Genomic DNA, 82,357 nt, shown 5'->3' with positions numbered 1-82,357 from the left:
CTGCTGGACGTCACCCCGCTGTCGCTGGGGATCGAGACCAAGGGCGGCATCTTCACCAAACTCATCGAACGCAACACCACCATCCCCACCAAGCGGTCGGAGATCTTCACGACCGCCGACGACAACCAGCCGTCCGTGCAGATCCAGGTGTTCCAGGGCGAGCGCGAGATCGCCCAGCACAACAAGCGGCTGGGCGTCTTCGAGCTGAGCGGGATCGCCCCCGCCCCCCGCGGCACGCCGCAGATCGAGGTCACCTTCGACATCGACGCCAACGGCATCGTGCACGTCACCGCCAAGGACCTCGGCACCGGCCGCGAGCAGCGGATCACCATCTCCGGCGGCTCCGGCCTGGCCAAGGACGACATCGACCGCATGGTGTCGGAGGCCGAGCAGTACGCCGAGGAGGACCGCCGCCGCCGCGAAGAGGCCGAGGTGCGCAACAACGCCGAGGCGCTGTCGTACCAGACCGAGAAGGTGCTGGCCGACAATGCGGACAAGGTGCCGGCCGAGGTGAAGACCGAGGTCGAGGCCGCGCTGGCGGAGGTCAAGACCGCGCTGGCCGGAACCGACACCGCGGCGATCAAGACGGCCGCCGAGAAGCTGGCCACCACCAGCCAGAAGATCGGCACCGCCATCTACAGCCAGAACGCCTCCTCGGAGGACGCCTCGGGTGCCGCCGACGGCGCCGACACCGGCAGCACCGGCGCCAACAGCGACGACGACGTGGTCGAAGCCGAGATCATCGATGACGACACCGACGGCGAGGGCCGGCGCTCCGGCGGCGGCGCCGCCTGAGAACCGTCCGCATCGATGGACGACCGCTAGACAGGGAGAGCAGGAGCGGTGGCTGAGAAGGGATACGAAGACGAGCAGGAGGGCCCGGTGATCCGGGACCGCCGGCGCATCGACCCCGACACGGGCGATGTCCGGGAGAGCGCGGAGGCCGGCCCGGACGACCGGGCCGGCGCGCCCGCCGAGCCCCCGGCCGGGGGAGACTCGGCGGAGCTGGAGGAGCTGCGCACCCAGGTCGGCGAGCGAACGGCCGACCTGCAGCGGCTGCAGGCCGAGTACACCAACTACCGGCGGCGCGTCGAGCGCGACCGGGTGGTGGTGCAGGAGCTGGCCGTCGCCAAGGTGCTCGCCGACCTGCTTCCCGTGCTGGACGACATCGGCCGGGCCCGTGAGCACGAAGAGCTCACCGGCGGCTTCAAGTCGGTGGCCGAGTCGCTGGAGGCGACCGTCACCAAACTGGGGCTGAACCGGTTCGGCGAGGTGGGCGACCCCTTCGACCCGAACGTGCACGAAGCGCTGATGCACAAGTACTCCGACGAGGTCACCGAACCGACCTGCGTGGAGATCTTCCAGCCCGGCTACACCATGGCCGAGCGGGTGATCCGGCCGGCGCGGGTCGTGGTGGCCGAGCCCGGCGGCGACGCGCCGGCGGCCGAGGCCGCCCCCGAGGCGGCCGACGCCCCGGAAACGGCTCCCGACGACTCCGGGGCCGGGCCGCAGGAGGGCCAGGAGGGCGAGGTCTGGCCCCCCGAGGGCGCGGCGGGCGGGTCCGACGCGGCCGGCGGCGCGGAGAAGTAGCGATGGCGGCCGGCCGTGTCCGCCGGCCCGGGAACTTCCCGGGCACGCGGGGACATGGCCGGCCGCGAACGAGGGACATATGACAGCAGCACCGGTACGCAGCCGCGGCCGGCGTGATCGCGGAGCAGGGGACGCCTAGATGAGCACCAAGGACTTCCTGGAGAAGGACTACTACAAAGTCCTCGGCGTCGCGAAGACGGCCGCCCAGGACGAGATCAAGCAGGCGTACCGGAAGCTGGCCCGCACCTATCACCCGGACGCCAACAAGAACGACGCGCAGGCCGAGGAGCGCTTCAAGGAGATCTCCGAGGCGTACAACGTCCTGTCCGACGAGAAGCGCCGCAAGGAGTACGACGACGCCCGCTCGCTGTTCGGCGCCGGCTACCGGCCGGGCGGCGCCGGCGGCGGCTTCGACTTCGGCGACATCTTCAACCGGAGCGGCGGCACCGCCCCCGGCGGCGAGCGGATCGGCGACCTCTTCGGCGACCTCTTCGGCGGCGGCCGCACCCGCGGCACCACCCGCGCCCGGCGCGGCCGCGATGTCGAGACCGAGGCGACCCTGGAGTTCGAGCAGGCCATCGACGGCACCACCGTCGCCATCGGCCTGCCCGGCGAGGCGGCCTGCAATGCCTGCAAGGGCACCGGCGACAAGTTCGGCCGTCCGCCGCGGGTCTGCCCGACCTGCGAGGGAACCGGCCACTCCGCCCGTCCCCTGGGCGGCTTCTCGCTGTCCGAGCCCTGCCGCACCTGCAAGGGCCGCGGCTTCCTGCCGGAGGAGAACTGCCCGGTGTGCGGCGGCAGCGGCCGCGAGAAGACCTCGCGCACCATCCACGCCCGCATCCCCGCCGGGGTCCGCGACGGCCAGCGCATCCGGCTGACCGGCAAGGGCACCCCGGGCCAGAACGGCGGCCGGGCCGGCGACCTCTACGTGCGCGTCACCGTCAAGCCGCACAAGCTCTTCGGGCGCAGCGACGACAACCTGACCATCACCGTCCCCGTCACCTTCGACGAGGCGGCGCTGGGCTCAGAGGTCAAGGTGCCCACCCTGGACGGCAGCCAGGTGACCCTCAAGATCCCGGCGGGCACCCCCTCCGGCCGCACCTTCCGGGTGCGCGGGCGCGGCGTCCGGCGCCGCGACGGCAGCCGGGGCGACATGCTGGTCTCCGTCGAGGTGGCCGTCCCCCAGAAGATCAACGCGAAGCAGGAAGAGGCACTCAAGCAGTTCCGGGACGCCGCGTCGGACGACGACCCGCGCGGCGGCCTCTACGCCCAGTCGGGAGGCGGGTGATGGTCATGGCAGGCAATCCGTTCGGCGACGACACACCGGTGTACGTGATCTCAGTGGCGGCGGAGCTGTCCGGACTGCATCCGCAGACCCTGCGCCAGTACGACCGGCTCGGGCTGGTCTCGCCCGGCCGGGCGTCGGGCCGCGGCCGCCGCTACTCGATGCGCGACATCACCCTGCTGCGCGAGGTGCAGCGCCTCTCGCAGGAGGAGGGCATCAACCTCGCCGGCATCAAGCGCATCCTCGAACTGGAGCAGCAGGTCGAGGAGCTGCGGGCGCAGCTGTTCCACCTGCACAACGAACTGGACGCGGCCCGCGCCGCCGTCGCCCGCCGCGCCAGGGGCGGCACCGACGCCGAGCCCGGCGAGGGCGGCGACCGGCTGCCGGTGCGCCGGGCCAGCGTGACGGTCTGGCGGACCCAGCACACCACCGAGTGACCATCCGGCGCCCGTCCCGCACGGGGGCGCGGGCGGGCGCCGGCGGCCGGCACGACAACACCACGACAAGTGCGCGCGGAGCGCGGGCGCGGCGGCGCCCCGGCGCGTGCGCCGCCCGTTCGGGGGAGGAAAAGCAGAGTATGGACGTCAAGCTCACCCAGAAGAGCCAGGAGGCGGTCTCGGCCGCCATCCGGCAGGCCACCGTCGACGGCAGCCCGCAGGTCGAGCCGGTGCACCTGCTCAAGGCGCTGATCGAGCAGGCCGACGGGATCGCCCGTCCGCTGCTCCAGGCCGTCGGCGCCGACCCCTCGGCCGTGCTGCGGCAGACCGAGGAGGCGATCGGGCGGCTCCCCAAGGTGTCGGGGTCCAATGTCGGCAAGCCGCAGACCTCGCGCTCCTTCATCGTCGTGATCAACACCGCGGGCCAGCGGGCCAAGCAGCTGGAGGACGAGTACGTCTCCACCGAGCACCTGCTGGTCGGCCTGGCCGCCGACGGCGGCGAGGCCGCCACGGTCCTGCGCGGCGCCGGCGCCGGCCCCGAGGCGCTGCTCGACGCCTTCGAGCAGGTGCGCGGCAATGCCCGCGTCACCTCGGAGAACCCCGAGGACACCTACAAGTCGCTGGAGAAGTACGGCGTCGACCTCACCGAGGCGGCCCGCGCCGGCAAGCTCGACCCCGTCATCGGCCGCGACGGCGAGATCCGGCGCGTCATCCAGGTGCTCTCGCGGCGCACCAAGAACAACCCCGTGCTGATCGGCGAGCCCGGCGTCGGCAAGACCGCCGTCGTGGAGGGGCTGGCCCAGCGGATCGTGGCCGGGGACGTGCCCGAATCGCTGCGCGGCAAGCGGCTGGTCGCGCTGGACCTCGGCGCGATGGTCGCGGGCGCGAAGTTCCGCGGCGAGTTCGAGGAGCGGCTGAAGGCCGTCCTCAACGAGATCAAGGAGAGCGACGGCCAGGTCGTCACCTTCATCGACGAGCTGCACACCGTGGTGGGGGCCGGAGCCGCCGAGGGCGCGATGGACGCGGGCAACATGCTCAAGCCGATGCTGGCCCGCGGCGAGCTGCGCATGGTCGGCGCCACCACCCTGGACGAGTACCGCGAGCGGATCGAGAAGGACCCGGCGCTGGAGCGCCGCTTCCAGCAGGTGCTGGTGGGCGAGCCGTCGGTGGAGGACACCGTGGCGATCCTGCGCGGGCTCAAGGGCCGCTACGAGGCGCACCACAAGGTGCAGATCTCCGACGCCGCGCTGGTCGCGGCGGCGGCGCTGTCCGACCGCTACATCACCGCCCGCTTCCTGCCCGACAAGGCGATCGACCTCGTCGACGAGTCCGCGTCGCGGCTGCGGATGGAGATCGACTCCCGCCCGGTGGAGATCGACGAGCTGCAGCGCTCCGTCGACCGGCTGCGGATGGAGGAGCTGGCGCTGTCCAAGGAGCACGACGAGGCCAGCATGCAGCGGCTGGAGCGGCTCCGCGGCGACCTCGCCGACCGCCAGGAGCAGCTGAACAGCCTGGTCGCCCGCTGGGAGCAGGAGAAGGCCGGACTGAACAAGGTCGGCGAGCTCAAGGAGCGCCTGGACGACCTGCGCAGCCAGGCCGAGCGGGCGCAGCGCGACGGCGACTTCGCCACCGCCTCGCGGCTGCTGTACGGCGAGATCCCCGCCCTGGAGAAGCAGCTGGCCGACGAGTCCTCCGAGGAGGCGGCCGAGGCCGTCGCCGAGGGCTCGCCCATGGTCAAGGAGGAGGTCGGCGCCGACGACATCGCCGACGTGGTGTCCTCGTGGACCGGCATCCCCGTCGGGCGGCTGATGGAGGGCGAGACCGCCAAGCTGCTGCGGATGGAGGACGAGCTGGGCCGCCGCATCATCGGTCAGACCGACGCCGTGCGCGCCGTCTCCGACGCCGTCCGCCGCGCCCGCGCCGGCGTCTCCGACCCCGACCGGCCGACCGGCTCCTTCCTCTTCCTCGGCCCGACCGGCGTCGGCAAGACCGAGCTGGCCAAGGCGCTGGCGGAGTTCCTCTTCGACGACGAGCGCGCCATCGTCCGCATCGACATGAGCGAGTACGCCGAGAAGCACTCGGTGGCCCGCCTCGTCGGCGCCCCGCCCGGATACGTCGGCTACGAGGAGGGCGGCCAGCTCACCGAGGCCGTCCGCCGCCGCCCCTACACCGTCGTCCTGCTGGACGAGGTGGAGAAGGCCCACATCGAGGTCTTCGACACCCTGCTCCAAGTGCTGGACGACGGCCGCCTCACCGACGGCCAGGGCCGCGTGGTCGACTTCCGCAACACCCTGCTGGTCCTCACCTCCAACATGGGCTCGCAGTTCCTGGTCGACCCCGCCCTCGACGACGCCGCCAAGCGCGACGCCGTGATGAACGTCGTCCGCAGCACCTTCAAGCCGGAGTTCCTCAACCGCCTGGACGACGTCATCATGTTCGACGCCCTGTCCACTGACGAGCTCACCCGCATCGTCGACATCCAGATCACCCGCCTCGCCCAGCGCCTGGCCGACCGCCGCCTCACCCTGGACGTCACCCCCGCGGCCCGCGAATGGCTCGCCCTGACCGGCTACGACCCGATCTACGGCGCCCGCCCCCTCCGCCGCCTCGTCCAGGCCGCCATCGGCGACAAACTCGCCCGCCTCCTCCTCAGCGGCGAGATCCGCGACGGCGACACGGCGGTGGTCGACCTGGACGTCAGCAAGGATGAGCTGACGGTGACTCCGTCGACTCCCGTTCCGGTGCAGGTGGCCGGCGGGGGGTGAGGCCGGGGCGCTGACGGCGCCGCCCCCGATCCTGGGGGCGGCGCCGGTCTCGTGACCGGATCTCGCCGAATATTGCAACAAGTAGCGACTTGAGCGCGTAGCGTTGCGATGTGGGTTTCTCCGGCCGTTCGGGTCGCCGGATCCTTCCGATGAGGCGGGGGCATCGTCCGTGCTGCTGAGCTTCCATGTCGCCAACCACAGGTCGCTGCGTGACGAACAGCGGTTGTCCCTGGTCCCACCGCATGTCCGGGCGCGCGGCGGCCTGTCGGCCGTCCCCGTCACGGGCATCTTCGGTGCGAATGCGGCGGGCAAGTCGAGCCTGCTCGACGCACTCGGTCGCATGCGCCGGGAGATCCGGAACGACGAACCCGGGAAGAACGGCGCGCGGACGCCCTTCGCGTTGGATCCGGACTCGCGGGCCAGACCGACCCGATACGTGGTCGAACTGCTGCTCGGCGGATCGCGATTCGAGTACGGCTATTCCGTCGACGACGCTCATATAACCGAAGAATGGCTATATCAATCCGCTTCCGCGGAGCGAACCGGTCGGGTCGTCTTCGAGAGGACCGGAATGGCGCGCGGGTGCGCGTTTCCGCCCGCGCCGCTGCGCGCTTCGGCCGAGACCGTCGCCGCGGACAGGCTGTTGCTCCCTGCGGCCGCCGATGCCGGACAGCAGGAGGCGCAACGGGTATATGACTGGTTCGGCGCTCTTTGTGTCTACCCTGACCAGTTCGACGGCCGATGCGCGGTGAATCAGAACCGTCTCGACCGTTTGTCCATGCTCCTCCGTGCTATGGACACAGGGGTCGACAAGGTGGTGGTGCGTCCCGGTGGCGCGGTCGTGGCAGGGGAGGTGCGGGGTGGCCGTGGACCGAGCACGTGCAGCGGTGAGGGAGACTCCTGGATGGACGAATTGGCCTTCCGATCCGGTCCTCTGGGCATGCTGGCCGCGTCAGACCTATCAGGCGGAACGCGAACTCTGGTGAAATTGTGCCTCGCCGTTCTTGCGACGATGGACGCGGGCAACGTGCTTGTCGTGGATGATTTCGGTGCGGGACTTCATCTCTATGTCTCCAGGGCTGTGGTCGATTCGTTCCAAGAACGGCGGACTAATCCTCGAAACGCTCAGCTCATCTTCGCAAGCCATGACTCGGGGCTGATGGATCGAATCCGGGGAGACCGGGTACTCCGGCGCGACCAGGTCTGGTTCGTGGAGAAGGACGGCGACGGGGCGAGTCGGCTGTACCCCGTTTCCGACTTCGGCGTGGAAGAAGAAGCGGCATCAGGGGCAGCGGCTGGCGCCGCATCGGACTCGTGAGGTGCGATGGTGACCCATCGTCACCGCCCCGTCGCCCTGCCCGTTTGTGGCCAGATGTTCGGGCTGCTGGGTGGGTTTCGTTCTGCTCGGGGTCGTTACGATGCGGAGCCGTAGGGCCTGGGCGCGTGCGTTCTTCGGGGGTGGGCGGGTGCCGGGCCGTTGGTGAGCACATACCGATGAGGACCCATGCGCGGCGATATCTTCAGCAAGGAACACCAGGTCGCACCGCCCACGCAGGCGGGGATGAGCCTGCAGAACTCCCGGTGCGTCCGGTACGTGGTGAACGGGGAGGTGCTGGCGCGGCAGGGGGCGATGGTCGCGTTCCGGGGCAACCTCCAGTTCGAGGTGAAGAGCCAGGGGATCGGCAACTTCCTGAAGCGGGCGGCCACGGGTGAGGGGCTGAGCCTGATGGCGGTGCGCGGCCAGGGCGAGGTGTGGCTGGCCGACACCGGTGCGCACTGCTTCATCCTGGACGTCGAGGACGGCGACCGGATCACCGTCAACGGCAAGAACGTGCTCTGCTTCGAGCCGACGCTGCGCTACGACATCCAGGTGGTCAAGGGCGCGGGCATGTTCGGCGGCGGGCTGTTCAACACGGTCTTCGACGGGCACGGCCGGCTGGCGATCACCTGCGACGGCGACCCCATCGTGCTGCCGGTCTCCTCGCAGCTGCCGGTCTTCGTCGACACCGACGCCGTGGTGTGCTGGTCCAGCGGGCTGCAGACCTCGATCAACCGCTCGCAGAGCGTCAAGTCGATGCTCAAGGGCGGCTCCGGCGAAGCCGCCCAGCTCCGGCTCGACGGCGACGGCTTCGTGGTGGTCCAGCCCAGCGAGGGCGTCCCCGTGCAGCCGCAGCAGGGCGGCGGCGGTGGCGGCGGGGGCTGATCCGTCCCGGTCACGGCGACGCGCGCCGCGCACCACCCTGTGCGGCGCGCCGGTACCGGCCCGGTGCGGTGCCGTATACGCGCTTGAACGCGTTGGCGAAGGCGAACTCGGACGTGTAGCCGACCCTGGCGGCGATGACGTGCAGCGGTGCGGTGGACTCGCGCAGCAGGCGGGCCGCGGTGGTCATCCGCCACCAGGTCAGGTACGTCAGCGGCGGTCGGCCGACCAGCGCGGCGAAGCGCCGCGCGAAGCTTGCGCGCGACAGGCCGGCCTCGGCGGCCAGGGCGGCGACCGTCCACAGTCGCGCCGGGTCGCGGTGGATGGAGTGCAGGGCGGCGGCGACCGGCGGGTCGCTGAGCGCCGCCGCCCATCCACGGGAGGCGCCGACGGCCTGACCGTCGAACCAGGCGCGCAGGATGTAGAGCAGCATCATGTCGAGCAGCGCGGGTACGATGGCGTCCGTGCCCAGGCGGGGACGGTCCAGTTCGACGCCGAGCAGCGCGACGGCGGACCGGAGCTCCGGGCTCTGCCCGCCGCGGGCGGACAGGTGGACGACCTCGGGAAGCCCGGCGAGCAGGGGGTGCGCGCGGGCCGGGTCGAGCCGGTAGGCGCCGCAGAGCGTTATGGCGGCCGGGGCGCCGTCCCCGGCCTGGTCGCCGGCGGCCGCGGTGCGGAGCCCGGCGGCGTGCGGGTCGTCGGGATCGCAGTCCGGTGCGGTGATCGCGCTCGTCGGGCCGTCGGCCAGCGCGTGCTCGCGCCCGTGCGGAAAGAACACCACGTCGCCGGTGCCCAGCCGGACCTGCTCGCCTTCCGGAGGTGTGAGCCAGCAGGCTCCCTGGAGGACCACGTGGAAGCCCGCGCCGGGTACCGCCGCGAACCACCGGCCCCATGGAGCATGCCAGGACAGGCGCGCCGAGCGCGGCCGGCCGGTGCGCATCACCGCGATCACGTCACTGAGCACGTCCACGTCGGCGAGGGTAGCGTCCCTGGGACGAACGAGTATGAATGAGCGATCTCCGCGCATGGTCCGTCTCACGGCGCCGCCATAGGTTCACCGCATGAGAACCGCGCGGATCCACCGGCACGGCGACGCCTCCGTGATCAGCATCGACGACGTCGAGCCCCTCCCACCAGGACCGGACGACGCGGTGATCCAGGTCGCCGCGACCTCGTTCAACCCGACCGAGGCGGCGCTGCGGTCGGGGGCGCTGCGCGGCATCGTCCAGGTGAAGCTGCCGTACGCGCTCGGCTGGGATGTCGCGGGTACCGTCATCGACACCGGAGAACGGGTGCGCGCCTTGGCTCCCGGCGACCGGGTCGTGGGGTGGCTCGACGGCGGCGCCGCGGCGGAGTACGCCATTGCCCCGGCGAGCCGGCTGGTCCGGGCGCCCACCGCCATCCCGCTCACCGACGCGGCCGCCATCCCGCTCGCCGGGCTCACCGCGTGGCAGGCGGTGTTCGACCACGCCAGGATCGCCGAGGGGCAGCGGGTGCTGGTCAACGGCGCGGGCGGCGGCATCGGCGGCTTCGCCGTCCAACTCGCCAAGCACGCCGGAGCGCACGTCATCGCCACCGCCGGTCCGCGCAGCGCCGCGGCCGTCCGCCGCCAGGGCGCCGAACAGATCGTCGACTACACCGCCGCACCCGTCGGTGAAGCGATCGGCGCTCCCGTGGACATCGTGCTCAACCTGGTCGGGATCGGTCCGCGGCAGGCGGCGGACCTCGCCTCCACCGTGCGGCCGGGCGGTGTGGTCGTCTCCGTGGCCACTCCGGTCGAGCCGCCTCCGGGCGCCGGGGTGACCGCCACGCACGTCATCGCCCGAAACGACGCGGCCGATCTCGCCGCCCTGGTCGGACTCGTCGACGCCGGGGTGGTCGCCGTCGACGTGGCGGAGTCCTACCGGCTCGCCGACCTCGCCACCGTCCACCGGCGGAGCGAGGCCGGGCTGACCCGCGGCAAGATCACGATCATCCCCTGAGGGCTCAGTCCAGCAGGTGGTCCAGTTCGTCCTCGGTGAGGCCGAGGTCGACGCGGATGCGGAAGCGGATCTGGAGGAGCTGGATCAGCTGGTCCTGGGAGAGCGGGGCGTCGCGGTAGGCGCGGGCACCGATGGTGGCCCATTCGTGGGCGGCGGCGAGGTCGCCGTGGGCCTGCAGGAGCTCGGCGACGACGATGTAGGTCTCCAGGGTGTGCGGGCCACCCGTGCGGAGCCGTTCGAGCTGGTGGTAGGCGTCGCTGAGCTGGTCGAGTTCGAAGAGGGCGCCGGCCAGCAGGGCGCGGGCGTCGATGAGGGTGGCGCCGCCGTCGTCGATCGCGCGCTGGTAGAGCTGGATCGCGATCTCCGGGCAGCTGGCCATCTCCCACTGCTCTCCGGCCCGGATGAACACCTCGGCGCGCGGCACCTCGCTGGCCGGGTCGAGGCGGTCGGCCAGTTCGGCGAGCCGCCGGGCAATCCGGGCGTGATCGCCTGACTGGACGGCGGCGAACTCCAGTTCATCAAGATCATCAGGCGTGACACGGACCACGACTCAGACCGTACCCGCTCTGTCGCGATTACGCCTCCAGATCGCAAACTGTGCGTTTCACGCCCTGCCGGGCGGAGCGCGAACGGGTGCGGGCGGCGGCCTCAGCGCAGGTTCTTGCGCTCCAGCGCTTCCCAGAATCCGCGCCGCAGGGAGTGCCTGACCTCGTCGTGCAGCAGGAAGTCGATGGGCAGGGCCGAGCCCTGGAGCAGCCGGGCCTCCAGGTCGGACGGCATCCGCGGCTTGCGGGCCAGTACCGCCTCCAGCCACAGCAGCGGCGCGTCCTTGGCCACGGCCTCGCCGAAGTCGTTGCCCTCGCGGTGCGCGGAGCGCACCGCCTCGGCCAGCGAGGTGCCGGCGGCGGGGTCGGCCATCGCGGCCGACGGCGTCGGGGTGGGGTTGGTGAAGGGGCCGTGCTGGGGCATGGCGGGCTGGGCCGCCATGCCGCCGGTGTCGAAGCGGGTGTCGGAGCGGGCCATCGACGGCTGGCCGCCGGTGGGGTGGTGCTGGGGAGGCGGGACCGGGGCGGAGTGCGGCACGGCGGCATGGCCGCCGACCGGCTCCGGATATCCGGTCGGGTAGTCGCCCGGATAGCCGACGTGGGCGCCGCCGTTGCGCGACGGTTCGGGGCGCGGCGGCTGGTGCTCGTGTGCCGGCGGCGGGTACTCCGGCGGCGCCGAGGCGCGCGGCCGGAACGAGCGCTGGGGGCCGGTGTAGGTGTCGGCGGCCCGCTGCGCAGCCGGTTCGGCCCGGAACGGCGGTGCCATGCCGCGGAAGGACGGCTGCTCCCCGGTACCGAGTTCGGCGGCGCGGAAGGACTGCTGGCCACCGGTGCCCAGGTCGGGGGCGCGGAAGGACTGCTGGCCACCGGTTGCCGGCTCCGGCACGCGCTCGGGGGCGCTCTCGGCGGTGTGCGGCTCGCGCGGGAAACCGCCCGTGTCGCGCGGGAAGTTGCCGGTGTTGCGCGGGAAGCCGCCGGTCTCGGGCCGGAAGGTGCGGTACTCGCCCGTGGTGCGGTCGTCGGCGGGTCTGGCCTCGGCCCTCGCCACCGGCGCGGGCTCGCGCTGGCGCCGGGGCGCGGGCTGCTCGGGCGGGCGGTGCCTGACGGTCGTCTCGGTGGCGTTGTCGGGCTCGGCCGTCAGCGCGGGCGGGAGGTAGTAGCCCTCGCGCGGCACGGGGGGCGAGGACTCCAGCGGAGCGGCGGGGCCGTGCGGGCGGCCGTTGGGCGGAGGGTCGGCGCCGCGGCGGATCCGGGTGGTGGTCATGTCGGGGCTCGCGGCGAGCCGCACGAACGGGCGCAGCTGCGCGGCGCCGATCTCGATGAGGTCGTCGCACTCCTGCCGCAGCGAGCGGGCGATGCTCCAGTTGCCGTCGACGGCGACGTGCACGACGGTGATCCGGATGCCGAGGTCCTGCACCTCGGCCACGACCGGCGCCATGTCCTCGTCGCCGCCGACCAGGATGGCGTCGCTCACCACGCCGGTGCGGGCGAGGGTGGCGAGGTCGCGCTGCAGGTAGGTCTCGATGCCCTCGCGGCGGCCCGGACGGATCCGCGCGGCGCGGAACTTGCAGCCCGGGATGTCGGCGATGGCCTCCTGCTCGGTGGTGCGGCGGCCGTCCACCGTCGCCTCGTACCAGTAGCAGCGCAGCAGCGGCAGGCCGGTGCGCTCGCGGGCCACCCCGCCGAGCAGCTGCAGCAGGCCGGCGTAGTCCCACGTCACGGAGTCGCGGTTGCGGGTTCCGTGGACCGCCATCGCGCCGTCGGCCAGGAGATAGCCGGCGTCGATGAACAGCGCACAGCGATCCACGGGCACGGCTCCCTTCCGAGGATTCGTACGGGCCGCATGGAGCTTAGTGACCCGAGGGCGTGGCTGACGAGGCCGGCCGCGCCGATAGCATCCGACAGCCTAGTGAACTCGTGGCGCGGCGTAAGGCAGACGCTACAACCCGCCCGTTCCGGACGAAAATACGCGTGCGGTGCGAACTTTCCCGCTCCATCCCCATTGTGCGGCCGTGCGCGGGCGCGTCCCGGGGGCTTCGGGCCGATCAGTCCCGTTTCGCGCGCCAGTCGGCGAGGACGCGTTCGACCTCGAAGGGCATCAGGTTGAGCGGGGGCCCGGCCGGCGGGTCGAGGATGGCCGCGCGGATCTTCTCGTTGACCGCGCCGATGATCCGCCGCACCTCGTCCTCGGTGCGCGCCGCGGCGGCCGCGGCCCGCGCGTCCTCGGCCTCCTTGCGCAGGGCGAGGGTGGGCGGCAGGAAGGAGACGTTCTCGCGGCGCAGCTTCTGCTTGATCCACCAGTCCTCGTCGTGCGGCCGGTCGATGCCCGGGATGGGCTTGCCGGCGCCGGGGAGGTCGTCGAAGTCGCCGCGCTCCTCGGCCTCGCGGATCTGCCGGTCGATGAAGGACTCGAAGCTCTCCCCGGACGGCTTCCGCTCGGTCATGGCGGTCGCTCCTCTCATCGGCACGGGCCGGGCGCACGCGTGGTACATGCGTATCATAGCCGGGGTGCGGCGACCGGTTCCGGCCGGTGGGGCGCTGGACGGGTGGCGGGGCCGAGCCTCGTGGGGAGCGTCGGTGCTCTGCGGCGGGAACGGACCCGGTCGGGGGCGGGCCGGCCGTCGGATCGTCGCGGGGGAAGCCCCTTGGTCAATAGCGTTCCGCCGCGGCTTGTGCCCCGCAAGGCCCAAAACGCGTCGCGGCGCACGCCGTGACTGGTTTCTCGGCATCTGCGGGGACGCCACCGCCCCGGCCCCGGACCCCGCGCGCCCCGGTCTGCGTCGACACGAGCCGCCGGATGACGGAGTCGGCCTGCCGTCCGTCGACATCACGTCCCTTGCCGCAGGCCCGACGCGCTCACCCACCTCCGCCCGCACGTACCGGTATCCACTACCGACCCGCCGCCTAGTTGCGCATAGGCGCCGTCACCGTGACCACCCCGGCCATGATCGCGTCGCCCTCGGTCGCGAGCCGGATGCGCGGGTCGTCGGGCAGCGGCGCCGCGAACTCCGCGACGTCGACCCCGAAGGTCATCGGCGGGCCGACGGCGCCCGCGGCCGAGCTGTCGAAGGCGTTGGCGGGGTCGGAACCCGAGGCGCGCAGCGCCCGGTCGCCCAGTAGTACGCGGTCGCCGGCCAGGTCGGCGTCGCCCTCCCAGGCGACGACGGAGATGTCGGCGGGCGCGGCCGCCAGGATCAGCCCGGCCACCGGCAGCGCGAAGCCGTCGGGATCGCGGAAGACGCTCCTGGCGGTGTCCAGCACCATGGCCTGGCTGAACGGCGCGTCGGCGTCCTCGGCCACCACCACCAGCGTCCAGCCCGCGTAGTGGCCGACCCCGGTGCCGCCCGGGACGTCGGCCACCCACCACTCGCCGGCGCCGCCGTCGCGCACCAGCTCGGTGACGTCGGCGAAGGCCTGATAGGCGGGGTAGCCGGGCAGCCGCGCCGCGGCCACCTCGTCGGCCGCGACCTCGGTGTAGCCGCCCGCCCCCGGGCCGCGCACCCGCGCGCGCGCCGACGCCGGCTCGCCCGTGCCGGAGAAGTACAGCCCGGCCCAGCGCACCTCCCCGCCGGGCAGCTCCACCCGGGCCGAACTGGACGTGGCGGTGCCCGGGTCGTCGTCGAGGTCGAGCGGGACCATGGGCCAGAAGTCGTTGTCGCGCCGCTCGCCGCGCCGCTCGCGCGCCTCGGCGCAGGCCGCGCCGTGCTTGGGGTGGTCGGCGTCGCAGGTCAGCAGGGCGTTGCCGACGGCGGTCGTGCGCACATGGCCGTCGGTGGCGTAGCGGGCGGGCATGCCGTCGGGCTGCACGCCGTTGCGGCCCGCCGCCTCGGCGGCGATGCCGCCCGAGCGCAGCGACACGCGGGGCGGCTCGCCCGTCTGTGCGTCGGGGGTGACGTCCACCCGCAGGTAGGCCGTCGACTCGGTGTCGCCGGCCAGCGGGCCGTGCGCGCAGGCCGCGCCGGCGTCGGCCGTCCGGCACATCCAGTCGTCGCCGGTGGCCGCGTTGCGGAAGCGCGCGCTCGACCCGCCCCGGCTCGCCGGGGCCAGCAGCACGCCGTCGGGCAGGTCGATATCGGCGAAGAGGTCGTCGACGGCGTCGCCGCCGGTGTTGAGCACGGTCAGCGCGATCAGCCCGGACCGCCCGGGCACCAGCGCCCCCACCGTGTCGATCGCCACCTCGAAGCGGGCGGTGTCGGCGGGTGGCGCCGCTTCGCCGGGTGTGTCCGGCTCGGGGGCGGGCGGATCGGCGGCTTGCGGCGCCTCGCCGGCCTCGGACGGCGGTGCGGGCGCGGCCTGCTGCGGGGCGCCGGCGGGCGGCTCGCCCGGCGCCGGCTGCGGCTCGGGCTGCGCGGGCGCCGCCGCGGCGGGCTCGTCGGGGACGGGCTCCTCGCCGCCGGTCAGCGCCAGCGCCGAGACGGCCGCCACCACCACGGCCGCGCTGCCGGCCGCCGCGGCCTGCTGCTGCTTGGGTAGCCGCTGCCACCAGCCGAAGGCGCCGCCCGCGCCGGCAGCGCCCGTCTGGAGCGCGACCAGGTAGCCGCCGACGGCGGTCGGGCCGAGCACCAGCGGGCCGACGACGCCGCGCAGCCCGATGTTCACGTCGACCAGTTCGGCGTAGACGGCGCGGCAGTCGGCGCAGGTCTCCAGGTGGCGGTCGACCAGCGCGGTGTCGCGCTTGGCCAGGCCGCCCCGGATGTAGGCGCCCATCCGGTCCAGCGCGGGCTGGCAGGCGCTGTCGGCGGTGCCGCCCGCGAGGTGCATCTGCAGGTACGCCTGGCGCAGGCCCTCGCGGGCCCGGTACGCCAGTGCGGCCACCCCGTTGGACGACAGGCCCAGGACGGGGGCGACCTCGGCGGGCTTGCCGCCCTCGATCTCGGTGTGCCACAGCACGGTCCGCCAGCGCTCGGGCAGCGACAGGAATGCCTGCGCGATCAGCGAGCGCTCCAGCCCGTCCAGGGCCGGGTCCACGAAGGGGACGTCCTGGTCCAGCCGCTCCACGTCGTCGGTGACGATCTGCCGCCGCTCGCCGCGGAAGCGGTCGTAGGCGATGCGGCGCAGCGAGGTGAGCAGATAGGCGCGGAAGTTGTCGTGCGGGCCGGCGCCGCGCTTGATGACGCCGAGCACCCGGGCGAAGGCCTCGGAGACCACGTCGTCGACCTCGGACTCGCCGCGGACCAGCTGCCTGGCCAGGCCGCGGGCGGCCGTGACGTGGCGCTGGTAGAGGATGCCGTAGGGGTCGGGATCGCCCCGCCGGATCTCAGCGATCAGCTCAGCGTCACTCGACAGCGACGCTGCGTGACCACTCTGTGCGTCGTTCATCGCTGTTCCCCCACGATGCCCCGCCCCTCCCAGGAAAACTCCGTCGCAAAATCATTCCGTATTCCGTGTCATGACCGGAGCCGAACGCCGTCTTTCTCATGAACACTCCGGACGGGCGCGGGTGCAGCGGGGGCGCTCCCGGGCCCGTTGGCAGGCCGGAGGCGAGGGTTCGGCGCGGTGAGAGGAGGCGCGGATGGAAGCGGACGTGAGCCGGGCGCCGGCCGTGCCGCCCCACCTCCGGCTGCGCGAGGAGTGGCGCGGCCTGAGCCGTGCGGGCGGCTGGACGATGGCCGACGACTGGTGGTCGCCGGCCGTCGACGCCGTCACCAGCGCGGCCGTGCGCGGCGAGCCGCTGGACGCGGTGTGCGAGCGGCTGGGGCGGTGCCGTGCACGGGCCGGCGTCGGCCTCGGCGCGGCCCTGGACGACCTCGGCGCGCTGTGCGCCGCGCTCGGCTGGGGCGAGCCGCCGCTGCGGCTGGTCAAGATGGTGGCGGAGGGCTGGGTGGAGTGCGGCCTGTCCGGGGCGCTCGGCGCGGACTGCCACGACCCGCTCACCGGCCTGGCCAACGCCGCCTACCTGCGCACCCGGCTGCGGGAGCTGTACCGGGGCGCGGGTTCGGCGGAGGCGGCGGTGTCGTCGCGGCGGCTGGTCCTGGTCGACGCCGGCGGCCACCGCGACCCGTGGCGGCGGATCGCCTGGGCGATCGTGATCGGACATGAGCTCCGGCGCGTCTTCACCGGCGGCGAGACGCTGTGCATGCTGGACGCCCGGCTGGCGGTCGGCCTGGTGGAGTCCAGCGGCGGGCTCGGCGCCCGGATCGCGGAGCTGCGCCGGGTGATGGCGCGCGAGCACCGCGCGCGGGTGTGGACCCGGCCGCTCCCGGCCACCTGGCAGTCGGCCGCGCGGCTGCTCGACAAGCTGATGGAGCGGCCGTGAACCGGGACCCGCCCCGACGGCCGCACGGCGGACCGGCCGCGCGCGGACAGCCGCGGCCGACCGCCTGACGACCATCCAGGCCGTACGACGAGGCGTGCTCGCCCCACTGGCCCGCCTCGGCCGGCCTGGACGCCGCCGGCGCCGCGGATCCCGAAGAGGGGGCGGGATCAGGCGCCGGCGGCCCGGCCGCCGCACCGCCGCACTCCGGCGGCGCCGCCTCCCCGGGGGAGGCGGCACCGGCGGCCGGCCCGAAGCACGGCGGGCGCCGCGCCCGAGGGAGAGGCGGCTGCGGCGCCCGCCGTGCGGGGGGCGGCCCGCCGCCCGGGTCGGGGGACCTGGGCGGCGGGCTACGGGGCTGTGCGAGGTGGAGCGCCGGGGGAGCTCCTTCTACGGCCGGCTGTGGCGGGTTCCATGCGAGTGGACCGGCCCCCGAGAGTTCGTGCCGACATGGGGCCGGTGCACGCGGATGCCGACGGCATCAGAAAAACCCGCCACAGCGTGCGCAGCGGCGCGATCGGGGTCTTGCGCGGCGCAAGCCGCGGCGGAACCCTATTGACCAAGGGGCTTCCCCCGCGACGATCCGACGGCCGGCCGGCCCGCCGCGACCGGAGCGCTCGCGCGCACGGACGGGCGCCTCCGGCGGGCCGCGCCCCGGTCGGCGCTCCCGCGGCCGGTCTCGGTTCGGACACCAAGCGCCGTGCGCAGCTCCGGTCAGCCCGGCAGGGGTACATTCCTGGCGACAGGTCCCATTCCGGGAAGGACGGGTCCGATGCCCGCTGGCCGCACGCGCGGTGCGCTGCTCGCCGTACTGCTCGCCCTGGCCGCGGCGGGCTGCGCCGCCCCCACCCCGCCCGGCACCCGCGCCCCCGCCGTGCCCCCGCCGGCCGCCGGTCCGGCGGCCGAACCAGGCGGCGGAGCCGCGCCGGACGACGCCCACCGCTACCCCGACGGCGTGGTGGTCGAGGTGTCCGCCGCACGCGTCGAGACCATCAGCGAGGTGGCGGCCGGCGGCGTGCCCGGTGAGCCCATGGCCGCGGTCGACGTCACCGTCGACAACGGCTCCGACTCCGAGATCAACATCGCCATCGCCCTGGTCTCGGCCGTCACCGGCGATGACGCGACCGCCACCGACAACGTCTTCGACGTCGACGTCCTGGGCGACCCCCTCGACGGCCCGATCGCCGCCGGCGAGACGGCAACCGGCGGCTACGGCTTCCACCTCGGCGACGGCGACTACTCCGACCTGCTGATCGAGGTCGTCCTCGAACCCGACCGGGAGGCCGCCGTGTTCGAGCGCTCCGCCTGACCCGCCGGGCCCCGCACCGCCGCCCGACCGCCGCGCGGAGCGCCCGAACGCGGCGCCCGCCGTGCACGGAAACCGCCGAGTCGCGACCTCGCCGCGAGACCCCGCGGGCGCGGACCACCCGAAGTGACGGAGAAGCCCGGCGGACGCCGATCGTCCCGTCGATCCGTATCGATTCGTCCCACCCGCCGACCGGATGCGCGCCGACAAGCGGCTTTTCCATAGTTAACCAGTCCAGATACCAAGCTGGTCCGGCGACTATTAGTTACTCTGAGCGCAGATGGCAGCACACAGCGTCATTGCCCTGTGGTGGCGGGCGACGAGCCCCGGCCGCCACCGGGACGGCGCGCCTCCCCCTCTCGGTCCACCCGACCGAACGGCGAAGGAAGAGTCGATGAACCCGAAGACTCAGGAACTCGTGGCCCCGCACTCGCTCGGCGCGGCGGCCGCACACCGTACCGACGGGGACACCACCCTGTACGGCGTGCAACTGCAGTGGACCGTCGGCGACAACCGCGGCGGCGAATGGCCCCCGCCGTCGGACTGGAACGACGGCCGGCCGCCCTACCCGCACCACTACGAGGTGTGGATCGACGGCGGCGCGATCAAGCAGACCGTCGGCCTGCACTGGCCCGGCTGGGCACCGGGCTGGCAGCTGGCGCGCACCCACTGGGTGTGCCTGGGCACCGACCCCGCCCCCGAGTACCGGGTGAAGATCCGCGCCAGGCTCGGCGACGGCATGTGGACGGACTTCACCAACGAGACCGCGGTCCATCTAGCCGAGAGCGGGCCGTACCCGAGCCTCGCACCGGACCAGAGCGCGCGGGGCGACGGAATCGGCGTCTCCGGTGTGCGCCACGGCAGCGTGGGCCACCCCGCCAGCCGTGCCGTACGCGCCATCCGCGACCGCGAACCGGCGGACATCTGCCGCCGCGCCCGCGAACTGAACACCAGCACGACCTGGCAGGAGGTCATGCCGCCCGCCGCGGCCATGATCGCCGATCCGCCGTGGAACGGCTCCTACCTGGAGTACCGCAAGTTCTTCCGCGGCGGCGACGTCGCCTCGGCCGGCAACCCGGCCTTCGCCGGTCTCGACCTCGCCGGCGACTGGCCCACCACCGCCCTGCCCGCCGCCGCCCGCGAGTACACCTTCGGCTACGACTACACCGCCCACCACGTGGACGCCACCTGGACTCACCAGTGGTTCATCACCAAACAGGGCTGGCGACCCGACCGCGGCCTGTCCTGGGACGACCTCGACCCCGTCCCCTTCATGACCGAGACCCACGGCGACGCCGCCATCACCGACTACACCACCGAGGCCCTCCCCTTCCGGACCGGCCGCCACGCCATCGTCAACGTCTGGGGCGGCCACGGCGGCCCTGCCGACGACACCGGCAGGCTCGTCGGCGAGTTCTTCGTCTCCTGCTCCGACGTCACCTTCACCTGACCCGCCCCGCCACCCCGCCCGGACGCGCCCTCGCCCGCACGGCGAGGACGCGTCCGGCCCGCGCCCCGGCGAAAAACCGTCAAAGCCAGTCACCGCAAAGTGGTACCGTATTGAACGTCGCCCGGCAGCCGGGCCGACCACAACCGAACAAGCGCTCGTAGCTCAACGGATAGAGCATCTGACTACGGATCAGAAGGTTGGGGGTTCGAATCCTCCCGAGCGCGCCAGACAGCCGGTGAAGCCCAGGTCAGGGCGGTAGCCGCAGTCCGGACAAGATGGCCGTCACTGAGCAGTGCACATTCAGTGCACACCACTCGGGGCGGCCGTTCTGCTGTTTCCCTGGTCCACCGCTTCGGCCATGGCCTCGATCCGCCGCGCGTCCATGGCGTCGGCCACCTCGTCCAGGCGGTCCGGCCACAGGTGCCCGTAGACGTCGAGCGTCATGGACGGCTTGGCGTGGCCGAGCATCCTCTGGACGACGTAGACGTCCGCCCTGGCAGCGATCGCCAGCGACGCGGCCGTGTGCCTGAGCTTGTGCGGGGTCAGGTCGAGTGCGTCGAGGCCGGCCGCCTTGCGGGCGGGCAGGAATTCGCGCCTGCGCCAGTTCCGCAGCCGCAAGGCGTTCCCGCGTGCGCTGGTGAACACGAGGTCGTTCGGATCGCGGCCGTCGATCAGCGGTTTGAGTTCCGCCACCAGGGACGCGGGGATCGGTACCGCGCGCCGCTCGCCGGTCTTCGGGGTGTCCTCGTACAGCTCGCCGTCGACCTCGTTGAAGGCGGTGACCACCTGAATACGGCGCTTGTCCAGGTCCACCCGGCCGACGCGGAGCGCCGACGCCTCGTCCCAGCGCAGGCCCGTGTAGGCGAGCAGCAGGATCAAGGCGCGATTGACCCGGGCCGCCGCCGTGGGCCGGTCGTACTTCGTGCGCAGGCCGCCCGCCGCCGTGGCCAGCGCTTCCACCTGCACATAGGTCAGATACACATGGTCGCTGGGCGGCAGCTTCGGCAGAGGCACGCCCTTGGCCGGATTGGCGGCCAGCCGTCGAGGAACGCACCAGTCGAGCACCATCGACAGCACCGAATAGACGGTCCGGGTCTGCGAGGCGCCGAGCTGCTTGCCGCCGCGCTCCCGCGACCTCTGCAACTCGGACACCCAAACGGCGACGTCGTCGAAGGTGATGGCGGATACGGGGAGATCGCCCCATCGTTCGAGAATGTGATCGTCCAGGGCATCGCGGTACTTCGCCCGGGACGAGCGCTTCAGATCGGACTGAGCGGCCAGCCAGGTCTCGGCCACGTCCCGGAATCTGGCCTTCCCGGCCGAAGGGTCGCGGTACGACCCTTCGGCCAGGCTGTTCTCGATATCGGTCTTGCGGCGCTCGGCGTCCGGCTTCTTGGCGAGCGTCTTGGTCTTGAGCTTGCCGCTGGGGTCGTACCAGCGCACTTGCCAGCGTCCCGGTGGGTCCTTCTTGGCCTTGCGTGCCTTTTCGACGGCACTGCGGTACGTCGCATCGTTGGTCCGGTCGTAGATCCATACGCGGGCCACTGCTCGTCTTCTTTCAGCGCTGCTCGCGAACCCATGCGCGCACCTCGGCGGGCACGTAGCGCAGATGCCGTCCGATGCGGTGCGACGGCGGCCCGGCCTCGCGGTAGCGCCACTGGTAGAGGGTGCGGACCGGCACGCCGAGGAAGGCGGCGGCTTCGCGGACGGACCAGAGCGGTTCGCCGCCGTCCGCCATCTCGGCGTGCGGCACGGGTCGGGGCGCGGGAATCGGGTGGTGACGTGTTCTCGTGGTGGTCCTCCCTTCGATCGGCGGTGGGGATCGTCCGCGCGGACGTCCGTCGTCGGTCCGCCGCCCTACGCGCGCAGGCGCGTGAGGCGGGCGGCGGACGCGGACGAGCGGACGTGCGTGCGAGGTGGTCAGGTCGGATCGGTGCCGCGCCAGCGGCCGCGAGCAACCTGGACGACGCGGCCGGTGTCGGCGAGTTGCTGAAGCCGGTCATAGACCCACGTGCGGCCCATGCCGGTCGCGTCCATGAGGTCGGCGACGGAACGGCCGTCCGGCGGCGCGTCGGCCAATGCGTCGGAGAGGCGGCTTTCGGGGTCGTCGGCGGGGTCGGTGTCGACCGCGTCATGTGGTGCTCCGGAGGTGAGGGGCGCGGTCCGCCGGACGGCGTCCGCCGAGAGGGCATCGAGCGGCGGGCGGCGTTCGGTGTGGGCGTGAGCGAGGGTGCGGATCTGGTCGTCGGTGAGCAGATACGCGCGAGCGCGGCGCGGGCTGTCGAAGCCGGGCGCGGAGACGAGGAACTTTCCGGGTTCGTCGAGGGTGTGGGCGTGCCAGCCGGCCGCGTGCATGCCTTGGCCGAGCACAAGGTCGGTGTCGCGGCGTTCGCGGACCCGCAGGCAGACCCGCACGTCCATCTGGGAGCGCACGGCGCCGCGTCCCATGGCGGCCTGGGTGGGGCGCTGGGTGGCGGCGATGAGGGTCACGGCGACCGCGCGGCCGCGCCGGGCGATCGAGTCGGCGTGACCGGTGGCGGCGGGCGCTTCCTCGGCCAGCTCGGCGTACTCGTCCACCACGATCACGAGAGCGGGTGCGTCCGGAGTCGGCTCCCACACCCGCGTGCCGGTGGTGCCCAGCCGCGCGGCACGGGCGTCGAGAACCCCCGTGGCGTCGCGTAGGAGGGCGGCGGCTTCGGCGGGCGTGGTGGCGAGCCGGTCCAGGCAGGCGCGCCACGGTGCCAGCTCCATGCCGCCCTTGAGGTCGACGCCCCACACCACCACGTCCAGGCAGGCGGTCAGGTGGGCCAGCACGACGTTCAGCACGCCGCTCTTGCCCGATCCCGCGATCCCGCCGATGAGGGCGTGCCGCCGCAGCAGCGGGACGCGGACCGGGTCGGCGTCCTCGAACACGCCCAGCGCGAGCGGTTCGGCCGCACCTGACGCGGGGCGGCCCGGCCAGGGCACCGGCCGGGCGTGCGGGTCGGCGGCCAGCACCCGGAGCGCGAAGCGGTCGGCGCGGTGCGGGTCGGGCTCGACGCGCACCGCGCCCGGACGTGTCCCAAGGCCGGACTCAATGGCGGGGACCCGGTCGACCACGTCGGCGAAGCTCTGGCCGCGCCGCAGTGCGACCCTGGCGCGCCAGCCCCACCGGTCGACCACGGCCGAGAGCATCCGGGACCCGGGCAGTCCGATGGTCTCGCCGAGGTCGGGCCAGGCGGCGATGGTTCGTTCGACGTGCACCCGGGCGCGGCGGCGCCGGTGGCGCCACCACGGAAGGCCGGACACGACCACGCCGACCAGGAGCAGCAGCGGCAGCGGTTCCGTGCCAGGGCCGAGGTAGGTGGCGGCGGTCAGCCAGCCTCCGGCCGACGCGGTGACGGCGGCGGCGTAGCCGCGTTCCTCGGCGCGGTCGAGCCACGCCCGGCCGCTCGCCAGTATCCCGGCGGCCGTCAGCACCGACGCCACGGCGACGGCCGGCCACCACGCGCGGTATGACCCGTGTAGCCCCCAACCGGCGACGAACAGGGCGGCGGCAAGCGCCACCGGCCCCAACTCGGACCGGTACCGGAACAGCCACCGGCCGACGAGCACCAGGACCTCGCCGGGGTACCCGTCATCGGTCATGATCAGCAGCGGCTCGGCGTCGCGGCGCCGACCCCAGCGGCGGCGGCGCTTCATCGGACACCCCCGGCACGGCGGAGCGCCCAGGTCAGCGCGAGGTACTGCGGCGACGCGTCGTCGGGCAGCCGTCCATGTGCGGCAAGCTCATCGCGGAGGTACCAGAGCGGGTCATCCTCGCCGTCGCCGTGCGCGGCGAGGGTGGCGCGGGCGGCGGCGACCAGGTCGGCGTACTGGCCGCTGGTCAGGTCGAGCAGGGCGCGGGAACGGTCGATCTCGGCGACCAGTACGGGAATGTCGGCGACGGACGTCCACAGGGTGTGGAACGAGCGGACGAGCAGCGCGAGGCGGTAATGGGTGCGGACGGCCTCCAGGTCAACGGACGCGTGGGCGGTGGATCGGTTCGTCATGGGCGTTGTCGTGTCTCCCTTCGCTCGGAAGCCGGGCATGCGGGAACCGTTCAGAAGTCCAGGCCGGACAGGAACGAGGCGACGGCCTGCCCGGCCTGCTCGATGTAGGGACCGACGGAACTCGACGCGAGATAGAAGCCGAGGAACACGCACACGGCGGCGTGCCACAGCCGCAGGCCGGCGAAGCGCCACAGACCCCAGACCAGGGCGGCGAGCATCACGACGGCCGAAAGCGAGACGATCACGGGTACCTCCTTCCGAATCGGCGGTTCACAGCAGGAAGTAGGCGGTGACGGCCGCAGCGACGATGAAGGCGAAGCCGCTGCGGCCGGGCGATGAGGTGGCCCAGAGAATGAGCAGGGCGACGACGCGGATAGGGAGCATGACGATCCGGTAGAGCGCGTCGGTGTCGTCGCTCGGCCACAGCCGGGTGAAGTGGTCGTCGGGGCGCGTCTTCACGCCCACGACCTCGACGGCGCCCCGGCGGCCGAAGCCGCGCCGCTTCGCGGGCACCAGTTCGACGGCGTTGCGGTTCACGATGCACTCACCTCCATCAGCGGCGGAACGGGTCGGTACAGGGCCAGGGCGAAGCGGGCGGCGTCGGCGTCACGGGCCGCTTGGCGCGCCTTTGCCACGCGTCGCTGCCAGCGCATCCGGGCGCGGCACTTGCGGCACATCCGCCGGTCCTTCTCAGCCCGAGCCCCGCACAGGCAGCGGTCGTCATCTCGCTCAGTGGTCCGGTCTCGCACGATCCCCCTCTCGTGTCGGCCCGCGACTCCGGATAGCGGAGAATCTATACATGTATAACATGTGCAGATTCTCTCAACCGATCGATCACCTACCTGCCGTTAGAGGGGTGATCGCCCGATTCGAATCCGGTGCTGCGGACGCTGTTTCGGCTTACGGTGATGAGCATCCGCCAGGTGAGCCGGACACGGTCAGTACCTGACTGGACGGGTGCGAGACGTCCCGGCTAGGGTGAGCGCGTCCTGAGACGTCCTACGGACACGGGGTCCATGGCGAACGAGAGGCTGCGCGCGGCTCTACTTGAGCGCGGGCTGACGCCTGCCCAGCTCGCCGAGAAGGTGGGCGTCGACCCCAAGAGCGTCGAGCGCTGGATCAACGGCCGCCTTCCGTACCGCAAGCACCGCTACACCGTCGCGGCTCTGCTCAAGGTCGAAGAGACCTACCTGTGGCCCGAAGGGCTCACCAAAGAGCAGACGGCGGCGGCGTCCGAGAGCGAGATCGTCGCCATCCACCCGCACCGCTGGGCGGTGCCGCGCGACGCCTGGTCGCGGCTGTTCTCCTCGGCCGAGAGCGAGATCGGCATCCTCGTCTACAGCGGCTTCTTCCTCGCGGACGACTCCGGACTTCTGCGTCTGCTTGCCGACAAGGCGGCGGCCGGCGTCCGCGTCCGCGTGCTGCTCGGCGACCCGGACAGCGCCGAGGTCGCCCAGCGCGGTGCGGACGAGGGTATTGGCGACGCCATGGCCGCGAAGATCCGCAACGTGATCGTCCTGTACAAGCCGCTCCGCGGCGCCGACGGCGCCGAGATCCGCCTCCACAGCACGACCCTGTACAACTCGATCTACCGGGCCGACGACCAGCTGCTCGTCAACACCCACATCTACGGCACCCCAGCGGGCAACGCGCCAGTCTTCCACCTGCGTAAAGTGGCCGGCGGTGGCATGGTGACCACCTACGTCGACAGCTTCGAACGCGTCTGGGAGGGCGCCCGCCCCCTGGACTGACCGACGACAGGGAGAGTCGTGGCCCGCAGAATCGACTACTACGACGACCCGCAGGCCCCGAAAGCCAACAGCCTCGTCCCGTCCGTGAACGTGATCGTCGTCAACGACCAGGACGAGATCCTGCTGATCCGCCGCACCGACAACGACAACTGGGCCGTCCCCGGCGGCGCCATCGACCTCGGCGAATCCCTCCCGCAGGCCGCCATCCGCGAGACCCGCGAGGAAACCGGCGTCGAGTGCGAGATCACCGGCATCTCCGGCATCTACACCGACCCCAAGCACGTCATCCTTTACACCAGCAACGGCGAAGCCCGACAGGAATTTTCGATCGTCCTCACCGCCCGCCCGGTGTCCGGCGAGCCGACGCCGAGCGACGAATCCAAGGAAGTCCGGTGGGTGCCTAAGACGGATCTCGCCACGTACCTCATGGATCGGTCGATGCAGTTGCGAGTCAAGCGCTATCTTGAAGATCCCCTAACACCGCATATCGGATAACTGATACATATATAGCTATGAGTATCGCTGTTGGCTCCGAGCCGCATATCCCCTTCAGAGACCTGCCGGATGCCGACCTGGTAGTGGATGCTGTCTACGCTGGTGGATCACAACGGAACGCTGGCGACGATCCGATTTCCAAACTGATACCTGGCGTCGGCAACCAGGGGGGTTTTCGCCATAGGGGATCTCCGGCGAAGGGCACGGTCCGGCTCAGTGTCCTCTACACAACTGGTGGCGAGATTGACTGGCCTGACTATCTGGATCTGGAGACCGGTACATTCACCTATTATGGCGACAATAGGACTCCGGGGAGAGATCTTCACGACACGCCCCGGTCCGGTAATATGCTTCTTCGGGATGCCTTTGCGGCTTCGCATGGCGACCCTGCTGAACGTGGCGCAGGAGTTCCGCCATTCCTCCTTTTTCAGAAGGCGTCGACAGCGGGTCGTGCTGTGCGCTTCCGGGGGCTGCTCGCTCCTGGCGGTCCAAATCTAACTTCTGATGACGAGTTGGCTGCTATCTGGCGCTCGACTGCAGGGCACCGTTTTCAGAACTATCGCGCTCGATTCACCGTACTCGACGAAGCGCGAATCTCGCGCTCATGGATCCAGCATGTTCTTGCGGGTGGAGATACACTGGAAGGCGACTGTCCGGCAGCTTGGCGGGACTGGGTTGAACGCCGCACCTATCGCCCGCTACTTGCCCCCTCCACAACTGTTATTAGGTCTAAGAAGGAGCAGTTGCCCGAGGACAGTGAGGGCCAGAAGATATTGGCGCTTATCAGAGAGTATTTCCGGGGCCGCGAGCATGCCTTCGAAGCTTGCGCGGTGGCGATCTGGCGCCTGCTTGCACCGCGGACCGGAGTTTGCGATGTGACACGTCCGAGCCGCGACGGCGGACGTGATGCCGTGGGTGAGTATATACTGGGGCCGCCGGCGAATACGATTTCCATCGATTTCGCGCTTGAGGCCAAGTGCTATGATCCTACCAATGCTGTAGGGGTGAAAGAGGCCTCACGTCTAATCTCGCGTTTGAGGCACCGGAACTTCGGGGTCCTCGTGACTACATCGTACTTCCATAAGCAGGTCCAGGAGGAAATTCGAGAGGATGGCCACCCTATATCCCTTGTGTGTGGCAGGGATATAGTTGACGTCCTTCGGCAACATGGCCGGACCACTCCGCATTCTGTGCAGCAGTGGCTTAACCAAAGCTTCCCCGATGTGTCATAAAGCGTCAGCGTATCGGGGCTTCCGACTTGGATTTATATGACCCTTCGGAGTTCATCTCTATTGAACTAGGTTGGCCGATTCGCTTGTTGCTGCTCAATGGTATGGACTGCATCAAGTAGATCCGGCTCTGCTCGCTCGATGAAGCGAAATACAACATCAGCAGGACCATAGCGCTTCTTGATCTCGGCTAGCCGCCCTTCGACCGGGAGGTGGCCGCCGTCCGGACCGGTGGTCATGTCGCAGTAGATCAGCGCTTGCCGGAGTTCCTTGGGTTGTAGTGCGAACTCCCGCGACAGTTCATCGGCGAGTCCCCGTTCGTCCGCCTCGATGAGAGCGCAAGAGTGGTGCGCCACCAGTGAGCAGAGCCGTTCGTCGGCCTGCTCGACGTCGCGGAGGTACCGGGCGCCGTCGAGCGGATGGAAGCCCGTCTTCACCAGAGCGGGCGAGTACCCGATGTCGTGCAACCAGGCGGCGGCCGTCAATAGATCGGCGTCCTGACCGGTGATCGCCCGCAACGACTCAGCCTGTTCGGCGACGCCTTGGGAGTGCGCCCAGCGGCGCGGTAGCGGTTCTTCGAGGAGGCGCCGGGCTAGGTCACGCGCCCACTGGACATGTTCCACATGTGCAAGGCTAACGTTCGGGTTCTTCAGTGACACGGACGAACCGGCCCTTGCCCGGCACCGCGACGATGAGGCCGGCGCCTTCCAGATCGGTGAGTGCTTGGCGGGCGGTGCCCCGCGACACGCGGAAGTTCCTGGCCACCGTCGCCTCGCTCGGGACAGGGTCGCCCGGTGCGAGTTCGCCGCTGTCGATCCGCGCGCGCAACTCGGCGGCGATGCGGCGGTACTGCGGTTGGGCGCCTTCGGCATCGTCGGTGCTTCCGGGCTCCCGCACAATCCGGCCGGTGCCGGGAACCGTGCGGGTGAGCCCTTCCGCCTCCAGCTCGGCCAGCGCTCGACGCACCGTGTTGCGTGCCACGGAGAACTCGGCGGACAGCGCGGACTCGGACGGAAACGGTTGCCCCGGCACGAGTTCCTTGGTCGCGATCCGCTGACGCAGGACCTCGGCGATCTGCGCGTACGCGCCCCATGCCGTCGGCCGTGGGCTCACCGCGTCATCCTCCGCCGCCTCCTGCATCTTGGTCAGCCAACAGGTACGCCGACCGACCGGCAGGGCCATACTGGCACGTCCCCGTGGCACGTCGTCGTCCCAGTGCAGTTCCGCCCAGACCAGATGTACGAAGCGGTCGCTCCGAGAGCCGAACCGCGACGCCACCAGCGAGACCAGCGCCAGTTCGCACCCGCTCATCGCGTGAGTGACCGCGTCATTGGCCTCTCGCGAGTACCGACCGGCCGGATCGTCGTATACCTCGATCCGGAATACCCCGTCACCGCCCTTCACGTGGACGTGGAACCGTCCGACCGATCGCGACGACGTACGCCAGAAGGCATGCGTCGCCAGCTCGGAGACAATGAGTTCACCGTCGTCCGCGACGGGCGTACCGGCTAGAAGGGCACGCACGAATCGCCGGGCGACGCGGACGGAGTTGACCACGGACGGAAGCGTCACGGCGGCATCGACAAGTACACCGTCATGAGATGTGTTGTCCAGGTCGATTTGAATGGGCGGCGAGTCCACGGTTCTCCAATCCTCGTTAGGAATCGCCTTGCGAAAAGGCGTTGTTATGAAAGGTTTCACACTCAGAATCAAGGCTCGCTGGGTCGAACTGGACGGGCTGTTCGGTATGGGAAAAGACCGGCTCGGTCACGGTTCTCCGTTGCCCTGCTGTCCGTGGATGTCCTGCTGGCCGAGCAGTTTGTGAACGTCCTCGGCTACGTAGCGCCGGTGTCCGCCCAAGGTGCGGATGTACGGCAACCTTCCTTGGCGCGCCCAACTGGTGACGGTCTTGGGATGCACGCGGAACAGCCGAGCGACCTCCTGGGCGGTCATCAACTCCGGTAGCTCCCCCCGCAGTTCTTCGGGCAGAGGCGGGCGATCGGGAAGGCGGCCGGGGTCAAAGTAGTAGTGGCCGCTGACGAAAAAGGCGAAAACCTGCCCGGCCTCGGCCATCTCCTTCAACGTCTCAGGGTGGCGTCCGGACAGACGGGCTGCCTCTCCCAGCGGCACCAAGGCGGGTATGGGCATACCGGGAACCTTCACATGCGAGGCACGCGCGTGCCGAAGATGAGCTATCTGATGTGGCGGCTCTTACCGAAAGGGTGCCCACCACCGTCGCGATTGCTATCCGGTGGCGTGGTCACCCTCGGGATTAGGAAGCCAGACCGGCAGGAAATTCACCGCCTTGGTAGAGGAACGGCTCCCCGAAAACCACGGTCGCTATCTACTGGTCTCCCAGTGAGCGAGATGGCGTGCGAGGCGCCAGTTCACCCCTGCCACCCGTCGCGGCAGCGGCGGCCCGGCCACAGGTCCCGCGTCGTCCGGCACTCGGCCTGTCGACAAGGCCGGCCCATCCGCGTCGGCGCTGCGACCGACCGGAGCCGCGCCGCCGCTGACGCTCCGGTCGTTCGAGACCTTCGATTGTCTTGCCACGACGTTCTCCCTACGTGCGCCGATGATCTCCGCCAACGGGGCGGCGCTTCCGGGAAGAACTCTCGTCCGGCCAGGTGGACATGGATACCTCGTCCATGCCACGCCTAGGGACGTCTTGGGACTTCTTCTGTTAGGGTCGGGAGTCCCGTGCACCGGAGGACAAGGTGAACGACGCCCTGCGCCGCGCCATGGCGGCCGCCCGCCTGACCGATGCCGACGTGGCGGCCCGCGTCGGCGTCGACCCGAAGACGGTCCGTAGATGGCTCGCTGGCCGCACGCCCCACCCGCGCCACCGGTGGGCCGTGGTCGATCTGGTCGGTGAGCCCGAATACAGATTGTGGCCAGAGGTCGAAGCGGGCACCCAACCGTTGGGCGTCCTTAACAACGGGGTGCTCTACCCCCACCGTTGGGCTGTTCCCCGTGATGTGTGGTTGCGGCACTTCGAGTCTGCCGAGAAGGAGATCGCGATTCTCGTCTACAGCGGCCTTTTCTTGGCCGAGGACGCGGGAATCCTTGCCGTCTTTGAGCGGAAGGCGCTTGCAGGCGTCATGATCCGTATCCTGCTCGGCGATCCGTCAAGTCCGCAGGTCGAGCATCGGGGTGACGAAGAACGGATCGGCGACGCGATGTCCGCCAAGGTCCGCAATGCCCTAGTGCTCTATCTCCCTATTCTTGATGAACAGCGCATACAAATTCGGCTTCATCGGACGGTGCTATATAATTCACTGTATCGTGTCGACGAGCGGTTGCTTGTTAATCAACACGTCTATGGGGTCCCGGCTGCAAGCAGTCCGGTGTTCGAAATTGACGGTCGCCGGAGTGGTGAACTGGCGAAAATCTACATCGACAGCTTTGAGAAGGTTTGGGAGTTGGGCGTTCCATTTCCTGTATAACTTAAGGCTCGCTGACCACTCGATGCAGGAAGGAGATGGCTGACTCGACGCGTGTGCGGATCGCCGTTAATTCCGTAATTGTGAACCGGCCTGCGTGGCCGTGCGTGCCATCGTTGAAGGTTCGGAACAAGGATAGCAAATTGTTTACGTCCTCATTCACTGCGTCAGCGATTTGCTCGGTATTGACGCCGTGTCGGCTCAGCAGGTAACTGATCTTCGCTCGACGGGTTACTGCTCCTTGCTTGGTGATCTCGCAATTCGGATCAGATTTCTTAACTTCGTCGTCAGGTGCGGAGGTGTCCAGGATTTTGACAACCACTTCGCGGGCGCTGGTGCAAAAATGGCGGGCTGCGTCAGGATTGGCAGGGCTAAGTGAAAAAAGCGCTCCGGTCCACCGCTGCACAAGATCGTTTCCGAACGTCGAGAGTTCAACTGTCATGCTTGGAGCGCGCAAGTCCGCTTCGCTTAGGTCGTCCTGGGGTGAGCCGTCCCCGTCTAGGGCATTGACTAGGTAGACGCTGTTGGCGGCTTCGTCGCTGACGAGGTTGAGAAGATGCTCTTCCGTGGGGCTGAGACTCTGGGTGGCGAGCGAGGCGTCGACGGAATTGTAGGTACGGACGAAGCTTTGCGTCGACGTACGTACGTTTGTGAATGTGGAGCCAGTCGGACGAGAGTTCAGGCGCCGGATTTCCTGGTCTAGTCGGTGACGTTGGCTCTCAATCTGCCGATTGTGGGCGCGAGCCTTGGAGTTGTAGTTGCGCACCTCCCGGTTGTAGTCGTCCACCGCCTTCTTCACAGCCGCATTGTACTTGCGGGCCTCGCGGTTATAGTTACTGATCGCTTGCTTCTGCTTACGCTGAGCCTTCTGTAGCGCTGCCCTCAACTGGGCCGGAGTCATCTTGCGTACCATTTCACCAGTATGAGTTCGACCACCGACACTGCGGGGACCAGTTGGGGACGGTCTGACACTGACGCAGCGCACCAGCCTGCGGACGTGATGTGTGACCACCACTGGGGGCGGCGAATCGCCCACCAAACTCGGTGCTCCCGCCTGTGACGCAATATGCGACAGGGGTGTTTCATGTTCGACTGCCTGGACAGCGTCGATGTGCTGCGAATAGCTGCAAGGAGGATGCATATCGAGCGTGCGCGGTGCACATCCGGTGCACATGCGGCCGAGAGACGTCGAGTATCCGTGAGAGATCATGAGACCGTCAGCCCAGCTCACCGGCCGTCCGGCCGCTCGCCCGCTGATCGCCGAAGTGGTCGAACGGATCAGAAGGTTGGGGGTTCGAATCCTCCCGAGCGCGCAGGGTTTGACCAGGGCGTTTCCCTTAGTGGGGGAGGCGCCCTGAGTCGTTTTCGAGGCCCGGTGCAGCAACAGCTACAGCAGGCAGCTCGGGTTCGCGGCGGTCGGCCGGCTCCAGCCGGGTGGGCGAGTTCCGAGAGGCGGCACGATGACGCGCGTCTACTACGACACCGAGTTCATCGAGGACGGGCGGACCGTCGAGCTGATCAGTATCGGGATGGTCCGTGAGGACGGGGCCGAGTACTACGCCGTCGCGCGGGACGCCCCGTGGGAGCGGGTCAGGGAGGACGCGTGGCTGATGGCGCACGTCGTTCCGTCGCTGCCGCGGGCGGAGGGCGGCGGGTCTGGCCGGGAGCCGGGTGAGTGGCCCGGGATCGACCTCGGCGATCCCTGTGTGAAGCCGAAGAGCCTGATCGCCGAGGAGGTCGCGGGCTTCGTGCTCGGGGTCGAGCGGCCGGAGTTGTGGGCGTGGTACGGCCCGTACGACTACGTGGTGACGGCGCGGCTGTTCGGCTCGTTCCAGGACCGGCCGCCGGGGTGGCCGATGTTCGCCTTCGACCTGAAGCAGGAGGCCGTCCGGCTGGGCGACCCACGGCTGCCCGAGCAGGAGACCGGCCTCCACAACGCGCTGGCGGACGCCCGCCACAACAAGGTGGTCGGCGAGTTCCTGCTGCGCCGCGCCGAGGAGGACGGCCGCGTCTGACGGCCCGCGCTCGGGCGAGCGGGCCGGTCGGACGGGAGACGGCTCAGACGGCTTGGGCGGACCGGACGCGGCTTGGGTCGACCGGACGGACCAGTGGACGCCGGGGACCTGATGGACCGGACGGACTGGGGGACCGAGGGGCCAGATGGACCGGTGGACCTCGTGAACCGGGCGGACCGACTGGACCAGCCGGACCGGGGGACCGGATGGGCCAGGGGACCAGCCGGACCGGGGGACCGAGCGGCCTCGCGGGGTGTCCTGTTCAACGGAGGGCCCCTCGCGTGGGTCGGACATGACCGATCCGGACACAGGTCCTACCGCCGACGACCCGCCCGTGCCGAACCGTTACCGCGCGCCGGCCGCCGCCGGACGCGCGAGCGTCTGGCCCCGTTACCGCGCCGATGACCGGCACATACGCCGATCGCGGCTTTGCCGGGGCGGCTGCCGGGTACCCAGCACGCACCGGCCGCGGTCCGGCGCCCCGACCCGATCGCCGCGGTCGGCCGAACCGGCCTGGAGGTCGCCATGGCCCGTATGCCGGGCGCCCAGTGGCGCCCGATCTCCATCAACCACTCCAACGGCGGCTGCGCGCCGCGGCTGGTGATCCTGCACATCATCGTCGGCTCCCTGAACGGCGCCGATTCCTGGTTCCGCAATCCCGACTCCCGCGTCAGCGCCCACTTCGGCACCGGGAGGGACGGCCGCCTGATCCAGTGGGTCGACACCTCCGACCGCGCCTGGGCGAACGCCGGCGCGAACGGCTACGCGGTGTCGATCGAGAATGAGGGCGACGCCGACGACGCGCTGACCGACGCCCAGATCGACCGCTGCGCCCAGGTGCTGGAGTGGGCCCACCGCGTCCACGACGTCTCACTGGCCGTCACGAACAACCCCGGCGGCAGCGGCCTGGCCTACCACAGCATGAGCCCGTCGTGGTCCCTCGGCGGCACCGCCTGCCCCGGGAGCCGCGTCATCGCCCAGCGCGCCGAGATCGTCCAGCGCGCCCGCAGCATCGGAGACGACATGCCCCTCAGCAACGAGGACCTCAACCGGATCCGCGCCATCGTGCGCGACGAGGTCGACCGCCGCATCGACGACATCGCCGACGCCGTGTGGCGCCGCGACCTCCAGGACCGCGACACCCCCGACACCGCCGACCGCAGGCCCGCCGGCACCCTCGTCGAACGCATCGCCGCCCACACCTACACCCCCGACGAACTCGTCGAACTGGTCCGCCGCGCATCAGAACCCGGCCAGACCACCGACGGCTGAACCCCGCCCCCCACCACCCCACCACCCCACCAAGCCCCGGCGCCCCCGGGGCTGACCTATGTCCGTTCGGGCGGCGGAGCGGTCGAACGGACGGGTACCCGCCCGTCTCAGGAGGTGCCCACTCAGCCGCGCCCCGGACCGGTTCGTGCGCCGTGGGGCTCGGCATGCGAGGCTGGCGGGGGATCGGTCGTTCGGGTGAGGGAAGGGCGCTATGGGCGCGAGTTCGGACTTGCTGGTCGACGCGTTCGGGCGGATTCAGGGGGTCGTGCACGGGGTGCTCGACGGGGTGACCGGTGAGGAGTTGACGGCGCGGGTCGATGGCGGGGCGAACACGATCGCCTGGCTGGTGTGGCATCTGACGCGGATCCAGGACGACCATGTCGCCGGGGTGGCGGGGCGGCCGCAGCGGTGGACCGACGACGGCTGGTACGACCGGTTCGATCTGCCGTTCCCGCCTCGGGCGCTCGGGTACGGGGACTCCTCGGCCGATGTGGCCGCCGTCCGCGACGTCGCTCCCGAGCTGCTGCGCGGCTACCACGACGCGGTGCACGACAGCACGGTCGCGTACCTGCGGACGATCACCGATGACGACCTGGCGCGCGTCGTCGACAAGGGCTGGGATCCGCCGGTCACCCTGGGCGTGCGGCTGGTCAGCGTCGTCTCCGACGACCTCCAGCACGCCGGGCAGGCCGCGTTCATCCGCGGGGTGCTGCGGCGGCGCTGACGGACGGGTGCGGCCGGTCCGCGCCGGTGTCCGGGGCGCCCGCGACGCGGTCGCGGGCGCGGCGGGCCTCGTGGTGGCGGCCGCGGAGGGTCCAGTAGCGGGTCAGCGACGAGACGAGGGTCTGTGCGGCGCGGTGGTCGCCGTCGGCGAGGGCGGCGTCCAGGGCGGCGCGGAGGTTGGCGGACTCGGCGTCCAGGCGGCGGAGCCAGCGGTCGCGACCGGGGCCGTCGAGGCGGGTGCCGGCGGCGGCGAGGCGGGTGTAGTGCCCGCGGTGGCGGCGCCGGACGGCGTCCAGCTCGCCGGCCTCCCGCATCCGGTCCACGCCGTAGGCGGCGATGGACTCCAGCAGCCGGTACCGGGGGCCGTCGGCACCCGGCACCACCGCGACCAGGGAGCGGTCCACCAGCCGCGTCAGCAGGCCCAGCACGTCGGCACTCGCCACCGGGCCGCCGGCGCACACCTCTTCGGCCGCGGCCAGGACGCAGCCGTCGGCGTGCACGGCGAGCCGGCGCAGTACGGCGCGCTCGGGTCCGGTCAGCGGCTCGCAGCTCCAGTCGATCACCGCCTGCAGGCTGCGCTGCCGGTCGGGCGCGTCGCGGCTGCCGGCCGACAGCAGCCGGAAACGGTCGTCGAGCCGGGCCGCCAACTCGGCGGCGTCGAGCGCGCGCAGCCGGGTCGCGGCCAGCTCCAGGGCGAGCGGGACGCCGTCGAGCCGCCGGCAGACCGCCGCCACCGCCGGTGCGCTGCGCCGGTCGAAGACGAAGCCGGGCGCCGCTGCGGCGGCCCGCTCGACGAAGAGCCGTACCGCGCCGAATCGGAGCAGCGCCTCGGGTTCCTCCTGCGCCGACGGCTCCGGCACGGGCAGCGGCGGCACCGGCCGCAGCACCTCGCCGGCCAGGGCGAGCGGTTCCTGGCTGGTCGCGAGCACCCGCAGGTCGGGCACTGCCGGCAGCAGCCGCCCGGCCAGCTCCGCGACGGGGCCGATCACGTGCTCGCAGTTGTCCAGCACCAGCAGCGTGCGGCGTCCGCGCAGGGCGGCGACGAGCCGGTCGGCCGCGGTCTCGTCCTCCTGCCCCGGGGCGTCGCCGCCGGGGTCTTCGCGCGCCTCGGTGAGCGGCCGTTCGGCCGTTCGGCCGGTCTCCGGCCGGTCCGGCGTGCGGTTCGAAAGCCCCTCGCGCAGTGTCGCGACGAGCCGGTCGGCGGCGGTGTCCCGCTCGGCGGGCGCGGTCGCGTCGCGCAGGTCGCGCAGGGCCGTGAGGAGCCGGTCGGCCGTCATGTCGGCCGCCGCGTGGCCGGGCGCGCTGGCCGCGGGTCCTTCTCGCGGGCCGTGCGCCGCCGTGATGAGCCCTGCGGCCGCTCCGCCGCCGACCGGGTGGGTGGGTTCGTCCCGTACGCCGAGGGTCTCGGCGACCAGGTCGGATACCAGGGAGACGGTCGGGGTGCCCGGGTCGGCGGCTCGGCACAGTGCGGTGAGGTCGACGATCCACACGCCGCCGGGGTGGGCCTCCGTCAGGCCGTGCGCGGCGGCCACGGCCAGCCGGGTCTTGCCGACGCCGCCGGGGCCGGTGAGAGTGACGAGGCGTTCGGTGCCGAGCAGCGCGCGGACCTGCGCCACGTCGGCGTCGCGGCCCACCAGGCGGGTCAGCGGCGCGGGCAGGTTCGTGCGCGCCCGCACCGCCGCGGCGGGCGGGGCCGCGCCCGCCGGCGTCCCGGGAGCCGGCGGGGCCGTCCACGCCGCGCCCGGGGCGGGCGGGCCCGGGCCCGGCACCAGTTCGTGGCGCAGGATCGAGCGGTGCAGGGCCGACAGTTCGGGGCCGGGATCCACGCCCAGTTCGTCGGAGAGCCGCCGCTGGAGCCCGGTGTAGGCGGCGAGGGCATCGTGCTGGCGTCCGGCCAGGTACAGCGCGCGGATGTGGGCGGCGCGCAGGCGCTCGCGCAGCGGGTGGCGCGCGGCGAGCTCGCCCAGCTCCCCGGCGAGGGCGTGGTGCTCGCCGAGGTCCAGCCGCGCCTCTGCCAGCCGCTCGACGGCCTCGAGCCGCAGCTCCTCCAGGCGGTCCGCCGCCGGGCGCAGCGCGTCGTCGTCGGCCATCCCGGCGAAGGCCGGGCCCCGCCACAGCTCCAGTGCCCGCCCGAGCAGGGCCGCCGCCTCCGCCGCCTCCGCGCGCCTGGCCCGCGCGAGCAGGTCGGCGAAGACCTCTGCGTCCACATCAGCGGCCTCGGCCCGCAGCAGGTAGCCGCCCGGCAGGTGCGGCGGCACCAGCCCGCGGCCGCCCGGTTCGGCGTCGGCGAACACGCGCCGCAGCTGCGAGACCTTGGTCTGGACGACGGCGTCCGGATGGACCGGGAGCCGCCCGCGCCACAGCGCCGCGGCCAGCCGGTCGGCCGAGACGGGACCGCGGGGGTGGTCGAGCCGCCCGGCCAGCAGTACGGCCAGCACCGTGCGCACCTTGCGTTCGGGGACGTGCACCTCGCGGCCGTCACGGGTCCAGACCGCCAGCGGGCCCAGCACTCCGAAACGCACACCGCCACAATAACCGAGCCGAACCGGACCGGCAGGCGGCCGGAAGGTCCCCAGAAGGGCGTTCGCGCACCCTGATGCGCATGGACGGCCGGCGACGGAGCCGGCCGCGCGGAGGAAGGCACGGGGAGACGATGTCCGCCAAGGGCGACTACACGGATGTGAAGGCCGTCGTGACCGGGGGCACCCACGGCATGGGCCTGGCGATGGCCCGCGCGCTGCTGGCCGGCGGTGCCGAGGTGCTGGTGACCGGCAGGAACGAGGGCAGGGTCCAGGCGGCCCGCGCCGAGCTCGGCTCGGCGGCCGCGCACGTCGTGCGCTCCGACGCGGCCGCCATGGCCGACGTCGACGCGTTCGGCGCGCAGGTCGCGGAGCGCTTCGGCGCGATCGACGCGCTGTTCGTCAACCACGGGACGGCGGCCTTCGCGCCGCTGGAGGAGGTGACCGAGGAGTCCTACGACCGGCACTTCGCCGTGAACACCAAGGGTGCGTTCTTCACGGTGCAGCGGCTCGCTCCGCTAATGAAGGACGGCGGCGCGATCGTGTTCACCACGGTCGCCAACGAGCGGATCTTCCCGGGTATGAGCGCGTACTCCGGCGCCAAGGAGGGGGTGCGCGGCTTCCTGCGGGTGCTGGCCGCGGAGTTCCTGCCGCGCGGGGTGCGCGTCAACGCGGTGGCGCCCGGCTTCATCGACACCCCGAGCATGGGGATCGGCGTCGTGTCGGCCGAGCAGCGGGAGGAGTTCATGCGCGACGCCCACGCCATGACGCCGATGGGCCGGCCGGGCTCCAGCGAGGAGGTCGCGGCCGCGGCGATGTTCCTCGCCTTCGACGCCACCTTCACCACCGGCGCGGAACTTCCCGTGGACGGGGGCTTCGCGCAGGGACTGCCGTCGGTGCGCTGACCGGCCGCCGCCCGCGCCCGGACCGGGCGCGGGCGGTTCCCGTCGCGCCCGCGCCACGTCGCGCTTGCCTGGAGTGCACTCGAACTCTCTAACGTTGAGGGGAGAGAGGACGCCGAGCCCGGAGGAGGGCGAACGGTATGGCCGTGACCGAGAGCGTGCCTACGGCGCTGCGCGTGGTGGACCGGACGATCCCGGACCGGCGGCCGGACGGCCGCGACCAGTACACGATCAGCGAGGTCGCGGCGTACACCGGCCTGAGCGTGCACACCCTGCGCTGGTACGAGCGGATCGGGCTGATGCCGCACGTCGACCGCACCAGCACCGGGCAGCGCCGCTTCAGCAACAAGGACCTCGACTGGCTCGGCTTCATCGGGAAGCTGCGACTGACCGGCATGCCCGTGGCCGGGATGCTGGAGTACGCCGACCTGGTGCGCCAGGGCGACGAGACCGTGGGCGCACGCGCCGAGCTGCTGACCGCGCACCGCGACGACGTGCGGCGCCGCATCGCCGAACTCCAGGGCACGCTCGACGTCCTCGACTGGAAGATCAACCTGTACGACGCCGCTGAGCGGAGAACTGAGGTCGGATGAGCACGGACAGGATCGGCACGGTCGAACTCGGAACCGGTGGACCCCGCGTCGGGGCGCAGGGCCTGGGCTGCATGGGCATGAGCTTCGCCTACGGGCCCGCCGACGACACGCAGTCGCGGGCCACCCTGGACCGCGCGCTTGAGCTGGGCGTCACGCTGTTCGACACCGCGGACATCTACGGATTCGGCGGCAACGAGGAGCTGCTGGCTCCGTTCGTGAACGCGCACCGCGACGAGGTCTTCATCGCCACCAAGTTCGGCAACTCCCGCAAGGAGGGCGCGCCGCTGGGCACCTGGCAGGTCCGCAACGACCCCGCCTACATCAGGCAGGCCATCGACGCCAGCCTGCGGCGGCTGCGGCTGGATCGCGTCGACCTCTACTACATGCACCGCCGCGACCCCGAGGTGCCGCTGGCCGAGAGCATCGGCGCGCTGGCCGAGCTGGTCGCCGAGGGCAAGGTCGGCCACCTGGGCCTCAGCGAGGTCACCGGCGCCGAGCTGCGCGAGGCGCACGCCGTGCACCCGATCGCGGCCGTCCAGTCGGAGTGGTCGCTGTTCACCCGCGACCTGGAGCGCAGCCTGGTGGCGGCCGCTGCGGAGCTGGGCACCGCCGTGGTGCCGTACTCGCCGCTGGGCCGGGGCTTCCTCACCGGCTCGCTGCCCGACGCGCGGGAGCTGCCCGACAGCGACTACCGCCGGATCCTGCCCAGGTTCAGCGGCGGCAACGCCGAGGCGAACGCGGCGCTGCTCGAACCGGTCCGCGCGATCGCGGCGGCGCGCGGCATCACTCCGGGCCAGGTCGCGCTCGCCTGGGTGCACCAGCGGGCGGCCGTGCACGGCGTCACAGTGGTGCCGATCCCGGGCACCCGCCGCCCCGAGCGGCTGGAGGAGAACCTGGCGGCCGTCGGGATCGAGCTGACCCAGGATGAGCTGGACGCGCTCGAACCGATCGCGTCGAAGGTCGCCGGCGACCGCTACGCGGACATGTCGACCACGTCGACCGCACGCGAGTAGCGGGACGGGATCAGCCGGGCTCGGGGCCGGCGGGGCGGAACGGCAGGCCGAGGCGGTCGGCGAGCGCGCGTCCCGCCTCGCCGGCCGCGGCCGCCTCGGGCCACGGCGGTACGGCGCCGTTGAAGATCCGCAGGTCGGAGCCGTGGCGGAACCGCGCCAGCACCACCGCGGTGGGCGGGTCGGCCAGCACCGCGAGCAGCAGCACGAACCAGCCGGCGGTGTCGCCGTCCCAGGCCGTCTCGATCCGCACCGCCCGGCCGGGCAGCCGGCGGACGCGTTCGGCCAGCGCTTCGGTGTCTTCGGGCGGCTCGGGCGGTGCTGACGGCACCCCCAGCGCCCGGTAGCGGCCCGCCACGGCGTCCATGCAGTCGCCCAGCCGCGCGCCGCTCGCCGTCCGCAGCGTCCGGACCGCCTCGAACCGGCGGCCGGACCGCACCAGCGCGTCGATCCGGTCCCGGTCCGGCCCCGGCAGGGCCTCCCACAGGTCGTGGCCGTCCATGCCGGGCACCATAGCGGGGCGCGGGCGGACGGACGGGGCGCGGCCGGGCCTGCGTCCAGTGGTCCGCCCCAGTGGTGGACCGCGACGTCGTGGGACGCCCGGCGCGTGGGCCCGGTCGGTTATCCGCGTCGAGCCGATCGGCTCGCCCCGGCCGGGCGGGGCACCGACCGGTTCGGGATCGTCGCGGCGGCTGGACGCGCGGACCGCGAGCAGACCGCCGGGACGTGGTGTGCCTCGTGCGGCGGGTCGACGGAGCGGGCAGGTGGGCCCCATGGAACGGCCCCATCGAACGGCGCCGTCCGGGACGGCGGCCGCACGGCGTCGGCCCGCAGGGCGCTCCGGGGGCGCGAACGACGTGCCGGGTCCGGTCGACGGCCACGGCCCGCGCGGCGCGGTCGGTCGGCCGGGCGCGCGCCCGTGTTGACGTCGACCGCCCGCGCACACCTCGGCGGCGCGGCGCCGCGTCGCGTCGGCGGGCACGCGCCGCGGAGCGCGAAACGCTCCACCGCCTGGTCGGCCGCGAGGCGGCCCGGGCCGGTGTCGCGGCCGCCCGGACGGCTCCGCACTGGAGCGTCGTACGCGGCTGGTCGCCCAGGACGGGAGTAGGCCGGGCGCGGAGCACACGGCGCCTGGATCGAGCGGCCGGGCGGCACGGCGGTGGTCCGGCGGCCCTGGTCAGCGCCTCGTTCGGACGTTCCGAGCGCTCGAAATTCGATGGAGCGACCGGAAGGGGGCCGTCCATAGTGTGCTCATGGACCAGACCTCTATGCTCCCCGCCGCACCCGTGATCCGCCCCGCCGTGCCGGCCGACGTGGACGTACTGCACCGGTTCATCCTCGAACTGGCCGAGGCGGAGGAGCTCCCCGGCCAGGTCACGGCGCGGCCCGGCGATGTGGCGGCGGCGCTGTTCGGCGCGCGTCCGGTGGCCGAGGCCGTCCTGGTGGAGGTCGGCGGCGAGCCCGTGGGCTTCGCGCTGTTCCACCCCACCTACAGCACCGTCGTCGGACGCCCCGGTATCCACCTGGCCGACCTCTACGTACGCCCCGAGCACCAGGGCGGCGGCCTGGGGCGGGCGCTGGTCGCGCACGTCGCCGGGCTGGCGGTGCGGCGCGGCTGCGCCCGGCTGGAGTGGTGGGTGCTGCGCACGAACGAGTCGGCCCTGGGGTTCTACCGCCGTCTGCACGCCCGCGCTCTGGACGAGATCGCGGTACTGCGGCTCGACGGCGACACACTGGCCGAGCTGGCGTCGTCGGCGGGCTGACCGGCGCGGCCGCCGGTTCCACGCGGGCGGCGGGGCTTGTGCGCGGCCGTGCCGGATGGACGGCGCCGTCCCACCGAATGCCCGGGTGTGCGGGATCGCGCCGAAGGGTGCTGCTCCCGTCCGGAGGGCGCGTTCGGCCGACCGCGCCGATGGCAGGGCGGGACGCCATGCGGACGACTGCCTCGCCGGGCGCTCGCGACGGCGCCCGGCGGCCCTCGGGCGCTGAACGCCGGCCCGGCGAAGCGGTTCGGTACGGGAGCTTCGCCGCCCGGCGCCTGGTGGTGATGCGGTCGGTACGGATGTCCGCATGCGGGGCGGGCGGGGCGTCAGAAGGTGACCGTGATGGCGCCGGTCAGCAGGGAGACGGCCGTCATGACCAGGGTGGTGCCGAAGGCCCAGCCGAAGACCTTGCGCTGGTGCTCGCCGAGCTGCACTCCGGCCATGCCGACCAGGATGAAGGTGGCGGGGGTGAGCGGGCTGAGCGGGAAGCCGGTGGTCATCTGGCCGAGGATCGCGGCGCGGCTGATCTCGGCGGGGTCGTGGCCGAAGTGGGCGGCGCTCTCGGCCAGTACGGGCAGTACGCCGAAGTAGTAGGCGTCGGGGGTGAAGACGAGGCTCAGCGGCATGCTGGTGAGTGCGACCAGCAGCGGGAGGAAGCCGCCGAGGGCGTCGGGGATCAGGGCGACGAGGCCCTGCGCCATCGCCTCGATCATGCCGGAGCCGTTCAGGATGCCGGTGAAGACTCCGGCCGCGAAGATCATCGTGGTGACGAGGACAACGTTCTTCGCATGCCGGTTCAGCAGCTGGTGCTGGTCCTCCCAGCGCGGCATGTTGACGACGAGGGCGACCGCGAAGGCGATCATGAAGAGCACCGGCAGCGGCAGCACCTCGACGACCAGCGAGACGATCAGCGCCACGGTGAGCAGGGCGTTGAAGGCCATCATCAGCGGGTGCGGGCGGGGCCGGTCGGTGGGGGCGCCGTCGTCGTCGGGGGCGCCGGCCGGGGCGGCGGGTGCGTCGGAGGTGTCCGCGGCGCCGCTCGCGGTGCCCGCGGGCACGGTGAGCGGCGCTCCGGCGGCGGCCAGCCGGATGCGCTCCTTGCGGCCGAGCCAGAAGGCGCTGAACAGGACCCAGGCGATCCCGGCGGCCATGGCGGGCAGCACGGGGGTGAAGACCTCGGCCGACGTGAGGTCGAGGGTGGCCAGCGCGCGGGCGGTGGGGCCGCCCCAGGGGATCATGTTCATCACGCCCGCGCCGAGGCAGACGACGGCGGTCAGCAGCAGCCTGCTCATGCCGAGCCGCTGGTAGATCGGGAGCATGGCCGAGAGCGTGATCAGGAAGGTCGACGCGCCCTCGCCGTCGAGCGCGACGACCATGGTGAGGACGGCCGTGCCGACCGTGATGCGCATCGGGTCGCCCTTGGCGAGCTTCAGCACGCCGCGGATGATCGGGTCGAACAGGCCGACGTCGATCATCAGGCTGAAGTAGAGGACCGCGAAGGCGATCATGATCCCGGTCGGCGCGACCGTGGTGAGCCCGTCGAGCACGAAGGTGCCCAGTTCGGGGCCGAAGCCGCCGATGAGTGCGAAGGGGATGGGCACCAGCACGAGGGCGACGAGCACGCTCACCCGCTTGGTCATCACCAGGGCGAGGAACAGGCCGATCGTGGCCAGGCCGAGCGCCGCAACCATAGTGTTCCCACCTTCTGACCCGGGATGTTGCGCGGATCACGTCCGCGTTTCGCACGAGTGTCCGCGCTGGGACTATCACTTGTCCAACATCAAAGTCCGATAGATCCATGCGGTTGGTGCATCAATGTGGGGTGGGCGGCGGGGTTGGCGCTGAGGTTCGTGCGTCGGTGCCGGGAGTCCGGTGTGACCGGCGGTGGGCGGCGCCGAGGGTCCGGCGCTTACTACGTCGGGCGGAACGATCGCAAGCGCACCGCGTCCCGCCCTGTGGACGACGCGCACGTTATCCACAGCCCTACTCCGGGGCTGTCGGGGCCCACGCTGGGACGGGGAGAATGGATATCGGGGAGTCCCCCGGGTGGGAGGGGGATTGACTTCCTTAGGACTCGCCCGGCGAGCACCCATCCCCGCGCCGACGGCACCCAGGCGAGGCCGACCCGCCCGCCCTCACCCACCGCCCCCGTACCGGCGCAGCCGGTCCCGTGCCGTGGCCGCCATGGCTTCGTCGATCATGACGCCCTCGAACACCACGGCCCCCTCGCCGGACGCGTCCAGGGCCGCCAGCAGGCGGCGGTCGCGGTCCAGGGTGGCGGCGTCGGGGGAGAAGACCTCGTTGATCACGGGCACGTGCGTCGGGTGGATGGCCATCATGCCGTCGTAGCCGAGCGCGCGGTTCTGCTCGGCGAAGCGGCGCAGGCCGCCGAGGTCCGCGATGTCGGTCCACAGGCCCGTCACGGGGTTCGGCACCCCGGCGGCCCGCGCGTCCAGCAGCACCCGCGAGCGCAGCGCCAGCGTCTCGGTGCCCTCGGCGCTCCACCGGAAGCCCAGCGCGCGCTCGATGTCGCCGTCGCGCGCGCTCAGCGCCCCCAGGCACGCCACCCGGCGCGACTCGGCGGCCACCTCGTACGCCGAGCGCAGCCCGGACGCGGTCTCCAGCAGCGGCACCAGGGCGACGGAGCCCGCCGGGAGCCCGGCCTCCGCCTCGGCCCAGTCGAGCAGCCGCGCCGCGACGGCCACGTCGGCCGGACCGCTCACCTTGGGCAGCACCACGCCGGACAGCCCGGCCCGCACCACCGCGCGCACGTCGTCGGCGGCCGCCCAGCTCGACAGGTCGTTGATCCGCACCAGCAGCGCCGCCCCGTCGGACGCATCGGCCTGTTCCGCGACGACCGCGGCGACGGCGCCCCGCGCCGACGCCTTGTCCGCGGCGCGCACCGCGTCCTCAAGATCCATGATGACGGCGTCCGCACCCGCGGCCACCGCCTTGGCCGCCCAGTCCGGCCGGGTGCCCGGCACGAACAGCATCGACCGCACCGGGCGGTCCCGCCCGAGGCGCGCCGCTCCGCCGTCCGTCCGCCTAGATGACTCCCCGCTCACGCAGCCCCCGCACCTCGTCGCCGTCCATGCCCAACCACTCTTCGTACACCAGCGCGTTGTCCGCGCCCAGCGCCGGGCCGGTGCGCCACACCCGGCCGGGGCGGTTCTCGAAGCGCGGCACCACGTTCTGCATCTTCACCGGACCCAGGTCCTCGTCGTCGACCGTGACGATGTCGCCGCGCTCGGCGTAGGTCGGGTCGGCCATGATGTCGGCCATGCTGAACACCTTCGACGCCACCACCTCAGCCCGCTCGAAGGCGCGCAGGCAGGTCTCGGCGTCCCGTTCGGCCACCCAGCGGCGCAGTTCGGCGCCGAGGCGCTCCTGGCCGGCCACCTGCTGCTCCGAGGTGGCGTACTCCTCCACCGGCAGCCCGAGCAGTTCGACCACGTTGCGCACGGACCGCGGCGTCGCCGAGGTGACGGTGATCCAGACGCCGTCCCTGCTCTGGTAGCTGTCGATCACGGCCGCCGGAGCCACTGCCAACCGGTTGCCATGCCGCCCGGGCACCGCGCCGAGCTGGTCGTAGAGGATGACCTGCCACTCCACCAGCCGGAACAGCGGTTCGAACAGCGCCAGGTCGATCCACTCGCCGTCGAAGCCGGGGTCGTGCGCCTTGCGGTACAGGGCGGCCAGCACGGCGTGCGAACCCATCAGGCCGGTGACGGCGTCGCCGTGCGAGAAGCCGGTGTGCACGGGCGGCTGGTCGGGGAAGCCGGTCAGGTGCACCACGCCGCTGCGCGCCTCGCCCATCTTGCCGAACCCGGGCGCGTTCGCCAGCGAGCCGGTCGCGCCGAAGCCGGAGATCTGCAGCAGGACGGCCGTCGGGTTGAGCCGGTGCACCGATTCCCAGTCCAGCCCCCACGCGCGCAGCCGTTCGGCGCGCAGCGTCGCGATCACGACGTCGGCCCAGGCCACCAGGCGGGCGGCCACCTCGCGCCCCTCGGCCGTGCGCAGGTCCAGGGTGACGGAGCGCTTGTTGCGGGCCGCGACCTTGAACCACAGCGGGCTCCCGTCGCGGCGCGGCCCCATCGCGCGGGCCGCGTCGCCCTCGCCCGGCGGCTCGACGTGCACCACGTCGGCCCCCATGTCGGCCAGCAGCGAACCCGCCAGCGGGCCCGCCACCACGTGCGCGAACTCCACCACCTTGAGCCCGTGCAGCTGCCCCCACGCCCGCGGCGCCCCGTCCGCCTCCGACGGCCCCTGTCCCACCGGCCGCACCTCTCCGCATCGACGTCACCGGCCGCGCCGCCGCCGTCGCCCGGCGGCCGCCCTGCCGCCAGCATCCCGCCGCACGCCTATACGTGTCCAACATCAAATCCGCAAGTATTCAGCTGCTCGGCGCATGAGTCCGGCGGCGGACGTCTGGTCCGCGAGCGCCCGCAGCGCGAAGCGGCTGCTTGATAACAGCGATGCCGAAAATCTGGGCTTCTACGCCGCCAGCGCCGTGCGGTTCCTGGGCCCCGCGCTGAGCACCGGCCGGCTCGCGCTCCCCGCGGACGGGCCGGTCAGCTGGACCGCGCACGCCGACCTCGCCGACGTGGCCGCCGCGGTGCTGGCCGATGAGGGCGCATTCGACGGGCCCACGCCGCCGCTCACCGCCCCGCACGCCCTCACCTTCGACGACATCGCCGCCATCGCCTCCGAGGCCGCGGGCCGCACCACCACGCGGACGACGGTGTCCGACGACCGGTTCCGGGAGCAGATGGCCGGCCAGGGCGTGCCCGCCGACGCCGTGGACGGCCTGCTGAGCATCTTCGCCGCCGCCCGCGTCGGCGAGTTCGCCGCCGTCGACCCGACGCTCGCCACCCTCATCGGCCGCGAACCCGTCACCATGGGCGCCCTGCTGCGCGAACGTCTGTCCGGCGGCTGATCCGCGAACGCCGCCGGACGCGCCCCCGCGCGGTCGGCCCGGCCGCCACGACCGTTCCGACGAACCGGCCACCCGGATCCGGCCCACCGCTCGACATCCCCGGCCGGACGCCGCCAGGGCGCCGGACGTGCTCAGGACCAGGTGACGTCCTCAGGCAGCGGTGCCTGGGAGCGGCGCAGGTCCTCCAGGAGTTCCAGGAAGCGCCGCGCCGCCGGAGGCAGCGCACGGTCGGTGGGCAGGACCACGTCGAGCTGCCGGTCCACCACCGGCTCCACCAGCGGGCGCTGTTCGATGTCGGCGAAGCCGAGCAGCGCGCGGACCAGCGACGGCAGCGCGGACACGCCGAGCTGCGCCGCGACCAGCCCGCCGACCGTGACGATGTTGCTGGCCTCCACCACACCGCCCGCCCGCACCCCCGCCTGCGTGAACGCGGCGTCGGTGAAGGCGCGCACACTGGAGCTGGCGCCCATCGCGATGAACCGCTCCCCGGCGATGTCGGCCCAGCGCACCGACTCCGCCGCCGCCAGCCGGTGCCCGCGCGGGAAGACCGCGCCGAACCGGTCCCGCACCAGCGGACGCCGGTCCAGCCAGTCCGGCAGCCCCTCCGACACGGTGATCGCGAAGTCCGCGTCGCCCGCCGCGACGCTGTCGACCACCGAACGCGCCAGCCCGTCCAGAATGCGCACCGAGATGTCCGGCCAGTGCTCGCGGAAGACGGGCAGCACCGCCGGGAGCAGCACCCCGGCCACCGACGGCAGCGCCGCGACGGTCACCGTGCCCCGTCCGCCCTGCTGGTACCGCGCGAGCTGCCGCATCCCGGCCCGGTGCACGGCCAGGATGTGCTCGGCGATCTCCAGCAGCTCGGCACCCTCGTCGGTGACCTCGACATTTCGGGTGTCCCGCCGCAGCAACCGCGCGCCGACGACCCGCTCCATGTCGGCCACGGTCCGGCTCAGCGAGGACTGCGACACGTGCAGCTCCCCCGCGGCCGCCGTGAAACTCGCCGCCCGCGCCACCGCGACGAACACCGACAGCTGCCGCAGCGTCAGATCCATGACAGGCGAGCCTACGACCTGCGCACACCACCAAGGATCCGGCACCGCGGCCACGGCCGGACGGACGGTCGCCGCCTTCGGGTCCCGGCCTTCCCGTTCCGGCCTCTCGGTCCCGGCCTCCTGGACATGTCACCGGGCGCGTGAGCGCGTCCGGCCACGGGCGGTGCGCGGACGCGATGTCCGGATGCGGCGGCATCGTCGACGGCCGGCGCCCGTGACCCCTCCCGCCGGTCGGCCGCCGCGCGGTGGCGAGGACCGGACGACGTGGGGCGTGCTGCGGCCGGTGGCGTCGCGGCGGCAGCGCACGCGAAGCCACGGCCGGGGTGAGGGGGCGGCAGACCGATGCGGGCGGCGCTTCCCACGCCGGACCGGCGTGATCGGCGCTCGGGGCCGCGCCCTTCGCCCCGACCCGCTCGACCGGCTGTCCCCGCTCGACTCGCGGCCGCTGGACCGCCACCTCGCGCGGCCTTCCGAAGGTGCCGGGAAGCGTCACCACCCGGCGGACGGCCGCACGGACCGCACGCCCCGGCCGCTCCCGCACACCGAGCCGACCGGGTCCGGCAGGTACGACGACGGCCTCACAGGGTGAAATCGTCCGCGGTGACCGCGAAACACGAACCTGACGGCGATCGCTCCGCACGACCAGTGTCGGTGACAGGTCGTGCCGGCCGCCGGTGCACCACAGCGCCATGACGGCAGCACGATCGCGAGGGGCCGCCGCTGCCGTGGGCTCAGCGGCCCCTCGATCCGGGTGCCGCCTGCTCGGCGGACTAGGCCCGGTCCAGCCGCACTGGTGTGCGGCGGTCGGTGTGCCGGGTCATGGCCGGCAGTACCAGTTCGGTGGTGGTGTGGGAGCTGCGGCGACGAGTGGCAGGACGAGCAGCAGCCACTGGCCGAAGCAGATGCCGATCAGGGTGGCCACCGCTGACAGCAGCACCGCGGTGGGGAAGAGCAGTGCCAGTGCCCGTACCACCGCCGGCCGGTCGGCGAGCACGTGGGCCAGTGCCACGAACACCGGCAGGGCCAGGGCGGTCCGGCCCGAGGTCGAGGGCACCGCCAGCGCCGTCACCAGCAGGGCCGGCGTGCACAGGTGCGCCGACTGGCGCACAGTAGGCGCCCGCACTGGACGAGAGCACGGCGGTCACCGCGGACCGCCGTCACCGTGTCGCCCGCGCGATGGACCGCTGCGGATTCGTGCGGTGGAAGACGGTCGGCCGACCGGATGCCCGAATCGGCGCGGTGCTCGGGCACGTTCTGGACCGGACGCCAGTCCCCGCGTTGTGCGGCGGTGGACGCTTGCGGATTCGTGTGATGGAGGAGGGTGGGCCGACCGGATGCGCCAATCGGTGCGGTGGTCGGGCCCGATTCGTTCGGTGGAGGGCGGTGGACCAATCGAATGCGCAAACAGGCGCGCGGGTCGGGACCGCTGTGAACGCGAGCGCGTGGACGGCGGCCGATCCGGTGGAGAGGATGGGCGGGCCGCGGCGTGGTCGCCGCGTCGTCCGCACGGGGTCACCATGGATGTGCGGTGGCGTGCGGTGGCGGCCGCCGTGTTCGGTGCCGGGCCGGGCTTCCCGGCGCCGCCGCTTCGACGGATTGGACGGTTCATGGGCGACCCGGTGAGAGCGGACGCGTCCGCCCCCGACTCCGGTGCGGGTAGCGGACGCGAACGTAGCTATGAGTGGGACGATCCGGCGGACATCGCTGCTGCCGCGCCCACTATGAACGGTCTGGCGTTCATGCGGGCGCTGGCCGAGGGGCGGGTTCCGCCGCCGCCGATTCTGCGGACGCTCGGCTTCGAACTGGAGTCGGTGCGTCCGGGCGGCGCTGTGTTCGTACTGACTCCGGCCGAGTACCACTACAACCCGATCGGCTCGGTGCACGGCGGTGTGTACGCGGCGCTGCTGGACTCGGCGGCCGGATGCGCGGTGCACACCACACTGCCGCAGGGCGCTTACTACAGCAGCCTGGATCTGAATGTGAAGTTCCTGCGGCGGCTGACCGTCGATTCGGGCCCGGTGCGCTGTTCCGGCCATGTCGTGCACGCCGGCACCCGCACGGCACTGGCGCGCGCCGAACTGACGGACGCGGCGGGCACCCTGCTGGCCGAGGCGACTTCCAGCTGCCTGATCACCCGGCCGTCGCCGTCCGGCGGTGGCTGAGGCGTGGGCCGGCCGGCGCCGAGGCGCCCGCCTGCTCGACCTGCTGCTGTGGGCCTGCCTGACCCTGCCGCTCGCCGTCGAACAGCTCGCGATGCCCAGGAGCGGCGCGCTGCGCTGGGGCCTCGTCGCCGCGGGTGCCGCCGTGGCGGGGGCGGCCGTGCTGCTCGCCCGGCGGCGTCCGCTCTGGGCGCTCGGCCTCCCGGTGGCGGCGGCGGTACTGCTCTGGTCGGTCGACATCTCGGCGCCGTCGAGCGCCCTTGCGCCGTTCGCGCTGGTCGCCGCGATGGCGTACCTGGCCGGGCGGCGGCTCGCCGAGGGGCGGCCTGTGCTGGTGCTGACGGGCTGGCTGGCCGCGGCCGGGCTGCTGCTCGGCATCGGGGTGCGCGCCGTCCAGGACGGGGTCTTCGGCGCGGTGACGGCGCTGCACTCCTGGATCGTGCTCGCGATCGCGCTGGTCATCGCGCTGCTGCTGCCGTGGCTGTTCGCGCGGTACCGCACGACCCGGGCGGAGCTGGCGGTGGCGGGCTGGCAGCGGGCGGCCTGGCTGGAACGCGAGCGGCGCATCACCGCCGAGCAGGCCCGGCTGCGTGAGCGGTCCCGTATCGCGCAGGAGATGCACGACTCCCTCGGGCACGAGCTCAGCCTGATCGCGCTGCGCGCCGCCGCCCTGGAGCTGGCGCCCGGCGCCGACGAGCGGACGCGCGCCCAGGCGGGCGAGGTGCGCGCCGGACTGGCCGACGCGACCGCGCGCCTGCGCGAGATCGTCGGCGTGCTGCGTCCGGGCACCGGCGTGTCGGCGGCTGATGACGGCGCCGACACGCTCGGCATGCAGTCCGGCGGCGCCGATATCGATGCCCTGGTGCGGCGCGCCGCGGCCGCCGGGATGTCGGTGCGCCTGGAGCGGTCGGGTCCCGAGGGCGAGGTGCCCGACGCGGTGCGCCGCGCCGCGCACCGGATCGTGCAGGAGGCGCTGACCAACGCCGCCAAGCACGCCCCCGGCGCGGCCGTGGCGGTGGCGGTCGGGCACGGGCGCGAGACCACCTCCGTCACGGTCCGCAACGGCCCGGCCCCCGCCGGGGGCGGCGGCCGTGCACCGGGCGGTCGTCAGGGCCTGGCCGGGCTGGCCGAGCGCGCCCGGATGCTCGGCGGCACGCTGGCGGCCGGCCCGGACGGCGCGGGCTTCACGGTCCGGGCCGAACTGCCGCACCGGGCGGCTAGGGCGGTGGCGGACGCGGACCTCGCGGAGGAGCCGGACGGCGGCGGCGAGTCCGTCCGCCGGTTCGCGTCGGGCCGCGAGCGGGTGCGGCACAGCCTCACCGCCGCCGTGGTCGTGCCGGTGGTCGGCTGCCTCGGCCTCGCCCTCGCCGTGGTGGGCCTGGAGCTGTACGTCAACGCCGGCAACGAGTTCGACCGCGCCGGCTTCCAGGCGCTGTCGGTCGGCCAGGACCGCGCCGAGGTCGAGCGGGTGCTGCCGCGCTTCCAGCGCCTCGGCGGCCCGCCGGTGGCCGAACCGCCCCCGCCGCCCGGCGCGGAGTGCCGCTACTACTGGTCGGGCGAGCCGGTGAACGGCGAGGAGATCTACCGCGTCTGCTTCACCGGCGACCGTCTGGCCGACGCCACCGCGATCCCCAGGAGCGCGCTGTCGGTTCCCGGCGACTGACGCCCCCGCCGTCCGGCCGTGCGCGCGCCGGTATCGAATCGTTCGTGCGGGCGGGGGCCGTGTTCCGGGCGTGCGGTCGCGCGACACGTCGTGCTTGGATGCGGTGGGGCCGGGGCGGCGATGGCCTCATGTTGAAAGAGGTGTGGAGAGTGGTTCTCGCAGACGTATCGATGGCAGTTCGGGTGCGATCGCTTTGATTCGAGTCGTGCTGGCCGACGACGAGGCGTTGATCCGTGCGGGGGTACGCGCCATCCTCGACACCGACCCGGGCATCGAGGTGGTGGGCGAGGCGCCGGACGGGCGCCAGGCGGTGGAGTCGGCGCTCGCGCACCGGCCCGACGTGGTGCTGATGGACATCGGCATGCCGGTGCTGGACGGGCTCGACGCCGCCGCCGAGATCCGGCGGGCGCTGCCGGCGGCGGCGGTGCTGGTGCTCACCACCTTCGCCGAGGACGCCTACGTCGCCCGCGCCCTGGCCGAGGGCGCCGCCGGATTCCTGCTCAAGAGCGGTGACCCGCGCGAACTGCTGGCCGGCGTGCACGCGGCCGCAGACGGCGCCGCCTACCTCTCGCCCCGGATCGCCCACCGCGTGATCCAGCAGCTCAACGCGAGCGGCGCCGGAAACCGCCTCGGCCGGGGCGCCGCCGCTCGCGAACGCGTCGCCACGCTCAGCCCGCGCGAGCGCGAGGTGCTCGCCCTCCTCGGCTCCGGCCTGTCCAACGCCGAGATCGCCGCCCGTCTCCACATCGTGGAGGGCACCGTCAAGGTCTTCGTCAGCGCCATCCTCCGCCGCCTGGAGGTCAAGAACCGCGTCCAGGCCGCGATCGTCGCCCACGAGGCCGGCCTGGTGCCGGGGGACCCGGCCTGAGAACGACCCCGGCCGTCATTCCGTGGGCAGCGGACGTCCGGGGTAGATGTCGCGCCAGACGCGGGCGAGGAATTCGGTGTCGTTCCCTTCGGTGTGGTCGGTCGCTCTGTCCAGTGCGTCTCCGGGAATCCGGCTCGGGTCGGTGACGGCGAGGCGCAGTTCATTCAGAAAGACCGGGATGTTCCACTCCGTGCCGGTGTCTTCACCTCGCTCGGCGGCTTGGACGAGTGCTCGCAGTTCCTCTTCCGCACCTGCTTGCCGAATGTCCGGGTGGTAGCAGGTCTGGAGCAGGCTGAGGAGTTCGGCGAACGGCGCGCTCCGATCGGTGTACCACCACGCGGAACTCATGGAGCGTTCTCCTTGGGGTTCGGGAACATGGTCAGAACCTGGAAGGGCTCATTGGAGTTTCGCCTTCCAAAAGGAATTACGACGTCACCGCCCGCGAAACTCGTTATAGGAGACGCGCTCGGATGCGGCACGGTGGGAACTCGGCCGGTGGCGCGCTCGACAGCCCATTGCTCTCGCTGGACACGAGCCTTGGAATTGCTTCCGCCCACGGGGTCCAAGGTGAAACCTGCGCAGAACCGGTGTCCATCGGGACCGAGAAGGTCGGCGATGGGGATCATGGCCGGGCGAGGCGGTCCGAGTTGATGCGGTGGCCGATCCAGCACCGCACGGACGGCCGGGTGCGACAAGGCGCGCACGAACGCCGTGGCGAAGGCGTCGGGTCCGGTGAACCTGGTGGCGTGCCGGCCGCTGCTGTGCAGCCGCCCCGTGTACGCGTCGCGGGAACGCTCCCTGTCGGCCCGGTTCAGCTGGGCCGGGTCCTCGAGCCGGGTCACGCGGCGGATCAGCTGCTCGGGGGTGAGCCAGCCTTCGTGGCGCTCGACGCCGTGGCCGATGCCGCCGTCCAGGGCGGCGAACACGTACTGGATGTCGGTGGGGGCGTCGCGGACCGAGACGAGCCAGGGCCGGTCGCCGCCGGCGACGGCGGTACGGACGCGGGCGGGGGCGTCGTCGATGGAGATGAACGGGAGATTGGCGTCCGCGTCGGCGAGGAAGGCGCCGAGCGCGTCCCACGGGGTCTCGCGGCCGGGGCGCCCGTTGAGGCGGGCGAGCGGCCGGTCCAGCGCGAAGCCGGTGCCGTCGCCCGCGTATCCGGCGCGTTCGGCCGCCGCCGGATCGGCTGAATCGGCCGGGCCGGGCGGGTCGAGCCGCCGGAGCGGTGCGTCGGCGGGCCGCGGCCGCCGTTCGCCGTGGTCGCGCGGCAGATCGAAGCGCATGGGGCCTCCGGTGGCTATGTTCCGCCCTCATCATCACCGGACGGGCATGATCGCCGTGGTCGGACGGCCGGAATGACACACGGCGTCGTCCACGGCCCGGTCCGCGCGGTTATCTCGGCCGCTGCCGGTGCCATCCGGCGCCATGCGTGCGCAGTGCGTTCGGCGGCCGGTGTCCGCTGCCGGTGACCGCTCTGAGCAGGTGCGGCCGAGCGTGTCGGCTATGACTTTCGGCAAGGTGGAGTCGGGCCGATCGGCAGATGCGGCGGGCGGACGCTCGCGGCCAGGGTGGAGGCATGTTCAGATCACATGCAGTTCGCGGGCGTGCGGGGGTCGCCGCAGGGGCCGCGGTGCTCGCCCTGGCCGCCGTCGTTTCGGGGGCTCCGGCGGTCGCCGCCGAGGCCGGCGGGGAGCGGGCGGCCGCGTTCGCCCTGCCGGAGCCCACGGGGCGGTACGACGTGGGCACTTTGGAGATGCGTCTGGTGGATGAGGAGCGGCTGACCGGTGGCCGGGCGCGGGAGGTGATGGTCAGCCTCTGGTACCCGGCGCGGCACCGGCCGGGGCGGGCGCCGGTGCCGTACCTGAACGCCGAGCTGGCCGGCCACTACGACCGCAATGCCGCGATGCTCGGGCTCGAACCGGGCGATGTGGACTTCGCGTCCGCCGAAACGCATGCGCAGGACCGTGCGCCGGTGTTCCCGGGACGCGCCGAAAGGCCCGTGGTGCTGTACTCGCCCGGTGGCGGCAACCCGCGCGCCTTCGGCACCACCCTGGTGGAGGAGCTGGCCAGCCGGGGCTACATCGTCGTGGCCATGGACCACCTCGGCCAGGCGCCGATCCGCTTCCCCGACCGGTTCGAGCTGCCGGCGGACTCACCGGACATGGCGGCCGCCATGCGCGAACGCGTCGCCGACGTGCGCTTCACGCTCGACCAGCTGGAGCTGCTCGCCGACGGCGGCAATCCCGACGCGGGCGGCAATCGGTTGCCGCGCGGCCTCGGCGCGGCGATGGACCTGTCCCACACCGGTATGTTCGGCCACTCGATGGGCGGTTTCGCCAGCGCCGAGACCATGCTGGACGAACCGCGGATCGACGCCGGGATCAACTTGGACGGCAGCATGAACCCGCCCTACGGCGAGGCGGCCGAGCGCGGCGTCGACCGGCCGTTCATGCTGTTCGGCGCAGGTGTCTCCGGTCCGGCGGACGAGCCGCACAACCACCTGTACGCGCCGGAGTGGGCGTCGTTCTGGCACAACTCCACCGGCTGGCGGCGCGATCTGTACCTGGCCGACGGCGAGCACATGAGCTTCGCCGACCTCCAGACCTTCCTGCCGCAGATCGACGCGCAGATCCCGCTGGACGAGGCGCTGATGGCGAGCCTCGGGACCGTCGACCCGGCGCGCAGCCTGGCCGTCCAGCGCGCCTACGTCACCGCCTTCTTCGACCAGCACCTGCGCGGACGCCACCAGCCGCTGCTGGACGCCGACTCGCCCGCCTACCCCGAGGTCACCTTCGTGGAGTAGGTTCCGGCCGCACCGCGGCGCACCGCCGCGGTGCGGCCCTCGCCTGCCACCGGCGGCGGGTCAGTCCGCCAGCCGGACGGTGACGGTGACGCGGCCCTTGGCGTCGCGGTGGGCGGTGGCGTGGCCGGTGCGGCCGGAACCGTCCAGGTCGAGCCGTACCGTGCCGCCGTCGCCGGTGAAGTTGCGCCACCACGACTTGGCGTCGGGGAGCCGGACGCCGATGGTGACGGTGTCGCCCGCGCGGCGGTAGCCGACGGGGGTGCTGAAGGTCCGGCCCGAGCGCCGACCCGTGTAGGTGATGATCGTGATGTGCCTGGAGACCGGGCCGCCCCAGCGCCGGGATGCGCGCAGCGCCAGCACCAGGGCGTTGACTCTGCTCACCACGCGCTCCGCGAGTGCTCCTCCGTGCCGCACCGGACCTCCCTGGCGCCGTCGTTCCCGGCCGTGGTCGACGGTGCGGATCACCGTCGGCCGGGTCCCTTCACGCTAGCCAGGAAAGTGGAGTACCCCGTCCATTTCTTCTAGAGTGAGAGGAATGAGCGCCGAACCGTCTCGGATGCCGGGCGATGCGGCGGGGCTGCGCACCGACGCGCGCCGCAACCGCGACCGGATCATCGAGGTGGCCCGCGAGCTGTTCGCCGGCCGCGGGCTGGACGTGCCGATGGCCACGATCGCCCGGCGCGCCGGAGTGGGCGTCGCGACGCTCTACCGCCGGTTTCCCACCAAGGATTCGCTGGTCATCGAGGTGTTCGCCGACCAGTTCGCGGCCTGTGCCGCGGTGGTGGACGAAGGGCTGGCCGACCCGGACCCGTGGCGCGGGTTCTGCGCGGCCGTGGAGAGGCTGTGCGCCATGCAGATCGCCGACCGGGGCTTCAGCGCGGCCTTCCTCGCGGCCTATCCCGACGTGATCGACGTCGACGCGACGCGCGAGCGCGCCCTGCGCGGCGCGACCGCGCTGGCCGACCGGGCCAAGGCGGCCGGCCGGCTGCGCGCGGACTTCGCGCCCGACGACCTCCTGCTGCTGCTCACGGCCAACAGCGGCATCGCCGGCGGCTCCGCGGAGCTGGCCCGGGCCGCGTCCCGGCGACTGGTCGCCTACCTGCTCAATTCCTTCCGCGCTGACCACGCCGACCCGGCGGTGCCGCTGCCGCCGCCCGCTCCGCTCAGCGTGCACGACGTCTGGTAGCCGCGCGCCGGAATGCGCCGTTCGGGCGTAAGGGGGCGGAGTCGCGGTCGGAGGGCTGCGCGCGGGCGAGTTCGGCGGCGTCCGGGTGCGTCGACGAGCGCGTCGGTGCCGTCAGGCGATGGTGACCTGGAGGCCGGCCGAGGCCAGCTGGTCGAGGCGGTCCTCGTCGGCGCCGGAGTCGGTGATGAGTTCGTCGACTTCGGCCAGGTCGCAGATGTGGGTGAAGCAGGCGCGGCCCACGCGGTCGCTGTCGAGGATGGCGATGACCTGGTTGGCGCGGCGGACGAACATGGCGGCGATCTGGGCGTATCCGGCGTCGTCGGCGGTGAGGCCGGAGCGGGCGGCGACGCCGTCGGCCTGGACGAACACGGTGTCGAGGTTGACGCGGTCCAGGATGGCCTCGGTGAAGGAGCCGCTGAGGGCGGCCGTGCGCGGGTCGGCGACGCCGCCGGTGACGACGACGCGCAGCTGCGGGTGGACGAGCAGCTGGTGGGCGATGTCGACGGCGTTCGTGACCACGGTGAGCTCGTCGCGGTCGGCCAGCGTCCGGCCGACGGCGGCGACCGCGGTGCCGCTGACCAGGCCCACGCTGTAGCCGTCGCGCACCCGGGTGGCGGCGACGCGTGCGATGCGGTCCTCGCGCTCGGCGCGCTCGGCGTCGCGCTTGGTGAGCTGCAGCTCAAGCGGGGTGCCGCGTGCGACCGCGCCGCCGTGGGTGCGCGAGACCCACTTCTGGGTCTCCAGCAGGTTGAGGTCGCGCCGGACCGAGGACTCCGAGACGCCGAGCCCCCGCGAGAGCGCGGACACCGCGACCGAACCCTCCCGGGCCAGGTGCTCCATGATCGCGACCAGCCGCTCCGCCCTCTTCATGGCCCCAAGGCTAGACCCGCGGCGCGTCGGTGCGCATGGGTGGCCGGATCGGTCGGTGGGGCGGGGCGCTGCGGTGGGCGTCGCGTCGGGTCTCGTCCGGACGGGCCTGGAGGCGTCGGCCCGCGATGTGGGCGGCGCAAGTGCGTAGGCGCGGTCTGTGGACGGGGCGGGGCCGGTGGGACCGGTTGTCCACAGTTTCCGTGTGGGGCCTGCCCGGGGGGCTTGACAGGTGCGAGGCTCGGGGGGCGGCTTGGCCTTGTCGGGGTGGTTTGCCCCCTGGTGGGGCGGGGCCTGAGACGGGTGGGGCCGATGACGTGGGCGGGGCCGGGGCCCATGGCGGGGCGGGCCCGGGGAAGCCGCGATCCGGACGGGGCGAGTGCCCGCACACCACCCGGCCGAGGCACCCCGACGCGCCCCCGCACCACCGAACGGACGGTGAGCCACCCGCGCGCCGTGACCGGTGTCTGGCCCACCGACCCCAGGTGACGAGCAGGTAACGCACGTTTAACCGAGCAATCGAGCAAAAATGAGCATCTCTCTTGCTCGATCGTGGCGGGAGCGCGTAGCCTCCCGTCAACGATCTTCGGATGGCCAGGTCACGGGGCTGCCCCCTGCCCGTGGTCACCCTTCGTGACGGTCCGCCGGTGGCGGCACGGTCCCCCTGCCCGGCGCGGCGCGCCGGGTGCGGCCGCAACGGCGTACCGCCGGACCGTCCGAGTGAAAGGTGGGTCAGATGACCCTGGGGCAAGTCCTCCTGCTCGCGTTCATCGCGGGCTTCGCGTACTTCAGCCGCCGCTTCATGGGCGACCTGTTCCTGGAGCGCGCGATCGTGCTCGGGCCGCTGACCGGCCTCGTACTGGGCGACCTCGCCACCGGACTCGCCGTCGGCGCCGCCCTCGAACTGATCTTCATCGGCGCGGCCGACGTCGGCGGCTCCGTACCGCCCAACCTGCCGATCGGCAGCGTGCTCGGCACCGCGTTCGCCATCACCGCCGGGCTCTCACCGGAGCAGGCGATGGTGGTGGCGGTGCCCGCCGCCCTCCTCGGCGCTTTCGGCGAACTCATCGCCAAGGCGGTGAGCACGGTCTTCGTCACAGCGGCCGAACGCTATGCCGACCGAGGAAGCGGACGGGGGGTGGCCGCCATGGTGCACCTGGGCAACTTCGTGCACTTCCTGTGCATCGCGGTGCCCGCCTTCCTCGGTCTGCAGCTGGGCACCACGGCGGTGCAGCACCTCAGCGCGGCCATCGAGGGGCCGCTGCAGAACGGCCTGATGGTGGCCGGAGCGGTACTGCCCGCGCTCGGCTTCGCGCTGCTGCTCAACACCCTGTCCACCAAGATGCTGATGCCCTTCTTCTTCATCGGCTTCCTGCTGGCCGCCTACACCAGCTTCGGCGTGCTGGGCGTCGCCGCGCTCGGCTTCATGATCGCGGCCGTGTGGATCTTCCAGAAGGGCGGCGTCCAGCTGGTGCACCGCGGCGACGGTGACCAGGCCGAGGCCGCCACCTACAGCCGCCGCGACCAGCGCCGGCTGTTCTGGCGGTCCTTCGCGGTCCAGTCGGCCTTCAGCTTCGACCGCATGCAGGCCATGGGCTTCACCTGGGCGCTGCTGCCGTTCCTGCGCCGGCTCTACCCGGACCGGGAGCGCTTCGGAGCCGCACTCCGCCGCCACCTGGTGTTCTTCAACAGCCACGCCTGGCTGCCCGGCCCCATCCTGGCGCTGGTGAGCGACCTGGAGGCCCAGCACGCCGCGATCACCGCCCCGGCCGCCGCCGAGGCCCGCACCGCTACGGCGGCGGCGTCCGACGCGCCGTCCGCCACCGTCACCGCGACGGCCGTCGAACCCGCGCCCACCCGCACCGATACCACCGACGACCTGGCCGGACTCGACGCCGAGGAGCGCGCCGAGCGCGAGCACAACAGCGTGCAGACCATCCAGGGCGTCAAGGGCAGCCTGATGGGCCCGCTGGCCGGCATCGGCGACGCCGCCTTCCACGGCACCCTGCGCCCGCTGTTCAGCGGCATCAGCGCCTCGCTGGCCCTCCAGGGCAATGTGCTCGCACCGCTGGTCTTCCTCATCCCGGTGAACGTCGTGCACGTGGTGATCCGCTGGGTCTCGCTCAGCTACGGCTTCCGGCTCGGCCGGCGGCTGTTCGAGCGGATCGACCAGACCGCGATCAAGCGGCTGATGGAGGGCGCCTCCATCGCCGGCCTGATGGGCGTCGGCGCGCTCGTCGGCACCTGGCTGTCCATCGACACCCCGCTCCAGTACACGCAGGGCGAGTCCGTGGTCAGCCTCCAGGACATGCTCGACCAGGTCATGCCGAAGATCATCCCGCTCGGCATCACGCTGCTGGCCTTCTGGGGCATCCGCCGCCGGGTGAACGCGATGCTCGTGCTGCTGGTGCTGGCCGTCGTCGGCTTCGGCCTCGGCGCCCTGGGCGTGCTGCACACCGGCGGCTGACGGCGGACACACAGGACACGGAGAACACGGAGGACGCCTTGGAGATGGTCGCGGTAGTGGTGGCCGGGCACGGCCGCTCGGCCTCGGGCCTGCTGTCGGCGGTGGAGGTGATCGTCGGCCCGCAGCAGGCGAGCGCCGCGCTGGACCTGGAGGAGGGCGAGGCGCCCGAGGGCTTCGGCGCCCGGCTGCGCGAGACGGCCGCCGCGCTGGACGGCGGCGAGGGCGTGCTGGTGCTGGCCGACCTGCCCGGCGCCACCCCCTTCACCTCGGCGGCCCGGCTGACCCGGGAGCTGCCCGGCCTGGCCGTCGTCGCGGGGGTGAACGTGCCGATGCTGCTCGAAGTGCTGACCCGCCGCGCCGGGACGGCCCTGGCCGAGCTGGCCGAACTGGCCGAGGGCGCCGGACGTCAGGGCGTCGTGCGCTGGTCGGCGGGCTGAGGCCCGCCGCACCGGCGGAAACCAAGACAGCGAACGGAGGGAACGGGATGGAACTCGTACTGGTACGGGTGGACCACCGCCTGGTCCACGGCCAGGTCACGATGGGGTGGACCCGCAGTGTCGCCGCCGACGTGATCATCGTGGCCAACGACCGCGTGGCCGGCGACGCCTTCGAGAAGAGCCTGGTCACCATGGCCGTGCCGCACGGCGTCGGCATCGAGATCTGGACGGTGGCCGAGGCCGCGCGCCGGCTGGGCTCGGGTGCCGAACTGCCCGAGGGGCGCGCCCTGCTGCTGGTCTCCAACCCGGTCGACCTGCTCACCCTGGTCGACGGCGGGCTGAAGCTGACGGAGGTGAACATCGGCGGCGTGCGCTCCCCGGGCGCGAAGATCAAGCTCACCAAGGAGGTGCACGCCACCGACGCCGAGATCCAGGCGTGGAAGCGGCTGGCCGAGCACGGTCTGGAGCTGTCGGTGCAGTGGCTGCCCGGCCAGCGCCGCAACTCGCTGAACGCCGAGGTGCTGAAGCGATGAGCGGCGTCCACATGCGCGCGGGCGTCGAGGCCGTCCCCGAGGTGCTGGCCGAAGCGGGCGAGCGCCCCGAGGACGCGCGGACCGCGGCGGCCGTCCTGGCCGGGGCTTCAGCGGTCGACCTGGTCGGCTGCGGCTCCTCGCTGTTCGCGGCCGCGGTCCTCGGCTACGCCTTCGACGCCGCCGGGCTGCGCTCCCGGGTGACCGAGGCGTACGAGTACGCCGGCTACCCGCCGCCGGCCGGGCCCGCCGACGCGCTCATCGCGATCTCCCACACCGGGCGCACGCCCGACGTGGTCGCCGCGGCGCGCGCCGCCGCCGCGGCCGGGCGGCCCGTCATCGCCATCACCGACGACGGCGCCTCGCCGCTGGCCGCCGCGGCCGGGTACGCCCTGGTCGACGAGCGCGGCATGGAGTCGGCGCTGCCCAAGACCCGCAGCTACGTCAGCACCCTGGTGCGCGGGCTGCGGCTGGCCCGCGAGCTCGCCGCGCTGCGCGGCGCCGCGGCGCCGGGCCTGGACGCGCTCGCCGAGCCCGCCGGGCATGTCGGCGCGCTGCTCGCCGCCGCCTGGCCGCAGGCCGCCGACCTGGCCGACCGCTGGGCCGACGCGCCCCGCTACGTCGTCGTCGGCGCGGGTCCCGAGCACGCCACCGCCCTGGAAGGCGCCCTGAAGATCACCGAGGCCGCCTCCGTGTACGCCGTCGGCTGGCAGATCGAGGAGGCGGCGCACGGCACCTGGGTGAGCACCCGGGCGGGCGAACTCGCGATCGTGCTGGCCGTCGGGGAGCGCGACCGCGACGCCGTCCGCCGCACCCTGGCCGGGCTGCGCGCCATCGGCGCCGCCACCTGGGTCATCGGGGACGACGAGGAGGCCCTGGCCGCCGCCGACGCCGCCACCCGGCTGCCCGCCCTGCCCGCGCCGGTCATGCCGCTGCTCACCGCGCTGCCGCTGTACTGCTTCGCGCACCAGCTGGCACTGGGCCGCGGCCTGGACCCCGACGTGATGCGCCAGGACGAGCCCCGGTACCGCGAGGCGCGGACGGTGATGCGGCGCTCGATCAGCACGGCGGCGAATTGAGGGCAGCCCGGTCCGGCCAGACCGGTCCTAGGCGGAGCGGTCCAAGGCGGGGCCCTTCGGGTGGTGCCGCCCGTCTCGGGCCCCGCCCCTCCAGGGGGCAAACCACCCCAACAAGGCCAAGCCGCGCCCCGAGCCTCGCAGCTGTCAAGCCCTCCGGGCCGGCCCGGCACGGAAACTGTGGACAACCGGCCCGATCGGCGCCGTCCTGTCCACAGGCCGGGCTCGCCCACTTGCGTCTGGCGTATCGGGCGTCGTCACCGGCCGACCGGGCCGGCGCGGGCGGCCCAGGACGCGTCACGGCCAGGCCGTTGTGACCGTGCCGTCGTCGGCCGGAGGCACCTGAGAGGAGTGGAGGGCATGGGAACGGGCGCCGGGCCGCTGCGGCTGGCCGGGGGGAGGGTGCTGCTGCCCGATGGCCGGTTGACACAGCGCGACCTGGTGCTCGACGGCGGCACCGTGCACGCGGTGCTGCCGCCGGGAGCGCCCGCACCGCCTCTCGGCGCGGAGCGGGCGCGCCGAGAGGGGCCGGGGGAGGCGACCCCGGCGGACCTCGACGGAACCGGCGGTCCTGCCGAGACGCGGTGGGACGTGTCCGGTCAAGTGGTGGCGCCCGGATTCATCGACACCCATGTGCACGGCGCGCTCGGGCACAGCTTTATGGCGCCCGACCCTGACGGGCTCGCCGCGATCGGCGGGCACCTCGCCCGGCACGGCGTGACGGCGTGCGTCGCGACCACGGTCAGCGCCGCCCCGGACGCGCTGGCGGCGGCGGTGCGCGGCCTGGCCGCGGCGGGCGGGCGCCTCGGCGGCTGCGGCGTCCACCTGCTCGGCCTGCACCTGGAGGGGCCGTTCATCAGCCCGCAGGCGCGGGGCGTGCACCCGGCCGAGCGGCTGCGCACCGCGACCGCCGCCGAGATCCACCGGCTGCACGCCGCCGCGGGCGGCGCGCTGCGCACCGTCACGCTCGCCCCCGAGCTGCCCGGCGGTGCCGAGGCCGTGGCCGTCCTAGCGGAGCTGGGGGTCTCCGCCTCGCTCGGCCACTCCACCGCGGGCTACGAGCAGGCCAGGCGCGCCTTCGACGCGGGCGTGCGCCGGGTCACCCACTGCTTCAACGCGCTGCCGCCCATCGACCGGCACGCGCCCGGCGCGGTGACCGCGGCCCTGGTGGACGAGCGGGTGCGGGTGGAGGTGATCGCCGACGGGCGGCACGTCGCCGCCCCGCTGCTGCGCTTCCTGCACGACGCCGTGGGGCCGGACCGGATGATGGCCGTCAGCGACGGCAGCGACGTGTCCGGGCTGCCCGACGGCGCGCACCGTCGCTGGGAGGGCACCGAGGTGAGCGTGCGGGGCGGCGAGATCACCGCGGCGGGCGGCGGCCCGGCGGGCGGCGGCCGCGCCCTGGACCACGCCGTCGCCACCCTGGTCGGCGCCGGGGTGCCGCTCGCCGCGGCCCTGCGCACCGCCTCGGCCACCCCGGCCGCGCAGCTCGGCGCGGCCGCCAAGGGCAGGATCGCCCCGGGCGCCGACGCCGACCTGGTCGTCCTGGACCCCGACCTGTCGGTGGCCGCGACCGTCATCGGCGGCCGGATCGTCTACCGCCGCTGACCGGGTCCCGCACGCGTGGGGCCGTCAGGGCACGCTGCGTCCGGGCCGCTTCGTCCAGGGCGGCCCCACCCAGGCCCCGCCCCTCCAGGGGGCAGACCACCCCAACAAGGACAAGCCCGCGCCCCGAGCCTCGCAGCCGTCAAGGGGGCTGGGCGGGTCTCAGTGGAAATCTGTGGACAACCCGGCCGGGCCGGCGCCGGGCCGTCCACAGCCGTGCTCGCGGGGCTTGCGCTCGGGTGGCTTCCGGCCCTGGCCGACCGCGGGTTGCCGGGTCCGCCCCCTGGCCGACGGCGGGTCAGCGGGTTCGCCCGGCAGGGGCCGGTCACCGGACCGGCCCCTGCCGACGGCAGAGCATCGGATCCGGCCGAAGCCGACGGTGGGGCACCAGGCGCGGCCCTCGCCAACGGCGGGTCCTCGGGCCGGGTCCCCGCCGACACCGGGTCACCGCCCCCGACCCAGCCCGCGGATCACCAGGTGAGGGCCGGGCCGACCCCCTCCGGCGGCCCGGCCCTCACGCGTCGGCGCCGTCCGGGTAGCGGTCGGTGAGCAGCGGCGCTGTCGGGGTGAGCGGCAGTGCAGCGGCGATGATGCGGTCCATCAGCATCTCGCAGTGGCCGATGCCCTCGTCGTCGCTGATCAGGGTGCCGCCGAGGGCGTGGAAGGCGTAGACGAGCCGGGGGCGGCCGGTGAAGGTCATCACCCGGAAGCCGGGCGACAGGCCGGGATGGTTGGGGGTGGCCTCGGGGATGATGCCCAGTTCGACGCTGCCCGAGGCGATCCGCGCCGCCAGCGCGTCGCGCTGCGCGTTGAGCACCTCGGGGCCGCCGAAGGGGCGCAGCAGCGCCGTCTCGTTCAGCACCACCCGCAGGGTGGGGGCGTCCGGTCCGGCCAGCGCGGCGCCGCGCCGCACCTCCTCGCGCACCCACTCCTCGACGGTCTCGGCCGGGGTGCCCGGGTGCGACGGGCCCAGCACGGCACGCGAGTAGTCGGCGGTGCGCAGGTAGACCGGCACCGTCATGGACTGGTGCTCCCAGATGTGGTCGGCATGCACCTCAAGCGCGGCGAGGTCGTCGAAGCGGCGCGGGAATGCCTCGTCCTGCACGGTTCCGGCCCACGCCTCGGTGAGGGCGCCGTCCGCGTCGAGGGCGGTGTCCAGCTGCTCGACCAGCGAGCGCGACGGGCGGCGGTGCGCCCGTTCGACCGAGGCGATCGACTCGGCGGACTCGCCGACGAGGTCGCCCAGGCCGCCGACGGTGAGCCCCGCCTCGGTGCGCGCGTCGGCGAGGCGCGCACCGAAGCACATCCACAGGGCCGAGGGCAGCGTCTGGCTCACACTCCTATCCTTGCGCACCCGGCCGCCGCTGTCCCGCCGAGTACGCGAACCGGCCCGGTCCACGGGCACCGGCCGGGCGCCCGCACCTCCCACCCCGATGCAAGGCGCCGGTGACGCGGGCGCCGCTCCGGGATGTGGACGGCCCACTTCGGCGTCCGGGCCGGCCTGTCGCCCGACGAGCGCACCGCCGAAGTGCGCGCGGCACTGCCGCCGAACCGGCTGGTGCACCGGACGGGTGAGGGCTGGGAGCGGCTGTGCGCCACCTGCGGCGCGGCCGTGCCCGCCGAAGGCTTCCCTCCGCCTCAACGACACCGAGGCGATGCGGCGGCCTGTAGGAGCGGATGCGGTTCGGTGCGGTCCCCGCGATCCCGCGCGGCCACCCGGCGCGACCACGCGCGACCGCGGCCCGGCGGCGCGGTTTCCGCGCGTTCCGGTGACCGCGGCGGCCGGACCGAAAAGGGCCCGGTCACCGGCGCCGAACCGTTCCGGTGAACATCTGCCGAATGCTCGACGTCGCCCCGCATCCGGTGCGTTATGTCCGCCGTATATTCATCCGTCCCTATTGATCCGCGGGTCGGAATGGGTGCGGTCTTGGACGAATACCCCTGGAACATCATTCTGACGGTCGTCGGTGTGCTGGTCCCGATCGGCGCGTTCCTCTACGAGTTCGTATTCGTCGGCCGCAAGCGGCTGGGCTACCGGGTGCAGATGGACACCACCGCCGCCGACGACGTCGCCGCCCGCACCTCCGCGGACGGTTGGCAGTTGCTGCGCCGCGCCAACGGGGAGCGCCCCGAGCCGCTGGTCAACCCCTCATTCGTGCTGCTGCGGATCGAGAACGACGGCACCAGCCACATCAACTCCTCCGACTACGCCGTGCTGCCCGGCAACAAGGTCGGCGTCCGCGTCAGATTCCCGGGGCGCCGGGTGGCCGGGCTGGTCGTCACAGAGGTCAGTGACGAATTCCTGCACGAATCCTTCGATGCGGAATCCGGGCTCGCCGTTTCCGAAGGCGAGGACGAGATCTGCCTTCCCAAAGTGCCGCTCAACCCCGGCCTGCACTACAAGGTCCTGGTGGTGCTGGAGAGCACCGACCGCACGGTCGACGGCCGCGCCAAGCCCTTCGCGGAACCGGTGTTCATCGGCGGCATCATCGGCGGCGTCGGCAGCGGCGGGATGAGCGAGACCGAGAGCCGCACCCGCACGTCCGGACCGGTGATGGCGCTGATCGCCTTCCTCGTCGTGATCATCGTCGCCCAGTTCGGCGTCGGCTACGTCTTCGGTGAGCAGGCCGACCCGATGGACTGCTACCAGGGGCGGCTCACCCTGGTGGGCTCGACGGCCTTCCGGCCGGTGCTGGCCGAGGCGGCCGACGCCTACATGCGGACCTGCCCGGGCGCCGAGATCCTCACCGACACCGAGGGCAGCGACCACGGCGTCCGCGAGCTGAACGACTCGCAGAGCACCGAGATGGTGGCCTTCTCCGACGGAGCGAAGCCCGACGGCCTGCCCATGCTGGTGGAGCGGCCGGTCGCCTTCATGCTGTTCACCCCCGTCGTCAACGCGGAGGCGGGCGTGCGGGAGCTGTCGCTGGAGCAGCTCAGGGACGTCTTCACCGGTGAGTACGGCAACTGGGAGGAGCTGGGCGGCGCCGACGTGCCGGTCCGCCTGGTGGGGCGCTACGCCGACTCCGGCACCCGCGGCGTCTTCGAGCAGCGCGTCCTTCGGCTGCGCGAGGGCGGCACGAACTCCGAGGACTGCACGACCCTCGCCCCCAACGCGGAGCCGGGCGTCGTCCGCTGCGAGCGCTCGTCCACCGACGACCTCCTGGACGCGGTCGCGCAGACGCCGGGCGCCATCGGCTACAGCGAACTCGGCGCGGTGAACGCCCGCGCCGACGTGCTGCCCGTGCAGATCGACGGCGTCACCGCGAGCGTCGCCGAGGCCGACGCCGGAGCCTACCCCTACTGGGAGACCGAGTACGCCTACACCTACGGCACGCCCGACGCCCAGTCGCTCACCGCCGCCTTCCTGCGCTACCTGACGGCCGAGGTCGGCGTCGACGTGATGCGCTCCCTCGGCCACCACCCGTGCGGGGCGCTGAGCAGCCCGGTGCTGTGCCGCCCGGAGACGGACCCGGCCGACGACGCCTGAGCGGCGGGTCGGCTACCGGGCCGCCGCCCGCTCGCGGGTCCAGTCGGCGAGCACGCCGTCCAGGACGGGCATGGGCAGCGGGCCGCTGCCGAGGACGGTGTCGTGGAAGGCGCGGATGTCGAAGGCGGCGCCGAGTTCGGCCTCGGCGCGGGCGCGCAGCCGCTGGATCTCCAGCCGACCGACCATGTACGACAGGGCCTGCCCCGGCGACTCGATGTAGCGGTCGGTCTCCTGCTGCACCTCCACCTCGGGCATGACGGTGTTCGCGCGCAGGTACTCCACCACCTGCCGGCGGCTCCAGCCGAGCGCGTGCAGGCCGGTGTCCACGACCAGCCGGGCGGCGCGCATCGTCTCCAGGGCCAGCATGCCGAGCCGGGCGACGTCGTCGGAGTACAGGCCCATCTCCTCGGCCAGCCGCTCGGAGTACAGCGCCCAGCCCTCCATGTAGGCGTTCACCCAGGCGGCGCGGCGCAGCGGGTGCACTCCGGTCAGCTCCTGGGTGAGCGAGATCTGCATGTGGTGGCCGGGGACGCCTTCGTGGAAGGCGTTGGCCTCGGCGGGTGAGCGGTCGCGCTCGGTGGCCAGGTAGGTGTTGGCGTAGTAGGTGCCCGGGCGGGAGCCGTCGGGCGCGCCCGGCAGGTAGGCGGCCGCCGACGACTCGGGCGCCTCGGCGGGCGGGGTGGCCGCCACCGCCACGGGCCGCGACGGCAGCCGCCCGAACCAGTCGGGCGCGGCGCGCTCGGCGCGTGCGATGGCGGCGCGGGCGGTGGCCAGCACCTCTTCGGCGCCCGGCCACAGCAGGGTGCGGTCGGCGCGGATCCGCCGCCGCGTCTCGGCCCCGTCGGCGGCGCCGTAGCGGCGTGCGCCGATCGCGGCGAACTCGTCGTCCAGCCGCTCCATCAGCTCCAGGCCGGTGCGGTGCAGCTCCTCGGGGCTGTGCCCGGTGGTGGTGTGGGTGCGGGCCAGCGCGGCGTAGACGGCGCCGCCGCCGGGCAGCGCGCACAGGCCGGGACGGTCGTCGGGGCGGCCGTGCGGCGCGATCTCCTCGGCCAGCACCGCCCGGTAGGCGGCGAAGGCGGGCCGCACCGCCCCTTCGAGCAGCCGGTCCCGCTCGGCGGCGGCCGTCGGGCTGAGCGGCGGGCGGCGCAGCGGGTCGTCGGCGGGCGCGGACAGGTGCCGGTCCAGGTAGGCGACGGCGTCGCGCACCCGCCGCGCCACCGGGGTGCGGCCCGCCGCCACGCCCTGGCGGTGCCGTTCGGCGGCCGCGGCGAGGTAGCCGGGGATCGCGGCCAGCCGGGTCAGGAAGGCGCGCTCGTGCCGCGGCTCCCCGACGGGGGTGAGCAGCGGCAGGTTGCTGAGCAGCTGGGTGAGGGGCGAGACGCTCAGGCCGCGCATGGTGAACTCCACCAGCCGCGCGTCGAGCCGGACCACGACCGCCTCGGCCTGCTGGCGGACGACCGCGAGGGTGAGCGCGTCGCCGGGCGGCGGCGCCGGGGCGGCGGCCTCGTCGGCCACCCGCCGCGCCCGCTCCCGCAGCAGCCGTTCGGCCTCCTCGCGGGGGTCGGCCAGCCGGTCCTGGTGGCCCGGCTGGTCCTGCAGCATCTCGTTCAGCGGCTCCTCGGCGGCGAGGACGTCGAGGAGTTCGTCGGCGAGTTCGGCCACGGTGCGCACGGCGCCATTGTGGCAGCGTCCGCGCCTGGCCGTATGGGGCCAAGAGCCCCCTGGACCGTGGCGGCCGCGGGGCGGCGTGTGGGAGCGTGCCGGTATGACCGACAGAAAGGCCGATGCCGCGTAGACGCCCCTCGGCCGTCCGCGCCGAGCCGCCGTGCCGCTCCCGGCGGCGGGAGCGGCAGGTCCCCGGTGCCTCGCCCCGGCTGCTGCGCGCGCTCGCCCGGCTCGAACGCGAGCGCGAGTGGCTGCGTCCGGGCCGCACCGCGCATCTGCTGGCCGCATGGGCGTCCTTCGCCCGCCTGCGCCACACCGAGGTGTACGTCGGCTGCGGAATCTCCCCGTGCTGCCTCGACCCCGCGGACCGCCCTGATCTCGAACGGGTGATCCGCGCGCTGCCCAGGGCGGCGGGCGCGGAGTTGCGCAGGCGCGTCGCCCCGCTGGACGCCGCCTATTTCGCCCGCTGCCTGACCGACCCTGGCCGACCGGGCGACGCCGACTGGTGGCGGCGGGTCCTGGACCCCGACCGGGGTGGGGGCCTCGACGCCCGGTAGACCGCCGTCGGCGGTGCGGGCGGCCGCGCCGCCGCCTGGCGCGGACCGGGCGGAGCGCGACAGCGGCCGCCTTTCCTGTCGCGGCGTGCGCCGCGACGCGTATCGGGCCTTGCGCGGCACAAGCCAGGGCGGAACGCTGTTGACCAAGGGGCTTCCCCCTACGGGCGCGCTCCGGCGGGTGCTTGCCCGCGGGCCCTCCCCGCCGGGCAGGCCGATCCGCCAGGCAGACCGCGCCATACCCGCCCCGGCCGACCCGCCCCGGCCGACCCGCCCCGGTCACCCCGCGCGCCGCTCCCACAGCGCCCCGAACGGTGTACGTGCGGGTGCCGGTGTACGACCCCGGTCGGACCCCGCGAATCCTCCTGGGCGCAGACGCGGCGGCGGCCCCTCGCGGCGCATTCTCGATAGCGGTGGGCGAGGCCCGCCGGGCGGCGCGTCCGGTGCCGTGACCAGGGGGATGAGGGCGTGAGGCGGCCGGTCCGCCCCGCGTCACGGGAGGCGTACACCAATGAGGTTCAACGTGCTCGGTCCGCTTGAGATCGTCACGGACGGCCATGGCACGCTGTCGGTCACCGCGGCGAAGTCGGGGCGGGTCCTCGCGCTGCTGCTGGTGCGGCGGCACGAGATCGTGGCGGTGGACACGCTGATCGGGGAGCTGTGGGGGGACCGCCCGCCGCGCAGCGCGCTGACCACGCTCCAGACGTACGTGTACCACGCGCGGCAGATGTTCGTGCGGGAGCTGGGCGTCCCGCTGATCAGGGACCTGCTGGTCACCCGCCCGCCCGGCTACCTGCTGCGGGTGGCCGACGAGCAGGTCGACGCGCGGGAGTTCGAGCTGCTGGTGGACCGGGGCCGCGCCGAGCTGGAGGGCGGCCGCCCGGCGGCCGCGCTGGACTCGCTGCGCCGGGCGCTGCGGCTGTGGCGCGGAGCGCCGTTCTGCAGCGTCGAGACGGGGGAGGTGCTGTCCGCGCACGCCACCCGGCTGGAGGAGCTGCGGCTGGGCGCCGTGCACCTGCGGATCGAGGCGGAGATGCGGCTGGGCCGCTACCGCGACCTGGTGCCCGACCTCCACCAGCTGGTGCGGGCCCATCCGCTCGACGAGGCGCTGCACGCCCGGCTGATCGAGGCGCTGTACCGCACCGGGCGGCGGGCCGACGCGCTGGCCGCCTACCAGCGGCTGTGGCGGCTGCTCGACGCCGAGTTGGGCGTGGAGCCGGGCCCGGAGCTGCGCGCGCTCCAGCAGAAGGTGCTGGGCGCGGCCGTGCGCCCGCCCCGGCAGCGCACGGGTCCGGCCGCGCCGCGGCCGGAGGCGCTCCGGGCGCGCGCCGCGGTTCCGGCCGTGCTGTGAGGCGGCGGCCGGGCCCGCACGCCCGGCCGCCGCTCCGGTCCGCATCCATCGGCATCAATCGTCATCTATCGGAATCAGTTCGGATTTCGACCGATATTCCGACTGGTCGAGAAATCGAACTCGACGGGTCCGGTGGTCGGCGGTCCGCCCTGGTCGGCCGGTCGTCATTATGACAATGTGGCGCCGACGGGCAGGCGGACGGGTATTCGGTGGTTCCATTCCGGGAGGAAGCATTATGAAGCGCGACAACGCCTCGATCGTGGACGTGTACGTCCTCACGGAGGACAGCGCCAAGCGGGTCGCACCCGGCATCCTGGTCGCGCCGAGCGCGGTCATCGTGCCCGATCCGCCGCGCGAGCTGCTGGACCGGTCCGAGGGCATGACCGTGCGGACCCTGCCCGAGGTGCCGGACCGCGCGGAGAAACTGCTGGTGGAGAAGGTGGAGGCGGCGCGCTTCGAGGGCGGGTTCGTCTCGTCGTTCTGCGCGCTGTACCTGCGGGACGCCTCCGCGTACGCGGTGCAGGTGCCCGCCGCGGGCCGCGGCGCGCTGGCCGAGGCCATCGAGCGGCACGAGGGCGACCTGTGGGAGGTATTCGCCGAACTCGGCTATCTGGTGGCCGGACGGCCGAGGTACGAGGGCCCGCAGGAATGGGAATGGCCTGAGGGGCTGGTGGCCGATTCCTTCGCGGAATTCGTCATCCAGACCTGCCGGCCGACGCCGATATGCAAGGGCGGGCCGGGGGACGGCGAATAAGCGTCCGCGCTGAACCCGCCGGAAGTCCCGATGTCCTCTCCGGACGCCGGCCGGCGCGCCGTTCCGTCGCCGATGGTGCAGGACGGCGCGCTCGCGCTGGCGGTTCTCGTTCCCGATCTGCTGTACTACTCGGCTCTCATCACGCCGGGGGCCACGGCCGGGCAGCGGCTGAGCATGCTCGGCCTGGCCTCCCTGGGCACGGCGGCGCTGCTGCTGCGCAGCCGCCGCCCGGTGGGGGTCTACCTCGCGGTGTGGGCCTACGCGACCGGCAGCGCGGTGCTGTCCCTGCTGGGCGCGGGTTTCTTCACTCCGTTCACCGCCCTGCTGGTCGCCCTGTACACGGTGGCCGTGGCGCGGCCGCTGTGGGCGGCGCTGGCGGCGCTGGCCGCCGCCGCGGTGCCGTGCCTGCTGTTCGTGGTCAACTCGCTGGTCGACGAGGCCGAGCCCGAGCAGCTGACCTCGGCCACGATCGGCCTGACGATCTTCTACGGCCTGCAGGCGGCCGGGGCGTGCGCGGTGGGCCGCTGGGTGCGGGTCACCCGCGCGGCGGCCGAGGTCGAGCGCCGGCGGCTGGCGGAGTCGCGCCAGGCGACGGCGCTGGAACGGGCCAGGATCGCCCGCGAGCTGCACGACATCGTCGCGCACGCCGTCACGGTGATGGTGCTCCAGGCCAGCGGCGCCCGGCGGGTGCTGGCCGCCGACCCGGCCCGCGCCGCCGACGCGCTCGGCCACATCGAGGACCTGGGCAAGTCCGCCATGACCGAGCTGCGGCGGATGCTGGTGGTGATGCGCGGACACGAGGTCCCGCAGCGCAGCCTGTCGATGAACCGGATCAGCGACCTGGACGAGTTGCTGGACGGCGTCCGCATGGCCGGCATCCAGGTGCGCCTGGAGGTCGTCGGCGAGCCGGTGCCGCTGCCGGAGAGCGTCGAGCTGACCGCCTACCGGCTGGTCCAGGAGGCCGTCACGAACATCACCAAGCACGCCGGCCCCGGCACCGCCGCCACCGTGCGGCTGGACTGGTCGGCCGGCTCCGCCCGGCTGCTGCGGATCGAGGTGGTCGACGACGGCAAGGGCGTCCCGCCGTCCAACCGGGCGTCGCTGTCCACCGGCCACGGCCTGCTCGGCCTGGCCGAGCGGGTGGCCGTCTTCGGCGGCCGGCTCGACGCCGCCCCGTACCGCACCGGCTACCGGGTGGCGGCCTCGCTGCCCGTGCTGGCCGACCCCGCGTCCCCGTCCCCCCGCCCCGCCCCACACAGGAAGTAGGCCCCTTCAGTGATCAGAGTGCTGCTCGCCGACGACCAGCCGCTCGTCCGCTCGGGGATCGCGATGATCCTGTCCGGCGAACCCGGTATCGAGGTGGTCGGCGAGGCCGGCGACGGCGAGGAGGCGGTCGAGCTGGCCGCTCGGCTGCAGCCCGACATCGTGCTGATGGACGTGCGGATGCCGGGCACCGACGGGGTGGCGGCCACCCGCCGGATCACCTCCGACGGCTTCGCCGAGGACGCCGACTCGCCGGTGAAGGTGCTCATCCTGACCACCTACAACGTGCACGAGGCCGTGTACGAGGCGCTGCGCTCGGGGGCGTCGGGCTTCCTGCTCAAGGACGCGGTGCCCGAGGAGCTGGTGCGCTCGGTTCGGGTGATCGCCGGGGGCGACGCGTGGCTGGATCCGGCGGTGACCTCCCGGCTGCTCAGCGAGTTCGCCTCCCGGCACGACACCCTGCGTCCGACGCCCGAGGAGATGGCCTGCCTGACCGCACGCGAGCGCGAGGTGCTGGTGCTGGTGGCCTACGGCCTGTCGAACAAGGAGATCGCCGGCCATCTGGTGATCGGCGAGGCGACGGTGAAGACCCACTTCGGCCGCATCCTGATGAAGCTCGGCCTGCGCGACCGGGCCCAGGCGGTGGCCGCCGCCTACCAGACCGGCCTGGTGCGGCCGGGGTCGGCGCCGCCCGCGCCGGTGTGAACCGGCGCGGGGCCGGCCTGGTCAGCGCGGCCGGACGCCGGGAGTCCACGGCCGCAGCCGCGGCCACCAGGCCGGTACGTGGGCGCGGTAGGCGGCGTACTCGCCGCCGAACTGCTCCGCCAGCTTGGGCTCCTCGTACCAGCGCACGAAGGCGGCGGCGACCGCCCACATCACGAGCGCGTAGCCGACCGGCCCGAGCTGGCCGAACAGCAGCGCCTGGCCCAGGACGACGGCGATCAGCGCGACGTACATGGGGTTGCGCACGTAGCGGTGGAAGCCCTCCACCACCAGTCTGCGGGTGGGCGCGGCCGGCACCGGGGTGCCCTCGGCGCGGGCGAAGGCGACGAACGCCCCGGCCAGGACGTACACCCCGGCGGCGATGAGCAGCGCGCCGAGGGCCTGCGCCGCCGCCCAGTAGGGCAGCGGCTCGCGGAACTCCCAGCCGGTGATCCACCACGGCACCAGGCCGGCGACGGTGCCGGGGCCCACCACGAAGAAGGCGGCGGTGCCGACGGCGGCTGCTGTCCTGCCCATGGCTGTGTCCTCTCTGTCGGTCGTGCGGGTGTGCTCGGGGCCGTGGGACGCGTCACCGGCCCCCGTCCTCGGCGGGACCGGGCAGCGCGGCGGCGCGCAGGAAGGCGTCGGCGAAGATCTGGACGGTGTCCTCCACCGGGGGCAGCGCGTCGCCGAGCACCGGCTCGATGGTCGGGCGCAGCAGCATGTGGATGGCCAGCGGCCCGAGCAGCTGCTGGATGAGCAGCGGGATCGGCCACGGCCGCAGCCGCCCGGCCGCCACCTGGGCGGCGAGCAGCGGCCCGAGGCTGCCGAGCATCCGGGGCAGGTTCTCGCGCAGCACCCGGGCGCCGGGGCCGTCGGGGCGGCTGAACACGTCGGCGAAGATCGCCGGGAGTACTCGGGGTTCGTGTTCGAAGAGCACCACCAGCGCCCGGTAGAGCTGTTCGACGGTGTCCTCGATGCGCTCGGGCGGGTCGGCGGCCAGCCGCTCCAGGTCGAGGACCGGGCCGTGGCGCTCGAACATGGCGCGCAGCAGGCCGTCGCGGCCGGCGAAGACGGTGTGCAGGGTGGGCAGCGAGCATTCGGCCGCCTCGGCCACGGCGTCCAGGGTGAGCGCGCCGATGCCGCGCTCGCCGATGAGCCGGGCCGCCGCCGCCATGGCGCGCTCGCGCACCGGCGGCCGCCCGCCGGGGTCGACCCCGGCGCGGCGCACGGCCGCGTCCAGCGGGGCCCGCGAGCCGCCGAGCCGCCGCAGCAGGGTGCTGCGGGACAGGCCCGCGGCGGCGGCGATCGCGGTGACGGGCACCTCGGCGACGTCGCTGCCGCGCTCGCGCGCCGCGGCGAGCGCCGCCTCGACCAGTTCGGTGGGGACGTCCGCTGTCATGACACTAGATACTACTTCACATATGAGCCTGTGTCATATGTCGAGTCTGGCTGTGTTCCAGTCGCGGCGGTCCGGCGCCGTCCGAGTCGGCGGGCGCGGTCCGGCATCACGGGCATTACGGGAGAACGGCTGGAAAAGGCTCGTCGGTGACGGTAGGGACGGGCGGACCAATCATGGTCTATTTGTATTTATCGGACAGCGGAGACCGTGTGTCGAACATGCACGGCTGTGCCTTATCGGACCGGTTTTCCGGTCCGCTGATCGACCTGCGGCAAAAGCAGTGGCTTTTCTCTTACGTCCGGGTGGCAGCAATTACGGTGAGTGGTAGCGTTACGCCGTGTTCCGCAGTGAACATGCTCCGTACCTGCTTGGTGGGGTGGCGCGGGTTCTGTCGTGAAGCCGTTCCGCCGTCCGCGGGGGGAGTTCCATGTCCGCCCGGGAAGGGCGCTGCGGATTTCCACCCGTCGCCGTGTGCTCACCGTGCCCCCGTGCGCGCGGCCGTCCCCGGGTGTCCCTGTCAACGCATGAGATGAGGCAATTCTCCAATTATGTCCGCGATGCTGCGAAAGAAACTCCTGGTATCCGCTTCGGCCGCCGTCGTCGCCTCGGGACTGGCCGCGCTGTCCGCTCCGGCGGCGGCCGCCGACACCAGCGGCGCCGGGGGTGTGGCCGCCGGCAACCAGATCGAGGTCCCGGTGGACGTCCGCGCCGTGATCTGCGGGAACGCGCTGGCCGCGCTGGGGCTGTCGGCCGCCGAGTGCGAGCAGGTGGCGCAGACCCTCTACACGGCCGACCAGGGCCAGTCCACCGATGGTTCCGGCGGGATCGCCAGCGGGAACCAGATCAGCATCCCGGTGGACGCCGCGATCGAGGTGTGCGGCAACTCGGTGTCGGTCCTCGGGCTGTCGGCGGCCGAGTGCGAGCGGACCGTGCACACGCTGCACGAGTCCGAGCAGAACCAGTCCACCGACGGCTCGGGCGGGATCGCGAGCGGCAACCAGATCAGCATCCCGGTGGACGTCGCCGTCGAGGTGTGCGGCAACTCGGTGTCGGTGCTGGGCCTGTCGGCGGCCGAGTGCGAGGAGACCGTGCACACGCTGCACGAGTCCGAGCAGAACCAGTCCACCGACGGTTCCGGCGGGATCGCCTCCGGCAACCAGGTGACGGTGCCGGTGGACGTGGCCGCCGAGATCTGCGGCAACTCCGTGTCGGTGCTCGGCCTGTCGGCGGCCGAGTGCGAGCAGCTGATCTCCGAGCAGCCGGACGGCGGCGAGGAGCCGGCGCCCGAACCCGAGTCGCCCGACGACTCCGGCACCGCCCCGCCGGCAGAGGGCGATGACGGCGGCCAGGACGACGGCGCCGCCGAGGAGCCGGGCGGCGAGGGCGCGGCCGAGCCCTCGCCCTCGCCCTCGGCGCAGCCGGCCGGCATGGAGAACGCCTCCAACGCGCTGCCTGTCACCGGTGTCCAGGCCGGCGTGCTGGCCGGAGCGGCCGCCGCCCTGGTCGCGGGCGGCGCCACACTGCTCGCGCTCGGCCGCAAGCGGCGGGCCGCCCGCCTCGCCGACGAGGGCTAGCCCCCTCGCGCCGCACTGCGCCCCCGCCGCCCCGGCCGTCGATCCGGCCGGGGCGGCGCTGCGCCGTCAGCCCTGGTGCAGCGCGGCGCGCAGCACCGCGGCGGCCTGGGCGATCGCGGCTCCGGCGGCGTGCGTGCCGCGCAGCGCGTTGAGCATCACGAAGTCGTGGATGATGCCCTGGTAGCGCACCGCGGTGACCGGCACCCCGGCCGCGCGCAGCTTGGCGGCGTAGGCTTCGCCCTCGTCGCGGAGCACGTCGGCCTCACCGGTGATGACCAGCGCGGGCGGCAGGCCGGACAGCTGCTCGACGCTCGCGCGCAGCGGCGAGGCGGTGATCTCGGCCCGCTGCGCCTCGTCGGTGGTGTACTGGTCCCAGAACCAGCGCATGCCCTCGGTGGTCAGGAAGTAGCCCTCGGCGAACTGCCGGTAGGAGCCGGTGTCGAACGAGGCGTCGGTGACCGGGTAGAACAGCACCTGCTGGAGCAGCGGCACGCCGCCGCGCTCCTTGGCCATCAGGGTGAGCGCGGCCGTCATATTGCCGCCGACGGAGTCGCCCGCCACCGCGAGCCGCGCCCCGTCCAGTCCGCGCTCGGCGCCCTGCGCCACGATCCAGCGGGCGACGGTGAAGTTCTGCTCGATCGCCACCGGGTACCTCGCCTCGGGGGAGAGGCTGTACTCGGGGAAGACCACGGCGGCGCCGGCGCCGACCGCCAGCTCGCGCACCAGCCGGTCGTGGGTGTGGGCGTTGCCGAAGACCCAGCCGGCGCCGTGGATGTAGAGGATCACCGGCAGCGGCCCGGAGGCGCCCGCCGGCTTGACCACGCGGACCGGCACCTCGCCGGTGGGGCCGCCCGGCACGGTGATCCACTCCTCGTCCACCTCGGGCTTGGCGATGTCGCCGGACTGCACCTGGTTGACGGTCCTGCGGCCCTCCTCGGGCGGCAGCTGGAACAGGAACGGCGGCTTGGCCGTCGCTTCGGCGAACTCACGGGCAGCCGGCTCCAGCACGGGTGCTGCGGCCTGGTCGTGGACTGCGGTCATGACGGTTCCTCCTGGTGAGCCGGGCCCGTGCGGCCCGGATGAGAAGAACATAGCCCACAATTAGATTGCGCGCAATCTACTTTTGGGCGAGTCGTCCAGTAGGATGATCGCGTGCCGGGGCGGTGTGCGCGGCGCCGTCCGTCCGACCTGAGGAGGAAGCGATGGCCACCGAGCAGCGGACCGGTGCCGGCGAGCGGTCCGACGAGGAGCTGTCGATGCTGCTCGACGACCAGATGTGCTTCGCGCTGTACGCCGCCTCGCGCGCCGTCACCGCGCTGTACCGCCCGATGCTGGACGAGGTCGGGCTCACCTACCCCCAGTACCTGGTGCTGCTGGTCCTGTGGGAGCGCGGCGAGGACGCCGCCACCGGCGTCAAGGACATCGGCGCCGCCCTCCAGCTCGACTACGGCACCCTGTCTCCGCTGCTCAAGCGCCTGGAGGCGCGCGGCCTGATCCGCCGCGAGCGCCGCGCCGACGACGAGCGCGCCGTGCGGATCGCGCTGACGCCCGAGGGCGCCGCCCTGCGCGAGCGGGCCCGCGCCTTCCCGGGCGAGATCGGCGCCGCGATGGGCCTGGACGACGAGGAGTTCGACCGCACCCGGGCGAGCCTGCGCCGCCTGGTCGACAACGTCACCGCCTACACCCGCGAGCGGCGCTGAGGCGAGCGGCGGGGCGCTCGCGATCCCGGGCGAGCACCGGAGCGGCCGCTACCACCCCGTCAGTAGCAGATGGTTGACGAGCAGCGCCAGTGCGGCCTGGGCGGCCGCCCAGCCGCGGCCGTCGCGGCCGGGCAGCAGGGCGGCGGCGGGGAGCAGCCAGACCGTGAACGGCAGCCAGATGCGTTCCGTCTCCGCCTTGCTCATACCCGAGAGATCGGCCAGCGCGACCGCGCACAGCGCGGCCGCCACCAGTACCGCGACGGTCGCCGCCTCGGCGGTCGGCCCCCGCCGCACCGCCCGGAGCGCCCCCGGCGCGGCGGCCACCGCCCGGCGCAGCCCCGCGCAGACCGCCAGACCCACCGCGAAGACCGTGGCGCCGAGGTTCCCCCACACCCAGTAGCCGTACGGACGCACCGAGCCGACGCCCTGGTAATACCGCTCCACCAGCAAGTGGTACCCCTCCCACCAGTGGAAACCCGCGGCCGTGAAGGCCGCCGCCACCGCGAGCGCGCCCAGCAGCGCGAAGGGCAGCGCCCGCGCGCCGCGTGCGCACACCAGCACGCCCACCGCGAGCAGCCCGGCGAGCACCAGCCCGTAGGAGCAGTACACCGCCCAGCCCAGCAGCACCCCGGCCGCGAACGCGACCGTGCCGGGGGCCCGCACCCGCCGCGCGGCGGCCAGCGCCAGCAGGGCCAGCCCCCAGGCCGTGACGGCGGCGAAGTAGCCGTCGGCCGACGTGCCCGCCCACACCGCCGACGGCGCCAGCACCAGGAAGGGGGCGGCCGCCCGCGCCGCCCGCTCCGCGCCGAGCGCCCCCAGCGCGACCAGCACCGCCGCCGACGCGGTACCGCCCACCACCACGCACCACACTCCCGCCCACTCGGGCCCGCCCAGGCCGACGCGGTCCAGGGCGACGAAGGTGAGCACCGCGCCCGGCGGGTGCCCGGCGACGTGGGTCGGCCAGTTGTCCGGCTGGGTGAGCAGGATGTGGTCGGTGAAGCCGCGCAGCGCGGCCCCGGCGTCGGCGAAGCGCGGCACCGAGCCCAGGTACTCGTGCGGGGAGGCGAGCCGGCCGGCGATACCGCGCCGCCACCCGTCGACCAGCGCCAGCGCGAAGGTCCAGGCGACGGAGGCGGCCGCCGTCGCCGCCACCAGGGGCCGCCAGCGCAGCCGCGCCGCGAGCGGCGCCCCCGCGGCCACCACCAGCGCGGCGACCGCCAGCGCCGGAACCGTCCCCGGCCCGGCATGCGGCGACCACACCGCGTACAGCGGCGGCCAGTCCACGTGCAGGGTGCCCTCGGCGCGCTCGACCGCCGTGCCCACGACCGCGGCCAGCGCCGCCAGCCCGGCCGCGGCCGCGGCGGCGGCCAGGTCCAGCCGGCGCCCCCTCGGCGCGGCACCGGCTTCGGCCCGGACAGGGCGCGGCATCGTCACGCGGCCACGCTAGGGCGCGGCGCCGCGCAGCGGGTCCGCGGCGGGCTCCCGTCACCGAACCGTAAGACACCGCAGGTCACAGCGGTGGGCGTAAGCATGCCGTAAGGCGCGGTGTCCCCGGCCGGAGGGCTCGGCCTTCCTAGCATGAGCCCAGATACCAGGGCCGCGCCGACTGGGCGGTCGGGCGGGGACGGCGGCCGGGCCGGTGGCGGCCCTGCCCGGGAGCTGGAGGCGTTGATGGGTGGGAAGGCCGGGAGGGCGGGCCGCGTCGGGGCGGCCGCGGAGTGGCTGCGGGCACGCCTGCGGGAAGGGCCTCCGGCCGGGCCGACGCGGCCGGAGTTCTGGCGCAGTCCGCTGCGCGGCCCGTGGCTGACCTCGGTGCTCGGGCTGGTGCTGCTGGCCGGGACCGCGGTGGTGTTCGCGACGGGCCTGCTGTCCTACGCCGCGTACAACCCCGACCTGGCCGCCGTGAACGACCGGACGCCGGACAAGGGCTGGCTCGGCTTCTACCTGTTCGCCTGGCCGACGCGGCCGCACTGGCTCTACCGGCTCACCCAGGGCGTGCACGTCACGCTCGGGATCATGCTGGTGCCGGTGCTGCTGGCCAAGCTGTGGTCGGTGATCCCCAAGCTGTTCGCCTGGCCGCCGGTGCGCTCGGTGGCGCACGCGCTGGAGCGCCTCTCGGTGCTCGCGCTGGTCGGCGGAGGGCTGTTCGTGTTCGCCACCGGGGTGCTTAACATCCAGCTGGAGTACGTGTTCCCCGGTTCGTTCTACCCGCTGCACCTCTATGGCGCGTGGGTGTTCGTCGGCGCGCTGGTGCTGCACGTCGGCACCCGGATGGGGCTGGTGGCGCGCACGCTGCGGTCGCGCCGGCTCCGCGACGAGCTGCGCACGCCGGCCGCGCGCACCACCGCCGAGCCGCCGGACGGTACCGGACTGATGCCGCCGCGCCCCGCCGCGGCGACGATGTCGCGGCGCGGTGCGCTCGGCATGGTGGGCCTCGGCTCGCTCGCGCTGCTCGCCGTCACCGTCGGGCAGAGCATCGGCGGGCCGCTGCGCGCCACCGCGCTGCTCGCTCCGCGCGGCGGCGAGCCGGGAGCGGGGCCCAACGGCTTCCCGGTGAACCGGACGGCCGCCGAGGCCGGGATCACCGCCGCCGACACCGGCCCGGACTGGCGCCTCACCGTGCGCGGCGGCGGCCGCGAGGTGGTGCTTGCACGCGAGCGGCTGCTCGCCATGCCGCAGCACACCGCGGCGCTGCCGATCGCGTGCGTGGAGGGCTGGTCCACCCCGGACCAGGAGTGGTCGGGGGTCCGCCTGGCCGACCTGGCAGCCCTCGTCGGTTTCCCGCCCGGCGCCGCCCCGGACGTGCTGGTGGAGTCGGCGCAGCGCCGCGGCTCCTTCGGCTCGGCCGCGCTGCGCGCCAACCAGGTGGCCGACCCGTGGTCGCTGCTGGCGCTGCGCGTCAACGGCGCCGAACTGTCGGCCGACCACGGCTATCCCGCGAGGATCATCGTCCCGGCCAATCCCGGCGTCCACAACACCAAGTGGGTCACCCGCCTCACCTTCGGGGACCCGGCGTGAGGGCGCGTCGGCGGCGGGGCGGCGCGGCGGCCGAAGCGGCGCGCTCAGGTGTCGGCCGGACCGGCGGTGCGGCGCCGGGGGTGCGGCGGCCCGCGGGCGTCGCGGACCCGGAGGCCCGGGAGAGGGCCATGAGGGGGCGGACCGGGCCGGGAGGCGGGCGGCGCGGACCCGGGGGTGCGGTATGAGGACGCTGCGCGCCTGGTACGGCGCCGGGCCGACGCACCTGCTGCTGACCGTCTGCTCCTTCGCCGTGGCCGGTTACGCGGGCCTGCGGCTGCTCGGCGGGGACGTCGTGGGCCTGCTGCTGTGGACGGTCGGCGCCGCCCTCCTGCACGACCTCGTCCTCGTCCCGCTCTACACCGCCGCCGACCGCGCCGTCCGCGCCCTGGACCCCCGCCGGGACGCGAGCTGGATCAACCACGTGCGCGTCCCGGCCTTCGTCTCGGCCGTGCTGTTCGTGGTGTGGTCCCCGCTCATCCTGGGCCTGTCCGGCGAGGTCTACGCGGCCAAGACCGGCCTCGACCCGGCCGCCTTCGCCCCCCGGTGGCTCCTGATCACCGCCGCCCTCTTCGCCGCCTCGGCCGCCGTGCTGGCGGCCCGGTCGCTGATCGCCCGGCACCGCGCGGCGCGCGGCCGCCCGCCGGCGCGGCCGGGGGCGTAGGGGCCCGGCGACCGGGCGGCTCCGGCGGGCCGATCCGAGCGGGGCGCGGGAGGCGGTCTGCGCTCCGCGCGCACGTGCCGTGACCGGAACCTTGGTCCGTGCGATCGGGGTGCAAAGGGCGGGGGTGCCCGGGGGCGGGGATGGGGTGCTGGGGGCGGGAGTACTGGGGACGGCGGTGCCTGCGGGCGGGGAGCCGGAGGCAAGGATGCCCCGGGGGCGAGGGCCGGAGGCGGGGGTGCCGGGGCGGAGGGACGCGGTGGGGCGCTCGGCCGTCGGATCGTCGCGGGGGAAGCCCCTTGGTCAATAGGGTTCCGCCCGGACGTGTGCCGCACAAGGCCCAAAACCCGCTCCGGCGCACGCCGGGGCGGGTTTCTTGAGCCCGCAGGGACCGGGCTCGGCTCACCCGGGCGCGCGGAGGGCGGCGAAGCGGCGGCCGTGGCTGTGCCAGGTGGCGGCGGGGGACCAGCCGCTCGCCTCGGCGCGGCGCAGCAGGGCGGGCAGGCCGAGGCGCGCCCAGGGGAAGGCGCCGCCGCGCCGGTCGTGTGCGTCGGAGACCTGGACCGCCACACGCTCGTCCACGTCCTCGCGGGCCGCCTCCACCAGCAGCAGGCCGCCGGGGCGGACCAGCTCCAGCATCCGGGTCAGCAGGGCGCCGGGTGCACCGCCGATGCCGATATTGCCGTCGACCAGCAGCGCCGTGTCCCAGCGGCCCTCATCGGGCAGGGGCTCGAAGACCGACCGGCACACCGCGGTACCCCCCGCGTCGGCGGTGCGGGTGACCGCCACCGGGTGCACGTCGACGCCCAGCGCGCGGCGCCCGCGTGCGACCAGCCCCGCGACCATCCGCCCGGGCCCGCAGCCGACATCGAGCACGGCACCCTCGCACCGGTCCAGCACGGTGGCGTCCGCGTCGTCCGGGTCGGCGCACCAGCGCTCCACCTCCAGGGGCAGCAGCCACCCGTCGGTACGCCGCAGGAACAGCGGCCCGCGCCCGCTGAGCAGCGCCTCGGCA

77 protein-coding genes and 1 tRNA gene (1 of these 78 cut by a window edge) are annotated in these 82,357 nt (G+C 73.2%); 45 read left to right on the top strand and 33 right to left on the bottom strand.

Annotated elements, in window-relative coordinates; translation table 11 throughout:
• From CLV72_RS19615 to CLV72_RS19585, 7 genes are all read left to right on the top strand, one after another.
• Positions 1–795 (top strand): Hsp70 family protein (locus CLV72_RS19615; RefSeq protein WP_146159497.1); only part of this gene is annotated, 795 nt, incomplete at its 5' end.
• Positions 796–843: 48 nt separating this feature from the next.
• Positions 844–1,590, top strand: a complete 747-nt coding sequence (gene grpE / locus CLV72_RS19610; protein WP_106248348.1) for a nucleotide exchange factor GrpE — start codon at positions 844–846, stop codon at positions 1,588–1,590.
• A 139-nt stretch (positions 1,591–1,729) separates the two neighbouring features.
• Positions 1,730–2,878: a molecular chaperone DnaJ gene (gene dnaJ, locus CLV72_RS19605; protein WP_106248345.1), complete on the top strand. Its 1,149-nt coding sequence runs from the start codon at positions 1,730–1,732 to the stop codon at positions 2,876–2,878.
• Between the two features lie 5 nt (positions 2,879–2,883).
• Positions 2,884–3,312, top strand: coding sequence for a heat shock protein transcriptional repressor HspR (locus tag CLV72_RS19600; protein ID WP_106248529.1), 429 nt, complete (start codon positions 2,884–2,886; stop codon positions 3,310–3,312).
• 140 nt (positions 3,313–3,452) lie between these two features.
• On the top strand, positions 3,453–6,077 hold the full coding sequence (gene clpB / locus CLV72_RS19595) for an ATP-dependent chaperone ClpB (RefSeq protein WP_106248343.1): 2,625 nt from the start codon (positions 3,453–3,455) through the stop codon (positions 6,075–6,077).
• Between the two features lie 169 nt (positions 6,078–6,246).
• Positions 6,247–7,395, top strand: coding sequence for an AAA family ATPase (locus CLV72_RS19590; protein ID WP_170141036.1), 1,149 nt, complete (start codon positions 6,247–6,249; stop codon positions 7,393–7,395).
• A gap of 186 nt (positions 7,396–7,581) precedes the next feature.
• A complete protein-coding gene (locus tag CLV72_RS19585; RefSeq protein ID WP_106248338.1) occupies positions 7,582–8,280 on the top strand; it encodes an AIM24 family protein in 699 nt (232 codons plus the stop codon).
• Between the two features lie 10 nt (positions 8,281–8,290).
• On the opposite strand, the gene CLV72_RS19580 is transcribed toward CLV72_RS19585, so the two are convergent.
• Entirely contained in the window at positions 8,291–9,247 is a 957-nt protein-coding gene (locus CLV72_RS19580) for an AraC family transcriptional regulator (protein ID WP_106248335.1), read from the bottom strand.
• Positions 9,248–9,338: 91 nt separating this feature from the next.
• Between CLV72_RS19580 and CLV72_RS19575 the strand changes: the two genes are divergently transcribed.
• The gene (locus CLV72_RS19575) at positions 9,339–10,259 is read left to right on the top strand and encodes an NADP-dependent oxidoreductase (RefSeq protein WP_106248333.1); all 921 of its coding nucleotides are present in this window, start codon (positions 9,339–9,341) and stop codon (positions 10,257–10,259) included.
• A gap of 4 nt (positions 10,260–10,263) precedes the next feature.
• Here CLV72_RS19575 and CLV72_RS19570 read toward each other — a convergent pair whose 3' ends face one another.
• From CLV72_RS19570 to CLV72_RS19555, 4 genes are all read right to left on the bottom strand, one after another.
• Positions 10,264–10,806, bottom strand: coding sequence for a tetratricopeptide repeat protein (locus CLV72_RS19570; RefSeq protein WP_106248331.1), 543 nt, complete (start codon positions 10,804–10,806; stop codon positions 10,264–10,266).
• 101 nt (positions 10,807–10,907) lie between these two features.
• Positions 10,908–12,611, bottom strand: coding sequence for an NYN domain-containing protein (locus CLV72_RS19565; protein WP_106248328.1), 1,704 nt, complete (start codon positions 12,609–12,611; stop codon positions 10,908–10,910).
• Between the two features lie 238 nt (positions 12,612–12,849).
• Positions 12,850–13,248 (bottom strand): DnaJ family domain-containing protein, encoded by a 399-nt coding sequence (locus CLV72_RS19560; RefSeq protein WP_106248326.1) that lies wholly within the window; start codon positions 13,246–13,248, stop codon positions 12,850–12,852.
• Between the two features lie 460 nt (positions 13,249–13,708).
• Positions 13,709–16,123, bottom strand: a complete 2,415-nt coding sequence (locus CLV72_RS19555) for a sigma-70 family RNA polymerase sigma factor (RefSeq protein WP_106248323.1) — start codon at positions 16,121–16,123, stop codon at positions 13,709–13,711.
• A 193-nt stretch (positions 16,124–16,316) separates the two neighbouring features.
• On the opposite strand from CLV72_RS19555, the gene CLV72_RS19550 reads away from it, so the two are divergent.
• The 4 genes from CLV72_RS19550 to CLV72_RS19535 all read left to right on the top strand — a co-directional run bounded on the left by CLV72_RS19550 (position 16,317) and on the right by CLV72_RS19535 (position 20,040).
• A complete protein-coding gene (locus tag CLV72_RS19550) occupies positions 16,317–17,060 on the top strand; it encodes a hypothetical protein (RefSeq protein ID WP_106248321.1) in 744 nt (247 codons plus the stop codon).
• A gap of 769 nt (positions 17,061–17,829) precedes the next feature.
• Positions 17,830–18,366, top strand: coding sequence for a DUF4352 domain-containing protein (locus CLV72_RS19545; RefSeq protein WP_106248318.1), 537 nt, complete (start codon positions 17,830–17,832; stop codon positions 18,364–18,366).
• A 391-nt stretch (positions 18,367–18,757) separates the two neighbouring features.
• Positions 18,758–19,813 carry a lytic polysaccharide monooxygenase auxiliary activity family 9 protein gene (locus tag CLV72_RS19540; RefSeq protein ID WP_170141035.1) on the top strand — a complete coding sequence of 352 codons (1,056 nt, stop codon included), beginning with the start codon at positions 18,758–18,760 and terminating at the stop codon, positions 19,811–19,813.
• Between the two features lie 151 nt (positions 19,814–19,964).
• Positions 19,965–20,040, top strand: a tRNA-Arg gene (locus CLV72_RS19535).
• A 73-nt stretch (positions 20,041–20,113) separates the two neighbouring features.
• Here CLV72_RS19535 and CLV72_RS19530 read toward each other — a convergent pair.
• The 6 genes from CLV72_RS19530 to CLV72_RS19505 all read right to left on the bottom strand — a co-directional run bounded on the left by CLV72_RS19530 (position 20,114) and on the right by CLV72_RS19505 (position 24,381).
• On the bottom strand, positions 20,114–21,358 hold the full coding sequence (locus tag CLV72_RS19530) for a tyrosine-type recombinase/integrase (protein ID WP_106248313.1): 1,245 nt from the start codon (positions 21,356–21,358) through the stop codon (positions 20,114–20,116).
• Between the two features lie 13 nt (positions 21,359–21,371).
• A complete protein-coding gene (locus tag CLV72_RS19525; RefSeq protein ID WP_425428085.1) occupies positions 21,372–21,566 on the bottom strand; it encodes a helix-turn-helix transcriptional regulator in 195 nt (64 codons plus the stop codon).
• Between the two features lie 167 nt (positions 21,567–21,733).
• Positions 21,734–23,494 (bottom strand): FtsK/SpoIIIE domain-containing protein, encoded by a 1,761-nt coding sequence (locus tag CLV72_RS19520; RefSeq protein WP_106248310.1) that lies wholly within the window; start codon positions 23,492–23,494, stop codon positions 21,734–21,736.
• Complete coding sequence (locus CLV72_RS19515) at positions 23,491–23,844, bottom strand: hypothetical protein (RefSeq protein WP_106248308.1); 354 nt, start codon at positions 23,842–23,844, stop codon at positions 23,491–23,493. The genes CLV72_RS19520 and CLV72_RS19515 overlap by 4 nt, the downstream gene beginning before the upstream one ends.
• 50 nt (positions 23,845–23,894) lie before the next feature.
• Positions 23,895–24,089, bottom strand: coding sequence for a hypothetical protein (locus CLV72_RS19510; RefSeq protein WP_106248306.1), 195 nt, complete (start codon positions 24,087–24,089; stop codon positions 23,895–23,897).
• Positions 24,090–24,114: 25 nt separating this feature from the next.
• Positions 24,115–24,381: a hypothetical protein gene (locus CLV72_RS19505; RefSeq protein ID WP_106248303.1), complete on the bottom strand. Its 267-nt coding sequence runs from the start codon at positions 24,379–24,381 to the stop codon at positions 24,115–24,117.
• Positions 24,382–24,860: 479 nt separating this feature from the next.
• Between CLV72_RS19505 and CLV72_RS19500 the strand changes: the two genes are divergently transcribed.
• The 3 genes from CLV72_RS19500 to CLV72_RS33980 are packed head-to-tail and all read left to right on the top strand — an operon-like array spanning position 24,861 to position 27,322.
• Positions 24,861–25,595: a helix-turn-helix domain-containing protein gene (locus CLV72_RS19500; RefSeq protein WP_106248300.1), complete on the top strand. Its 735-nt coding sequence runs from the start codon at positions 24,861–24,863 to the stop codon at positions 25,593–25,595.
• Between the two features lie 18 nt (positions 25,596–25,613).
• On the top strand, positions 25,614–26,090 hold the full coding sequence (locus CLV72_RS19495; protein WP_106248297.1) for an NUDIX hydrolase: 477 nt from the start codon (positions 25,614–25,616) through the stop codon (positions 26,088–26,090).
• A 17-nt stretch (positions 26,091–26,107) separates the two neighbouring features.
• Entirely contained in the window at positions 26,108–27,322 is a 1,215-nt protein-coding gene (locus CLV72_RS33980; RefSeq protein WP_106248294.1) for a restriction endonuclease, read from the top strand.
• A 65-nt stretch (positions 27,323–27,387) separates the two neighbouring features.
• On the opposite strand, the gene CLV72_RS19485 is transcribed toward CLV72_RS33980, so the two are convergent.
• The 3 genes from CLV72_RS19485 to CLV72_RS33975 all read right to left on the bottom strand — a co-directional run bounded on the left by CLV72_RS19485 (position 27,388) and on the right by CLV72_RS33975 (position 29,467).
• Positions 27,388–27,942 (bottom strand): HD domain-containing protein, encoded by a 555-nt coding sequence (locus CLV72_RS19485; protein WP_106248291.1) that lies wholly within the window; start codon positions 27,940–27,942, stop codon positions 27,388–27,390.
• Positions 27,943–27,952: 10 nt separating this feature from the next.
• Positions 27,953–28,960: a GntR family transcriptional regulator gene (locus CLV72_RS33820; protein ID WP_342755675.1), complete on the bottom strand. Its 1,008-nt coding sequence runs from the start codon at positions 28,958–28,960 to the stop codon at positions 27,953–27,955.
• A 126-nt stretch (positions 28,961–29,086) separates the two neighbouring features.
• Positions 29,087–29,467 carry a BldC family transcriptional regulator gene (locus tag CLV72_RS33975; protein WP_425428084.1) on the bottom strand — a complete coding sequence of 127 codons (381 nt, stop codon included), beginning with the start codon at positions 29,465–29,467 and terminating at the stop codon, positions 29,087–29,089.
• A gap of 569 nt (positions 29,468–30,036) precedes the next feature.
• Here CLV72_RS33975 and CLV72_RS19470 point away from each other — a divergent pair.
• Positions 30,037–30,765 carry a helix-turn-helix domain-containing protein gene (locus tag CLV72_RS19470; RefSeq protein WP_245930310.1) on the top strand — a complete coding sequence of 243 codons (729 nt, stop codon included), beginning with the start codon at positions 30,037–30,039 and terminating at the stop codon, positions 30,763–30,765.
• A 1-nt stretch (position 30,766) separates the two neighbouring features.
• Here CLV72_RS19470 and CLV72_RS19465 read toward each other — a convergent pair whose 3' ends face one another.
• A complete protein-coding gene (locus CLV72_RS19465) occupies positions 30,767–31,675 on the bottom strand; it encodes a pPIWI-associating nuclease domain-containing protein (RefSeq protein ID WP_106248289.1) in 909 nt (302 codons plus the stop codon).
• Between the two features lie 547 nt (positions 31,676–32,222).
• Here CLV72_RS19465 and CLV72_RS19460 point away from each other — a divergent pair.
• The 3 genes from CLV72_RS19460 to CLV72_RS19450 all read left to right on the top strand — a co-directional run bounded on the left by CLV72_RS19460 (position 32,223) and on the right by CLV72_RS19450 (position 34,773).
• Complete coding sequence (locus CLV72_RS19460; protein WP_106248286.1) at positions 32,223–32,777, top strand: 3'-5' exonuclease family protein; 555 nt, start codon at positions 32,223–32,225, stop codon at positions 32,775–32,777.
• A 525-nt stretch (positions 32,778–33,302) separates the two neighbouring features.
• Positions 33,303–34,049 (top strand): N-acetylmuramoyl-L-alanine amidase, encoded by a 747-nt coding sequence (locus CLV72_RS19455; RefSeq protein ID WP_146159496.1) that lies wholly within the window; start codon positions 33,303–33,305, stop codon positions 34,047–34,049.
• Positions 34,050–34,260: 211 nt separating this feature from the next.
• Entirely contained in the window at positions 34,261–34,773 is a 513-nt protein-coding gene (locus CLV72_RS19450; protein ID WP_106248280.1) for a mycothiol transferase, read from the top strand.
• Here CLV72_RS19450 and CLV72_RS33355 read toward each other — a convergent pair.
• Positions 34,745–37,294 carry an AfsR/SARP family transcriptional regulator gene (locus tag CLV72_RS33355; protein WP_106248276.1) on the bottom strand — a complete coding sequence of 850 codons (2,550 nt, stop codon included), beginning with the start codon at positions 37,292–37,294 and terminating at the stop codon, positions 34,745–34,747. The genes CLV72_RS19450 and CLV72_RS33355 overlap by 29 nt on opposite strands.
• A gap of 131 nt (positions 37,295–37,425) precedes the next feature.
• On the opposite strand from CLV72_RS33355, the gene CLV72_RS19440 reads away from it, so the two are divergent.
• From CLV72_RS19440 to CLV72_RS19430, 3 genes are all read left to right on the top strand, one after another.
• A complete protein-coding gene (locus tag CLV72_RS19440; RefSeq protein ID WP_106248273.1) occupies positions 37,426–38,196 on the top strand; it encodes an SDR family oxidoreductase in 771 nt (256 codons plus the stop codon).
• 137 nt (positions 38,197–38,333) lie between these two features.
• Entirely contained in the window at positions 38,334–38,786 is a 453-nt protein-coding gene (locus tag CLV72_RS19435; RefSeq protein ID WP_106248271.1) for a MerR family transcriptional regulator, read from the top strand.
• On the top strand, positions 38,783–39,799 hold the full coding sequence (locus tag CLV72_RS19430; protein WP_106248268.1) for an aldo/keto reductase: 1,017 nt from the start codon (positions 38,783–38,785) through the stop codon (positions 39,797–39,799). The genes CLV72_RS19435 and CLV72_RS19430 overlap by 4 nt, the downstream gene beginning before the upstream one ends.
• A gap of 10 nt (positions 39,800–39,809) precedes the next feature.
• On the opposite strand, the gene CLV72_RS19425 is transcribed toward CLV72_RS19430, so the two are convergent.
• Positions 39,810–40,298, bottom strand: coding sequence for a hypothetical protein (locus CLV72_RS19425; RefSeq protein ID WP_106248265.1), 489 nt, complete (start codon positions 40,296–40,298; stop codon positions 39,810–39,812).
• 751 nt (positions 40,299–41,049) lie between these two features.
• On the opposite strand from CLV72_RS19425, the gene CLV72_RS19420 reads away from it, so the two are divergent.
• Positions 41,050–41,559: a GNAT family N-acetyltransferase gene (locus tag CLV72_RS19420; protein WP_342755674.1), complete on the top strand. Its 510-nt coding sequence runs from the start codon at positions 41,050–41,052 to the stop codon at positions 41,557–41,559.
• A gap of 326 nt (positions 41,560–41,885) precedes the next feature.
• Here CLV72_RS19420 and CLV72_RS19415 read toward each other — a convergent pair whose 3' ends face one another.
• The 3 genes from CLV72_RS19415 to CLV72_RS19405 all read right to left on the bottom strand — a co-directional run bounded on the left by CLV72_RS19415 (position 41,886) and on the right by CLV72_RS19405 (position 45,834).
• Positions 41,886–43,250: a CitMHS family transporter gene (locus CLV72_RS19415; protein WP_106248260.1), complete on the bottom strand. Its 1,365-nt coding sequence runs from the start codon at positions 43,248–43,250 to the stop codon at positions 41,886–41,888.
• Positions 43,251–43,694: 444 nt separating this feature from the next.
• Positions 43,695–44,552, bottom strand: a complete 858-nt coding sequence (locus tag CLV72_RS19410) for an HpcH/HpaI aldolase/citrate lyase family protein (RefSeq protein WP_106248517.1) — start codon at positions 44,550–44,552, stop codon at positions 43,695–43,697.
• A gap of 52 nt (positions 44,553–44,604) precedes the next feature.
• Complete coding sequence (locus tag CLV72_RS19405; RefSeq protein ID WP_106248514.1) at positions 44,605–45,834, bottom strand: CaiB/BaiF CoA transferase family protein; 1,230 nt, start codon at positions 45,832–45,834, stop codon at positions 44,605–44,607.
• A 133-nt stretch (positions 45,835–45,967) separates the two neighbouring features.
• On the opposite strand from CLV72_RS19405, the gene CLV72_RS19400 reads away from it, so the two are divergent.
• Positions 45,968–46,495: a Rossmann-fold NAD(P)-binding domain-containing protein gene (locus CLV72_RS19400; RefSeq protein WP_106248257.1), complete on the top strand. Its 528-nt coding sequence runs from the start codon at positions 45,968–45,970 to the stop codon at positions 46,493–46,495.
• A 131-nt stretch (positions 46,496–46,626) separates the two neighbouring features.
• Here CLV72_RS19400 and CLV72_RS19395 read toward each other — a convergent pair whose 3' ends face one another.
• Positions 46,627–47,550, bottom strand: a complete 924-nt coding sequence (locus CLV72_RS19395) for a LysR family transcriptional regulator (RefSeq protein ID WP_106248254.1) — start codon at positions 47,548–47,550, stop codon at positions 46,627–46,629.
• Positions 47,551–48,367: 817 nt separating this feature from the next.
• On the bottom strand, positions 48,368–48,673 hold the full coding sequence (locus CLV72_RS19390; protein ID WP_146159495.1) for a hypothetical protein: 306 nt from the start codon (positions 48,671–48,673) through the stop codon (positions 48,368–48,370).
• Between the two features lie 394 nt (positions 48,674–49,067).
• Between CLV72_RS19390 and CLV72_RS19385 the strand changes: the two genes are divergently transcribed.
• From CLV72_RS19385 to CLV72_RS19375, 3 genes are all read left to right on the top strand, one after another.
• Positions 49,068–49,712, top strand: coding sequence for a PaaI family thioesterase (locus CLV72_RS19385; RefSeq protein WP_211302964.1), 645 nt, complete (start codon positions 49,068–49,070; stop codon positions 49,710–49,712).
• On the top strand, positions 49,705–51,372 hold the full coding sequence (locus CLV72_RS19380) for a sensor histidine kinase (protein WP_106248245.1): 1,668 nt from the start codon (positions 49,705–49,707) through the stop codon (positions 51,370–51,372). Before CLV72_RS19385 ends, CLV72_RS19380 begins: the two co-directional genes overlap by 8 nt.
• Positions 51,373–51,565: 193 nt before the next feature.
• Positions 51,566–52,240, top strand: a complete 675-nt coding sequence (locus tag CLV72_RS19375; protein ID WP_106248241.1) for a response regulator — start codon at positions 51,566–51,568, stop codon at positions 52,238–52,240.
• Positions 52,241–52,255: 15 nt separating this feature from the next.
• Here the strand turns inward: CLV72_RS19375 and CLV72_RS19370 are convergent, their stop codons facing one another.
• Complete coding sequence (locus tag CLV72_RS19370) at positions 52,256–52,588, bottom strand: hypothetical protein (RefSeq protein WP_106248233.1); 333 nt, start codon at positions 52,586–52,588, stop codon at positions 52,256–52,258.
• Complete coding sequence (locus tag CLV72_RS19365) at positions 52,585–53,523, bottom strand: hypothetical protein (protein WP_106248230.1); 939 nt, start codon at positions 53,521–53,523, stop codon at positions 52,585–52,587. The genes CLV72_RS19370 and CLV72_RS19365 overlap by 4 nt, the downstream gene beginning before the upstream one ends.
• A gap of 347 nt (positions 53,524–53,870) precedes the next feature.
• Here CLV72_RS19365 and CLV72_RS19360 point away from each other — a divergent pair, with 347 nt between their 5' ends.
• Complete coding sequence (locus tag CLV72_RS19360) at positions 53,871–55,043, top strand: alpha/beta hydrolase family protein (RefSeq protein ID WP_211302963.1); 1,173 nt, start codon at positions 53,871–53,873, stop codon at positions 55,041–55,043.
• 60 nt (positions 55,044–55,103) lie between these two features.
• On the opposite strand, the gene CLV72_RS19355 is transcribed toward CLV72_RS19360, so the two are convergent.
• On the bottom strand, positions 55,104–55,424 hold the full coding sequence (locus tag CLV72_RS19355; RefSeq protein WP_245930309.1) for a nitroreductase/quinone reductase family protein: 321 nt from the start codon (positions 55,422–55,424) through the stop codon (positions 55,104–55,106).
• A gap of 154 nt (positions 55,425–55,578) precedes the next feature.
• Between CLV72_RS19355 and CLV72_RS19350 the strand changes: the two genes are divergently transcribed.
• Complete coding sequence (locus CLV72_RS19350; RefSeq protein WP_106248222.1) at positions 55,579–56,229, top strand: TetR/AcrR family transcriptional regulator; 651 nt, start codon at positions 55,579–55,581, stop codon at positions 56,227–56,229.
• Positions 56,230–56,340: 111 nt separating this feature from the next.
• On the opposite strand, the gene CLV72_RS19345 is transcribed toward CLV72_RS19350, so the two are convergent.
• Entirely contained in the window at positions 56,341–57,099 is a 759-nt protein-coding gene (locus tag CLV72_RS19345; protein ID WP_106248219.1) for a DeoR/GlpR family DNA-binding transcription regulator, read from the bottom strand.
• 733 nt (positions 57,100–57,832) lie between these two features.
• On the opposite strand from CLV72_RS19345, the gene CLV72_RS19340 reads away from it, so the two are divergent.
• From CLV72_RS19340 to CLV72_RS19320, 5 genes are all read left to right on the top strand, one after another.
• A complete protein-coding gene (locus CLV72_RS19340; protein ID WP_106248217.1) occupies positions 57,833–59,563 on the top strand; it encodes a PTS system mannose/fructose/sorbose family transporter subunit IID in 1,731 nt (576 codons plus the stop codon).
• A gap of 44 nt (positions 59,564–59,607) precedes the next feature.
• A complete protein-coding gene (locus CLV72_RS19335) occupies positions 59,608–60,000 on the top strand; it encodes a PTS sugar transporter subunit IIA (protein WP_245930321.1) in 393 nt (130 codons plus the stop codon).
• 47 nt (positions 60,001–60,047) lie between these two features.
• Entirely contained in the window at positions 60,048–60,533 is a 486-nt protein-coding gene (locus CLV72_RS19330) for a PTS sugar transporter subunit IIB (protein ID WP_106248212.1), read from the top strand.
• Positions 60,530–61,609, top strand: coding sequence for an SIS domain-containing protein (locus CLV72_RS19325; RefSeq protein ID WP_106248210.1), 1,080 nt, complete (start codon positions 60,530–60,532; stop codon positions 61,607–61,609). The genes CLV72_RS19330 and CLV72_RS19325 overlap by 4 nt, the downstream gene beginning before the upstream one ends.
• 357 nt (positions 61,610–61,966) lie before the next feature.
• Positions 61,967–63,214 (top strand): N-acetylglucosamine-6-phosphate deacetylase, encoded by a 1,248-nt coding sequence (locus tag CLV72_RS19320; RefSeq protein ID WP_106248207.1) that lies wholly within the window; start codon positions 61,967–61,969, stop codon positions 63,212–63,214.
• A gap of 511 nt (positions 63,215–63,725) precedes the next feature.
• On the opposite strand, the gene CLV72_RS19315 is transcribed toward CLV72_RS19320, so the two are convergent.
• Complete coding sequence (locus CLV72_RS19315) at positions 63,726–64,547, bottom strand: helix-turn-helix domain-containing protein (RefSeq protein WP_106248205.1); 822 nt, start codon at positions 64,545–64,547, stop codon at positions 63,726–63,728.
• A 132-nt stretch (positions 64,548–64,679) separates the two neighbouring features.
• On the opposite strand from CLV72_RS19315, the gene CLV72_RS32885 reads away from it, so the two are divergent.
• Entirely contained in the window at positions 64,680–65,039 is a 360-nt protein-coding gene (locus CLV72_RS32885; RefSeq protein WP_245930308.1) for a sulfotransferase, read from the top strand.
• Between the two features lie 99 nt (positions 65,040–65,138).
• On the top strand, positions 65,139–66,701 hold the full coding sequence (locus tag CLV72_RS19305) for a substrate-binding domain-containing protein (protein WP_106248512.1): 1,563 nt from the start codon (positions 65,139–65,141) through the stop codon (positions 66,699–66,701).
• A 12-nt stretch (positions 66,702–66,713) separates the two neighbouring features.
• Here CLV72_RS19305 and CLV72_RS19300 read toward each other — a convergent pair whose 3' ends face one another.
• A complete protein-coding gene (locus tag CLV72_RS19300; protein ID WP_211302961.1) occupies positions 66,714–68,372 on the bottom strand; it encodes a DUF885 domain-containing protein in 1,659 nt (552 codons plus the stop codon).
• Positions 68,373–68,485: 113 nt separating this feature from the next.
• Here CLV72_RS19300 and CLV72_RS19295 point away from each other — a divergent pair, with 113 nt between their 5' ends.
• The 5 genes from CLV72_RS19295 to CLV72_RS19275 all read left to right on the top strand — a co-directional run bounded on the left by CLV72_RS19295 (position 68,486) and on the right by CLV72_RS19275 (position 72,993).
• The gene (locus tag CLV72_RS19295; protein WP_106248202.1) at positions 68,486–68,923 is read left to right on the top strand and encodes a hypothetical protein; all 438 of its coding nucleotides are present in this window, start codon (positions 68,486–68,488) and stop codon (positions 68,921–68,923) included.
• A 520-nt stretch (positions 68,924–69,443) separates the two neighbouring features.
• Positions 69,444–70,271: an AfsR/SARP family transcriptional regulator gene (locus CLV72_RS19290; RefSeq protein WP_211302960.1), complete on the top strand. Its 828-nt coding sequence runs from the start codon at positions 69,444–69,446 to the stop codon at positions 70,269–70,271.
• Between the two features lie 235 nt (positions 70,272–70,506).
• Positions 70,507–71,025, top strand: a complete 519-nt coding sequence (locus CLV72_RS19285; protein WP_106248197.1) for a hypothetical protein — start codon at positions 70,507–70,509, stop codon at positions 71,023–71,025.
• A 30-nt stretch (positions 71,026–71,055) separates the two neighbouring features.
• Positions 71,056–72,291, top strand: coding sequence for a sensor histidine kinase (locus CLV72_RS19280; protein WP_106248195.1), 1,236 nt, complete (start codon positions 71,056–71,058; stop codon positions 72,289–72,291).
• A gap of 9 nt (positions 72,292–72,300) precedes the next feature.
• On the top strand, positions 72,301–72,993 hold the full coding sequence (locus CLV72_RS19275) for a response regulator (RefSeq protein WP_106248192.1): 693 nt from the start codon (positions 72,301–72,303) through the stop codon (positions 72,991–72,993).
• A 21-nt stretch (positions 72,994–73,014) separates the two neighbouring features.
• Here the strand turns inward: CLV72_RS19275 and CLV72_RS19270 are convergent, their stop codons facing one another.
• Both CLV72_RS19270 and CLV72_RS19265 read right to left on the bottom strand, forming a co-directional pair.
• Positions 73,015–73,527, bottom strand: a complete 513-nt coding sequence (locus tag CLV72_RS19270; protein ID WP_106248190.1) for a methyltransferase family protein — start codon at positions 73,525–73,527, stop codon at positions 73,015–73,017.
• 52 nt (positions 73,528–73,579) lie between these two features.
• Entirely contained in the window at positions 73,580–74,392 is an 813-nt protein-coding gene (locus tag CLV72_RS19265; protein ID WP_106248187.1) for a TetR/AcrR family transcriptional regulator, read from the bottom strand.
• A gap of 557 nt (positions 74,393–74,949) precedes the next feature.
• Here CLV72_RS19265 and CLV72_RS19260 point away from each other — a divergent pair.
• Positions 74,950–75,966: a chaplin gene (locus CLV72_RS19260; RefSeq protein WP_106248508.1), complete on the top strand. Its 1,017-nt coding sequence runs from the start codon at positions 74,950–74,952 to the stop codon at positions 75,964–75,966.
• A 66-nt stretch (positions 75,967–76,032) separates the two neighbouring features.
• Here the strand turns inward: CLV72_RS19260 and CLV72_RS19255 are convergent, their stop codons facing one another.
• The gene (locus tag CLV72_RS19255; RefSeq protein WP_106248185.1) at positions 76,033–77,007 is read right to left on the bottom strand and encodes an alpha/beta hydrolase; all 975 of its coding nucleotides are present in this window, start codon (positions 77,005–77,007) and stop codon (positions 76,033–76,035) included.
• A 161-nt stretch (positions 77,008–77,168) separates the two neighbouring features.
• Here CLV72_RS19255 and CLV72_RS19250 point away from each other — a divergent pair, with 161 nt between their 5' ends.
• The gene (locus tag CLV72_RS19250; RefSeq protein ID WP_106248182.1) at positions 77,169–77,666 is read left to right on the top strand and encodes a MarR family winged helix-turn-helix transcriptional regulator; all 498 of its coding nucleotides are present in this window, start codon (positions 77,169–77,171) and stop codon (positions 77,664–77,666) included.
• Positions 77,667–77,714: 48 nt separating this feature from the next.
• On the opposite strand, the gene CLV72_RS19245 is transcribed toward CLV72_RS19250, so the two are convergent.
• Complete coding sequence (locus CLV72_RS19245) at positions 77,715–79,094, bottom strand: hypothetical protein (protein WP_106248505.1); 1,380 nt, start codon at positions 79,092–79,094, stop codon at positions 77,715–77,717.
• A 243-nt stretch (positions 79,095–79,337) separates the two neighbouring features.
• Between CLV72_RS19245 and CLV72_RS19240 the strand changes: the two genes are divergently transcribed.
• Together CLV72_RS19240 and CLV72_RS19235 are read left to right on the top strand one after the other, a co-directional pair.
• Positions 79,338–80,684 carry a molybdopterin-dependent oxidoreductase gene (locus CLV72_RS19240; protein WP_211302959.1) on the top strand — a complete coding sequence of 449 codons (1,347 nt, stop codon included), beginning with the start codon at positions 79,338–79,340 and terminating at the stop codon, positions 80,682–80,684.
• A gap of 181 nt (positions 80,685–80,865) precedes the next feature.
• Positions 80,866–81,345, top strand: coding sequence for a hypothetical protein (locus CLV72_RS19235; RefSeq protein WP_106248175.1), 480 nt, complete (start codon positions 80,866–80,868; stop codon positions 81,343–81,345).
• Between the two features lie 399 nt (positions 81,346–81,744).
• Here the strand turns inward: CLV72_RS19235 and CLV72_RS19230 are convergent, their stop codons facing one another.
• Positions 81,745–82,357, bottom strand: the 3' portion of a protein-coding gene (locus CLV72_RS19230; RefSeq protein WP_106248502.1) for a class I SAM-dependent methyltransferase. It continues 56 nt past the right edge of the window; the window shows 613 of its 669 coding nt (coding positions 57–669); the start codon falls outside the window, past its right edge; it ends in the stop codon at positions 81,745–81,747.

The organism is Allonocardiopsis opalescens (assembly GCF_003002095.1).
GTDB classification, from domain to species: domain Bacteria; phylum Actinomycetota; class Actinomycetes; order Streptosporangiales; family Streptosporangiaceae; genus Allonocardiopsis; species Allonocardiopsis opalescens.
Note: the sequence above shows the minus strand (reverse complement) of the source record. Positions and strands in the feature narration are given on the sequence as shown.

Coding starts and splice junctions, on each gene's coding strand:
- CLV72_RS19415 (WP_106248260.1), bottom strand. CDS start 43,250: ATGGTTGCGGCGCTCGGCCTGGCCACGATCGGCCTGTTCCTCGCCCTG.
- CLV72_RS19545 (WP_106248318.1), top strand. CDS start 17,830: ATGCCCGCTGGCCGCACGCGCGGTGCGCTGCTCGCCGTACTGCTCGCC.
- CLV72_RS19520 (WP_106248310.1), bottom strand. CDS start 23,494: ATGAAGCGCCGCCGCCGCTGGGGTCGGCGCCGCGACGCCGAGCCGCTG.
- CLV72_RS19285 (WP_106248197.1), top strand. CDS start 70,507: ATGAAGCGCGACAACGCCTCGATCGTGGACGTGTACGTCCTCACGGAG.
- CLV72_RS32885 (WP_245930308.1), top strand. CDS start 64,680: ATGTGGACGGCCCACTTCGGCGTCCGGGCCGGCCTGTCGCCCGACGAG.
- CLV72_RS33980 (WP_106248294.1), top strand. CDS start 26,108: ATGAGTATCGCTGTTGGCTCCGAGCCGCATATCCCCTTCAGAGACCTG.
- dnaJ (WP_106248345.1), top strand. CDS start 1,730: ATGAGCACCAAGGACTTCCTGGAGAAGGACTACTACAAAGTCCTCGGC.
- CLV72_RS19400 (WP_106248257.1), top strand. CDS start 45,968: ATGAGTCCGGCGGCGGACGTCTGGTCCGCGAGCGCCCGCAGCGCGAAG.
- CLV72_RS19425 (WP_106248265.1), bottom strand. CDS start 40,298: ATGGACGGCCACGACCTGTGGGAGGCCCTGCCGGGGCCGGACCGGGAC.
- CLV72_RS19325 (WP_106248210.1), top strand. CDS start 60,530: ATGAGCGGCGTCCACATGCGCGCGGGCGTCGAGGCCGTCCCCGAGGTG.
- CLV72_RS19270 (WP_106248190.1), bottom strand. CDS start 73,527: ATGGGCAGGACAGCAGCCGCCGTCGGCACCGCCGCCTTCTTCGTGGTG.
- CLV72_RS19295 (WP_106248202.1), top strand. CDS start 68,486: ATGCCGCGTAGACGCCCCTCGGCCGTCCGCGCCGAGCCGCCGTGCCGC.
- CLV72_RS19500 (WP_106248300.1), top strand. CDS start 24,861: ATGGCGAACGAGAGGCTGCGCGCGGCTCTACTTGAGCGCGGGCTGACG.
- CLV72_RS19335 (WP_245930321.1), top strand. CDS start 59,608: ATGGTCGCGGTAGTGGTGGCCGGGCACGGCCGCTCGGCCTCGGGCCTG.
- CLV72_RS19385 (WP_211302964.1), top strand. CDS start 49,068: ATGGATGTGCGGTGGCGTGCGGTGGCGGCCGCCGTGTTCGGTGCCGGG.
- CLV72_RS19455 (WP_146159496.1), top strand. CDS start 33,303: ATGGCCCGTATGCCGGGCGCCCAGTGGCGCCCGATCTCCATCAACCAC.
- CLV72_RS33975 (WP_425428084.1), bottom strand. CDS start 29,467: ATGCCCATACCCGCCTTGGTGCCGCTGGGAGAGGCAGCCCGTCTGTCC.
- CLV72_RS19240 (WP_211302959.1), top strand. CDS start 79,338: ATGGGTGGGAAGGCCGGGAGGGCGGGCCGCGTCGGGGCGGCCGCGGAG.
- CLV72_RS19440 (WP_106248273.1), top strand. CDS start 37,426: ATGTCCGCCAAGGGCGACTACACGGATGTGAAGGCCGTCGTGACCGGG.
- CLV72_RS19600 (WP_106248529.1), top strand. CDS start 2,884: ATGGCAGGCAATCCGTTCGGCGACGACACACCGGTGTACGTGATCTCA.
- CLV72_RS19550 (WP_106248321.1), top strand. CDS start 16,317: ATGGAAGCGGACGTGAGCCGGGCGCCGGCCGTGCCGCCCCACCTCCGG.
- CLV72_RS19280 (WP_106248195.1), top strand. CDS start 71,056: ATGTCCTCTCCGGACGCCGGCCGGCGCGCCGTTCCGTCGCCGATGGTG.
- CLV72_RS19575 (WP_106248333.1), top strand. CDS start 9,339: ATGAGAACCGCGCGGATCCACCGGCACGGCGACGCCTCCGTGATCAGC.
- clpB (WP_106248343.1), top strand. CDS start 3,453: ATGGACGTCAAGCTCACCCAGAAGAGCCAGGAGGCGGTCTCGGCCGCC.
- CLV72_RS19435 (WP_106248271.1), top strand. CDS start 38,334: ATGGCCGTGACCGAGAGCGTGCCTACGGCGCTGCGCGTGGTGGACCGG.
- CLV72_RS19395 (WP_106248254.1), bottom strand. CDS start 47,550: ATGGATCTGACGCTGCGGCAGCTGTCGGTGTTCGTCGCGGTGGCGCGG.
- CLV72_RS19560 (WP_106248326.1), bottom strand. CDS start 13,248: ATGACCGAGCGGAAGCCGTCCGGGGAGAGCTTCGAGTCCTTCATCGAC.
- CLV72_RS19585 (WP_106248338.1), top strand. CDS start 7,582: ATGCGCGGCGATATCTTCAGCAAGGAACACCAGGTCGCACCGCCCACG.
- CLV72_RS19540 (WP_170141035.1), top strand. CDS start 18,758: ATGAACCCGAAGACTCAGGAACTCGTGGCCCCGCACTCGCTCGGCGCG.
- CLV72_RS19320 (WP_106248207.1), top strand. CDS start 61,967: ATGGGAACGGGCGCCGGGCCGCTGCGGCTGGCCGGGGGGAGGGTGCTG.
- CLV72_RS19460 (WP_106248286.1), top strand. CDS start 32,223: ATGACGCGCGTCTACTACGACACCGAGTTCATCGAGGACGGGCGGACC.
- CLV72_RS19410 (WP_106248517.1), bottom strand. CDS start 44,552: ATGCTGTTCGTGCCGGGCACCCGGCCGGACTGGGCGGCCAAGGCGGTG.
- CLV72_RS19255 (WP_106248185.1), bottom strand. CDS start 77,007: ATGACCGCAGTCCACGACCAGGCCGCAGCACCCGTGCTGGAGCCGGCT.
- CLV72_RS19350 (WP_106248222.1), top strand. CDS start 55,579: ATGAGCGCCGAACCGTCTCGGATGCCGGGCGATGCGGCGGGGCTGCGC.
- CLV72_RS19515 (WP_106248308.1), bottom strand. CDS start 23,844: ATGACGAACCGATCCACCGCCCACGCGTCCGTTGACCTGGAGGCCGTC.
- CLV72_RS19430 (WP_106248268.1), top strand. CDS start 38,783: ATGAGCACGGACAGGATCGGCACGGTCGAACTCGGAACCGGTGGACCC.
- CLV72_RS19330 (WP_106248212.1), top strand. CDS start 60,048: ATGGAACTCGTACTGGTACGGGTGGACCACCGCCTGGTCCACGGCCAG.
- CLV72_RS19345 (WP_106248219.1), bottom strand. CDS start 57,099: ATGAAGAGGGCGGAGCGGCTGGTCGCGATCATGGAGCACCTGGCCCGG.
- CLV72_RS19265 (WP_106248187.1), bottom strand. CDS start 74,392: ATGACAGCGGACGTCCCCACCGAACTGGTCGAGGCGGCGCTCGCCGCG.
- CLV72_RS19450 (WP_106248280.1), top strand. CDS start 34,261: ATGGGCGCGAGTTCGGACTTGCTGGTCGACGCGTTCGGGCGGATTCAG.
- CLV72_RS19260 (WP_106248508.1), top strand. CDS start 74,950: ATGCTGCGAAAGAAACTCCTGGTATCCGCTTCGGCCGCCGTCGTCGCC.
- CLV72_RS19235 (WP_106248175.1), top strand. CDS start 80,866: ATGAGGACGCTGCGCGCCTGGTACGGCGCCGGGCCGACGCACCTGCTG.
- CLV72_RS19555 (WP_106248323.1), bottom strand. CDS start 16,123: ATGAACGACGCACAGAGTGGTCACGCAGCGTCGCTGTCGAGTGACGCT.
- CLV72_RS19370 (WP_106248233.1), bottom strand. CDS start 52,588: ATGAGTTCCGCGTGGTGGTACACCGATCGGAGCGCGCCGTTCGCCGAA.
- CLV72_RS19245 (WP_106248505.1), bottom strand. CDS start 79,094: ATGCCGCGCCCTGTCCGGGCCGAAGCCGGTGCCGCGCCGAGGGGGCGC.
- CLV72_RS19365 (WP_106248230.1), bottom strand. CDS start 53,523: ATGCGCTTCGATCTGCCGCGCGACCACGGCGAACGGCGGCCGCGGCCC.
- CLV72_RS19420 (WP_342755674.1), top strand. CDS start 41,050: ATGGACCAGACCTCTATGCTCCCCGCCGCACCCGTGATCCGCCCCGCC.
- CLV72_RS19340 (WP_106248217.1), top strand. CDS start 57,833: ATGACCCTGGGGCAAGTCCTCCTGCTCGCGTTCATCGCGGGCTTCGCG.
- CLV72_RS19465 (WP_106248289.1), bottom strand. CDS start 31,675: ATGGTACGCAAGATGACTCCGGCCCAGTTGAGGGCAGCGCTACAGAAG.
- CLV72_RS19250 (WP_106248182.1), top strand. CDS start 77,169: ATGGCCACCGAGCAGCGGACCGGTGCCGGCGAGCGGTCCGACGAGGAG.